Raw genomic sequence first — 115343 nt, 5'->3', positions numbered from 1 at the left:
CGACAGCTTGCGCACGCGCTCCGGGAAGTGCTTCGCGATCAGGTACAGCACGCTCGCGTCGCGCGTCAGCGGATCGAGGTAGTAGCCGGTCACGTAACCGCCGTCGGACGCGCGCTTGCGCTCGAGCAGCGCCTGCGGGCCGGCGATCAGTGCCGCCGCTTCCTTGTCCTGCTTCAGCAACTGATACGACGCGGCGAGCCACGCGGCCGCGAGATCGTTCTTCCAGTCGTTCGGATACGCATCCTGCAGCCGCTTCTGCACGGCCGCGAGGCTGTTGGTCGTCACGTTGCCCTGGCGCGTCAGCAGATACACCGCGTACGCGCGCTGCCGCAGCAGGTCGAGCGAGCCGAGCGAATCGTTCGCTGCAAGTTTCTGCAGATACTGGTTGCCCGCGTCGGGCATGTCCTTCGGCACCGCGATGCCGCGCTCGCGCGCATCGAGCAGCACGTGCATCGCGTACGCGGACACGAACGGATCGGCATCGGGCGTCGCGCTCCACAGGCCGAACCCGCCCTGCGCGTTCTGCCGGCTGCGCAGCACGACGAGGAACTGCGTAATCGCCGCTGCGTTCGTCGCGTCGGCACCCGGGTCGGTCGCATGCATCGCGCTCGTCAGCGCGCGCACCGACAGCCACTTCGCCGCGAACACGCGCGGCACGGCCGCGCTCACCATCTGCTCGCTGCAGTAGTGCTCGAAGTTGACGAGATACGACGACAGCCCTTCGGACAGCACGAGCGGCGCGGTCGAGATGCTCGCGTCGCGCGACGCATACGCGTCGTACATCGACCTCAGGTTCGGCACGTTCGCCTTCTTGCCCGGATCGAGCCGCGCGATGTCGAGCTGCGTGCGGAACGCGGCGGCCGGACGCACCGACACGTCGACGCGCTGCTGCGCGCCCTTCGCGCCGTAGCGCGCGCCGAACGACAGCGCGCCCGAGCCGAGCGTGTCGGTGGCCTTCACGCGGAACATCGCGACGCCCTCGTGCTGCGGCGCGAGCGCGACGTTCTGCGTGGCCGGCCCGATCACCTGCAGCTGCGGGCCGGTCTTCAGCGTGACCGCGACCGGCACCGGCTGGTTGCCGACCCCCGTCAGGTTGTTCGCGACACCGACGCTGACGTCGGCCTCGTCGCCCGGCGCGAGCGTCGTCGGCACGTTCGGCGACAGCACGAAATCGCCGCGTACCGTCGTCGCGCCTTCGAATGTGCCGACCAGGTCCGGCGACACCGACACGGCCATCACGCGCAGCTTGCCGTTGAAATAGTCGGGCACCGTGTAGCTCAGGCGCGTGTCGCCGTTCACGTCGACAATCCCCGACCAGTAGACGACCGGCTTGTCGCGCTTGCGCTTGAACGGGTTCAGCTGACGGCCGATCGCATCGTCGGCGTCCCCCCCCGGCGCGGCCATCGCCATCAGCTTCTCGAAGTCCGGCAGGATCAGGTCGAGGATCTGCGACGTGCCGACTTCGAGCATCCGCTTGCGGAAGAAGAACTTCAGCGGATCGCCGAGCTTGTAGCGCGCGACCTGCAGGATGCCCTCGTCGACCGCGAACACGACGACCTTCGCGGGCTTCGCCGAATGCACGGTGAAATTCACCGTCTCGCCCGGTTTCACGAGCGCCGGCGCATCGACCGACACCGCGTTGCGGCGCGCATCGAGGTTCACCGAGAACGGCACGACGCCGTAGCTCAGCGGACTCATGAAGATTTCATCGGATGACGGATCGCGGATGTACTGCACGTTGATGTAGCCGTTGCCCTCGAAGCCGGCCGGCACCGTGATGTGCTGGATCGAGCTCGTCGTATCCGCATGGAACCACGCGTGCGCATACACCTTGTCGCGCTCGATCGTGATCAGGCCGCTGCCCGCGTAAGGCGCGCGGATCGCGATCTCGACCTGCTCGCCCGGCTTGAAGTCGTGCTTCGCGAGGCTCACCTGCAGCTCCGCGTTGCGGTCGAGCGAACGCGTGACGTTTGCATCGCCCGTGACCGAATACTCGATCCGGTTCACCGCGGCGCCGTCCGCGTTGCGGATCACGAGCGCATAGCTGCCCGGCTTGTCGGTGCGCAGCGTGAAGTCGAGCCCGGCTGCCGGAATCGTCAGCGGCTTCTCGTCGACCGGCACTTCCTTCAGCCGCGAATCGTATTTATATGCGCCGGAATCCTGCTTGGTCAGCACCGATACGTAGCGTTCCTCGACGAGCTGCGCGCGCAGGCCCTTCACGTCGGTCGCCTTCGCGTTCGGATCGATCGCGACGAGCCGCACCGTGCGCGGGCTGCCGCGCTTCACGTAGCCGAGATCGTCGACCGACTTGTAGCCGACGAGCCAGTCGTTGTTCGACACGAGCGTCTGTGCATTCGCGGCGACGTTGCGCCCGCCTTCCGCTTCGTAGGCCTTCGCCTGGAAATAGAGCTGGTAGGTCGCGTCCGCGTACTTGTCGAGATCGAGATCGAACTCGGCATGCCCCTTGTCGTCGGTCGTGCCGTCCTGCAGCGTCGTCGTATAACCCTCCTTCGCGCGGCGTGCATCGAAGAAGTGATAGCCCTGCCAGCTGCGGAACGACGGCCACACCGGGCGCAGCGTCAGCGTCGCCGCGACGCGGCGCTTCTCCGCCGGCGTGCCGAACAGGTTCTGCGCATCGACGATGCCCTTCAGCCCCTTCGGCTTCACCCACCCTTCGACGACCTGCTGCGACAGCTTCGCATCGACCTTCATCCGGTCGGGCAGGAACTCCTTCACCTGCACCGTCGTGCTGCCGATCGGCTCGGCGCCCGGCTGGCCGTCCTTGACGATGTACAGGTTGACCGTCCACGTGCCGGTCGGCGCCGTTTCGGCCGTCGTATAGCCGAGCTCGGTGAAACCGGTTGCATCGACCGTCACCGGCTTGCGCTCGACGGTGATCCCGCGCGGGTCGACGATCTCCGCCTGCAGCGGCACGCCGGCCGGGCTGCGCGCCCAGCTCGCCGCGCGCACGATCAGGCCGATGTGGAACGGGTCGCCAGGGCGATACAGCCCGCGATCCGAGAACAGGTACGCGGACAATTGCCCCTGGCCGGTCGCATTGCGCTCGCCGTCGACGTCGAAACGCGAGAAATCGAGCTGGCGATCGCGGCCGGCCACCGGCAGGAACGACAGGTCGGTGTCCTTCTTCACGACATACAGCTGCGGCCGCTTCTCGCGGTCGAGCCCCTTGAACGCGGGGAAATGCACGATGCCGTCGGCGCCGGTCGTCTGCGTGAACAGCGCCTGGCCGTTCACCGCGAGCACCGACACGGTTGCGCCCGCAACCGGGCGGCCGTTGCGGATCGACTGCACGAACACGTCCTGGCTGCCGTCCAGCGCCTTCTTGACCAGCATCCCGAGATCGGTCACGACGATCAGGCGCGTGTCGCCGAGCGCGCTGTCGTCGCCGTTGCCGTTGCTGTCGCTCGAATCGGCGTTGTCGGACTGATCCTGGCTGCCGTCGCCGGACGATGCGTCGCCGTCCTTCGCGTCGTCGGCCTTTTTCTTCTCGGCGGCCGGGTCGTACTTCGTCAGATGCAGCAGGAACACGCCGCGCTTGCCGCCCTTCAGGTACTGGCCGAGATCGATGCCTTCGTAATGCGCCTTGCCGGGTTCACCGGCCGGGAACGCGCGCGTCTGCACGAAGCGCTCGACGATGTGATCCTCGCTGAACGAATACGAGAGCTCGGGCCGTGCGTACGTGCCGTTGTTGAAGCTCACCAGATGCTGAAGCTGGTCGGGCAGCACGCGGCCGATCTCGACCTTCATCCCCGGTAGGTTGCGCGACACGACCGACAGCCGCTTGCTGCCGCTCATCGACAGCAGCGAACCGTCGGCCATGAAGCGCAGCAGCTTCGGATAGTCGGGCACCGTGAACGCGGCCGTCACCGGTTTGGCGAGCAGGTAGCCGCCCACCGATTTCAGGTCGCCCTCGAAACGCACGACGATGCGATCACCCGGCGTCGCGTGATACTTGAAGCTTTGCAGCGTCGCGTAGTCGTTCTCGGTCGGCACCGCGTCGAGCGGCAGCGGCTTCGACTGCTTCAGCACCGCATCGCTGATGTCGGCCACGTTCCATTCGTACGGAGGATCGTCGTCCGACTGATCGACGCCCGGCTTGCGCTTCGGCAGCACCCACGCCTTGGCGCGCGCGGCCAGGTCGGCGCTGCGCACGCCGTCCGACGCTTCCGCGACGAGCACCTGCTCGGGTTCGTAGCGCTCGTTGTCGACGAGCGTCGGCGCGATGTTGTCGATCGACAGGCTGTAGAGCCCCGGCACGTTGACCGACGCATGCAGCACGTCCGGCGTGCCGTTGCCGCCTCGCGAACTCTTCACGCCCTTGTCGACGTCGAGCCGTGCCACCAGCGGATCGCGCGGAATCTCGAGCGGCTGCGAGTAGACCCACGCGCTCGTCTTCATCTTGTCGTAGTTGACCGTGTAGCGCAGCGGCGTCGAACTCTTGCCGTCGCGGCCGACCAGCACGAGGCCGATGCGCTTCTCGAACTCGGCCGGATCGACCGGGTAGTTGAAGCGCAGCTGCAGCAGCGCCTGCTTCTCCGCCGGATTGTCGGGGTTCTGGTAGAACTCATTGTTGCCGAATGTCGCGGCGAACGCCGGCAGGTCGAAGGCGAAACGGTCGTCGTGCATCGTCACCTGCGGCGCGAACACCCGGTGCACCGCGAAACGCACCTCGACGTGCGCGCCGACCGGCCAGTCGGCCGCCGGCGTGAAGCGCAGCGTCTTGTCGTCGACCCACTCCCACGCGCCCTTCAGCGCGGGTGTCATCTCGATGCCGTCGCCGGCCGGCTTGCCGACCTGTTCGATCGGCGCGGCCGATTGCGCGAACACGACTTCGAGCGGATGCACGGTGATCTTCGGCTTGTCGCTGTCGTCCACCTCATAGGTGGTGATCGCCGGCGCCTTCACGGTGAAGCTGACGGTCTCGGGCTCGGGCGGTTTCGGGCGATGCTTGAACCAGTAGCCGCCGTAGCCCAGCGCGGCCGCGAGCAGCACGAGGCCGCCGGCATGCCACGGGCGGCGGCGCACGGCCGCGACGGTGACGCCCATCCACGCGGGCGCCGTCCACGACACGTCGCCGACCAGCGGCCGCAGCACGCAGCCGAGCAGCCACCAGACGAAGCCCGCCACGCGAACGGGCAGGAGCAGCAGGAAGCGCAGCAAATCCATTGTTATTTCCTTGTCAAGGACATGCTGCCGGGTGCGGCAACCTTCCCCGAATCGTTATGGGTCTTGTGACGGCGCGGCCCGGTTGCGCCGTAAATACTTGGTATGTTCGACCGGATGCTGGGCGCCATTATCGATCAGACCCGAAACGATGGAAATATCGGCGTGCCGGCGCGCAACGCTGCCGGATAACCGGCCGGTCGGGCGGATTTCGGCTCGCCGGCCAACCGCTGCGCGCGGTCGCGCGGCGTTCGCTAGAATGCGCGGCTCGGCATGATTCGAATCGAAATGAAAGGAAAACGCTTGAAACTCCCGTTCGAATGGCAGATCGGGCTGCGCTATGCGCGCGGCGGCCGGCGCTCGGCCGGCGACGGCTTCGTGTCGTTCATTGCCGGCGCCGCGATGGCCGGCATCGCGCTCGGGGTCGCCGCGCTGATCGTCGTGCTGTCGGTGATGAACGGATTCCGGACCGAAGTGCGCGACCGGATGCTGTCGGTGCTCGCGCACGTGGAAATCTTCTCGCCGACCGGCGCGATGCCCGACTGGCGGCTCACCGCGCACGAATCGCTGCAGAATCCGGCGGTGCGCGCCGTCGCGCCCTATGTCGATGCGCAGGCGCTGCTGACGAACGCGGGCAGCGTGACGGGCGTCGCGCTGCGCGGCATCGATCCGGTGCTGGAGCCGCGCGTGTCCGAGATCGCGCGCAAGCTGAAGACCGGGCGGCTCGACGCGCTCGTACCGGGCGAGATGGGGATCGTGCTCGGCTCGGCGCTGGCCGACGCGCTGCACGTGATGATCGGCGACCGCATCACGTTCTTCGCGCCCGGCAATACCGCGCGCATCGGCGACGCGCTGCCGCAGTTCCGGCAGTTCAACGTGGTCGGCACATTCGAGTCGGGCCACTACCAGTACGACAGCGCGCTCGCATACATCCATCTCCGCGACGCGCAGACGCTGTTCAACGTGCGCGCGCCCACCGGCATCCGGCTGCGCCTCGACGATCTTCAGCGCGCGCCGGACATCGCACTGGAACTGTCGCGCACGCTGTCGGGCGAGCTTTATATCCGCGACTGGACGCGGCAGAACCGCACGTGGTTCGAAGCCGAGCGGCTGCAAAAGCGCATGCTGTCGCTGATCCTGATGCTGATCGTCGCGGTCGCCGCGTTCAACCTCGTGTCGTCGCTCGTGATGACCGTCACGCAGAAGCAGGGCGACATCGCGATCCTGCGCACGCTCGGCGCGCCGCCCGGGTCGATCATGAAGATCTTCGCGATCCAGGGGATGACGATCGGCCTCGCCGGCACGCTGGCGGGCGTCGCGCTCGGCTGCGCGATCGCGGTGAGCATCCCGTGGGTGCTGCCGGCGATCGAGCAGTTGCTCGGCATCCGCTTCCTGACACCGTCCGTGTACTTCCTCAGCTCGCTACCGTCGAAGCTCGCGATGACCGACGTGATCGAGATCGCCGCGGCCGCGTTCCTGATGTCGTGCGTCGCGACGCTCTACCCGAGCTGGCGTGCCGCACGGGTACGGCCGGCCGAAGCGCTGCGCGACGAATAGGCGCACGGTGTCCGGCGCACGGCTCGACGAAGCGCGCCGTTATGCGATCTCGTGGAAACCGATGCTGTTGCGGCCGTTCAGGATGTCCTCGAACGCAGCCTCCAAGCCGACGTCGATCAGGCCCGCGCGCCTGCCGTAGGTCTTCTGCCCCGCATCGTCGACGAAGATCGCCGCGCCCGACGACAACTGGCGATCGGTATCCAGCAGCGCGAGCGTGCCGCGCGCGCTGCCGGCCGACTGCTCGAACTTCAACGGCGTGCCGTCCTGCGTGGTGAAATGCCCGCCGGCCTCTTCGATCTTCTGGTTGCGCGCGACGGACGTATTGATCTCCTTCATGAAGAGGAAGTCCGCGTCGGCGCGCTGGCTGGCCAACTTGCGATCATCGTCCGTGAACGTCTCGCCCACCGAGGCCGCGCCCTGCTCGGCAAAGTCGACGGCCTGCTGGTGAAATTCGCGCGTCGCGAGCACGAGGCCCGCGTTCGCGTTCAGCGTCGACTCCACCCACGCGCGATCGCTTTCCTTCATCGTCTTCGACACGACCTCGATCCGGCCGTTGCCGGTCTTGAAGTCGAACTGCGCGTCGGCCAGATCGGGGCGCTTCGCGATGATCTCGTGCAGGCTCGTCGCGAGCTGGCTGGTGACGCCGCGCAGCTTCGTCGACAGGTCGCCCAGCATCGACATCTGCTTCATGCGCGCCGCGTGCATCGCGTCCTGATCCAGCGCCCGGATGGTGATCGGCGCGTCCTGCTGCCCGGACGCCGCGTCCGTCTGCGGGCGCCCGTCGAGCGCCGCTTGCTGCGCCATCTGCACGAGCGAAAGGCCGCTCACTGCCGTGACTGAAGTCGTCATGCCCTCTCTCTCCTTTCAATCCGTTTTTTACCGTTTACGGAAAGATTTCCCGGAAATTTAGACCGGTCTCACGTCGATCGCTGGGCGCGCGCTAAAACTTTGTTTGACTCAAACTAAAAAAGTTTGACACCAAGATTTCACTGAGATAAGTTTGGCGCAAGCTTCCGGAAAGCATTCCGGCCAGCCCCGCCGACTCGCGTCGCGCTTTCCTGCCGTTGCAGCACCGCCGTTCGCAACATCCCCGCCTCATCGCATCGTGCCGTTCCGTTTCGTCTGAAACCTGAAGGAAGATCGGGCATACCCGCATTTGATTCGCACTCCTGCATTCATTTCGCGCCGCCAGCCCCGCATCGACCGGGCGGCACGAATCAGCCGCCGCGCTGACGCTTTCCGGTCGGGGCGATGCAGTCGCCTCGACACCGGCCGTGACACCCGGGCATCACGCCCGGCGCTTTTGAAGGTGCCGTTCCGTTTCATCCGATGCAGCACCCGGCCGGGCCGCAGGGGGCATATCGCGGGCCGTCCGGTTCCAGACAATCACAACAAGAGGTCGACAATGGACATTCATCGAACCGGATTGCGTCGCGCGTGGCTTCCCGCGCTCGTTGCAGCCACGACGCTCGCCGCGTGCGGCGGCGACGACGGCGGCAGCGTGGCGGGCGTTTCCGCACTCGCACAGGGCCAACAGGAGGGGGCCGCCGCATCGGCGGCCGACAAGCAGTCGCTCGCATCGCGCATCTCGCCGTCCGGCGTCCCGTACGCCAATCCGGCCAGCGGCGGCCGCTACCGGCCCGTGATCGCGAACGGCCAGGTGCAGCCGTCGCTGTCGGGTGGCACGATCGAGGAGAACGCGTGGGTCGACACGCCGGTCGATTCCGACGGCGACGGCACGCGCGACCGCATCCACGTGCGCATCGTGCGCCCCACCGAAACCGCGAACGGCGCGCGCACGCCCGTCATCGTGCTCGCGAGCCCGTACTACGCGGGCCTCGCCGACAGCCCCGACCACAACGTCGACGTCGAACTCGACGGCACGCCGCATCCGGCCGCCACTGCGGCCACGGCAGCGACCGGCGCCTCCGCACGCATCATGGCCGCCGCGCCGCAGGTTCGGATGCTGCAGCAGGTCGAAGCCGCCGCCGCCGGACGCTCGTGGATCGAGGGCTACTTCATCCCGCGCGGCTTCACGATCGTCTACGCGGATTCGCTCGGCACCGCCGGCTCGGACGGCTGCCCGACGATCCTCACGCGCGACGAATCGGTCGCAATGGCCTCGGTGATCCGCTGGCTCGGCCGCGACGCGACCGCGAAGGACGCGAACGGCAAGACGGTCGTTGCAAACTGGTCGACGGGCCACGTCGGCATGTACGGCGTGTCGTACGACGGCACGCTGCCGAAGATGGTCGCGAGCCTGCGCACGCGCGGGCTCGACGCGATCGTGCCGGTCGCCGGGCTGACGAACATGTACGGCTACTACCGCTCGGGCGGGCTCGTGCGCGCGCCGGAAGGCTATCAGGGCGAAGACGTCGACGTGTACATCAAGGCGCTGCTGACGAACGCGCATCCGGAGCGCTGCACGCACCTGATCGACGAAGCATTGCAGCAGGAAGACCGCAAGACCGGCGACTATTCGCCGTTCTGGGCCGCGCGCGACATCCCGACCGCGTACGCGGTCGCGCCGGCGCTCGTCGCGCAGGGGCTGACCGACGACAACGTGCGCGTCGACCAGTCGACGGCGTGGCATCTCGCGATGCGGCGCCAGGGCGTGCCGACGCAGCTGTGGCTGCATCGCCTGAAGCACACCGACCCGACCCGCGTGCCGGCGATGGCCGATGCGTGGACCGCGGAAGTGAACCGCTGGTTCACGCGCTACCTGATCGGTTTCGACAACGGTGTCGAACGCGATCCGCGCGCGGTGATCGAGCAGGCGGACGGCACGCTGCTGAAGGAAGCGGACTGGGCCGCACGCCGCGCCACGCCGGTCACGTATTTCGCGGGCGGCGACGGCGCGGGCACCGGCACGCTGTTGCGGCTGCCGAGCGGCGGCCCGCTCGCGCGCTTCACCGACGATGCGCGCATTACCGCGCTCACGCTGGCGAACGCGCCGACAGGCGAGAACCGCAGCCGGTTCGAAACCGCGCCGCTCACGGCCGCGACACGCCTGTCGGGTTCCGCGACCGCACGCGTCAGGCTGACCTTCACGGCGGTGGCCAACGTGACGGCCCTGCTGGTCGATCGCGCGCCGGACGGTACGGCCACGATCGTCACGCGTGCGTGGACCGATCCGCGCAACCGGTTCTCCGAGTGGCGCTCGGAGCCCGTGCTGCCCGGGATGCCGTACGACCTGAAGCTGACCTTCATGCCGCGTGACTACAAGCTGGAAGCCGGCCACCGGCTGGGGCTCGTCGTCCTGTCGAGCGACAACGAGGCCACGCTGCGGCCGACGCCGGGCACGGGCCTGACGCTCGATCCGGCCGGCACGTCGGTGACGGTGCCGCTGGTGTCGTCCTGACCTGAAGCGGGCGATGCGCGTGCGGTCGGGAACGACCGCACGCGCGCGATACCGCGTTGCACACCACCAGTCGTCAGCCGGCCTGCTTCACGGGCAACGGCATCTCGTCGTCCTGTGAACCCGCCGGCTGCGATGTCGCGTATTCGCTGAGATACGTCGTACGCCGCCCGCTGGCGACACCCCAGCGATAGAACGCAAGCGCAACGATCACCACCGCGACCAGGTCCCATCCGTCCGGAATGATCCCGTACCCGCCAAACTCCCGCCCGCCGAACCGCGACAGCAGCGCCATGACCGGCAGGTAAGCCACCATCCACCAGGCCGAACGCAATTCCGCGCGGAAATCGGCCCAGCCGCTCTTCGACTGGTAATACAGGTAGACCGGCAGCGCCACGACGATCAGCAGGATGATTTGTCCCGTCAACGGCCAGCACGCCCAGTACAGCACCAGCGACGCGCAGACGAACGCAAACGGCGCGACGATCGGCATGCATGCGATTCGCAGCGGCCGCGGCAGATCGGCCGCATGCCGTCGCAGGGCCATCACGCTGACCGGGCCGGTCAGAAACGAAATGACCGTCGCGACCGAAATCACCGCGGCCAGCGTGCCCCAACCGCGAAAGAAGAACATGAACACGAACGACACGCCGAGGTTGAACCACATCGCCGCGCGCGGCACGCCATAAACGGGATGCAGCGTGCCGAACAGCTTCGGCATCGTCCGGTTGCGCTCCATCGCGTAGATCATGCGCGCGGTGGTTGCCGTGTAGATGGCGCCGGTGCCCGACGGGCTGACGAACGCATCGACATACAGGAGCACGGCAAGCCAGTTGAGGTTCACGGCAATCGCAAGCTCGGCGAACGGCGACGAAAAGTTCAGTCCGTGCCAGCCGCTCGCGATGGCGGTGGGCGGCACCGCACCGATGAACGCGATCTGCAGCAGCACGTAGATCACGAGCGCAAGCAGAATCGATCCGACGAGCGCGAACGGAATGCTGCGCGACGGATTGCGTGCTTCGCCGGCCAGGCTGACCGGGCTCTGGAAGCCATTGAAGCTGAACACGATCCCGCTGGTGGCGACCGCCGTCAGGATCGACGACCAGCCGTACGGCGCGAACTGCCCGCTGCCGCCAAGCGCGAAATTCTGCTGGTGGAACCCGCTCCAGACAAGGCCGGCCACGGTTGCGCCCGGCACGAGAAACTTGAACACCGTGATCGCCGTGTTGGTCTTGACGAACAGCTTCACGCCCCAGTAGTTCAGCATGAAATAGACCACCACGAGCGCGGCGCTGGCGAACAGCCCGTGGGTGGTCAGATCCTCGCCGACCATCAGCGCGCGTGCCCACGGATAGGGCCACGACGCCATGTACTGCACCGATGCGATGGCCTCGATCGGGATGACCGACACGATCGAAATCCAGTTTGCCCATGCGGCGATGAACCCGACCAGCGCGCCATGCGAGTACCGCGCATAGCGCACCATGCCGCCGGATTCGGGAAACGTCGTGCCCAGTTCCGCATACGTGAGCGCGATGGCCAGCACGACGACGGCGCCGATGACCCAGGCAACGATCGCTGCAGGCCCCGCGATCCTCGATGCATGCCACGCGCCGAAGAGCCATCCCGAACCGATGATCGAGCCGAGCCCGGTAAACAGCAACGCCACTGGACCGATACTCCGGTCGACGGATTCTTTCATGTCTGTCTCCAAAACCGCAACGCGCGGCACACGGCACCTGCAACGTGCGCACCGCCGCGGTTGCTTTTTTTCTTGATGGGAAAAGGGAATGCCGTTGCCGGGCTCGCCGGCCCGGCAACGATCAGCGTGTTGCGCAGGCGCGCCACGCGGACTGGCGCGCCCGGACCGACTCGGCCGTTTCGCCGACGAGTTCGCGGTAAGTCGCCGGCGCGGTCGCGCCTTCGGTGTTGATCACCAGCACGCGGGACGTGCCGTCGATCCCGGCCTGCCGAGCGCGATCCCGGTCCTGCAGCAGCACGGTGAGACCCGCCAGCCCTGCCACCCCCGATTCGCCGGCGACGATCGGCAGGTCGCCTTCGCTTCCCGATGCGAGCACACGCATCGCCTGCACTGCATCGGCATCCGAGATCGTCATGAAATCGTCGATCACGGGTTCGAGGAACTTCCACGCGAGCGGAGACGTTTCGCCGCACGCGAGCCCGGCCATCACCGAATCGACCGAGCCCGTCGCCCGCGCGGCCCGGCCGGCCAGCGCGCTCTGGTACAGGCAGTCGGCCTGTTGCGGCTCCACGACGACGAAGCGCGGGCGCTGCGCACCGTGGAATTCCCACAGATAGCTGGCCAGGCCGGCCGCCATCCCGCCCACGCCGCCCTGCAGGAAAACGTGCGTAAAGGCACAACGATCGGGCCGGCTATCGCTTTGCTCGACGAGCTCCGACGCGATCGTGCCGTAGCCCTGCATCACGTCGCGCGGAATGTCCTCGTAACCGTCGTACGACGTATCCGACACGACGTGCCAACCGTTGGATGCGGCGAGTCGCGCGGCCTCTTCGACCGATTCGTCATAGTTGCCTGCGATCCGGACGATCTCCGCACCGTAAGCGGCGATCGCCTGCTCGCGCTCGATACTGACCCTGGCGTGCAGGACGATCACGCACCGGCAGCCCAGCGTCTGCGCGGCGGCGGCCAGCCCCTTCCCGTGATTGCCGTCGGTCGCGCTGATCACGGTGAAACCGGCGAGCAGGTCGCGATAGCGGCCCTGGAACAGCGCAGCCGGATCCAGATCGTGGCCGGCCCACATCCGGAGGATCAGCCGCACGAGTGCAATCGGTGCCCCCAGGGCCTTGAAGCTTCCGAGCACGGAGCGTGCCGACTCGTCCTTCACGTGAAGATTAGCAATGCCAATTTTATGGGCGACGCCAGGAAGATCGATCAGCGGCGTGGCCCGAGGCTCGATCTTGTCCCAGCAAGACAGCCAGGCGCGACTTTCATGAGCTGCGTCGATGCTCAGGATCCGCTTCAGTTCGTCAGGATAGGAAATACGCGCCGCGCGCGGATTGGCAGTCAGCATGACCAGGGTGCTCCAGGGCAGAGTAAGCAGAAAAATTCGGTTGAGCGGATCGACGCTCAGTGCGCCGCCAGGCGCCTGAGGACGACATCCAGCAACACCTTCGCGCCGTCGACGAGCTGGTCGTCGTCGGTATGCTCGCGCGGGTTGTGGCTGATCCCGCCGCGGCTCGGCACGAAGATCATCGCCGCGGGCGCGATGCGCGCGATCATTTGCGCGTCGTGGCCGGCACCCGATGTCATGCGCCGGTTCGAGAATCCCATCCGCGTGGCCGACGCCTCGATTTCCGCGGCCAGCCCCGCGTCGAACACGACCGGTTCGAACCGGACCAGACGTTCGGTCGTGATCCTGACACCCTCTTCCGCCGCCACCTTGTCGAGATAGTCGGCCAGGCGCTGCTCCGCGTCCTGCAGGCGCAGCTCGTCCGGATCGCGAAGGTCCACGGTGAACACGGCCTTGCGCGGAATCACGTTGATGACGTTCGGCTCGATGCGCAACATGCCGATCGTCGCGAGCGTCGTGCCGCTCGCCACCGCCAGCTCGCGCAGGAAGGTCGCGATCGCCGCCGCGGCCCAGCCTGCGTCATGCCGCAGATGCGTTGGCGTCGTGCCGGCGTGGTTCGCATTCCCCTGCACGGTGATCTGCTGCCATGAAATGCCCTGCAGGCTTTCGACCACGCCGATGCGGATCTGCTCGGCCTCGAGGATCGGCCCCTGTTCGATGTGCAGTTCGAGATATTCGTGCGGCACGATCGCGCCGGGCTCGAGATCGCCCGCATAGCCGATCCGCGCGAGTTCGTCGCCCAGGCGCGTGCCGTCGATGCCGATCGTATCCAGCGCCGCGTCGACCGGCATGCCGCCGGCATGGACGAGCGAACCCATCATGTCCGGCTGGTACCGGATGCCCTCTTCGTTGGTAAAGGCGCCGATCGTGATCGAGCGGCGCGGCTTGAGCCCGGCATCGCGAAACGCGCGCACGACGGCGAGGCCGGCCAGCACGCCATAGCACCCGTCGAGTGCGCCGGCGTTTTTCACGGAGTCGATATGGGAGCCCATCATCAGCGGGCGCTCGTTGCCGTCGTCGGTTGCCGAGCGCAACGTGCCGAAGATGTTGCCGATGCGGTCGATCCGGACGTCGAGATCCAGCTCACGCATCCATGCGACGACGAGATCGCGCCCGGCCCGCTCGTCGTCCGTCAGCGCGATACGGGTCCGGCCGCCTATCTCGGGATCGGCGCCGACTTCGCCGAGCCGTCTCAATTGGTCGAGGAGAAGCGCTCCATCCAGCTCGAGCGCGGGCAGCGGTACGACAGGGGTATTCATCGATCGTCTCCATGTGCAGCACGCATCCGGCCAGTCGCCGGACTTGATGGAGTGAAATGTTATTTCAGGTGAATCGATATTTCGGCTCTCAATTGGCCGCCTGGACGCAACTTTTTTTCATCTTCGCGCGCCGGTTCCGTACAAATACGTGCCGACTCAGGCTCGATGCAGGGAAGCGGTCGGATCTGCCGCACGCGCCGCCGTCACAGCGGCATGAGCGCCGGCTGCCCCGCGACATGCCGTGGCGCGTCGTCGAGACACTGCCGCACCATCGGACGCCTGATCCGGCCGGCATGTCGGCGACGGTGCCGCTGGCCTCATCATCCACCGATGCGCAGGCGCACGCCGGCTACCCGCGTCACGGCACGGCCTCCCCCGCCTGCGCGCCAGCCGGCGCCGGCTCGCTGCACGAAGGGAACACCTGCGATAGGCTGCGAACGTCGAACGCCAACGGTGAACCCACATGATCCCCATCAGCGCCAAAGCCATCGTCCGCGACGGCCGCTCGGTCCTGTTCCTGCGCAATCCGCGCGACGAATGGGAGTTGCCGGGCGGCTGGCCCGAAGCAGGCGAATCGCTCGAAGAAACCGTCACGCGCGAAGTGCAGGAGGAATGCGGAATCGTCGCTTCGACGATCCGCTACGTGGCGAGCCGTTCGTGCGAGGTCGTGCCAGGCAAGCGCGTGCTCATCGTGTGCTTCCAGTGCCAGGTCGATCGTCATGAAATCGTCCTGAGCGACGAGCACAACCAGTTCGGCTGGATCGACCTCGATGCCGACAAGCCGGCGAACCTGCCGGCGTTCTATTGGGAATTCTGCAAGCAGGCGACCTGATTCGCGCCTGCTGCCTTGCCCTCACACCGGCGTGAGTACCGGCTGCCCCGCGAAGTGCCGCGCCGCGTTGTCGATGAACTGCCGCACCGAACGATCGAGCGCCTCGGGCGACCAGCCGCCCATGTGCGGCGTCAGCACGACGCTGTCGAGATCCGTCAGCGCGCGCGGCGGCTCGGGTTCGCCTTCGTACACGTCGAGCCCCGCGCCCGCGATGCGCCCGTCGCGCAACGCCTCCGCCAAAGCAGCGGTATCGACAACGCTGCCGCGTGACACGTTGACGACGAACCCGCCGGGGCCGAGCGCCTCGAGCACCGCGCGATCGATCAGGTGCCGCGTGCCCGCGCCGCCCGGCGTTGCGACGATCAGGAAATCGGCCCACTGCGCGAGCGCGTCGACGCGGTCGAAATAGCGGTAGGGGACGTCTTTCACCGACCGGTTGTGGTAACCGATCTCGATGTCGAAGCCGGCCGCGCGACGCGCGCACTTCTCGCCGATCTTGCCGAGCCCGACGATGCCGAGCTTCTTGCCCGACACGTTCGGCGGCATCGCCAGTCCGTCGCGCCACACGCCCGCGCGGGTTTTCGCATCGAGCTGCACGACGTTGCGCACGGCCGCGAGCAGCAGCGCGAACGCATGATCGGCGACGCAATCGTCGTTGGTGCCGGCGCCCGTGACCACGGCAATGCCGCGCGCCTTGGCATGCGTAACGTCGATGTGCTCGTAGCCGGCGCCGAGCGCGCTGACGAACGTGAGTTGCGGAAGTCGATCGATCTCGGCGGCAGTGAGGCCCGTGCTGCCGTTGGTCAGCACCGCGCGTATCGTGTCGCCGTGTTCGGCGATCGCGCGTTCGCGTGCTTCGGATGTCGGGGCGTAGCGCACGTCGAACGACGCGGCGATCTCGCGATGCGCGTCGCCGCGCAAGGCGATCAGAACCAGCAACTCGGGCTTCATGTCAGGAAGTGTCTGCAAGGCGGGAACGGATTTCAGTGTAACAAGCCTGCAACACGGATGCGGGTTATCCCCACACGGGCTGTGGGCACGCCGCCGCACGCGGTTTGCCAAAGCCGGCTCAGTCAAGTAACTTTCGGCGTACGCCCTCGCCCTGGAGATTGGCCCGATGAAGCTCGCCCTGCCCGCCCGGATCCTGGGCCTCGCGCTCGCCGCTACCCTCGTCGCGCCCGGCGCGCATGCCGACACGCCCGTCGTGGTGTCGTCGAAGATCGACACCGAAGGCAACCTGCTCGGCAACCTCATCGCGCAGGTGCTGAAGGCGCACGGCATCCCCGTCACCGAAAAGATCGCGCTCGGCACCACGCCGATCGTGCGCAAGGCGCTCACGAGCGGCGAGATCGACATCTACCCCGAATACACCGGCAACGCCGCGTTCTTCTTCAACAAGGCCGACGATCCGCTGTGGAAGAACGCAAGCCAGGGCTATGACACCGCGAAGCAACTCGACTACGCGGCGAACCATCTCGTCTGGCTCACCCCGGCACCCGCGAACAACACGTGGGGCGTCGCCGTACTCGCGCCCGTCGCGCAGTCGCAGCACCTGAAGACCTTCTCCGATTTCGGCAAGTGGGTCGCCGGCGGCGGCAAGGTGAAGCTCGCGGCGTCGGCCGAATTCGTGAACAGCGCGTCGGCGCTGCCGTCGTTCGAGAAGGCATACGGCTTCAAGCTGAAGCCCGACCAGCTCGTCGTGCTGTCCGGCGGCGACACGGCCGCGACCATCAAGGCCGCCGCGAACCAGACCGACGGCGTCAATGCCGCGATGGTCTACGGCACCGACGGCGGGATCTCGTCGAGCGGCCTCGCGGTGCTCGACGACGACAAGCACGTGCAGCCCGTCTACGCGCCCGCGCCGGTGATCCGCGAAGCCGTGCTGAAAGCGCATCCGCAGATCGCCGACTACCTGAAGCCCGTATTCGCGAGCCTCGACCTGAAGACGCTGCAGACGCTGAACGCGCGCATCCAGATCAACGGCGAACCGGCCGCCGGCGTCGCGAAAAGCTACCTGAAATCGAAGGGCTTCGTTAAATGACCGGTCGCGCGGCAGCGTCCGCGCGGCGCATCACGGCGGACAAGGTCGGCATCCTGATCGGCATCCTGACGATCGTCGCCGTGCTCGGCCTGCCGTTCGCGGTGCTGCGGCCGAACCGCATCGCGGCCGGCACCGACCTGTCGGTGTTCGCCGCGCTGCCGGCCCCGCAGGCAGCCGCGCTCGCGACGCTGTGGATCGTAGGCGCGCTGTGGGCGATGACGGCGAGCCGCCCCACGTGGCGGCTCGCGGCCGGCTGCGCGTGGCTCGCGACGCTCGCGTACGCGGTCGGCGCGGCCGCGACGCACGTCGTCGCACCTGACGACATGCTCGCCCGCGTGTCGCCCTCCTCCGGCGTCTGGCTGCTGCTGTTCGCGTGGGCCGTGTTCGTCGCGGACGCGCTCGCACGGCTCGCATTCGGCCCGTGGCGGCGCCTCGCCGCGCTCGTCGTTGCAATAGCAGCGATTTCGGTGCCGCTCGCGAGCGGCTGGTGGGATGGCCTCTCCGTGATGCGCGAATACGCGGTGCGCAGCGACGATTTCTGGCGGGAGGCGATCCGGCACGTGTCGCTCGCGGGCGGCTCGGTGGCCGCCGCGCTCATCGCGGGCGTACCGCTCGGCATCGCGTGCGCGCGCATCGCAGCCGTGCGTACCGTCGCGATGCCCGTGCTCAACATCGTGCAGACGATTCCCAGCATCGCGATGTACGGGCTGATGATGGCGCCGCTCGGGCTGCTCGCCGCACGCGTGCCGCTCGCGGCCGCGCTCGGCATCCGCGGCATCGGCGTCGCGCCGGCCGTGCTCGCGCTGTTCCTGTATTCGCTGCTGCCGATCGCATCGAGCGTCGTGGTCGGGCTCGGGCAAGTGCCGCCGCACGTGACCGAAGCGGCGCGCGCGATGGGCATGACGCGCACGCAGCGGCTGCTGCGCGTCGATCTCGTGCTCGCGCTGCCGGTGATCCTGAGCGGCGTGCGCATCGTGCTCGTGCAGAACATCGGGCTGACCGCGGTCGCCGCGCTGATCGGCGGCGGCGGCTTCGGCACCTTCATCTTCCAGGGGATCGGGCAATCGGCCGCCGATCTCGTGCTGCTCGGCGCGATCCCGACGATCGCGCTCGCGCTGGTGGCGGCCGTCATGTTCGAAGCCGCGACCGCGCTCGCGAAAGGGCGTGCAGGATGATCGAGATCGAACGGGCCGGCAAACGCTTCGGCGACATCGTCGCCGTCGACGACGTCTCGCTGACGATGAAGCGCGGCACGATCACCGCGCTCGTCGGCGCATCGGGCAGCGGCAAGTCGACGCTGCTGCGCATGATCAACCGGCTGATCGCGCCCACCAGCGGCACGATCCGCATCGACGGCGTCGATACGGCCACCGTTGCGCCCGAGCAGTTGCGGCGCGGCATCGGCTATGCGATCCAGGGGCACGGACTGTTTCCGCACTGGAGCGTCGCGCGCAACATCGCGACCGTGCCGCGCCTGCTCGGCTGGCCCGCCGAGCGCATCGACGCGCGCGTGAACGAATTGCTCGACCTGTTCCATCTCGCACCGGCCGAGTTCGCGGACAAGCTGCCGCACGAACTGTCGGGCGGCCAGCAGCAGCGCGTCGGCGTCGCGCGCGCGCTCGCGGCCGAGCCCGCGATGCTGCTGATGGACGAGCCGTTCGGCGCGCTCGATCCGATCATCCGCAGCAAGGCGCAGGACGACCTGTTCGCGCTGCAGCGCCGCCTCGGCATCACGGTCGTGATCGTCACGCACGATATCGAGGAAGCGCTGAAGCTCGGCGACACGATCGCGGTGATGGACGGCGGCCGGCTCTTGCAGGTCGCTTCGCCGGCCGAGATTCTCGGCAAGCCGGCGGCCGGCGTCGTCGAGCAGCTCGTCGCGGGCGTCGACCGGCCGCTGCGCCTGCTCGCGCTGACACCGATCGACTTGGTGGCCGAAGCCGGTCATGCCGACGGCGAACCGATCGCCGCGACGCGCACGCTGCGCGATGCGGTGTCGGAGCTGCTGTGGCGCGGTGTCGATGTGCTGCCAGTGGAAGATGGCAACGGCCACAACACGCGCCGCATCACGCTCGATGCGATCCGCGCGCACGCCAGGAAGCCCGCATGACGACGTACAGCAGCGTGCAGCCCAAGCGGTCGGCGCTTCTTGCGACCGTCGCACGCGCCGCCGCGCTCGCGCTGCTGCTCGTGCTGCTGTTGCGCCCCGCATGGCTGCAAGGTTTGTTCGCGCCGTTCGCGGACAACGGTGCACCGGTCATCTACGATCGCGCGAGCCTGCTCGACCTCACGCTCGCACATCTCGGCACGGTCGCGTTGTCGAGCGTGATCGGCACGATCGTCGCGGTCGCGGCCGGCATCGCGGTCACGCGGCCGTGGGGCGCGGATTTCCTGCCGGTCGCGCGCAGCGTCGTCGACATCGGCCAGACCTTCCCGCCCGTCGCGGTGCTCGCGCTCGCGGTGCCGGCCGTCGGCTTCGGATTGAAGCCCGTGCTGATCGCGCTCGTGCTGTATGGCCTGCTGCCCGTGTTCGAAAGCACGATCGCCGGGCTCGAGGACGTGCCGCGCGACGTCGTCGACGCCGCGCGCGGGATGGGCATGAGCGGCTGGCAGCAACTCGTGTCGGTCGAACTGCCGCTCGCGTTTCCGGTGATCGTCAACGGGATCCGGCTCGCGGTCGTGATCAATCTCGGCACCGCGACGATCGGCTCGACGGTCGCCGCGCGCGGGCTCGGCGACGTCATCATCGCGGGGCTGCAGACGTCGAACACCGCGTTCGTGCTGCAGGGCGGCGTGATCGTCGGGCTGCTCGCGGTGCTCGTCAGCGATGCGATCGGCGCGCTTGCACGGGTAGCGGCCGCCCGGCGCACGTAATGCGCGTGGGGACACATCCTGTCACGCACAGGTACCTGTAAAAACGACCGACACGCCACGCCTGGCGACGTTCATCCGGACTCCGATGCGTGTCCGCGCAACGATCGGCTCGCGGCCCGACGCGAGTCGACACAAGCCTACATGCCGCTTTCATTCGAGCCAGCCTTCGACCACCTGCGGCAATTGGCCGATATACTAGGCGCCTTCCCATTCCCCGCACTCCACCATGCGACGGTTTCTCTGGCTGATCGTGCTTTCGCTCGGCATTGCGCAACAGGCATCGGCGCAGCAGGCGCCCGCACTGCCTGCGTTCGCGCCCGAAGCGGCCGCATCGGCACCGACCGTCGCATCCGCACCGCTCGCCGACGCCAACGATCAGCCGAACGAAGCAAACCGCCGCATCACGTCCTACCTGACGAAGAAATTCGGCGTCGCACGGGAACGCGCCGCGAAGCTCGCCGATATCGTGAGCGTCACTGCGACGAAATATTCGCTGCCGCCCGCACTCGTTTACGCCATCATTTCGATCGAATCCCGCTTCCAGGAAAAGGCGCGCGGCCAGCATGGCGCGACCGGGCTGATGCAGGTCGTGCCGACCGCGCACCGCGGCCTGGTGCGCAACGTGAAGGACCTGACCGAACCGAACGCGAACGTCGAAGTCGGCTCCGCAATTCTGTCGGGCTACGTGAGGGCCGCCGGTGGCGACGTGCGGGCCGGACTGAGGAGCTACAGCGGCGGTTCGAACGCGTATGCAGCGAAGGTGATGCAGCGGGTCGATGCATTCCGCTTCGTGCTCGAACCGGACGACGACGCGAAAGCCGCGAACCCCGCGAGCGATGCGAAGGCCCGCATGGTGCCGGTCAGCGAGAAATCGAGCCCGACGTCGGTCCGCAGCAACTAGTCCCCCTTCGTTCGACACGCATGCGCCACGCCTCCCGCTTCCTTGCCGTCGCCGCGCTGGCGATCGGCCACACCGCCGCGTTCGCCGCCGTCGATTGCGAGAAGCATGGCCCGACGATGAACAACGTGTGGATCTGCATACTCGACCAGAACAATCAGGCCGTCGAGCACGCGTACCGGTCGCTCGAGCGCAAGCTCAAGCAGCGCAACCCCGATGCCGCCAGCGCGCTCGCGAAATCGCAGGCAAGCTGGACCCGCTTCGCCGACGACACCTGCGACTACGTGAAAGCCGCCAATCCGCAGCAGACGATCCCGGAAGACGCGCGGATGAGCTGCTGGGTCGATTTCAGCCAGGCACGCGTGCGCATCCTGAAGAAATGGGAAGCGCAGCTGGACGCACCGCAACCGGCGCAGCAGTGATCGACGGAAGGATGCCCGCGCAACCTCCCGTCACGCCTGCGCGAAACGCTCCCGCAGAAACTCGATGAAATGCTGCGTCTTCGCGGGCAGCAGCCGCGTTTCGGTCATCGCGTAGACCGGCAGCGGCTCGCCTTCCCAGGCGGGCATCACGCGGCGCAGCCGGCCGGCGGCCAGATCGTCCGCGACGATCGCCTCCGCCAGCACGATGATGCCCGCATCGAGCGTAGCCAGGCGCCGCAGCATGCCGACGCTGTTCGCCCCGAAACGGCTGCTCACCGGTACCGCAACGGAACGCGTGCCGTCGTGCAGCGTCCATGATCCGCTCCGCTGCAGGCCGAGGCACGCGTGCCGGGTGAGGTCTTCCGGCGCTTGCGGCTCGCCGGCACGCGCGAGATAGCCGGGCGACGCATACAGATAATTCCGGAGCGTCGCGAGCCGCCGCGCGATCAGTTGCGAATCCTCGGATGGCCCCATGCGGATCGCCACGTCGAACGGCTCGCTCACCAGATCGACGCGCCGCGACGTCAGTTCGAAATCGAAGGTCAGTTTCGGGTAGCGGTTCGCGAATTCGACGACCAGCGGCGCCAGAATGACCACCGCGAAATCGACCGGAAACGATGCGCGCAGCACCCCGGTCGGCTCCGCCAGCAGCCCGCCGAGCTGCTCGTGCGCAAGCCGCGCCTCGTCGACGATGCGCTTGCAGCGCTCGAAGTAAAGCTGGCCGGCCTCCGTCAGCTCGATCCGGCGCGTCGTGCGATGCAGCAGCCGCAGCCCGATCGCCTTCTCCAGCGCGCCGATCCGCCGCGACAGCGTCGAGTTCGGCATCCCCAGCGTCTCGGCCGCGCTGCGAAAGCCCTTCGCCTTCACGACTTCGACGAACAGCGCCATGTCGTTCAGCAGTTCCATGCTCACTGCTCCATCAATGGATCAATGTTATCCAGATTACCCGGTTTATCCCGAAAAAGAAGCAATGGATGATGACTGCGTGGAGGCGAGGTCGGCACACCCGTGCGCGGCCGGCGCCCGAGGCGGCACCGACCCGGTGCCGTCATCCCGAATCTCGAGGAGCTGACGCATCATGAGCCAACTGTTCACCCCGGTCCGCGTGGGCCGATATACGCTGGAAAACCGCCTGGTCATGGCGCCGATGACCCGCAGCCGCGCCGCCTTCGACGGCACGCCCGGCGAGCTGGCCGCCGAATACTATGCGCAGCGCGCGGACATCGGCCTGATCGTCACCGAAGGCACGCAGCCGTCGGACGACGGGCAGGGCTACCTGACGACGCCCGGCATCTATACCGACGCGCACGTCGCCGGCTGGAAGGCGGTCAGCGACAGCGTGCACGCACGCGGCGGCCGGCTGTTCATCCAGCTGATGCACGCGGGGCGCATGTCGCATCCCGACAATACGCCGCATCACCGCCAGGCCGTCGCGCCGTCGGCGATCGCGCCGGGCGCGGGCATGTTCACGATGAAGGGTATGCAGGACATCCCGGCGCCGCGCGCGCTGACGACCGCCGAAGTGCGCGACACCGTGAACGACTTCCGCTTCGCCGCGCGCCGCGCGATCGAGGCCGGCGCGGACGGCGTCGAGATCCACGGCGCGAACGCGTATCTGGTCCAGCAGTTCTTCGCGCCGAGCGCGAACCTCCGCACGGACGCCTACGGCGGTTCGATCGAAAACCGCGCGCGCTTCGCGATCGAGGTCGCCACGGCGATCGCCGACGAAATCGGCGCGGACCGCACCGCCATCCGCCTGTCGCCGGGCAACACGATGTGGGGGATCGACGAAGGCGAGCAAGGGCCGGACCTGTATCGCTACCTGGCCGCGCAGCTCGACCCGCTCGGTCTCGCATACCTGCACGTGATGCATCACGGCGACGAAGCGCTGCTGGCCGACCTGCGTGCACGCTGGAACGGCACGCTGATCCTGAACCGCCCGGGCCGCACGCGCGACGCGATCGGCACGGACGTGACGTCGGAGCTGGCCGACCTCGAAGCGTACGGGCAGATGGTGCTGGCGAATCCGGATTTCGTGACGCGGCTGAAGACGGGTGCGCCGATGAACGACGCGCAGCGCGAAACGTTCTTCGGCGGCGATGCGCACGGGTATGTCGACTATCCGGCGCTGGGTGGAGTGGCTGCGGCTTGACGCTTAGGCTGAGGGTGATCGTTGCGGCGCGCCGCATTGCGTGTTGCGACGATCGCCTATGCGATGACGTCATACCGATCAGCCAGGCAGGCCGAAGTCGCTTCAGCCTGCACGACATCAGAATGACAAAATGAGTAGGGGAAATTGTTCCGATATTCCAGGAACAAAGCCAACCCCATTCACCGTACGTCCATTGTTCTCATATTCCAGGAACAATGAAAAAACACGGCAAACCAGCGCACTGGCTTGCCGTGGCACGTCACATCAAAACTGCCCCGCCGCCCCCGTCCACCGCAAATAATCCCCGCGCGTCCAGTCGAGCGACACGCCGACACGCTTCGTACCGGGCCGGATCTTCGGCTTGTACACCGACAGCGTCAGCGACTCCAGCGCCGGCCATTCCCGGAACGACAGCACCGCGATATCGGCGACGAGTGTTTCGAGCAGCCGCGTATGCGGCTTGTGCGACAGGAACGCGGCAAGGCGCGCGCAATAGCCGTCGTAATCGATCCACTCGCCCTGCTCGCTCGGCTCGCACCGATAGCCGAGCCGAGCATCGATCACGATCGGTTGCGGCGCTTCATGCTCGTGCGCATGAATGCCGATCCGCGCGGGCACCTTCAGTTCGTCGACGAACACGCTCCAGCCGCGCCCGCGCAGGCGCGGCGCGTCGATCGCCACGAACGGTTCGTCGAACGGCTTCATGATGCGAGCGGCGCGGCCGCGTCGAGCATGATGCGCACGAAGTAGTCGGCGAAGCTGCGACGCAGGACGATCTCGAATGCATCGTCACCGGTCGGGATCAGCACGATCGACGACTTGAAGTAGTGCGACTGCGCGCACTGGCCCGACTTGAATGCGCGCGGATGGAGATCGAGCGGGCAGCCGCGTGCGAGCACGTCGCGCACGCGTTCGCCGCTGATCTCGACAACCGTGTAGCCGCTGCCGACATCGGCGGCCGCCGCATACGAACCCTGCACGGCCTCCGCAAGCTGCGCCTCCAGCACGCCGGCCTGCACCGGCCCGTTCGAGCGCACGAGCCATTCGTCCGGGCCGAGCCACAGCACGTCGTACTCGGCGCCGCGCGCGACCGTGTTCGGCGCTGCGGGCGGCCGGCAGCCGACCACGCGCTCGAACGCGCTGACGAACGCCGGATCGCTCAACTCGCCGCGCACGTTGACGAGATCGAGGAACGGCCGCTCGCGCAGCGTGAACTTCTTCGAGGCGCGCGCCTGGTGCGGCTTCAGCACGTCGGCCGCGCCGACGAACGGCGATTCAAGCGTCACGCCGCCCGCGCCTGCCACCTGCGTCTGGTTTCTGGTTTCATTCCACATGCTGACGCACCCCTTCGGTATCGTAGAAAACCGGGCTCGAGATCTTCGCGGTGATGCGCTTGCCGTTGGCCAGCGGAATCACGACGCTCTCGCCCATCTTGTTCAGGCCGCCCTTCACCACCGCGAGCGCGATCGAGCGCTTCAGGATCGGGCTGTAGTAGCTCGACGTCACGTGGCCGATCATCGGCGTCGGATCGACCGCCGACACCTGCGTGTCCTTCGCGACGATCTGCGCGCCTTCCGGCAGCACGAGCTGCTCGTCCTCGGTCAAGAGGCCGACGAACTGCTTGCGGCCTTCCTTCGCGGTATCCGAGCGCGTGAGCGAACGCTTGCCGAGGAAGTCCTTCGACTTCGCGACCAGCCCGCCCATCCCGAGGTCGTACGGCGTGATCGAGCCGTCGGTATCCTGGCCGACGATGATGTAGCCCTTCTCCGCGCGCAGCACGTGCATCGTCTCGGTGCCGTACGGCGTGATGTCGAACTCGGCACCCGCCGCCATCAGCGCTTCCCACACCGCGCGGCCCGCATTCGCCGGCACGTTCACTTCATAGGCGAGCTCGCCCGAGAAGCTGATCCGCATCACGCGCGCCTTCGCGCCCGCGACGGTGCCGTTCCGGTAGCTCATGAACGGGAACGCTTCGTTGCCGAAGTCAATGTCCTGGCACACCTTCTGCACGACCTTGCGGCTCTTCGGGCCGACCACCGCGAACGTCGCCCAGTGGTCGGTGACCGACGACAGCCGCACCTTCATGTCGGGCCATTCGGTCTGCAGCCAGCGTTCGAGCCACGTGAGCACGCGCGCCGCGCCGCCCGTCGTGGTCGTCATCATGAAATGCTGGTCGGCGAGGCGCACCGTCACGCCATCGTCGAACACCATCCCGTTCTCGTCGAGCATCAGCCCGTAGCGGCACTTGCCCACTTCGAGCTTGTTCCACGGGTTCGTGTACATCCAGTTCAGCAGCTTCACGGCGTCCGGGCCCTGGATGTCGATCTTGCCGAGCGTCGATGCGTCGAGAATGCCGACGCTGTTGCGCACCGCCAGGCATTCGCGCTTCACGGCCGCGTGGAGATCCTCGCCGTTCTTCGGGAAGTACCAGGGCCGCTTCCAGTTGCCGACGTCCTCGAACAGCGCGCCGTGCTCGACGTGCCACTCGTGCACGCAGGTCTTGCGGATCGGGTCGAGGAAATCGCCGAGTTCGCGGCCCGCGAACGTGCCGAACGACACGGGCGTGTAGTTCGGGCGGAACGTCGTCGTGCCCGTTTCCGGAATCGTCTTGCCGAGCGCACCCGCGAGGATCGCCATCCCGTTGATGTTGCCGAGCTTGCCCTGGTCGGTGCCGAAGCCCATCGCCGTATAGCGTTTCACGTGCTCGACCGACTCGAAGCCTTCGCGTGCGGCCAGCAGGATGTCCGCGGCCGACACGTCGTTCTGGAAGTCGACGAACTGCTTCGGCCCGCGCGCCGCGGCTTCGCGGCTGCCGACCAGCCACAGCGGCTGCAGTGCGCCTTCGACGGCTTCCGCGACCTGCGGTGCGACCGCGCGCTGCGCAGCCGTGAAGCCCGCCGCCTTCGCGGCTTCCACGCCCGCATCGACCGCGAGCCGCAGCGCGCGCGCCAGGCCGAATTCGCCGGCTGCGGCACCAATGCTCGCTTCCGCCTGCACGGGCTTGCCCGGCAGGAAGCAGGCCTTCTCGTCGTTCCAGCAGGCCTTGCCGCCCGACTGCGCGAACAGGTGCAGCACCGGGCTGAAGCCACCCGACATCGCGACGAGGTCGCACGGCAGCGTCTGCAGCTTGCCGCCCACCTGGCCGTTCGAGAGCGACGCGACGTCGACCGACGATACGCGCCACTTGCCCGATGCGCCCGTCACGACCGCGCCGCTCATCACCGTCACGCCCTGCCGCTTCGCAGCGGCCGGCAGCGCACCGTTCGACGACGCGCGCGAATCGACGACCGTCACCTTCGCGCCGCACGCCTTCAGGTCGAGCGCGGTCTGGTAGGCGCGATCGTTGTTCGTGAACACGACCGCGTTGCGGCCCGGCAGCACGCCGAAGCGATGCACGTAGGTGGACACCGCGCCGGCGAGCATCACGCCCGGCAGGTCGTTGTTGCCGAACACGATCGGCCGCTCGTGCGCGCCGGTCGCGAGGATCACGCGCTTCGCGCGGACCTTCCACAGCAGTTCGCGCGTACCCTTGCGCATCGACACCGGCAGGTGATCGGTCAGGCGCTGCGTGACCGTCACGAGGTTGTGGTCCTGATAGCCGAACGCGGTGCTGCGCGACAGGATCGTCACGTCAGACAGCTTGCGCAGCTCGGCCTCGATCTTCTCGACCCACTGCAGCGCGGGCTTCGCGTCGATCTCGGCGCGGCACGACAGCAGGCTGCCGCCGAGTTCGCGCTGGTCGTCGACGAGGATCACGCGCGCGCCGGCCGTGGCGGCCGCATGCGCGGCGGCGAGGCCCGACGGGCCACCGCCGACGACGAGCACGTCGCAGTGCGCGTAGCACTTGTCGTAGCGATCGGCGTCGAGCGCTTCCGGCGCCTTGCCGAGACCGGCTGCCTCACGGATCTTCTCTTCGTACTTCGGCCACATGTTGCGCGGCCACATGAAGGTCTTGTAGTAGAAGCCGGCCGGCAGGAAGCGCGACAGCTTCTGGTTGATCGCGTACTTGTCATTCTCGAGCGTCGGCTCCGCGTTCACGCTGGACGCGACGAGCCCCTGGTACAGCTCGATCTCGGTCGCGCGCGCGTTCGGCACCGTGTACGGGCCCGATTCGAGCTGCACGACGGCGTTCGGTTCCGCGACGTCGGCCGTCACGATCCCGCGCGGACGGTGGTACTTGAAGCTGCGCGCGACGAAGTGCACGCCGTTCGCGAGCAGCGCGGACGCGAGCGTGTCGCCCTGGAAGCCTTGATACGTGCGGCCGTTGAACGTGAACGTCAACGGAATCGCGCGATTGATGCGGCCACCGGTGCCGAGGCGGTCTTTCTGGCTCATTTGCTCGTGCCCTCTTCGTGTGCGTTGCCGGCAGCTTCGCCGAACTTTTCGTAGCCCTTGATATCGTAGGTCACCGTGTCGCGCGTGGCCTTGAACCAGCGGCGGCAGCCCTGCGCGTGCAGCCACTGCTCCTTGTGCAGCCCGCGCTTGTTCTCGCGCATGAACACGTACTCGCCCCATTCACGGTCGGTCATGTTCTCGTTCGCAACCGGGCGCACGATGTCGGCTTCACCGCCGCACGAGAACTCGGATTCGGCGCGCGGCCCGCACCACGGACATTCGATCAGCAACATGTTTCCTTCTCCTTCAGTGCGGGGGTTAGTGCGCGACGGCGGCAGCGCCGTGCTCGTCGATCAGGTGGCCCGTGTAGAAACGGTCGAGCGCGAACGGCGCGTTCAGCGGATGCGGTTCGTCGCGGGCGATCGTGTGCGCGAACACCCAGCCCGAGCCGGGCGTCGCCTTGAAGCCGCCGGTACCCCAACCGCAGTTGAAATAGAGGCCCTTCACGTCGGTCTTGGTGATGATCGGGCACGCGTCCGGCGACACGTCGACGATGCCGCCCCACTGGCGGTTCATCCGCACGCGCGAGAACACCGGGAACATCTCGACGATCGCCTGCAGCGTGCTTTCGATGATGTGGAAGCTGCCGCGCTGGCCGAAGCCCGTGTACTGGTCGATGCCCGCACCGATCACGAGGTCGCCCTTGTCGGACTGGCTGATGTACGCGTGCACCGCGTTCGACATGATCACCGAGTTGACGACCGGCTTGATCGGCTCGGACACCAGCGCCTGCAGCGGGTGGCTTTCGATCGGCAGACGCACGCCGGCCATGTCGGCGAGCGTCGTCGTGTTGCCGGCTGCGACCACCGCAACCTTCTTCGCCTTGATGAAGCCCTTCACCGTATCGACGCCGACCACCGCACCGCCTTCGCGGCGAATGCCCGTCACCTGGCAGTTCTGGATGATGTCGACGCCCGCGCGGTCGGCGCCGCGCGCGAAGCCCCAGGCCACCGCGTCGTGACGCGCCACACCTGCGCGGCGCTGGATCGACGCGCCGAGCACCGGGTAGCGGCTGTTCAGGTTGATGGTCGGCTCGATCTCCTTGATCTGCGCGGGCGTCAGGAATTCGGCGTCGACGCCGTTCAGCCGGTTCGCGTTCACGCGGCGCTCGGTGTCACGCACGTCCTGCAGCGTGTGGGCCAGGTTCATCACGCCGCGCTGGCTGAACATCACGTTGTAGTTCAGGTCCTGCGACAGCCCTTCCCACAGCTTCATCGCCTTCTCGTACAGCGCGGCCGATTCGTCCCACAGATAGTTCGAGCGCACGATCGTCGTGTTGCGCGCGGTGTTGCCGCCGCCGATCCAGCCCTTCTCAAGGATCGCGACGTTCGTGATCCCGTGCTCTTTCGCGAGGTAGTACGCGGTCGCGAGGCCGTGGCCGCCGCCGCCGACGATCACGACGTCGTATTCCTTCTTCGGTTCCGGGCTCTTCCACTGCTTTTCCCAGTTCTCGTGATACGAGAGGCCGTTGCGGAACAGGCTGAATATCGAGTAGCGGCTCATGTTAGTGATCCTTCGTTTAGCATTCGATGACGTTCACGGCCAGACCGCCGCGCGACGTTTCCTTGTATTTCGTCTTCATGTCGGCGCCCGTCTCGCGCATCGTCTTGATGACCGAATCGAGCGACACGTAGTGCTGGCCATTGCCCTTGAGCGCCATCCGCGATGCGTTCAGCGCCTTGATCGCGCCCATCGCGTTGCGCTCGATGCACGGGATCTGCACGAGCCCGCCGACCGGGTCGCAGGTCATCCCGAGGTTGTGCTCCATGCCGATCTCGGCGGCGTTCTCGACCTGGTCGGGCGTACCGCCCATCACCGCGGCGAGCGCGGCGGCGGCCATCGAGCACGCGACGCCCACTTCGCCCTGGCAACCGACTTCCGCGCCGGAGATCGACGCGGTTTCCTTGTAGATGATCCCGATCGCCGCGGCCGTCATCAGGAATTCGACGATGCCGGCTTCGTTCGAGCCCGGCACGAACTTCACGTAGTAGTGCAGCACCGCGGGAATCACGCCGGCCGCGCCGTTGGTCGGCGCGGTGACGACACGGCCGCCCGCCGCGTTCTCCTCGTTGACGGCCATCGCATACAGGTTGACCCAGTCGAGCATCGACAGCGGGTCGCGCAGCGATTCCTCCGAGCGCTCGCGCAGGCGGGCATTCAGCTCGGCCGCGCGGCGCTTCACGCGCATCGGGCCGGGCAGGTCGCCCTCGACCTTGCAGCCGCGCTCGACGCAGGCGGCCATCGTGCGCCAGATCGCGAGCAGCCCGGCGCGCACTTCGTCGGCGGGACGCAGCGCGCATTCGTTGCGCATCATCAGCTCGGCGATCGACAGCCCGTGCTCGCGGCACTGGCGCATCAGGTCGTCGCCGGTGCGGAACGGATACGGCACCTCGACCGCCGCGCGCACGCCGTTCACGCGATCGCCGTCGCGGTTCACGACGAAGCCGCCGCCGACCGAGTAATACTCTTTCTCGACGAGCAGCTGGCCGTGCTCGTCGAAGGCCTGGAAGCGCATCCCGTTCGGGTGCACGATGCTCGTGCCGCTCATCAGCTTGCGATAGAAGCCGATGTGCTCCTTTTCCTCGAAGCGGACGGTCTGCTTGCCGAGCAGCGACAGCGATTTCTCCGCGCGGATCGCGGCAAGCCGCGGCTCGATCAGGTCCGGGTCGATCGTGTCGGGCAGGTGGCCCTCGAGGCCGAGCAGCACGGCCTTGTCGGTACCATGGCCCTTGCCGGTCGCGCCGAGCGAGCCGTATAGTTCGACCCGCACGCGGCGCACGAACCCGAGCAGGTTCGCGTCCTCCACGTGCGACGCGAAGCGGCACGCGGCGATCATCGGGCCGACCGTATGCGAACTGGACGGGCCGATGCCGATCTTGAACAGGTCGAAGACGCTGACGTTCATCTGGCTTCCTCTGGGTGGGACACACGTGAAATGACGTTGGCGCCAGTACATCAAAGCGTAAAATCGGCCGATAGAACAAAAACGGCATCGGCGTGGGATACCGCCGCCAAGCACCACTTCGGCAGCCCCGAAAGTGCGTTTTGGCGATGGTTGGCGACGGAAAACCACAAGTCGGGCCGGAACCGATCGGCGACGCTGGCTACATCCGCGCCGCCCGGCCCCGCCCGCTTGCCGTACCCGCATTACCCGTATCAACAGACTGAGTGAGACCGCCCGCCCGGCGAGAAGAGATTGGCCGCAATGACAACCGACGTCCCCGCTTTCCCCCTCGCAGAACCCGCGCCGCGGCGTATCCGCTTCGGCATCGTGCTGCTGCCGAACTTCACGCTGACGGCCTTCTCGGGCTTCGTCGACATGCTGCGGCTGTCGGCGGACGACGGCGACTACAGCAAGCCCGTGCGCTGCGCGTGGAGCGTGATCGGCGAGACCCTCGCGCCGGTGCGCGCGAGCTGCGGGATCCAGATCACGCCGTGGGAAACCTTCGACGCGGCCGAGCCGTTCGACTATGTGGTGGTGGTCGGCGGGCTGCTGCATTCGGGCCCCCAGGCGGGCCCCGAGACGCTCGACTTCATCCGCCGCTCGGCGGCAGGCGGCGCGACGGTGGTCGGCATCTGCACCGGCGTGTTCACGCTGATGCGCGCGGGCGTGCTCGACGGGCACCGCACCTGCGTGAGCTGGTTCCACTACTGGGATTTCATCGAGCGCTTTCCGGCCGCCGACCCGGATCTGCTGATCGCCGACCGGCTGTTCGTGATCGACCGGCGCCGCATCACCTGTTCGGGCGGCCGTGCGTCGATCGACGTCGCCGCCGCGATCCTGCTGCGCCACTTCGATCACGCGACCGTGCAGAAGGCGCTGCGCATCCTGCTGGTCGGCGAGATGCAGAAAGGCAATGCGCCGCAGCCGCATCCGCCGGGTCTCGAACCGGCCACGCACCCGAAGGTCAAGCGCGCGATTCTCCTGATGGAACAGCATGTCGGGCGCGCGCTGTCGCTCGACGAGCTCGCGAGCAAGCTGGATTTGTCCACGCGGCAGCTCGAGCGGCTGTTCAAGGCGGAAACGGGCAAGAGCCCGCAGGCGTTCGCGAAGCAGGTGCGGCTGCGCACGGCCGCGTGGCTGCTGACGAGCTCGGATCGCACGGTGGCCGATATCGCATCGAGCTGCGGGTTCGCCGATGCGTCGCACCTCGGGCGCGAGTTCCGCAAGCAGTACGGCGTGCCGCCGGCGACGTATCGGGAACGGGGGGGTGACGTGGCGGAAGCCGGTGCGGCGGCGGAGGATAACGAGTCGCTATCTCAAACCAATCTCATTTCCTCTGACTGACCGCCGCCAACGATTCAGGCTGAATCGGCTGCCGCGACCGATCGGTTTCGGCATTGTGCGAAAGGCAGCCGGTCGAGGAATTCAGTATTCAAATGCCGGTTGAATTCGCAGATGGCCCCGTTTTCTGAACGCGATAAAGGAAGCACTATCGTGTGGCAGACCCTAGCTCATAAGCCTGCTGCACGTCGTCCAGAGACAGAATCAATTTCGATGCTTTCCCGCGCTTGATGACGAACACGTTGTTGTCAAAGTATCCCGCGCCAACCACCGTACCAGGCATCTGAACTTTGGTCGACGTGATACGCAACGTAAGTGAATCGCTTCCATTCGGTGCATCGGGCACCGTCTGGGCCGTATCCACGTACCCATAGCCGGGATCCGACTGGTGCGAAATCACCAACAGCACGTCATCCGGGCCCGGATTGACGTCGGAAGGCATCCGCGCGCTGTCGAGGCTCGCCAATTTGAAGCCATTCATGTCGTCCGGCGAGCGCAAGACCGTCAGGAAGGTATTCTGTTCAAACGCCGTGCTCCTGAGATCACGCTTCGTCGGCTGGCCTTGCGCCGCCTCCTTGATTGCATGAAGCTCGTCGTTCATCAGCGCCCGCACTTGGGCGTCGGCGTCAGGTGGCAATGATGCCTGGGGAACGGATAACGACATGAACTGCGCCGCCGGTGAATAATTGACTGGCGTGTCGTGCCTGCCACACGCCGCCAGCATGAGCCCGAGCGCTATCGGGGCCGCACGAGTAAATACCTGGCCGAATTTGAACGACACGAGCGTCTCCCGAACAATTTCCTTGTTTTTGCGCCATCGAATGCCACGTGCCATCTATTCGATGCAGCGGCTTGACGAACTCCGATGGCAAGTGAATCGAATAAAAGCCGAGTAAAAACCTGATCATATATTCACCGGAATCCAGCGCTTTATACCATGCCGCGATTCAGGGTCGAGCGTCGCGAAACACTCGGCACGGCTCCAATGGAATTGGCGGACTTTCCGAACCGATCGAGCCCATTGAACGCAGACCGTCGGTCCGCTACCAGAAGATCCAGATGGCCGCGTGTCGACCGAAGTGAGGCCGTCGGTCATGCACTCCGGAATTCGCCATTGCCAAGCGTGCACCACTGCCCCATCGCGACTGACACGATTCCTCTGGACCGCCACGCCACGAATGATCGCCGCATGTTTCGCTGAATTGGAACCGGTTTCAATCAACTTGACCGACGTTATCCACCTTTAACCGAGGGTTATCCCGGATGCTGTCGCATCTCCAAATTTGTATGATGACCACATAACCTGACAAACCAGAGCACCATGTTCGAGAAAATTCCCGCCCGTGCGATGAGCGACCATGTCGCGCAGCAACTGCTCAAGCAGATCGAAGTCGGCAGTTTCTCCGCCACCGGCAAGCTGCCGACGGAGGCCGTGCTCGCGCAGGAATTCGGCGTGAGCCGCACCGTGATTCGCGAAGCGATCTCGCGGCTGAAGAACGAAGGCGTGGTCGAGCCGCGCCAGGGCAGCGGCGTGTACGTGAACCAGCACGGCGCGATCCGGCCGCTGCGGATCGACTACGCGGAAGCAGTCGAGGCCACGTCGCTGCCGCACCTGCTCGCGGTGCGGCGCGCGATCGAGGCCGAGGTCGCGGCCGAAGCCGCGTTGAATCACACCGATGAAGACATGGCCGACATCGACGACGCGCTGCGCAAGATCGACGATGCAGTAGCCGAAGGGCGCGACGGCGTCGCGGAAGACGTTGCGTTCCACCGCACGATCGCGGCCGTCACCGGCAACCCGTATTTCCTGAAAACGCTGCAGTTCCTGAACCAGTACCTCGAAGCCGGCGTGAAGGTCACGCGGCGCAACGAAGCGACACGCGAGGACTTCTCGCGCCAGGTGCGCGAGGAACACGCGGCAATCGCCGACGCGATCCGCGCACGCGACCCGATGGCCGCACGCAACGCGGCACGCACGCACATGTACAACGCCGCCCGCCGTCTCGCGGAAGCCGGCATCTGCTGAACCCGGCGGCGGCCGCGCCGCCCCTCTCCCGAATCGATCAAGGTTGACCATGTCACGAAATGTTGGAGTCATCGGCCTCGGCGCGATGGGCCTCGGCGTCGCCCGCTCGCTGCTGCGCGCCGGCCTGCGCGTGCACGCATGCGACGTGCGCGACACCGTGCTGCAGGCGTTCGCCGCCGAAGGCGGCATCGCCTGCAGCACGCCGGCCGAACTCGGCGCGCAGTGCGACGTCGTCGTCACGCTCGTCGTCAATGCCGCGCAGACCGAAACGGTGCTGTTCGGCGAGCACGGCGCGGTCGCGGCGATGCAGCCGGGTGGCGTCGTGATCGCCAGCGCGACCGTCGCGCCCGAATTCGCGGTCGCGCTCGGCGCGCGCATCGAGGCCGCCGGCCTGCAGATGCTCGACGCGCCGGTGTCGGGCGGCGCCGCGCGCGCGGCCTCCGGCGAGATGACGATGATGACGTCGGGTCCGGCCGCCGCGTACGCGGGCTGCGAGGACGTGCTCGCGGCGATCGCCGGCAAGGTCTATCGCCTCGGCGACGCACACGGCATCGGCTCGAAGGTGAAGATCATCAACCAGCTGCTGGCCGGCGTGCACATCGCGGCGGCGGCCGAGGCGATGGCGCTCGGCCTGCGCGAAGGCGTCGATGCCGATGCGCTGTACGACGTGATCACGCACAGCGCCGGCAATTCGTGGATGTTCGAGAACCGCGTGCCGCACATCCTGAACGGCGACTACACGCCGCTGTCGGCCGTCGACATCTTCGTGAAGGATCTCGGCCTCGTGCTCGATACCGCGCGCCGCAGCAAGTTCCCGCTGCCGCTGTCGGCCACCGCGCACCAGATGTTCATGAGCGCGTCGAGCGCCGGCCACGGCGGCGAGGACGATTCCGCCGTGATCAAGACTTTCCCCGGCATCACGCTGCCGCCTGCCCGCTGATTCGACCGACGCCCCTGCCATGACCGCTTCCGCTTCCCGTCCCCTGCTCGGCTGCATCGCCGACGATTTCACCGGCGCAACCGATCTCGCGAACATGCTCGTGAAGAGCGGCATGCGCACCGTGCAGACGATCGGCGTGCCCGCCGACGGCACGCTCGACGCCGACGCGATCGTCGTCGCGCTGAAGTCGCGCACGATCCCCGCGGCCGACGCCGTCGCGCAATCGCTCGCCGCCTACGAATGGCTGCGCGCGCAAGGCTGCCGGCAGTTCTTCTTCAAATACTGCTCGACGTTCGATTCGACCGACACGGGCAATATCGGCCCCGTCGCCGATGCGCTGCTCGATGCGGCCGGCGGCGGCTTCACGATCGCGTGCCCGGCGTTCCCCGAGAACGGCCGCACGATCTATCGCGGCCACCTGTTCGTCGGCGACGTGCTGCTGAACGAATCGGGGATGGAGAACCATCCGCTCACGCCGATGAAGGACGCGAACCTCGTGCGCGTGCTGCAGCGGCAAACGCAGTCGCCGGTCGGCCTGATCCGCTACGACACGATCGCGCTGGGCGCGGCCGCCGTGCGGGCGCGGATCGACCAGCTGCGCGCGGAAGGCGCGCGCTTCGCGATCGCCGACGCGCTGTCGGATCGCGATCTCTACGTGCTCGGCGAAGCGTGCGCGGGCCTGCCGCTCGTCACCGGCGGCTCGGGCATCGCGCTCGGCCTGCCGGCGAATTTCCGCCGCGCGGAGCAACTGCCCGAACGCGACAACGCGGCGTCGCTGCCGCGCATCGAAGGGCTCTCGACCGTGCTCGCCGGCAGCGCGTCGAAGGCTACCAACGCGCAGGTCGCCGCATGGCGCGCCACGCGGCCGAGCTTCCGCATCGATCCGCTCGCGGCATCGCGCGGCGAACCCGTCGTCGACCAGGCGCTCGCGTTCGCGCGCGCGCACCTGCCGCAGCCCGTGCTGATCTACGCGACCGCGACGCCCGACGAAGTGAAGGCCGTGCAGCAGGCGCTCGGCGGCGACGCGGCCGGCCATCTCGTCGAAGCCACGCTCGCGGCGATCGCGCGCGGCCTGCGCGACCTCGGCGTGCGCAAGTTCGTCGTCGCGGGCGGCGAAACCTCCGGCGCGGTCGTGCAGGCGCTCGACGTGAAGTCGCTGCAGATCGGCGCGCAGATCGATCCGGGCGTGCCGGCGACGGCCACCATCGATGCGCAGCCGCTCGGCCTCGCGCTGAAGTCCGGCAACTTCGGCGCGACGGACTTTTTCGACAAGGCGCTGCGCGCGCTGGATGGAGCCGCACGATGAGCGACGAAGCGACACTGCGCGAAGAGATCTGCGTGGTCGGCGCGAGCCTGTATGCGCGTGGCCACGCGGTCGGCAGCGCCGGCAACATCAGCGCGCGCCTCGCCGACGGCTGGCTGATCACGCCGACCGATGCGTGCCTCGGCCGGCTCGATCCGAACGACATCGCGAAAGTCGGCCTCGACGGCCAGCACTTGTCTGGCGGCAAGCCATCGAAGACGCTCGCACTGCATCGCGGCATCTACGCGCGCAACGCCGAAGCGAACGGCATCGTCCACACGCATTCGACGCACCTCGTCGCGCTGACGCTCGCGGGCGTGTGGCGCGACACCGACGTGCTGCCGCCGATCACGCCGTACTACGTGATGAAGGTCGGCCACGTTCCGCTGATCCGTTACCGCCGCCCCGGCGACCCGGCGGTCGCCGCCGAAGTCGCGGCGCTCGCCGACCAGGTACGCGGCGTGCTGCTCGAGCGCCTCGGCCCCGTGATGTGGGGGCCGTCGGTGTCGCACGCATCGTTTGCGCTCGAAGAGCTCGAGGAAACGGCGCGGCTGTGGCTGATGACGCACCCGAAACCCGAGCCGCTCGACGACGCCGCGCTCGACGAATTGCGCAACAGCTTCGGCGCGCGCTGGTAGCGACGCGCCCCACAACGATTCCCATGCCCGCCGTGTGCGCGGGCCCTTCCGTCAGCACACACATGATCCGGCGGCGGTCACGCCGCCGGCAGACAACACCCTGGAGACGACGATGACTGCTCTCGACGCGGCCGCTGGCCGCTCGCCCGCCGCGCCCGCCCATGCCGCGGAACTCGACCGCACCTACAAGAAAGTGTTCTGGCGCATCGTGCCGTTCCTGATGCTCTGCTACGTGGTTGCGTATCTCGACCGCGTGAACGTCGGCTTCGCGAAGCTGCAGATGTCGCAGGATCTCGCATTCAGCGAAACGGTGTTCGGGCTCGGCGCCGGCATTTTCTTTCTTGGCTATTTTCTGTTCGAACTGCCAAGCAATATGCTGATGCACCGGATCGGCGCACGCATCTGGATCGCGCGGATCATGATCACGTGGGGCCTGCTGTCCGCGCTGTTCGCGTTCGTGAAGACGCCGACGCAGTTTTACGTGCTGCGCTTCCTGCTCGGCCTCGCGGAAGCCGGCTTCTATCCGGGCGTGATCCTGTATCTCACGTACTGGTTCCCGTCGCATCGCCGCGCGAAGATCATCGCGGTGTTCATGTCCGCGATTCCCGTGTCGGGCATCTTCGGCAACCCGCTGTCGGGCTGGATCATGGAGCGCTTCCACGGCGGCTCGGGCTTCCACGGCTGGCAATGGATGTTCATGATCGAAGCCGTGCCGGCCGTGCTGGTCGGCATCGCGACGATCCTGTATCTCGACAACAGCATCCGCAGCGCGAAGTGGCTCGACGAGCGCGAGAAGCAACTGCTGGAGGACGAGATCGCCGCGCAGCCGCAGGAACAGCAGAAGCACGGCCATTCGCTGAAGGCCGTGTTCTCGGACCCGCGCATGTGGTGGATGTCGCTGATCTACTTCGCGTTCGTCACGGGCCAGTACGGCCTCACGTTCTGGATGCCGACGCTCGTCAAATCGACCGGCATCACCGATACGCTGCAGATCGGCCTGCTGTCGGCCATTCCGTTCCTCGTCGCGATCGTCGTGATGAACCTGTTCGGCCACAGCGCGGACAAGCGCCGCGAACGCCGCTGGCACCTGATCGTGCCCGCGCTGATGGGCGCGGTCGGGTTTGCGGTCGCCGCGTCGTACTCGCACAATACAGCGGTGTCGATCGTGTTCCTGTCGCTCGCGGCCGGCGGCGTGCTGACCTGCGCCCCGCTGTTCTGGTCGCTGCCGACCGCGTTCCTCGCAGGCTCCGCCGCCGCGGCCGGGATCGCGATCATCAACTCGGTCGGCAACCTCGCCGGTTTCGCGAGCCCGTACGTGATCGGCTACCTGAAGGACGTCACGCACAGCACGGCGTCCGGCATGTACGTGCTCGCCGTGATGCTCGTGATCGGCGCGATCGCCGTGTGGCTCACGCCCGCGAAACTCGTGAACCGCTGATCAGCCGAACCGGCCGCCATTCGACGCGGGGTGCCGTGCGCCCCGCCCCATTCATTCACAGGACCCGCTGCCATGCCACGCTTCGCCGCCAACCTCTCGATGATGTACACCGAGCACGCGTTCCTCGAACGCTTCGCCGCTGCCGCCTACGACGGCTTCAAGGCCGTCGAGTACCTGTTCCCGTACGACTTCGCCGCCGAGGACATCCGCGCGCGCCTCGACACGCACAACCTCGAACAGGCGCTGTTCAACGCGCCGCCCGGCGACTGGGCCGCGGGCGAACGCGGCACCGCGTCGCTGCCGGGCCGCGAGGACGAGTTCCGGCGCGGCATCGACCAGGCGCTCGACTATGCGCGCGTGCTCGGCAACAAGAAGCTGCACGTGATGGCCGGCATGGTGCCGCCGGGCGCCGACCGCGCCCGCCATCGCGACATCTACCTGTCGAACCTGCGGCACGCGACGCAGGCCGCCGCCGCGCAGGGCATCACGATCCTGATCGAGCCGATCAACCAGCGCGACATGCCCGGCTATTTCCTGAGCCGCCAGGACGACGCGCAGGCGATCTGCGCGGAAGTCGGCGCACCGAACCTGAAGGTGCAGTTCGACTGCTACCACTGCCAGATCGTCGAAGGCGATCTCGCGATGAAGCTCAAGCGCGATTTCGCGGGCATCGGCCATATCCAGATCGCGGGCGTGCCCGAGCGTCACGAGCCGGATCTCGGCGAACTCAACTACCCGTATCTGTTCGCGCTGATCGACGCGCTCGGCTACGACGGCTGGATCGGCTGCGAATACCGCCCGAAGGCCGGCACGTCGGAAGGGCTCGGCTGGCTCAAGCCTTACCTGTCATTCAAAGCATTCGAAGAGGGCAACTGAAATGAAAGTACTGATCACCGGCGGCGCCGGCTTTCTCGGCCAGCGTCTTGCGCGCAAGCTGCTCGAGCGCGGCGAACTGACCGGCCCCGATGGCCGGAGCGAGAAGATCGACGAGCTGGTACTGCTCGACGTCGTCGCAGGCAGCGATTTCGGCGACGCACGCGTGACGTCGATCGTCGGCGACATCGCCGACCGCGCGGTGCTCGACAGCGCGATCGACACGCAAACCGGCGCGATCTTCCACCTCGCGGCAATCGTCAGCGGGCAGGCCGAGACCGATTTCGATCTCGGCATGCGGATCAACCTCGACGCGTCGCGCACGCTGCTCGAAGTGTGCCGCGCGCGGGGCCATCGGCCGCGCGTCGTGTTCACGAGCTCCGTCGCGGTCTATGGCGGCGCACTGCCCGACGTCGTGCAGGACGACACCGCGCTGAACCCGCAATCGTCGTACGGCGCCGAGAAGGCGATCGCCGAACTGCTGCTGTGCGACTACGCGCGGCGTGGCTTCGTCGACGGCCGCGTGCTGCGGTTGCCGACGATCAGCGTGCGGCCGGGCCGCCCGAACGCAGCCGCGTCGTCGTTCGCGAGCGGCATCATCCGCGAACCGCTGAATGGCGAGGAAAGCGTGTGCCCCGTGCCGGGTTCGACGCGGCTGTGGCTGCTGTCGCCGCGCGGCGCGATCGAAGCACTCGTCGCCGGCTGCGAGATCGACAGCGCGCAGCTCGGCAACAAACGTGTGATCAATCTGCCCGGCATTTCGGTGTCGGTCGACGAAATGATCGCGGCGCTGCGCGAAGTCGCCGGCGACGAAGTCGTGAAGCTGATCCGCCATGTGCCGGACGAGCGCGTCGAGAAGATCGTCGGCAGCTGGCCCGGCCGCTGGGATACGTCGCGCGCGGAAGCGCTCGGGCTGAAGGGCGACACGTCGTTCGCGGACGTGATCCGCAGCCATCTCGCCGACGAACGACGCTGATCGCGCCGCCCGCCGCGCGGGCCCCGGCTGCCCGGTCGCATCAGTGCGGCCGGGCGGATTCCCCGATCGGCAACGGCGCGCGTTTCGTTCCGCCCGGCCGGTTCGCCGAACCGGCCGCCCACTGCCACGCCAGCAGGCCCGGGAGATAGAACAGCAGATCGCGCACGCGCCGTGCGCCGGCCAGCGCGAGACAGGTCGGCGGGTCGAACCCGAGCAGCCCGCCGATCAGCACGAACCCGCCCTCCTGCACGCCGAGGCCGCCCGGCATCAGGAACGCGATGCTGCTCACGAGCTGGATCAGCGCCTCGATCGCGAGCGCCTGCGCGAAGGTCGGCTCCGCGCCGAGAAAATACAGCGCGAGCCAGATTTCCAGCGCATAGCCGACGAACTGCAGCGTCTGCCAGATCGCGAGATAGCGCACGACGATGCCGGTCTTTCTCCAGATCATCCGGATCGACTGATCGGTGCGCGCCGATTCGCCGACCAGCGCCACCACCTTGCCGCTCGTGACGCGGTTGAGCACGCGCATCGCGCGTTCGAACGGCCGCGCATGCTGCACCAGCGCGAACAGCAGCAGCACCGGCACCAGCGCGGCCATGCCGATCGCGAGGTTGCCGGCCACCCGCGCGGCATCCGACGACACGTGCTCGAGCACGTAGCCGATCGCGACCAGCGCGAACACCAGCTGGCTGATCAGCGTCAGCTGCATGTCGGCGACGAGGCTGGCCACGACCGTTGCCGGCCGTACGCCCGCCTGCCGCAACAGGCCGAACGACACGATCTCGCCGCCGATCCGCGCGACCGGCAACAACCCGTTGATCGATTCGCGGATCCACACGAGCTTCAGCATCGTCGCGAACGACGGCCGGCGCGGGCCGCGGATCAGCATCCGCCAGTCCCATGCGTTCGCGAGCATCGGCAGGATGTGCGCCAGCGCCGCGAGCAACAGCCCCGCGCCGGCGATCTGCAGGCGATGCAGGATTTCCAGCGGATGCTCGCGCCAGATCAGCCACACGGCGAGCGCGAGCCCGCCCAATGCCGCCATCTGCCCCGCATGACGGAGCCGTGCGTCGCCCCGCACGGCGTTCCGCTCCGCGGCATCGGCGCCGGGGTTCGTCTGCGTCGTCATGATTCGCTCACCGGCGACAGCAGGCCTTCGCGGTCGACGCGAAAGCGCGTGCCGCGCCACACGACATGCGACGAGAAGAAGCTCGACACGAACACGAAGAACTGCAGGAGATCGACGAACGGCAGCCAGAGCGCGCCGCGCAGGCCCGCGCCGGTCGCCCGGCTCGTCTTCAGCATCAGCAGCGCCCGTGCGGCGAGCGCGGCGACCGTCAGCCCGCACGCGGCGGTCGTGCCGCCGGAGAACAGCAGCGCCAGCAACGCGAGCGGCACCGGGTGCATCAGCACCGAGCCGGCATGGCCGAGCCGGTCCGCCGCGCGGATCGTGCAACTCCAGCGCAATTCGTGTGCGTACAGCTTCGCGAACGTCTCTTCGACGCACGCATGCCCGACGACGAACGGCGGAATGACGACCTGCGCGCCCACCTGCCGCACCGCTTCGCCCAGCGCGTGATCCTCGGCCAGATGATGCGCGAAACGCGCGAGCCCGCCGATGCGTTCGAGCGTCGCGCGCGTGATCGCAATCGTCTGACCAAAGCACGGCCGCGCGCGCCCGATGAAGAGCCCGGTGATCACGCCCGGCAGGAAATGGTAGTTCGTCATCGCGACGGCGATGCCGGGCCAGAAGCCGGGCGATGCGATGCCGCGATACACGCTCGTCACGATGCCGACATCCGGCTGCTGCAGCGCGCCGACGACGGCGCGCAAATAATCGCGCTCGACCAGTACGTCGCTGTCGGCGAGACAGAGCACCGAATACTCCGCGTGTTCGAGCATGTTCACGAGATTGGCGATCTTGCGGTTCGGCCCGTACAGCCGCGCATCGGCGACGACCTTGATGTTCGCATTAGGGTAGCGCGCACGCAGCGTCTCGACGGCCGCGAGGGCTTTGTCGTTCGCATCGTGCACGCCGAACAGGTGCTGGACCGGTCCCGGATAATTCTGTACGAAGAAGCTTTCAAGATGCTGTACGAGCTGCCACTCGTCGCCGTGCAGCGGCTTCGCGACGGTGACGCCCGGATAATCGCGCGGCTCGGCCGCCGCCCGGGAAAAGAACCGGCCGACCAGCACGCTGGCCGTGACCGTATATGCAATGCCCAGTAACACGCCCAGCCCGCAGACGATCGACATTGCCCCGGCCAGCGCGCGCAGCACATGCAGCAAAACCATGCTTCTCCCCAGTGGTGACCCGTGCGACCACGACACCCGGGAACCGCCACGCGCACGCGGGTTCACCCGTGTGCGCCGCCGTATCGATTCCCGTGGAGCCGGATGTGAAGGACGACCAAGCGACGATACGCGCATTCAGATGACACAACTACCGTTCGGCGATCGATTCCTGTCACGCGCACGTAGCCGCATGCGACCGCGGCCCGGAACGCGACGTCGGCAAGCTTGCGGGCCGAAAGGATCGCGGTGGCGACCGCGATGACGACCCAGACGCGAAACGTCATCGTGGTGAAAAATGCTTCGGGTACGCGCCATGCAAGCAGCGACACCAGCACGAAACACTGAATGAACATGCCGGCCAGTGCGGCGATCAGCAGGTGGGCGCGCCATCGCTCGATCGTCGAAGATGCCATGGTGAAGAGTCTCCCGTGCGGACGACCGGTATCGGTCTGAAAGATTCGAAAGGTCGCGTGGGTCAGGATCAGGACAAGCGAAAGTCCAGCGGAGAACGATTGTGGCGACGCCTGCTTAACGTTTCGTTAAGGAAGCGACCGTAGAATTCGCCCGATCGACATCGTCCCCGTCGCACGCCAGGAGTCTTCATGTCCACGCCCGCCCGATATGACACCGTTGCGCGCTTGCTTCACTGGCTGATCGTCGCGCTGATTGTTGCGCAATTTGCGATCGGCTGGACGATGCCCGACGTGCATCGCGACACGCAGCCCAGCGGCCTGATCGCCGCCCACCTGCTCGTGGGCACCGCGCTGCTCGCCGCGATGGCTTGCCGCGTGCTGTGGCGCGCGACGCATCGCCCGCCCGCGAGCGACCTGCCGCCCGCGATGCGTGCGCTGTCGGGCGTCACGCATTTCGCGCTCTATGCGCTGCTGATCGCGGTGCCGCTGCTCGGCTGGATCAACGCGTCGTCGCGCGCATGGGGCGTGACGCTACTCGGGATCGTGCCGTTGCCCGCGCTGTCGGCGGCCGGCTCCGGATTCGGCCACGCGATGGGCGACGTGCACGGCATCCTCGCCTGGGCACTGTTCGGCGGTATTTGCCTGCACGTGGCCGCCGCGCTGGCGCACCGCTTCGTGCTGCGCGATCAGGTCGTGCAGCGCATGATGCCCTGGTGATCGCCACGCTGGCGGCACGGCATGCCATTGCGTGCATGAACCGGCTGCCGCCGAGGCCGATACCGGCTTCCGCTCCGGCTCATCGCGCGAACGACCTGCCCGCCCATCTGGCGCGGCAGGCCAGATGATCGCGACGCCGCGCGAAGCGGCGCGCGATGACCGGCATCGCAACCGGCGCCCTGCTGCCGCGTCGAGCGGCACGAAGGGCTGCCGTACTGCCGTGCCGCGAACACGACGGCCTGAAGTCACACAAGACCATGGCGGCACCTAGTTGCGGGTCTGCGCCGGCGTATAGGCGGCCGGGGCATGCGCGGCGACCGCCGCCATCCTCGCCCGGTCCTGCTCGGCAAGCTTCGCTTCCGCCGCCTGGATGTCCGCCGGATACTCCCCTTCGTCTCCCTTCGCCGGGTCGTACCCGGCTGCTTCCAGGCGCATCAATTCGTCGCGAACCTGGGCACGAGTCAGCGGCGCGGCCGATTGCGCGAAGGCCGACTGACCGACGATCGCTCCGATCATCATCAGGACTGCGATATATGTTTTCATCATGAACTCCTTCAATATTCCGTATCGATCCACCTTGTCGAGTGCCTTGAATGCCTGACCTGCGCACGCAGGCGGCCGCGTCAGCTTCCGAAATAGATCGAGCAGAAGCTTGCGGGGCCGACGCACGCGACAGAACCTGGGCGCGGCGACATCGTCACCGGCTTGCCCGCTTCGGAGGCGGCGGCCGGATCGCTGCCGACCGCCGTGCTGGCCTGATGCTGCGGCATCTGTTCGGCCTGCCGCTGGAACAGCGGGCTCACGTCCGGATACGACGTGTCGGTCACGAAGCGCAGCCCGTTGTTTTCGGCGTCGATCAGTTGCTGCCTGACCTGCGCGCGCGTCAGTGCCTGTGCCGACGCTTGCGGCGCGATACCCGCGAGAGAAATCGCCGCCATGGCGGCGGCCACCAGCCAATGCGTATTCATGTTCCACTCCTTGAGAAGTCAACGAGACGACGTGCTACACCCGTATGACGACGGAGCGTGTGCGTTTATTCCCGCGCGCCGCGACCCGGACCACGCGGTTTCTCCGGCGCCGGGCGCGCTCGGGACGGACGTTCATGAAACTGTCATTCTTTCGTCAGCCGGCGTAACCTGACGTAACGCAGCGCCCGCCGCGCTTCGGGCAGACTGACGTCATCCCCTACGGATCGCCCTTCGATCGACCATGTCCGTCGCTTACGACTATGCAGCCGGCCTGCTGCGCACGCTGTACGACCGCCATATCGACGGCGGTGCAGTGCTCGATACAGCCGCGTTTCCCGACGCCGAGCGTTTCGTCCGGGCGTGGACCGACATCCAGACAGAGGCATTCGCCGTGGCGCGCGACATGCCGCGTATCCCGCGCTTTCACGAGATCATGCGCGAGCAGTACGACATCTCGGCCAACGACGCACGCGACTGGCGGATGTTCATCATGCAGGCGTACGGCCAGCCGTTCCCGCGCAACCTGTCGCGCTGCCCGACCGTCGCGTCGATCGTCGCAGCGTCGCCGGACGTGCTGTCCGCATCGCTGTCGTTCCTCGCGCCCGGCAAGCACATTCCCCCGCATCGCGGGCCGTTTCGCGGCATCCTGCGCGGCTATCTCGTGCTGTCGATGCCGACGCGCGCGGACGGCACGCCGGCCGCCGTGCTCAAGGTCGACGGCCACGAATACCGGCTCGAGGAAGGATGCTTCCTGCTGTGGGACGACACGTTCATGCACGAGGTGTGGAACGACAGCGACGCCGTACGGATCGTGCTGCTGCTCGATATCCGCCGGCGCGGGATGCCGCGCCCGCTCACGTGGCTGTCGAATGCGGTGATCGGCGTCGTGCGGCTTGGGATCCGGATTCGCGGGCGGTCGATTCCGGTTTAGTACACGTCACCGGCATGCGCCGGGTGACCAGTCGATTCGCGACCGCCCTATCTTGTGACGAGACGGAACTCAGCGCAGCCCGGATGCAGGCGCAATCATCAGGACACCTTGCCGGAGCCATCCGCCAACGCATAGATGCCGCGCCTGGCGACACACGGAAACGGCGGATCGATCACCCGCACGTTCGTCAGTTCCCAGCATACGTATCCGGCGCACCATGACTTGCCTTGCGCACGGGCTTCATCAGGCGTCCAGTCGTGTATCCCCACGACGTCGACCAGCGCGAGCGCGATACCGTCGGGATCCTCCTGTCCGTCCTGTCGCAGGAAGATCGTGTTCTGCACCAGCACGAGATCGCGCAGCGGCAGGGCCGGCGGCGGCCACGACCGGATTTCCACCTGCTTGCGGCCCGCGACGATATCGTCGACGGCGGGCTTGACGATCGACAGCGCGGATCGCGGCATGGCAAGCGTTTCCTTCATCGGTAAATGGAGCGTGTGCGACCGTCGAGCGGTATTGCAGCCGAGCCCGGTATGCAATGACGATCCGGGCAGGATTGTTGCCGAATCGCCTGAACGTGTCGACCGGGACGGACCGGACACGCCGGCACACCGCGACTACGCGACGTCACCTTTCCGCCCCCAAAGGATCGCCTAAACTACAGACCGTCCCCTCCGCGCGGCTCCTGCCAGTCACCGCCATGGCGCACCTCTTCTTCGCCGCTTCGATCCAGCGGCATATCGAAACGCCCGAGCGCGAAATCGACGCCCACTCGGTCGGCGAAGCATTCGACACCGTTTTCGGCGAGCAGCCACGGCTGCGCGGTTACATCCTCGACGACCAGGGTGCGCTGCGCAAACACCTGTCGGTATTCATCGACGGCCAGCCGATACGCGACCGGCAGCATCTGTCCGATGTGCTCGGCGACGCCAGCCGGGTCTATGTCGTGCAGGCGTTGACGGGCGGATAAGGGGACGTATGCATCAGCCCCGATCCAGCACCCCATCGCGCGGTCGGGCCATCAGGAGACATCGCACATGAACGATCGACTGCTCGTCGCCACCCGCAAGGGCCTGTTCGTCTTGCAGCCCGACCACCACGGCGGCTGGACGCTCGGTGAGCCGCACTTCGCCGGCGAGCCGGTCAGCATGGTGCTGGCCGACCCGCGCGACGGCACGCTGTATGCCGCGCTGAACCTCGGCCATTTCGGCGTCAAGCTGCACCGCAGGCAGGCAAGCGCCGCCGACTGGGAAGAATGCGCAGTCCCCGTCTATCCGCCGCAACCCGCCGACGCCCCACCCGCCAGCGCCCGCGTGAACGCCGGCCCCGGCGACGCGGACGACGCGCCGCCCGGCCCGCCGCAGCCGCCGTGGACGCTTCAGCAGATCTGGTCGCTCGAAGCCGGTGGCGCCGACGAGCCGGGCGTGCTGTGGGCCGGCACGATTCCCGGCGGGCTGTTCCGCTCCGACGACGGCGGCCGTTCCTGGGTGCTCAACCGGGCCTTGTGGGATCGCCCGGAGCGCGCCGAATGGGGTGGCGGCGGATACGATGCGCCTGGCATCCATTCGGTGATGGTCGATCCGCGCGACAGCCGGCACGTGACGATCGGCATCTCGTGCGGTGGCGTCTGGCAGACCACCGACGGCGGCGCGACGTGGCGTGTGACCGCCGACGGCATGGAAGCCGACTACATGCCGCCCGAGCGACGCGGCGAACCCAACATGCAGGATCCGCACCGCGTCGTGCAGTGCGCGGCCAACCCGGACGTGCTGTGGACGCAGCATCACTGCGCGATCTTCCGCTCGACCGATGGCGCCGAACACTGGCGGCGCATCGAGGCGCAGCCTTCGAGCTTCGGCTTCGCGGTGGCCGTACACCCGCGCGAGCCGGATACCGCGTGGTTCGTGCCAGCCGTGAAGGACGCGTGCCGGATTCCGGTGAACGGGCGGTTCGTCGTCACGCGCACGCGCGACGGCGGGCGCAGTTTCGAGCAGTTCACGAACGGGTTGCCGCCCGCACCGGCGTACGACCTCGTGTATCGGCACGGGCTCGCGGTGGACGATTCGGGCACGCGCCTCGCGATGGCGTCGACGACGGGCGGGTTATGGACGTCCGACGACGGTGGGGAAAACTGGCGGCTGGTGTCTGCGCATTTGCCGCCGGTTTATTGTGTGCGGTTCGGGTGATGCTGCACTTGCAGATGCATAGGTCGGGCTAGGGGCAGTCCGTCTCACCCCACATTGCAAATAAACCCAAACCTGTCCCTATGCCCATAGTCGGCGCAGCGAAGCTCATGGACGACGGAGCCAACCCACTACGTCTCCGCCCAATATTCGTCCCGCCCCCACGAACACATGACCATTCGTCTCATATCTCAAGGCTAACCACTCTCTTGATCGAGAGAGTGGGCCGGGATTCTGCTGAACAATCTCTATGGATTCAGTCTCAACACGAGAGACGATTGCGACATGTCCATAAGGATTGAATATCCAAGGTGCAAACACGACGATATCGCCTACCTTCGGAACGCCTGATCCTCCGTTTGCATACTGGAGCAGACCGCGGGCTGTGTTTAGTTCACCGTCCTGGCGCCGTACATCGAAGAAGTCCTTCGCATTTCCACGCGTATCGGGCATTCGGTGGCCATAACGCTCAAAGTAATACCTTTTCACGAATTCGACGCACTGCCAGCGCAAGCCAAGATTGTAGCCGTCAGCCGTTATTGTTCTTCCATCGACATGCCCCGTGGCACCGTTGTAGTACACCGGCACGCCATTGAACTGATCGACAACCTCTCCGGGAGACCGGGACCAATTCAGATTGACCTTGGTACAGAACCAACCAGTGGCAATGACGACAAGGCATACAGCAATCAACCGCCGGTGTACTTGGTGGCGAGCTGAAACCAGCGCCGCCTTTCTGATCAAGGCAATATGTCGCGACATGCGTGATCTCAGGTTACCTGCGAAGCAGGCCACCACGTTAAATCCTGCCCGCTAACTTGCGGGAACGGCAAGTTATGAGCAAACGTCTGCTTGCTGACGGGCAACTTCAGGCATTCCCATGTAACTGGCCAGGGGGCAAAGCTCGCCGCAACGCTTTTTTCGACCGGGTGCGTCCAGTCCGGGTTGCAGGCTGTGGCGCAGTTCCGTCCAATGCCATCGTCACGTGTGGCGCTGATCGGCCAACCCATCCTCAAAACCACAAAGCTGGTCGTTTTCTGAAGAAAACTTGGGTTCCGGGAAGGCCAGGATGGTTAACTGCGGCAACGCCAGGATGGGTATAACGAACAGCACAATGGCCAAGTCGATCCATAATGTGAGCGGGAACCACCAACGACGTCGCGGATTGGTGAGGGATCCAATCACCCACTCCCCCCCCGATTGCAGTACCACATCACGCCATGTCTGTGGCAATGACTCAAACTTGGGATCAGGAAGATCAGTGGCACCATCCATGAACAGCTGTAGCCACGCCCAAGTATTGAAAAAAAAGACATTTTTGCTATCTATGACAGGCACTTTGACTAAGCGATGCTCATGCCCGTCGCGTACATAACCTATGAGATAGAGATAGGTTTGAGATCGACCTGGTGCATATCCAACTCCTTGGACAGTCTCCCAATCTAGTTCCCAAAGATGTTCGTTCGCCGAATTTGAATAGGGCGCGTAATACGCGCGTCTGCGAAGTCGATCAAATCGCACCCGCGTGCCACGGTACTGATAGCGTTGACCGAGTCTCCGCACAATAAGAACCCCGAGCCCATAAGCCAAAGGGATTCCCGCTAATGGACCCCAAGGCAGGAATGCATCGATATTCGATCTAAAAATGACAACGACAAAAATAAGCAGCAGAACATAGCTAATGAGCGCCGCAAACCAGAGAGTGGCAGTACCGTCTCCTCTTTGCAAAGAATCGGAGGTCAATTCCACGCAACGATTATTCCAACGGCGAACGACTATCGCAGGCTCAGCATCTTTCGACGGACGAAGTGGTAGCACGGTACTCCCACCGGCAAACTGTCTCCATCTAGCTTGAATCTCTTCAGTCGTTGGCGGCCTACCCACTGAAGAACCGAAATTCGATCGCCGCACTATTGAGGCTCCTTGACCGGCGCAAGCAGGTCTTCATCAATGGGATCTGTAAGCCATGTGCCGCGAGTGAAGATCAACGGTTCACGTGCTGGGAGCAACGCTAAGGTCGGTTGCCTGTTGACGTCCGGACGATAGCAATAGTCGAGCAACACTTCAGCATCCGCTCGCATGGTGATTGACCAACTCAATTGACGAGTATTGCTCCTGCAGAAATCCCTGGATCTGGCGCACGGTCATGCCCCGGGCATACATGGCGACGATCTTGTCGTCGAAGCCCGTGCAGCGTCTCTCGTGTTTGGGAATCAGCAGCGGCTCGAAGCTGCCGTCGCGGTCGCGAGGCACCTCGATACGGATCGGGCCGTCCTCGGTCAGAACCGTCTTGGCGCCCGAGCCATTGCGATGGTTGGTCACGGCGCGCGGCTTGGCCACGCCTGGCGGGTAGCCGAGGTGGTGACTCATCTCGCAGCCCAGCGCCCGCTCGATCAGCGCCTTCTTGAGAGCCAGCGTCGTGGCATTGATCGCGTCGGCTGTCATCGGACCGTTGCCGAATTGCTCAAGCAACTCGGCGGGTATGGCCGGAGGGTCTACCGGCCTAGCTTTCGGTTTGCGAAGCAACCATCCTCCTTCGGAGCATCATATGCCTTGAACACGAAATTACTGACAGCCCCCGGACGACTGAGCCAACCTAAAACATCTCCTCCCAACATACGCCCGGAACCTACGGAAACGTGACCGTTCGCGTCAAATCGCAAAACCAACTGCTCTCTCGAAGAAGCGAACGGGCCGGGATTTTGCTGAACGATTTCGATTGATGCCGTTTCGACACGAGAGACGATTGCGACATGCCCATAGAGATTTAACATCCAGGGCGCAAACACGACGATATCACCGACTTTTGGAACACCCGATCCCCCGTTACCGTATTGGATCAGGCCGCGCGCTGCGTTGAGTTCGCCATCCTCAAGACGAGAGTCAAAGAAGTCCTTCGCATTTCCACGGGAGTCGGGCATGCGGTGGCCATAGCGCTCAAAGTAATACCTCTTCACAAACTCGACGCACTGCCAACGTAGCCCAAGGTTGTAGCCGTCAGCCGTTACGGTTCTTCCATCGACATGCCCCGTGGGGCCGTTGAAGTACACCGACACGCCATTGAACTGATCGACGACCTCTCCGGGAGACCGGGACCAGTTCAGATTGAACCTGGTGCAGATCCAAGCTACGGCAACAACAACCACGCATCCGGCGAGCAATCGCCGGAACAATATTCGACGAGTTGAAACCGGCGCTGATTTACTGATCGGGGAAACAGGTTGCGACATGCGCGTGTTCTCAGCTCACGTGCGGAACATGCCGCCACGTTACGTCCTGCCCGTTGATTTGCGGGAACGGCATGTTATGGGCAAACGTCTGCTTGCCGACGGGTAATTCCAGGCACTCCCATGTGCCGGGCCAGGGGCAGGGCTCGCCCGAGCGCTTTTTCCAGCCAGGTGCGTCCAATCGAGATTCCAGGTCGGCTTTGGATTGCAGTTCCTGGAATCGGCGTTCCTCCTCGTCCGCGGGAAAGAGGCTCGAGTGCGCGCGGTACGCGAAGGCAATGTCTCCGGTCTCGCCGTTACGGTCGATGTAGACATAGAACCGCTTTCCTTCCAGCAACGTGTAGAAGGTGTAGTGATCGATGGGGATCATCTTGGGCTCACCGTCTCCGTAGTCTCTGAACCCACTGACGCTATAGACGATCTGCGGCCGGGGATCGAAGCTGGAACCTAAACCCATATCATCGACCGACGATGGTACTGTCGGTCGAAAGCCTTCTGCCACGGACTCCTCTTTGAGAGCACGGACGATCCTCATCTGAAGGATCTCCACTTGCTCATCGGTGAATGAAGGTGGGAATATCCGCCGCATTGAGGTATCGACATACTGCGTTCCTTCCGGGTAGTAGGCCCTGTTTTCGTCCCTCACTGGTATGCGTTCGTACATGCCGTTGGCAAACCATTTGGTCGCGTCGAACAGCGGTTCATCTTCCGACACTCGCATCATGATCTTCTCATTCATCGCACGCCTCCCCCCAACCGCGAAAATCGAGGCAGACGCCACTAGTGCGAATACCAGGACCAATACTGTCGTTCTGTTGTTCATGCTCGCGCTTTCGGCTTGAAAGTGCGAAACCCCATGGGCAATCCTTCCGGCGTACTACCCGACCTGACCGGATTCACAGCGCCCAAGGGATCCAGAGGTAGGTCGATATCCGGATCATTTTCATATCGACTACGCGCCTCCATTCGCTTCGCCAATCGAAATTCCCGATCGGTGTAGGGCCTAACGGGCACTGTCGGCGGTGGTTCCCCCGGGATTTCGTTCATGGGCCCCTTACCCAAGGCCAACGTTCGTTTCCGGTAAGAAGCCATTTGACGATTGTAGGTATCCATCTCCCGTTCATATTCATCGATCTTCGGCAACGTTCTACTTGCCGCAAGCCGTTCCTCCCCGGTCCCATAAGTCCCGTCATAGTTGGATCTTCGCGGAAATGCCCACACTTCGACGTCCCCCGAATCGGCCATGACCTGCGCCAGGCTCTCTCCATATTTGGGGTCTTCGCCGGGGTCCAGTTTTTTACCGATATCGTGTCCAAGCCCCGTGCGGCACGCATACGAAAATATGGTTGCATCGTCATCGAATGCCATTGGCACCAGCATCCGCGCCTGATTCAACCCGTAGCGGATTTGCCAGGACTCGCCAACGTCATATCCGAATTCAATGCTGTGTACGAGGCCATGCGAGAAGATGTCCAATTGTTTGATAAGCCGCTTCTTGCTCCGACGTGCCGCAATGAATGTGACAAGATCGGCAACATCAGTCAGTTCTCGATAACTGGCGCGATGGTCCACTTCTACGATCTTTTGCAGCGCGTCAAGAAGCTTGCGCGGATACCCCCTTGTGAAAACGAGGAAGACACGCTGTATCGCATAATCGGCGGTCCCCTCCGGGTACTGCCTCAACTGTCGTATCCCTTGATTGATAAACATCATCTTGTTGCCTTTCCTGGCGCGGACATAGAACGCCGGATCGGAACAGCCCGCGACCGTGACATAGTCGAGGTCAGCAATAGCATCCACCTCGGTCAACGGGTTATCCGGGCCAGTCGTACTTTGCTTCCGTTGCTCCATGGTAGACCTCAGTAGTTGACGCTCTGCTCGCGCAGGTGTGCGGCCGCCTCTCTTCCCCATCGCAACGCCACCGCGCCAGGCTGGCCGGTATAGATGCGCGCAGTCAGGCCCTGCGCGTCAGTACGTCCGATCACCCGCTGGCCTTCAGCGGTTTCCGCGCAATACAAGACATCGGCAAGCGGCTCGCCGGTGCGCGAGTGCTTGACGAGAAACTGCTCGCTGAAGCCGGTCACGGTGGAATGGACGCCCCTGGAGAGCAGATCAAGCACGTGGCCGTTGCCATCGACTTGTTGCCGAAGCGGCCCTTTTATATGAATGGCAACCCCGTCGAGCGTGATACCCGAACTGTCGATGGTGATGCTGCCTCCCGGCCCTTCAAAGACGGCGCGCGCTCCCGCCTGAAGCTGATAGTGCATCGTCCGTCGTTCGATGCGCTGCCCCGCTTCCAACCGATGGCTGCCATGAACGAGGTGCTCCGCGTGCCCGCCCACATCGACCCGATGATTGGCCGCAACAGTGTCGTGACGGTTGTTGCCGATCGCTTCCGAGTGATTCACACCCGTGCGAATCGTCCGGTGACGTTCGATGGTGAGTTCCTCGTCCTGCCCCACCCGTTCGCGGCGGTCCCGGCCGATTGAAAGTCGTTGATCGTTTCCAATGCTGATCGCTTCGTCATGTCCAACCTGCTCGCTACGGTTGTGGCCAATGAACGTGGCTTCGTCGTGGTTGACGTGAATGTTCTGATTGCGCTGCGCGTGGACGTAGATCTCTTCCTGTCCTGCCTCGTCCTCGAAGCGCAGCTCGTTGAAACCTTCGCCCTTGTGCGTCTGGCTCTTGATCGTCATCCGCGTCTTGTGTCGCGGCAGTTCGTAGGGCGGTAACTGCAGGCGGTTATAGGTGCGGCCGGTAACGACCGGTTGGTCCGGATCGCCGTCGAAGAAGTCGACGATCACCTCCTGACCGATGCGCGGAATCGCCATGTGGCCCCACAGTGCCCCCGCCCAGTTCTGCGCGACGCGGATCCAGCACGAGCTGTGCTCGTCATGCCGGCCCTGACGATCCCACGGGAATTGCACCTTCACTCGGCCGTACTCGTCGGTGTAGATCTCTTCACCCTCCGGGCCCACGACCACCGCCGGCTGCGGGCCGTCGATGCGCGGGTGGGGCAGCGGCTCAGCGCGCCATTCGGCATCGTCTGGCACCAGTACCGCTTCGTAGCTGTAGTACGTGCCGTGTTGTGCGTCCGCGCTTTCTTCCGCCTGGCTGGTGAACTGCTTGCCGTGATGCTCCAGGCTCACCGGACGCCAGCTCCGGTTCATGTCCTCGCGCGGGTGGCCCGTGAGCGCGAAGGCGATACCCGGTTGCAAGCGCGCATCGTCACCGCTGACGAACGCCACGCGCGCATCGCGCCGGTGTCCGCGCAAACGATCGTGAGTGAACGCCTTGCCGCTGGCTTCGTGTTTATATCGACCCGGATAGTCGTAGCTTGCGTAGCCGCGGCCCTGATGATCGAGATCGGTGCCGTCACGCGGGTACTCGTGGTTGAAGCGCGGGTTCTTGAACGTGTAGTCGCGTTGCACCTGGCGCGCAGTACGCACGTTCTCGGTGTAAGCGAAGGTCCGTAGGCTGGGTTGTGGCTGATCGCCCCCCGGCGTTGGGTTGTAGATCACCGGCTCGCCGTCCAGGCGGCCAAAGATGAGCAGCCGATCGCAGTGAATCAGCCGGTGCCCCTCTTTGCCGTGCTGGAAAGCGTAGAAAAAGCCTTCCTCGCGCAGGATGCGTTCGACGAAATCGTAGTCGGTATCGCCAGCCTGCACACAGTACTCGCGGGCGAGGTGTTCGTTGGTAGCGCGTTGCTCGTAGTTCATCGTCAGGCCATGCGCCTTGAACACGGCCGTCGCGATCTCGGTCACGCCCAGGGTCTGGAAGATCCGCCAGTCGGACGAGAGCTTGAGGCGCGCCAAACGCGGCTCGACCACGGCCGAGTAGCGGGTGCGCCGGAAGCCGGTATCGCCCTGAACGAACGACGAGACCGCGCCGTGCACGTAGCGCACGGGCTGCCCACCCTGCCAGATCGTGAGCATGCCGTTGCGATCGAGTATCTGTCCAAAGTCGATGGCCGGATTGGCATTGGCCAGTTCAACCTCCAGGCGAAAGGTCTCGGACAACCCCTCGCGCAGCGTAAATTCGACGACCTCGAACGACTCTTCACCGGCAGTAAAGGTTAAGTGCAAATGAGACGGCTGTAACATCGTGATGGATCTCCGGACCAGAAACACACGCCGGTGCGTGTTTCCACACGTCGACATACCACGCGTGTGCAGTACTCAACGGACTGACTGCATGCAATGACGAGCGACGTGATCTTGCGATCGGGCAACCCATGACGCATACGAATACGCGCTGGATGTCCCAACGCAAGAGGTTCGCCAACGAGACATCTCATGTCCATGAGACATATTCGAAATTTCGAGGTTAAATTTCTCCTTGACGGTGTAAATCAACACTGATTTGCCTATCGCCCTCACTCCACCAACATTGCTGGCGGTAATGGACACAACCTTCCACCACGGCAATGGATGTCCCTGCGCCCGAAATGGCCGCTCGTCAACAAGCCTCCCGATCAACCGCCCGAATCGCTTAAACTGCACGCCAGGTCTTCCATCACCCTCTCCCCATGCGCCCTCACCGGTTGTTTCCCGCGTGCGTTGACGCTGCGCCGCACAGCCTGCGCGCACTGCTTGCGTTCACCGCCCTCGCCGCCGCCACCGCCCATGGCGCGAGGCTGACCAACACGACCGACGCTCCATGCGGCAAAGTCGACACCGGCTACACACTCGACGACAGCATCCGCGGCGCGTTCGGCTCGACCCAGCCGGTCACCGCCTGCATCGACGTGCTGCGCGGGCAGCCCGACGGCCCGCGACGCCTGCGCATCTTCGTCGATGGCAAGCGCGTGCTCACGAACGACGCGATCGCGATGGGACCAGACGACGGCGGCGTGATGGGCGATCCGTACCAGCCGCTCGACATCAGCCATGGTTCGCTGCTGGTGCGGAATGACGGCGGCAGTTCGATGCGCTGGGGCGAAACCTGGCGCGTGACGACGCGCAACGGCCAATGGATCGTCGCGGGATGGGATGAGGACAGTTGGGACTTCCGCTGGGACGGCAGCGGCAGCAGCGAATCCCATACGAGCGTCAATGCATTGACGGGAGACGTGCACGACAGCGACGCGCCGATCCCCGGCGACGAAACGCCCGCGAAACACGCCGTCCGCCGCACCTGCAAGCTGCCCGACACATGGCGCAGCCCGGCCGTCGCGCAGATCGCAGCGATACGCGACCGAAGCTGGCGTTGCGACGCGAAGCTCGCAACGCCGATACGCCCCGGGAAATGACCGGAGCGGCACACCCGCCCGCGCATGCCGAGCGGTGCGGCCATGCGTTCCCGCTCAGCCCCCTTCCGCCATCCGCACCACCGCCTCCCGCGTCTGCGCAATCTCCGCTTCGAGCCAGTCGAGAAACGACCTGACCTGCGGCTCCCGTTCCCGCCCCGGCCGGCACAGCGCGACGAAGCGCGCACCGTCGAGCCGCACCGACGGCTCGATCGGCATCAATGCCCCGAGCGCGACATGCTCGGCCGCCAGCACGGAGCTGAGCAGCGCGATACCCTGCCCGTGCAGCACCGCCTGCAACGCGTAATGCTCGTCGTCGTAGTGGCGAAACACCGCGCGTTCAAGCCACGATTCGCGACCGGCTGCGCCGCACCACGACGCCCAGTCGACCGACACCGGCAGCGGCGTATCCCACACGGTCTCGATCAGGTCGAGCGGCTCGTCCGTGCGATGCGCGTCGAATCCGGCCGCCGCATACGCGCCGAAATACTCGTCGATCAGCGCAATCTCGTTCAGCGCCGGAAACGTGCGCGACGTCGCGCGAATCGCCAGATCGATCCGCGCATCGCGTTCAAGATCGGCGAGCGTGTTGCCGGTTTCGACCTTGATGTGCAGGTGCGGATCGACGTGACGAAACCGGCCGAGGCGCGGAATCAGCCACATCGCGGCAAAGGCGGGCGTGGTGGTCAGCACGAGCGTACGCTCGCCGGTCGCTTCGGGCCGCACCGCATCGAGCCCGCGGCTCAATGCGAGCAGCGCATCGTGACTCGTGCGAAACAGGCGCTCGCCTTCGTCCGTGAGCCGCACGCCGCTCGCGCCGCGCTCGAACAGCAGCACGCCGAGGCGGCTTTCGAGCGACTTGATCTGGTGCGACACGGCGGCCGGCGTCACGGACAGTTCGTCCGCGGCGGCCTTGAACGCGCCGAGCCGCGCCGACGACTCGAATACACGCAATGCGGTCAGGGGGATTTTCGAGAACACGGGGCCTCGCGGGCCGGATGCGGCCGGGTTGAATTCGATTCAATCGGGGTGAGATTAGGTGAATTGAAGCGGGCGTGCAACGCGGGTAGCCTTGCGGGACGTCGCGGCACGGTGCCGCGGCGGGTGTCGTCGAACCGGAGAAACAACGTGCAAGGCCTACCGCGCAGGATCACGCAGGCGGTGCTCTACGAAGCGATCGCCATTTCCTGCATCTCGCCCGTGATCGCGGCGCTCTTCAAGCAGGATCTCGTCTATTCAGGGGCACTGTCAGCGACGATGTCGGCGATCGCGATGCTGTGGAACATGATCTTCAACGCGCTGTTCGAGCGCTGGGAAGCGTCGCGGCGGCAGCCGGCGCGCACGCTCGGGCGGCGGATCCTGCATGCGACCGGATTCGAAGGCGGGCTGATCTTCATCCTCGTGCCCGTCGTGTCGTGGTGGCTCCGTATCTCGTGGTTCGACGCGTTCGTCGTCGATATCGGACTGTTCGCGTTCTTCTTCTGCTACGCGTTCGTGTTCCAGTGGGCGTTCGATCGCGTGTTCGACGTGCCGGCCGCGACGAAGGGGGTGTAAGCCGAACGCTCACGCGCCCGTGGCAATTTTCGGCAATTGCCAGCCGAAGCGCACCGCCGCCATCCGCAACGCAAAGCACGCGACGCCGCCGAGCACGGCCGCGATGACCGGCGGACAACCAAGCCGCCTGCACGACACGACGAACACCGCGCCGAGCAGCGCCGCACTCGCATAAATGTCCGTGACCAGTACGACCGGGATCCGTGCGAGCAGCACATCGCGCACGACGCCGCCACCGCAACCGGTCACGGCGCCCATCAGCGTCGCAATGAATGGGTGAACCCGGAATTCGAGCGCCTTCACCGCGCCCGCGACCGCGAACAACGCGAGGCCGGCCGCATCGAGCGTCGTAAGCAGCGATGGCGAGAACGTGGCGACCCGCGCGTGAAAGACGAACGCGAACAGCCCGGACGCGAACGCAAGCGCCGGATAGCGCCAGTCGCTCACGGCGCTCGGCGGCCGTGCGCCGATCAGGAGATCGCGGATCACGCCGCCGCCGAGCGCGACGACGAGCGACAACACCATGACGCCGAACAGGTCGAGTCCGGCACCGATCGCCGCATTGGCACCCTCGATCGCGAACACCACCGTACCCGCGAGATCGGCGGCGAGCACGACTTGCTCGATGCGCTTCATGCGAAAGAATTGCCGAAGTGCGGCCGCGTACGGTTGCAGCCTGCGTCCGCACCGGCAGCCGCGCCGTTCAGCCGCCCGCTGTCTGTCTGCCACCTTGCAGAATCCCCACGCGTGTTGCGGATCATCGCTGCCTCCTCGATCGAGATCGGGCAGTCTAGCGCATCGTGCGCTCACCGTCGGCCGCGCACGAAGCCGAATGCAAAAAGCCGGCGGAAGCAGGATGTGGGTCCTGCTTCCGCCGGCTCAACAACAGTCAGGCTTCCGGCCAGCGCCGTGAAACCCGACGCACCTCGCTCAATGCACGCCGAGATAAGCCTTCACCGCCGGCAGGCCCGGCTTGCCGTCGAGCGTCGTCACGCCCGCGAGCCACTTGTCGAGCGCCTGCGGGTTCGCCTTCAGCCACTCGGCCGCCGCCTTGTTCGGGTCTTCCTTGTTCATGATCGGCACCATCACGTGGTTCTCGATCGTCGTCGTGAACTGCAGGTTCGACACGAACTTCGCGACGTTCGGGCAGCGCTGCGAGTAGTCCGGCGGCGTCGCCGTCAGCACCTTCGCTTCGCCGTAGTTCGGGCCGAACACGTCGTCGCCACCGGTCAGGTAGTCGATCTTCATCTGCACGTTCATCGGATGCGGTTCCCAGCCGAGGAACACGATCCACTGCTTGTCGCGGATCGCGCGATTCACCTCGACCAGCATCCCGGCCTCGCTCGACTCGACCATCTTGAACTTGCCGAGGCCGAACTGGTTGCCGTCGATCATCTTCTTGATCAGCAGGTTGCCGTCGTTGCCCGGTTCGATCCCGTAGATCTTGCCGTTGAGCTTGTCCGCGTACTTTTGAATATCCGCGAACGACTTCAGGCCGCCCTGGTACACGTAATCGGGCACCGCGAGCGTGTATTTCGCGCCGGTCAGGTTCGGCGTCGAAAGCACTTTGATCTGGCCGGCCTTCGTGAACGGCTGGATGATCGGGTCCATCGTCGGCGACCAGTAGCCGAGGAACACGTCGATCTGCTTGCTCTTGATGCCGGCGAACGTGATCGGCACCGATGCGATCGTCTTCGTCGGGTTGTAGCCGAGCCCCTGCAGCATCGTCGATGCGAGGCCCGTGGTCGCCGCGATGTCGGACCAGCCGACATCCGCGAAGCGCACGTTCTTGCACACGGGCGGGTCGGCTGCATACACGGCCGACATCGGCGCGGTTATCCCGATCCCGCACACCGCTGCGATCAATAGGCGCTTCATCTTGCTTCTCCTCAAAGTGATGTCGTTTGCTTGAATGCGGGATCGTTTATTGAAGCCGCGCGCCGCGATCCCGGCGACGTCGCGGACCATAGGGTCGGTCAGCGGCCCGGCAACCGGCGCTCGTAGCTCGGCGCGTGGCCGAACTGTGCGCGGTAGGCCTTGCTGAAATGGCACGGCGAATGAAAACCGCAGACCGTCGTCACGCGCGCGATCGACGCATCGGTCGTGCGCAGCAGGTCGCGCGCGCGCTTCAGGCGCAGCGTCAGGTAATAGTGGGTCGGCGACACGTTCAGGTACACCTTGAACATCCGCTGCAGGTGCCGCTGCGACAGCCGCACGAGCCGCGCGAGCTCCTCGAGCGACAGCGGCTCCTCGATGTTCGCCTCCATCAGCCGCACGACCTCGATCAGCTCCGCACGCGAGAAGCCGACGCGCGCATCGACCGGGATCGGCTGCGTGTCGGTCGAACTGCGGATGCGTTCCAGGATGAACTGCTCGGAGACCTGCGCGGCCAGCTGCTGGCCGAACCGCATGCCGACGAGGTTCAGCATCAGGTCGAGCGGCGCGGTGCCGCCGGTGCAGGTCAGCCGGTCGCGATCGACGACGAACAGTTCATCGGCGAAGCCAACTTGCGGAAACTCGGCATGCAGCGCGGACAGGTTCTCCCAGTGCACGGTACAGCGATAGCCGTCGAGCAGCCCGCTCGACATCAGCGCATACGCGCCGGTGCAGATGCCGCCCAGCGGCAACCCGCGTTCGGCGAGTGCCGCGAGCGTATCGCGCGCGCCCTCGTCGACCACGTCGCGGATGCGGATGCCGCCGCATACGATCATCACGTCCGGCAGGTTCGTGTAGTCGAGCGCCTGCGTGGGCCGCACCGCGATGCCGTTGCTGGCGTGTACCGGACTGCCGTCGAGCGAGTAGATCGACCACTGGTAGTGATCGGCGCGTCCGACATAGTTCGCCATCCGAAGCACTTCGACGGCGCTCGAGAACGCGATCATCGAGAAGTTCGGCAGCGTCAGGAAGCCGAAATGGGCGAGGGACGAAACCGGTGAAACGCAGGCGGCGGGCGCGACAGCGACGGCGGACGTCACATCGGTCTCCTGGCGAGGAGGTTGCAGGGGGTCAGCCCCGCGGCCGAAGCCGCGGAAGCCGTTATCTCTATTCAGGGTGAGCGGCCGGGGATTCCGGCCGCCGGAGGTCAGGCCTGTGCGGGTGCGGCCTTCACGCGAAACAGCTGCTTGAGGCCGGAGAACAGCGGCGCCTTCACGGTGCCCGGCGCGCGGCCGAAGCTTTCGGTGATGCGGTCGAGAATGATCGCGAGCAGCACGACCGACAGGCCGCTTTCGAAACCGAGCCCGATGTCGAGGCGCTGGATACTGGCGAGCACGTCGTTGCCGAGGCCGCCCGCGCCGACCATCGACGCGATGATCACCATCGACAGCGCCATCATGATCGTCTGGTTCACGCCCTGCATGATCGACGGCAGCGCATTCGGAAACTGCACCTTGTACAGCAGCTGCCACGGCGTGCAGCCGAAGGCCTGGCCGGCTTCGACGATCTCGCGGTTCACGTGGCGGATACCGAGGCTCGTCAGGCGCACCGCAGGCGGCATCGCGAAGATCACCGTCGACAGGATCCCCGGCACGCGGCCGAGACCGAACAGCATCGCGGCCGGAATCAGGTAGACGAACGCGGGCATCGTCTGCATCAGGTCGAGGATCGGGCGCACGATCGCGGCCACCCACTTGCTCTTCGCCGCCCAGACGCCGAGCGGGATGCCGAGCACGAGGCTGATGATCGTCGACGACAGCGTGAGGCCGAGCGTGATGACGGTCTGATCCCAGAAGCCCGTCGCGAAGATCAGCAGCAGCGACGCGGTGGTGAACAGCGCGAAGCGCCAGCCCACCCGCCACAGCCCGACGCCGATGAAGATCGCCATCATCATCCACATCGGGATCGCCTGCAGGCTGTGCTCGACGAATGCCGCGAGCCCCTCGATCGCCTGACCGATCGTGTCGAACGTCTTGGCGTCGTGGTCGAGCAGGTAGTGAACGGACTGGTCGACCCAGGTACCGAGCGGAATCATTTCAGACATGGGAACCTCGCGAACGCGTGATGGCCTTCAGGATGAGCGCACGATCGACCGAGCCGCAGTAGCAGCCGTCATCGTCGACGACAGGCAGTGCATTCGGGCTCGCGACCACGCGCGCGACGACATGTTCGAGCGACGCATCGCGGCGGATGGATTCGATCGGGCTCACGGACGGCGTCGCCTGACCGATCGCATCGCGCGTGACGAAGCCGCGAAGCTTGCGTTGCGCATCAAGCACGAACGCATAGTCGGCACTGCCGTTCAGCGTCGCCGCGACGTTCGCGGCATCGCACTTCGATACGATCGGCACGGCGCCCGTCTGCATCAGGTCGCCGGCCGTCAGGTAGCGGCTGGTGTCGATACCGTCGAAGAACGCACGCACGTAATCGTCGGCCGGGTTCGCGATGATGTCCTGCGGCGTGCCGACCTGCACGAGGCGACCGCCTTCCATGATCGCGATGCGGTTGCCGATGCGCAGCGCCTCCTCCAGATCGTGCGACACGAACATGATCGTGCGGCGCTGTTCCTTCTGCAGTTGCAGCAGCACATCCTGCATTTCCCGGCGCTTGAGCGGATCGAGTGCGGAGAACGCCTCGTCCATGATCATCAGCGACGGGTTCACAGCCAGCGCGCGGGCGAGGCCGACGCGCTGCTGCATGCCGCCCGACAGCTCGGACGGCAGCTTGTGCGAGAACGGCGCGAGGCCGACCTGCTCGAGCACTTCCATCGCGCGGCGCTCGCGTTCCTTCTTGCTGACACCCGCGACTTCCAGGCCGAACGCGGCGTTCGACACCACGGAGCGATGCGGCATCAGCGCGAACGACTGGAACACCATGCTCATGTCCTTGCGGCGCAGCGCGGTCAGCGCCGAGCGGCGTGCCGACGCGACGTCGAGCCCGTCGATCATCACCTTGCCGGCGCTTGGATCGACCAGCCGGTTCACGAGGCGGATCAGCGTCGACTTGCCGGAGCCGGACAGGCCCATCAGCACGAAAATTTCGCCTTCCTGCACATCGAAGGAGACGTTGTGCACGCCGACGACCTGACCGGTGCGCTTGAGCACCTCGTCCTTCGTCGCGCCGGCGGCGAGCATGTCGAGCGCCTGCTGCGGGTTGCTTCCAAACACCTTGCACAGACCTTCGACCACGACCTTGGGGGCATCCATCGAAACCTTCTCCTCGTGTAGCGGGGACTCGCGCTTGTCATAGCGTGCCTACATAGTTGCCAGAAAAAACCCCGACCTGCCGACGAATTACGACAAACGCTTGCGCAAATACGACACGGCCTCCAGCCCCGCCGGGCGGGCCGCGGCACGCGGCGGCACCCGATTGCGGCGGCGCAATACGCGCACGACCAACAACGGCGGGCATCGCGCGTCGGACTTGTGCGCAGCAGCGCGACGCAGATCGCGTCGCGTATTGCGCGGATTCGCATCGGGCACGCGTCGCTTTACGACAATTTCACGTCCGATCGCACGTCGATCTGCTCAGACGAATGAGCGAAGCATTCACCAATAAAAAGCATGACCGTGCAAAAAGCCGCGCGACGACACCGGACGGCGCGCGCCGCGATACCGCGCCACCCCGGAAAATCCGCGACGGCCGCTGTGATACATTCCCCGCCAACAGGCTGATCGCGACGCAGGCCGCCACGCGGCTACCGTTGTCAGCCGCGCATGCCGGTTCGCCTGCCGGCCATGCCGACACCGCCTCGATCGGCACAAGTCCGATCGCGGGCCGATAACGATACGAGAGAGGGAGCAAGGCGAGATGAACTGGGCTTTTACCGCAATCGGCTTCATCGTGGGCGGGATTGCCGCATTGATCGGGGATTTCTCCGCCATCACCGGCGCAGTGCTCGGCGCCGCGATCGGGTTCTGCCTCGACAACACGCTGCAACAGCGCAAGCGCAAGACCAAGGGCGCTGCACCCGACACGTTCGCGATGCAGGCGCCACCCGTACAGCCGCCGGTTCCGCTTGCCGAGCGCGTCGCGCGCCTCGAAGCAACCGTCGAAACGCTGACGCGCGAAGTCGCGTCTTTGCGCGGCCAGCTGGCCGGTGCGAAGACCGGTTCGGCCACGACTGACGCGAGGGTGCACACGCCGATCAGCGCCGCCTCTGCCACCCCATCCGCACCCGTCCCGCCTTCGGCCACCCTGCCGCCGCGGCCGCCTGCGCAGCCGGCCGCCGCACGCGCGGACGCACCGGCATCCGCTTCGGCACCGGCCCCCGCACCCGTTCGCGCCGCTGCGCCGGCATCGATACCGGCACCGGCCGCGGCGACCCGCGCAAGCGAAACGCGCGTGCCCCCTGCACCGTCGATTCCTCCCGCGCCGCCCAAGCCGCGCGAACCCGACCTCGTCGAGCGCGCCTTCCGCGCCGCGCGCGACTGGCTGCTCGGCGGCAACACGGTCGTGCGCGTCGGGATCATCGTGCTGTTCTTCGGTGTCGCGTTCCTGCTCAAGTACGCGGCCGACAACAACATGCTGCCGATCGAATTCCGCCTCGCCGGCACCGCGCTCGCCGCGGCCGCGCTGCTCGCGATCGGCTGGCGCGTGCGTGCGCGCCGCGCGGCGTACGGGCTCGTGCTGCAAGGGGGGGGCGTCGGCATCCTGTACCTGACGATCTTCGCCGCGACGAAGCTTTATGCGCTGCTGCCCGTCGGCGCCGCGTTCCCGCTGATGGTCGCCGTGTGCGCGCTGAGCGCGTTCCTCGCGGTGCGGCAGAACGCGCTGCCGCTCGCGTTCATGGGCAGCGCCGGCGGCTTTCTCGCGCCGGTGCTGCTGTCGACCGGCCAGGGCAACCACGTCGCACTGTTCAGCTACTACGCGCTGCTGAACGCGGGCATCTTCGCGATCGCGTGGTTCAAGGCCTGGCGTCCGCTGAACCTGCTCGGCTTCGTGTTCACGTTCACGATCGGCTCGGCGTGGGGCGTGACGGCCTACCGCCCCGCGCTGTTCGCGAGCACCGAGCCGTTCCTCATCCTGTTCTTCCTGATGTATGTCGGCATCGCACTGCTGTATGCGGTGAAGCGCGAACTCGCGCTGCGGCACTACGTGGACGGCACGCTCGTGTTCGGCACGCCGATCGTCGCGACCGCGCTGCAGGCATCGCTCGTGAAGGACATGCCGTTCGGGCTCGCGTGGAGCGCCGTCGCGCTGTCGGCGTTCTACGTCGTGGTCACCGCGTGGCTTGCGCGGCGCCGCGACCGCCTCGCGCTGCTGTTCGAATCCACGCTCGCGCTCGCAGTGATCTTCGCGACGCTGGCCGTGCCGCTCGCGTTCTCGGGCCCGACGACCAGCGCCGCATGGGCGATCGAAGGCGCAGCTGTCGTCTGGCTCGGCGTGCGCGAGAAGCGCATGCTGCGGTTCGCCTTCGGGCTGCTGATGCAGGTTGCCGCGGCCGGCGCGTTCTTCACGAGCCTGCTCGGGCCGGCCGACGCCACCGCGCTGCCGGTGCTGAACAGCCCGTACATCGCGATGCTGCTGATCGCGCTCGCAGGCCTGTTCACCGGCTGGTGGCTGCACGGGCGCAGCGAAGCGCGCGCATGGCATGCATGGATGCCCGAGATCGGTGCCGCCGCTGCCGCGTGGGGGCTGCTGTGGTGGGTGAGCGGCGGCCTGCACGAGATCCTCGTCTACGCGAGCCGTCACGTCGACCTGCATGCCGACCGCTTCGTCGTCGATACGACCGCGCTGTTCGCGGCCGGCACCGCGTGGCTCGCGCACGTCGCGCGCCGCCGGCTTGCGTGGCCGCTCGCCGAATGGCCCGCGCTCGCGCTGACGCCGGTGCTGGCGCTGCTCGCGCTGCGTGCGTTCGATGCACATGAAGCGCCGCTGTCGGGAATGGGCGCGTTCGCGTGGCCCGTCGCCGTCGGCGCAGGCCTTGCGCTGCTGTGGCGCCAGTCGCGCGGCACGGCAAGCACCGATTCCGCGAACGGCACGGCGCATTCCATCGCCGCAGGCATCCTCGCGCCGCTGCACACGCTGACGTTCTGGACCCTGTGCGGGCTGCTGTCGCTTGAAGGCTTCTGGCGCCTGCGCGCGTACGTGCCCGAAGGCGCGTGGAGCTGGAGCGCGTGGGCCTACGGCTTCGGCGCGCTGCTCCTGCTGGTGTCCGGCCCCGGCTCGCGCCTGCGCTGGCCCGTCGCGGCGTTCCCGCGCGCGTACCAGGTGTGGGGCGCGGCACCGCTCGCCGCGCTGCTGTGGCTGTGGAGCATCGCCAGCGTGACCAGCGACGGCAACGCGGCGCCGCTCTTCTGGCTCCCGCTGCTCAACCCGCTCGACATCGCACAGTTCCTCGTGTTCGTCGCGTTCGCCGTATGGCTGCGCCGCCTGCGAACGCTCGGCATCGCGTGGCATCCGCGCGTCGTCGACTACGCGGCCATCGCCACCGTGTTCCTGTGGTTCAACGCACTGATGCTGCGCACGCTGCATCACCGCTTCCACATGGTCTACGACATCGACACCGTGCTGTCGTCGTTCGGCATCCAGCAGGTGTTCATGGTCGGCTGGAGCCTGTTCGCGTTCGCCGGCATGTGGCTGACGCGCCGCGACGGCATCGCCCGCGTGTGCGCGCTCGCGTCGCTGCCGCTGATCGTCGTGATGTGGGTGTGGACCTTCTACGCGAACTTCACGCAGGACGGCGGAAGCTGGGCGCGCGTGCCGCTCTTCAACCCGCTCGACCTCGTGCTCGCGGTCGTCTATGCGCTCGCCGCGACGTGGTTCGTGCGTGCGCGCAAGCTCGGCTGGTCGTTCGACGACTATCGTGTCGCGCTGCTGAGTGCGGCCGGCGCCACCGCGTTCCTGTGGCTGAACGCGATCCTGCTGCGCACACTGCATCACTGGGCCGGCGTGCCGTACGAACTCGGTGCGATGGCGGAATCGACGCTCGTGCAGGCGTCGGTCTCCGTGTACTGGACGCTCTGCGCGCTCGCGATCACGATCTGGGCCACGCGCCGCGGGCTGCGTCCGCTGTGGTTCGTCGGCGCAGCGCTGCTCGCGCTCACGGTCGTCAAGCTGTTCCTGTTCGACCTGTCGCACGTGACCGGCATCGAGCGCATCGTGTCGTTCATCGGCATCGGCGTGCTGCTGCTGTTGATCGGCTATTTCTCGCCGCTCCCGCCGAAAACCGCCGCGCAACAGGACGACACACCATGAAACGACGCGCCGCCCTGCTCGGACTGAGCCTGCTCGCGTCGGTCGCAGCGGCCGACGGCACGCCGGGTGCCGGGCGCGGCACGCAGCGCTTCTCGCTCGACCTGGACGGCGCCGCCGCGTACTACCAGCTCACCGTGCCGCAGCCCGTCTATGCGGCGAGCCGGCGCGACGATCTCGGCGACGTGCGCATCTTCAACGGCGCGGGCGAGCCGGTGCCGTATTCGCTCGACGCGCCCGCCGTGGCCACGCCCGCCGTGCCGCCTGCGCGCACGCCGGTGCACTGGTTCCCGCTGCCGCCCGCGCGCGCCGACAACGGCAACGCGCCGCTCGGCGTGACGGTCGGCCCGGACGGCGCGCTGCGCGCGGGCGTCGCCGCACCGGCACGCGCGAAGCACGGCGCGGATCTCGTCGACCTGTCGCATGCGGACGGCGACATCGACGCGCTGCTCGTACACGTGGGTGACAACAGCTACCAGGGGCGTGTCGCCGTCGAAGCCAGCGACGACCTGCGCAGCTGGCGGTCGCTCGGCAGCACGCAGCTGCTGAAGGTGGGCCACGGCGACGACATGCTGGTGCAGGAGCGTATCGCGCTCGAAGGCGCGGCGCCGCGCTACCTGCGGCTCGACTGGCTCGACGGCGCGCCCGCGATCGCGTCGATCGACGTCGAGACGCACCCGCGCAACGCGCACGGGACCGACACCGCCTCCGTGCCGCGCCAATGGCGCGATGCCGTTCGCGTGCGTGCGGGCGGCACGCCCGGCGAGTACCTGTTCGACACCGATGGCGCGTATCCGGTCGACCGCGTACGCATCGACCTGCCGCAGCCGAATACCGTCGCGCGCGCGACGCTGCAGAGCCGCGCCGACGCGCAGGCGCCGTGGCGCGACGTCGCGGGCGCCGTGCTGTTCCGGCTGCAGGGCAAGGCCGGCGAGCAGCGCAATCCGCCGCTCGAGTTCGCGGCGAATACGGATCGCGCGTGGCGGATCGTCGTCGACATGCGCAACGGCGGCTTCGGCGGCGGCCAGCCGGCCGTCGCGATCGGCTGGCATCCGGCCGCGCTGACGTTCGTCGCGCGCGGCACGCCGCCGTTTACGCTTGGCGTCGGCGACGCGTCGCGCGTGTCGTCGGCCGTGAGCCGCGACGCGCTGCTGGTCGGCATGGCGCCCGAAGTGCGGCCCGCGCGCGTCGGTGCGGCGTTGCCGGTATCGGCGGTCGCGCCGGCACCGGCCGCCGATACGGACGCGCCGCGCCGCCTCGTGCTGTGGGGCGCGCTGATCGTCGCGGTCGGCGTGCTCGGCACGATTGCATGGCGCCTCGCGAAAGGCGGGGGCGATACGCACGGCCGCGACGAGTGACGCCGCGCGGTCATGCACACCGCCCGCTGCCCGTCTTTACGCGCCGTTTATCTCGCGTGCCGGTTTCTTTCGACGGTCGCAATGCATAACTGCGTACAGTCGTCGCATCGGAACCACGATGCGACGACATGCAGGAAACCTATCCATCGTATGACCGGCCGGCGCCACGCCTGCGCGTGCCCCCGGCCCTGCGGCTGAAGCGGCTGCTGCTACCATTCACGATCGCGCTGCCGCTGTCGATCGCATTGCCCGCGCATGCCGACGACACGCCCGCCGCGCCGGTCACCGCCGCCAGCACGCCCGAAGCCTCGCCGCCCCCCACCCTCGACACGATCGTCACCGCGCTGCGCAACCGCTTTCACATCGCATATGCCGATGCGCGCACGATCGCGCGCGCGGTGCAGACCGAATCGGATCGCTACGGGCTCGCGCCAGCGCTGCTGCTCGCGATCATCGCGGTCGAGTCGGGCTTCGATCGCCATGCGGTCAGTGTCGCCGGTGCGCGCGGATTGATGCAGGTGCTGCCCACCGCCCATCGCGATCTCGTCGCGCATGTGAAGGACCTCTCTGATCCGGCCACCAACGTGCGGATCGGCGCGGCCATCTTCCGCGGCTATCTCGACGACGCGGACGGCGACGTCGAAACCGCGCTCGTGCGCTACAACGGCGGCACGAAGCGCTATGCGCAGCGGGTTGCGCTGCGCGTGCAGCAATTCGATGCGCAGCTGCGCCGTTCGAACGACGCGGCGAGCGACGCACTGCGCACGGCCGCGAACCCCTGAGCGCGTCGCTACTGCGCGCCGGCCAGCCGGTAGCCGACGCCCATCTCCGTCACGATGTATGCGGGCCGCCGCGGATCGCACTCCAGCTTGCGCCGCAGGTGGCCGACGTACACGCGCAGGTAGTGCGCATCCTTGCCGTGCGCCGTGCCCCACACTTCGCTCAGGAGACGATCGTGCGTAAGCAGCCGCCCCGCGTGATGCGCGAGCACGGCCAGCAGCCGGAATTCGATCGGGCTCAGATGCACGCGTGTGCCCCCGCGCAACACCTGGCGATCGCCGAGATCGACGGTCACGTCGCCGAAGCGGACACACACCGCATCGATGCGCCCGCCGCCGGCTTGCCGCCGCAGATGTGCGCGAATCCGCGCGATCAGCTCGGCGGCGCCGAACGGCTTGGTCAGGTAGTCGTCCGCGCCCGCGTCGAGTGCGGCCACCTTGTCGCTTTCCGCGCTCAGCGCCGACAGCACGATCAGCGGCGCGGCCGAGCACGCGCGCAGCGCGCGGATCAGTTCGGTGCCGCCGAGGTCTCGCAGGTTCGTGTCCGCGACGATCAGGTCGGGCCGTCGTGCACCGACGGCCGCCACGCCCGCCGCACCGGTCGCGGCCTCGACGACGTGCATGTGTTCGGCCTTCAGCGCGACACGGACGAAATGCCGGATGAACCTGTCTTCGTCGACGATCACGATGACGACGGTCGGCTCGCTCATCCGGCTGCGCCTTCGTCCGGTGCGCGATGCGCGCGCATGTTCAAACCCATCCGCATGCCACCAGCACCATGTCGATCAGCTTGATGAACGGGAACGGCAGCAGCACGCCGCCGAGTCCGTACAGCAGCAGGTTGCGGCGCAGCAGCGGCGCCGCGCCGAGCGGACGATAGCGCACGCCCTTCAGCGCGAGCGGGATCAACGCGACGATGATCAGCGCGTTGAAGATCACCGCCGACAGGATCGCCGACGCCGGCGACGCGAGGTGCATCACGTCGAGCACGCGCAGTTGCGGATACGTCGTCGCGAATGCGGCCGGGATGATCGCGAAATACTTCGCGACGTCGTTCGCGATCGAGAACGTCGTCAGCGAGCCGCGCGTCATCAGCATCTGCTTGCCGATCTCGACGATCTCGATCAGCTTCGTCGGGTTCGAGTCGAGGTCGACCATGTTGCCGGCCTCCTTCGCCGCCTGCGTGCCGGTGTTCATCGCAACCGCCACGTCGGCCTGCGCGAGCGCGGGCGCGTCGTTGGTACCGTCGCCCGTCATCGCGACGAGGCGGCCGACCGCCTGGTGCTCACGGATCGTCGCGAGCTTGGTTTCCGGCGTCGCTTCCGCGAGGAAATCGTCGACCCCCGCTTCCGCCGCGATCGCCGCGGCCGTCAGCCGGTTATCGCCCGTCACCATCACGGTCTTGATGCCCATCTTGCGCAGTTCCGCGAAGCGCTCCTTGATGCCGCCCTTCACGATGTCCTTCAGCTCGATCACGCCGAGCACGCGCGCGACACCGTCGACACGCTCCGCCACCGCGAGCGGCGTGCTGCCGCGGCGCGCGATGTCGGTCACGACCGCTTCGACTTCGCGCGTGACGCGGCCACCGTGGGACTCGACGTAATGCTTGATCGCGTCCGCCGCGCCTTTGCGGATCTCGCGACCGGGTAGATCGACGCCGCTCATCCGCGTCTGCGCACTGAACGACAGGAACACCGGATGCAGCGCATGCATGTCGCGCTCGCGCAAGTTGAAACGCTGCTTCGCGAGCACGACGATGCTGCGGCCTTCCGGCGTTTCGTCGGCCAGCGACGACAGCTGCGCGGCATCGGCCAGCGCTTCCTCGGTCACGAACGGCGCGGGCACGAACGCCGACGCCTGGCGGTTGCCGAGCGTGATCGTGCCGGTCTTGTCGAGCAGCAGCACGTCGACGTCGCCGGCGGCTTCCACCGCGCGGCCCGACGTCGCGATCACGTTCGCCTGCATCATCCGGCTCATCCCGGCCACGCCGATCGCGGACAAGAGGCCGCCGATCGTCGTCGGGATCAGGCACACGAGCAGTGCAACCAGTGCGGTGATCGTCACGACGTGGCCGGCCTTCATCGCTTCGACCGCGAACGTCGAGAACGGCAGCAGGGTGGCGGTCGCGAGCAGCATCACGATCGTCAACGCGACGAGCAGGATCGTCAGCGCGATCTCGTTCGGCGTCTTCTTGCGCTTCGCCCCTTCGACCATTGCGATCATCCGGTCGAGGAACGCCTCGCCCGGATTGACGGCGACCCGCACGACGATCCAGTCGGACAGCACGCGCGTGCCGCCCGTCACCGACGAGAAGTCGCCACCCGCCTCGCGGATCACCGGCGCGGATTCGCCGGTGATCGCCGATTCGTCGACCGACGCGACACCTTCGATCACGTCGCCGTCGGCCGGGATCGTGTCACCGGTTTCGACGAGCACGACGTCGCCTTTGCGCAGGTCGGTCGACGCCATCACCTCGACGGGAGCCTTCGCACGCGGCGCCGCGAGCTTTTTCGCGACCACGTTGTGTTTCGCACTGCGCAGCGATGCGGCCTGCGCCTTTGAACGCCCTTCGGCGAGCGCCTCGGCGAAGTTCGCGAACAGCACGGTGAACCACAGCCACAGCGCGATCGCGACGATGAAGCCGGCGGGTGCTTCGGCCTGGCCGAACAGCGCGGCGCTCCACAGGATCGTGGTCAGGATGCTGCCGACGTACACGCAGAACATCACCGGATTGCGGAACTGCGTACGCGGCGTGAGTTTCCTGAACGAATCGGCGATCGCGGGGCGCACGAGCGCGGGATCGAACATCGAGCGCACGGCCGTGCGCGGATGAGCTGGCTGCGCGGGGCGCGGGCCAGGCATGGGTGAGAGAGACATGGCGGTTTCCTTTTGCCGGCACGCCCGCGCAGCGGCATCCGGCATCGCTCAGGCGAGCCGGCTGCCTTCGCGCGTTTTCGCGTGCGGCTTCCGTTTCCACGAAACCATCTTATGAAGGTTCGCGTGAAGATCGCGGCAAAGGATCGCGTCAAGGTATAAAAAGCGCGTAAACGTCCGTTTCGCCGCGGCGCGGCGGGGGTGTCTCAAGGGCCGTACACGAGCGGGAGCGCCACACTCCGCTCATACGACGTTTACGCGGCAAAGCAGGAAAACGAACCGGCGCGCGGCGTTCAGCCGAACGTGTAGCGCCCGTGCTGACGCGGCCGCCACGGCGACGAGCGGCAGCTCGCGGCACCGGCCGCGCGTCGCGCTGCCCAGCCTGCGCCACGTCGCACATGCAGATCGCGCCGGGCCACCGCGACCACGCGCGACGGCAACGCATAGGCAAGACGCCGCACGGCCGCCACGCGTACGGCCATGCGCGACGCCGGCGACACGCGACGTGCAACCTGCGCGACGGGCCGCTTGCAGAGGATCGCGCTGTCGTAACGCTTGCCGTCGAAGCGCATCACGTCGACGACGTCGAAACCCTGCGCGCCGTAGAACGCCAGCAAGTGCGAAGCGGGATGCGGCGTATCGAGTGCGAGCAGCGTATAGCCGCGCAACGCGGCCCACTGCTCGGCGAACGACAGCAGCAACGCGCCGATCCCGCGGCTCTGGCAATCGGGGTCCACCGCCACCTGCCGCACGCTCGCGACGCCTTCGCGCCGGTACAGCGAGCACGCCGACGACGGATCGGTCGCATACAGCGTGGCCGTGCCGATCACCCGCCCGCCGCACACGGCGACGTAGCACTCGCCCGCTTCCGCGCGACGGCGCGTGACGTCCTCGCTCTGGTCGACGCACGTGCAGTTGAGCCCCATCGCGCCGAGCCGCGCGAACGCGCGATGCAGCATCGGCGTGAGTTGTGCATAACTGTCGAAGGCCGGATCGAAACGCCGCACGATCACCCGATCGGCGCACACCGAAGGCGGCGCGGCAGGCGTGTGTTCGGCGATCGCGTTCCAGGGTATCGACATTGCCTTGCTCCTTGGTTGGGATGCCCGAAGTCTATGAGCGCGCTGGTTGCCCTCGCAAGAAAAAATGTCGTAAAAGTTTGGGGAAATGCGTGCGTGAGAGGCGGTAGAGACGGTGCGTGTCGCGGCGCTGCGTGGGTCGTTGCGAACGCATGAAAACGCGTCGATCGTTGTTTGCGCAAGCAACGCATCCCGCGGCCAGATCACACGGCGGCGCGCGCCGTTGACACATGCGGCGGCGCCATCCAGACTCGCTGGTTCCTCCCCGCACCGAGCGCGCTCATGGTCACCTGCTACCTTCGCTACGTCATCGATCCGTACAAGCTCGACCAGTTCGAGACCTACGGCAAGATGTGGATTCCGCTCGTCGAAAAATTCGGCGGCACGCATCACGGCTACTTCCTGCCGTCCGAAGGGGCGAACAACATTGCGCTCGCGATGTTCTCGTTCCCGAGCCTCGCCGAATACGAGCGCTACCGCGAACGCTCGATCGACGATCCGGCCTGCCAGGCCGCGTTCCGCTACGCGGAGGACACGCGCTGCATCGTCAGCTACGAGCGCAGCTTCTTCCGGCCGGTATTCGAGTAACGGGCAACGGCCCCGCATATCGCGCCCCTTTTCCCGACCGGGGCAAAAAAAAGCCCCGCCTGCATCCGCGCGGCGGGGCCAACCCATGTCAGTAGAGACATCAAGGAGGAGACGGGCCCATCTTATCGACCACGGCCCGCCCTCCCAACCAAGCATTTCTGCTATCGATCTGGACGGCCGCGCACACGATTGCCCCTGCCGCGCGGCATATCGATAGAACGAAAAGTCGTTTTCAGAGTGGCGGCGGGGTCGTTACCATCTGGGTTTTAAGCCTGTGCTTAGCCGGGCAAGCCATCCCCAAGGAGCGCCCCTTGACTGCATTCGATCAACACCGCCGCCCGTTCGTCGTCGGCATTGGCGGTACCACCCGGGCAGCGTCGTCGACCGAACGTGCGCTGTCGTTCGCGTTGCGCGGTGCGCAGGCGGCCGGCGCACGCACGCGCCTGTTCGACGGCCCGTTCCTGCATACGCTGCCGCACTACGCGCCCGAACACAAAACGCTGACCGACGCGCAGCGCGAACTGATCGACGCCGTGCGCCAGGCCGACGCGATCATCATCGCGACGCCCGGCTATCACGGCGGCGTCTCCGGCCTCGTGAAGAACGCGCTCGACACGCTCGAGGAACTGCGCGCGGACGATCGCCCCTATCTCGACGGGCGCGCGGTCGGCCTGATCGTCACCGCCTACGGCTGGCAGGCGGCCGGCACCGTGCTGACGTCGCTGCGTTCGATCGTGCACGCGCTGCGCGGCTGGCCGACGCCGTTCGGCGCGACCGTGAACACGCTCGAAACGCGCTTCGACAGCGCCGACAGTTGCTCCGATCCGAAGGTCGTCGCCCAGCTCGAGACGGTCGGCACGCAGGCGGCCGAGTTCGCGCTCGCGTTCGCATCGCATCGCGCGGCGTCGCATGCGGCATCGGTCGATGCGCTCGCGCCCGTGCTGAAGATCGCCAACCAGTAACTTCCCCGCCTTCCACCGCCCGCGCCCGGCCGACCCGATTCGCCGGCGCGGGCGGCGTGCATCGGACGAGCGGCCACGCGCCGCGCACATCGACGCCTCTCCCTGCTGCCCTTGCCCCGCGCCGATAACGATTCGGCCCACCGCGTGATTTGCATTGGCCGAAAGATTGGTTCACGCCACGGGTGGGTTTTCGTACGCTGAACCTCCGAACTTTCTCCGCGCACGCCATGAACCGTACGATCCGCTACAAGGGCTACGAAGTCGCCCCCGCTGCCGCCCGGTTGCCGAACGGGCTGTTCGCCGCCAACCTGACGATCGAGAAGGCAAGCGGCGGCCCGTCGCCGCGCGCCGTGTCGTTCGACGCGATCGATTTCTTCTTCGAGGAAGAGCACGCGCTGGCCTACGCGTCCCGCTGGGGCCGCCTCTGGGTCGACACGCACGCGTGACCGGCGCGCGCATGGCCGCTCGAAAATACGCGTTTACGGAAGCTATGCAAGAATCTTTCGACCCGTAATCGCATAGCAACAGCCATGAGTGACACGCTGCAGGAAGAGCATGCAGCAGCAGATCACGCAATGCGCAACTGGACCTTCGAGAGGCCGGGTCCGGTCCGGATCGGTTCCGATGCGCACATGCAGATGTTCTGCCGCATGCTGCTCGACACACACAACCCGTACAAGCCGGCGGTGATCGACTGGCCCGCGCTCAAGCCCGCCGAGCTCAAACGGCTCACGTCGCTGCCGATCTGGGACATCGCGGTGCAAACCGAAGGCCGCGCATCGATCCGCGTCGCGACCTATGCGGCGACGATCGACAATCCGCTGCTGCGCCGCGCGCTCGAGATGGACGGCGGCGAGGAAGCCCGCCACAAGGTCGTGCTGTCGAAGCTGGTCGAGGCCTACGGCATCCGGCTCGCTCCCGAGCCGCCCTATCCCGCGCCGAAAGATCCCGAGTGGTGGTGGATCGTCACGGGCTTCAGCGAATGCATCGACAGCTTCTTCGCGTTCGGGCTGTTCCGTTCCGCGCAGCGCTCCGGCTACTTCCCGCCCGAACTCGTCGACACCTTCGAACCGGTGATCCAGGAAGAAGGCCGCCACATCCTGTTCTTCGTGAACTGGTACGCGTGGTACTGGCGCAGCCTGCCGTGGTGGCGCCGGCCGTGGTTCTTCGCGCGGGTCGCGGCCGTGTGGGTGCATTTGATTCGTGAACGCATCGGCATCGCGCGCGGCATCGATTCCGACGGCGTCGCGCGCGACGCGAACTTCCCGGCGACCGGCACCGCCGACATCGGCGACGCGCTCAACCCGCGCGAGCTGATCGAACTGTGTCTTGCGGAGAACGACCGGCGGATGGCCGGCTATGACACGCGCCTGCTGCGCCCGATGTTCGTGCCGCGCATGGCGCGGTTCGCGTTGCGGCTTCTCAAGAAGTAAGGCAACCGCTCGGGACAGGGCCCGGTTGCCCGGTCGAGCAACCGGGCAACGCCCGTCGACGATCGTCACGCCGGGACGGCCCGAGTTGCGCCGGAATCCGGCGGCTCGCAGTCGCTTCTTTCGCATCCGGGCACGCAGCAGACGATCCGCTGCGATCGATGCATCCGTTCTGTTCCGTGCCCTGCGTCCCGTTCGAACCTCGATGCGTGCTCGTCGCACTTGCACGCCGAACCGTATTCCTTGGGCTGCCCGGCCCGCCGACGGCTCGAAATTGCCCCATCGCACGCGTTGCATCCGGCTGCCGGATGTGCCGCGCCCGCCCCATTTGATCCATCCCTTTTTTCTGGAGCTTCGGCGCGCGTGCGCCGCGCCCGGACAAATTGTCACACCCAGGATCCGATGATTCGGCGGCGCCGCCACCCATGCCGGCCAGCGTCATTCACACCCTGTCGCCAGCCGGCCCAAAGCGGAAGCGGGTCACGCCTCCCGGACGGGTTTACCCCCTCTCCGAATCCCGCCCGAATATCAACATAACCGAAACAGTCAATAGGACAAATTCGAAAGACGAATGATGACGGCCCGGCCCACCGCTCTGTAGCACTTTTTTACAAATTCGACGCCCCAACCGGCCCGAAACGCCCGTCGCGCGGGCCACCGTCGCACCCAGGATGCGCATATCAGCACAGCCCGATAGTCGAAATTCCAGATTAAATTGATTTATAGATAACACACAAAATCAATAGAAAATCGACACTCAAATCCTGAATTAACAAATTAACAAGATAGTAACCATATTATCCATTCGCACACCCAACAACATTACATTCATGAAAGGATTGCCTGATGCGCAAACGTTTGCTATTTCATTTGTCTTACGTTTGAGCTCCTCGGATGTGTAACCTGCCGCACAAAACCTACGTAACCAATTGATTTTCATGCGAAAAATAGAATTCCAAGCGCACCAACAGAACACTACAACGAGCATTCTTACACCCTTCAAACGCATTCAGCGGCAATGCATCAAAACACGATGTATTGACCATCCTTTAACTTTCAAAACCCTCCATTTATCACTCTTTGTCAATTTAAAAAATCCCGATCCAATAAACTCCGCCCATCAATTTTGAGATTCGCGCGAGCGCACGGAGTAATCCTCTAACGAAAGAGACCGGTGTGTGGCGTGCACATTTGGAGGTAGCAGGACATGAACCGCACATACCGCTCGATCTGGAACGAAGCTCTTGGCGCCTGGGTCGCGGCATCGGAAATCGATTCGGCACGGGGCAAGCCGAACAAGTCGGCTGTTGTGGTCGCCATCGCCGCCACACTGGCGGTCGCGTTGCCTTCGCTCGCGAGCGCGGCAACCTACATACCCGGAACCGTCAACAGCTTCGGGCAATTCTCGGTGTCGAGCTGCTCGTCCTCGAGCGGCAGTACCGCTGCCGGTCGAACGACGATGGGCGATACGAACGCCTATCCCACCGACGGTTCAGGCACGTGGTCGACCGTGACGGGCTGTAACGCGTCCGGCGGCAACAACCTCGCCGCGACGGTTTACGGCACCTACGCCCAGGTAACCGGCAAGGGCGGCACCGCTCAGGGCTTCCTCAGCTCGGCCGCCATGTGGGGCACCGCCGCCGGTCTCGAAACGACCGCGAGCGGTGTCGGCTCGACTGCGCTGGGTTTCGGCTCAACCGCAAATGCACTGAACTCCGTCGCGATCGGCGGCGCAGCCGGCAACGGCACGACCCCGCTTTCGTACGCAAACTCGACCATCGCTTCAGGTAACGGTGCGGTTGCTATCGGCAGCAATGCAACCAAGGGCGCTCAGTCGGCCGCTTCGGACGGCATCGCGATCGGCGGGCAGTCGTCCGTCACGTCGAGCGCCACTTCGGGTATCGCGATCGGTCGCGGTGCAACCGTCAATGGCGCGTACGGCATCGCGCAAGGCGACGGCGTCGTCTCCGGCGCGATGGGCCAGAACGTCGCCATCGGCTCGTCGGGCACGACCGCCAACAGCGGTTCCGCGACTGGCGGCGCCGTGGCGATCGGTCGCGCGCAGACGGCCAGCGGCGACGGCGCAGTCGCGCTCGGCACCAGCAACTCGGCCAGCGGCACGGGTGCGGTCACGCTCGGCAACGGCAACTCGGCGAACGGCACCGGCGCGGTTGCGTTGGGCAGTGCCAACAGCGTGACGGGTGCGGGTTCGGTCGGTATCGGCAGCAGTGCCAAGGCGACTTACGCGGGTTCGACCGCGGTCGGCGCTTCGTCGTATGCGGGCGGCGCTTCGGCGCCTGCCGCCGCTTACGGCAACGGCAGTTCCGCGACGGCGAACTATGCGACCGCGATCGGTGTCAATGCCAACGCTGCCGGCGGGGGCAGCGTGGCGCTTGGCGTCGCCACAGCAAGTGCGGTCCAGAGCGTTGCGATCGGCCAGACAACCACGGCGTCCCAAGCCGGCAATATTGCGATCGGGTCTTTCGCGACCGCAAGCGGCAACGGTAATGCAGTCGCGATGGGCTACCAGTCGACCGCTTCGGCCGGCAACGCGCTGGCGCTGGGTTACCTGTCGGTGGCCAACGTGGCCAACTCCGTTGCCCTCGGCAACAACTCGGCGACGACGGGTGGTGCAGCGACCCCGGTGACCGGCGGTACGGATACGGTCAGCTCCGCGACGATCGGTGGCCAGACGTTCAGCAACTTTGCCGGCTCAAACGGCGCCAACGGCGTCGTCAGCGTCGGTACGGCAGGCAACGAGCGCCGCATCCAGAACGTTGCCGCTGGTGTCGTCACCTCGGCCAGCACCGACGCGATCAACGGCAGCCAGCTCTACTCGGTCGCGAGCACGACGACGTCGAGCATCGTGAGCCTGTCGACGTCGGCTTCGACCGGTTTGTCGTCGGCCAACAGCTCGATCGGTTCGCTGTCCACCGGCATCACGTCGCTGTCGACTTCTGCGTCGACCGGTCTGTCGTCGGCGAATAGCTCGATTGGTTCGTTGTCGACCTCCACGTCGACGGGTCTGTCGTCGGCTAACAGCTCGATTGGCTCGCTGTCCACCGGTGTCACGTCGCTGTCGACTTCCGCGTCGACGGGTCTCTCGTCGGCTAACAGCTCGATCGGTTCGCTGTCCACCGGCGTCACGTCGCTGTCGACTTCCGCGTCGACCGGCCTCTCGTCGGCCAACAGCTCGATCGGTTCGCTGTCCACCGGCGTCACGTCGCTGTCGACTTCCGCGTCGACCGGCCTCTCGTCGGCTAACAGCTCGATCGGTTCGCTGTCCACTGGCGTCACGTCGCTGTCGACTTCCGCGTCGACCGGTCTCTCGTCGGCCAATAGCTCGATCGGTTCGCTGTCGACCTCTACGTCAACGGGTCTGTCGTCGGCCAACAGCTCGATCGGTTCGCTGTCCACCGGCGTTACGTCGCTGTCGACCTCCGCGTCGACCGGTCTCTCGTCGGCGAACAGCTCGATCGGCTCGCTCTCGACCTCTACGTCGACTGGCCTGTCGTCCGCCAACAGCTCGATCGGTTCGCTGTCCACCGGCGTTACGTCGCTGTCGACCTCCGCGTCGACTGGCCTCTCGTCCGCTAACAGCTCGATTGGTTCGCTGTCGACCTCTACGTCGACTGGCCTGTCGTCCGCCAACAGCTCGATCGGTTCGCTGTCCACCGGCGTTACGTCGCTGTCGACCTCCGCGTCGACCGGCCTCTCGTCGGCTAACAGCTCGATCGGTTCGCTGTCCACTGGCGTCACGTCGCTGTCGACTTCCGCGTCGACCGGTCTCTCGTCGGCTAACAGCTCGATCGGCTCGCTCTCGACCTCGACGTCGACGGGTCTCTCGTCGGCCAACAGCTCGATCTCTTCGCTGTCCACCGGCGTCACGTCGCTGTCGACTTCCGCGTCGACCGGCCTGTCGTCGGCTAACAGCTCGATTGGTTCGCTGTCCACCGGCGTCACGTCGCTCTCGACCTCCGCGTCGACCGGTCTCTCGTCGGCCAACAGCTCGATCTCTTCGCTGTCCACCGGCGTCACGTCGCTGTCGACTTCCGCGTCGACCGGTCTCTCGTCGGCCACCAGCTCGATCGGTTCGCTGTCGACCGGCTTGAGCTCGACCAACAGCACGGTCCTGTCGCTGTCGACGTCGACGTCGACCGGCCTGTCGTCGGCCACGAGCTCGATCGGTTCGCTGTCGACCGGCCTGAGCTCGGTCACGGTCAAGACGGACAACCTCGGCAACAGCACGGCATCGGCACTCGGCGGCGGGTCCAAGTACGATCCGACGACCGGGACGGTCTCCGCTCCGGCGTACACGACCTACAACGCGAACGGCACGACGACGACCGCCAACAGCGTCGGCTCGGCGATCAACAACATCAACAGCCAGGGCATCAAGTACTTCCACGCGAATTCGACCGGCGCCGACAGCACCGCGACCGGCACCGACGCCGTCGCCATCGGCACCGGCGCCGTCGCCGGCACCAACAATTCCGTTGCGCTCGGCGCCAACTCGCAGACCAACACGGCGTCTGCCACGAGCAGCGCGACCGTTGGTGGCGTCACGTTCGACGGCTTTGCAGGCACTTCGCCGGTCGGCACAGTCAGCGTCGGCAGCGCCAACAACGAGCGGCAAATCACCAACGTCGCCGCCGGCCAGGTAACGTCGAGCAGCACCGACGCGGTCAACGGCAGCCAGCTCTATTCGGTCGCCGCACAGGTTGGTAGCGCGACCAGCGCCATTTCGTCGCTGTCCACTTCGACGTCGACGGGTCTGTCGTCGGCCAACAGCTCGATTGGTTCGCTGTCGACTTCGACGTCGACCGGCCTCTCGTCGGCGAACAGCTCGATTGGTTCGCTGTCGACTTCCACGTCGACCGGCCTGTCGTCGGCGAATAGCTCGATCGGTTCGCTGTCGACTTCCACGTCGACCGGCCTGTCGTCGGCGAACAGCTCGATTGGTTCGCTGTCGACTTCCACGTCGACCGGCCTGTCGTCGGCGAACAGCTCGATTGGTTCGCTGTCGACTTCCACCTCGACGGGTCTGTCGTCGGCCAACAGCTCGATCGGTTCGTTGTCGACTTCCACGTCGACCGGCCTGTCGTCGGCCAATAGCTCGATCGGCTCGTTGTCCACGTCGACCTCGACCGGCCTGTCGTCGGCCAATAGCTCGATCGGCTCGCTCTCGACCTCCACGTCGACCGGCCTGTCGTCGGCGAACAGCTCGATTGGCTCGCTGTCGACCTCGACGTCGACGGGCCTCTCGTCGGCTAACAGCTCAATTGGTTCGCTCTCGACCTCCACCTCGACGGGTCTGTCGTCGGCCAATAGCTCGATCGGCTCGCTGTCGACCTCCACCTCGACCGGCCTGTCGTCGGCGAATAGCTCGATCGGCTCGCTCTCGACCTCCACGTCGACCGGCCTGTCGTCGGCCAACAGCTCGATCGGCTCGCTCTCGACCTCCACGTCGACGGGCCTCTCGTCGGCCAACAGCTCGATCGATTCGCTGTCGACCTCGACCTCGACGGGCCTCTCGTCGGCCAATAGCTCGATCGGCTCGTTGTCCACGTCGACCTCGACCGGCCTGTCGTCGGCCAATAGCTCGATCGGCTCGCTCTCGACCTCCACGTCGACCGGCCTGTCGTCGGCGAACAGCTCGATTGGCTCGCTGTCGACCTCGACGTCGACGGGCCTCTCGTCGGCTAACAGCTCAATTGGTTCGCTCTCGACCTCCACCTCGACGGGTCTGTCGTCGGCCAATAGCTCGATCGGCTCGCTGTCGACCTCCACCTCGACCGGCCTGTCGTCGGCGAATAGCTCGATCGGCTCGCTCTCGACCTCCACGTCGACCGGCCTGTCGTCGGCCAACAGCTCGATCGGCTCGCTCTCGACCTCCACGTCGACGGGCCTCTCGTCGGCCAACAGCTCGATCGATTCGCTGTCGACCTCGACCTCGACGGGCCTCTCGTCGGCCAATAGCTCGATTGGTTCGCTCTCGACCTCCACGTCGACGGGCCTGTCGTCGGCCAACAGCTCGATCGGTTCGTTGTCCACGTCGACCTCGACGGGCCTGTCGTCGGCCAATAGCTCGATCGGTTCGCTCTCGACCTCCACGTCGACCGGCCTGTCGTCGGCCAACAGCTCGATCGGTTCGCTGTCGACCTCGACCTCGACCGGCCTGTCGTCGGCGAACAGCTCGATCGGTTCGCTGTCGACTTCCACGTCGACGGGTCTGTCGTCGGCCAACAGCTCGATTGGTTCGCTCTCGACCTCCACGTCGACCGGCCTGTCGTCGGCCAACAGCTCGATTGGTTCGCTCTCGACGTCGACCTCGACCGGTCTCTCCTCGGCGAACAGCTCGATTGGTTCGCTGTCGACGTCCACCTCGACGGGTCTGTCGTCGGCCAACAGCTCGATTGGTTCGCTGTCGACGTCCACCTCGACGGGTCTGTCGTCGGCGAATAGCTCGATCGGCTCGCTCTCGACCTCCACGTCGACCGGCCTGTCGTCGGCGAATAGCTCGATTGGTTCGCTGTCGACTTCTACCTCGACGGGTCTGTCGTCGGCCAACAGCTCGATCGGATCGTTGTCCACGTCGACCTCGACCGGCCTGTCGTCGGCCAATAGCTCGATCGATTCGCTGTCGACTTCGACGTCGACCGGTCTCTCGACGGCTAACAGCTCGATCGGTTCGTTGTCGACTTCCACGTCGACCGGTCTCTCGACCGCTAACAGCTCGATCGGCTCGCTGTCGACCTCGACGTCGACCGGCCTCTCGTCGGCTAACAGCTCGATCGGCTCGCTGTCGACCTCGACGTCGACCGGCCTCTCGTCGGCCAATAGCTCGATCGGTTCGCTGTCGACTTCCACGTCGACCGGCCTGTCGTCGGCCAATAGCTCGATCGGCTCGCTCTCGACCTCCACCTCGACGGGTCTGTCGTCGGCCAACAGCTCGATCGGTTCGCTCTCGACCTCCACGTCGACCGGTCTCTCGTCGGCCAACAGCTCGATCGGATCATTGTCCACGTCGACCTCGACCGGCCTGTCGTCGGCCAATAGCTCGATCGATTCGCTGTCGACTTCGACGTCGACCGGTCTCTCGACGGCTAACAGCTCGATCGGTTCGTTGTCGACTTCCACGTCGACCGGTCTCTCGACCGCTAACAGCTCGATCGGCTCGCTGTCGACCTCGACGTCGACCGGCCTCTCGTCGGCCAACAGCTCGATTGGCTCGCTCTCGACCTCGACGTCGACCGGCCTGTCGTCGGCAAACAGCTCGATCGGTTCGCTCTCGACTTCCACGTCGACCGGCCTCTCGTCCGCCAATAGCTCGATCGGTTCGCTGTCGACTTCCACGTCGACGGGTCTGTCGTCGGCTAACAGCTCGATTGACTCGCTCTCGACCTCGACCTCGACGGGTCTGTCGTCGGCTAACAGCTCGATTGGCTCGCTGTCGACTTCGACGTCGACCGGCCTGTCGTCGGCCAACAGCTCGATTGGTTCGCTGTCGACGTCCACGTCGACCGGCCTGTCGTCGGCTAACAGCTCGATCGGCTCGCTCTCGACCTCCACGTCGACCGGCCTGTCGTCGGCTAACAGCTCGATTGGTTCGCTGTCGACATCCACGTCGACGGGTCTGTCGTCGGCCAATAGCTCGATCGGTTCGCTGTCGACCTCGACCTCCACGGGTCTGTCGTCGGCCAATAGCTCGATCGGTTCGCTGTCGACGTCGACCTCCACGGGTCTCTCGTCGGCGAATAGCTCGATCGGTTCGCTGTCGACGTCGACCTCCACGGGTCTCTCGTCGGCTAACAGCTCGATCGACTCGCTGTCGACTTCCACGTCGACGGGCCTGTCGTCGGCCAACAGCTCGATTGGTTCGCTGTCGACCTCGACCTCGACGGGTCTCTCGTCGGCCAATAGCTCGATCGGCTCGTTGTCGACCTCGACCTCGACGGGTCTCTCGTCGGCCAATAGCTCGATCGGTTCGCTCTCGACTTCCACGTCGACGGGCCTGTCGTCGGCCAACAGCTCGATCGGTTCGCTGTCGACTTCCACGTCGACGGGTCTGTCGTCGGCCAACAGCTCGATCGGTTCGCTGTCGACGTCCACGTCGACGGGTCTGTCGTCGGCCAATAGCTCGATCGGCTCGCTGTCGACCTCGACCTCGACGGGGCTCTCGTCGGCCAATAGCTCGATCGGCTCGCTGTCGACCTCGACCTCCACGGGTCTCTCGTCGGCCAATAGCTCGATCGGTTCGCTGTCGACCTCGACCTCCACGGGTCTCTCGTCGGCTAACAGCTCGATTGGTTCGCTGTCGACCTCGACCTCGACCGGCCTCTCGTCGGCCAACAGCTCGATTGGTTCGCTGTCGACCTCGACCTCGACCGGCCTCTCGTCGGCTAACAGCTCGATCGGTTCGTTGTCGACCTCCACGTCGACCGGCCTGTCGTCGGCTAACAGCTCGATTGGCTCGCTGTCGACCTCGACGTCGACCGGCCTCTCCTCGGCTAACAGCTCGATCGGTTCGCTCTCGACCTCGACCTCGACCGGCCTCTCGTCGGCTAACAGCTCGATCGGTTCGCTCTCGACCTCGACGTCGACCGGCCTGTCGTCGGCCAATAGCTCGATCGGTTCGCTGTCGACGTCCACGTCGACGGGTCTGTCGTCGGCCAATAGCTCGATCGGCTCGCTGTCGACCTCGACCTCGACGGGTCTGTCGTCGGCGAACAGCTCGATCGGCTCGCTGTCGACCTCGACCTCCACGGGTCTGTCGTCGGCCAACAGCTCGATTGGTTCGCTGTCGACCTCGACCTCCACGGGTCTCTCGTCGGCGAATAGCTCGATCGGGTCGCTGTCGACCTCGACGTCGACCGGTCTGTCGTCGGCCAACAGCTCGATTGGTTCGCTGTCGACGTCGACCTCCACGGGTCTCTCGTCGGCTAACAGCTCCATCGGCTCGCTGTCGACGTCGACGTCGACCGGTCTGTCGTCGGCAAACAGCTCGATCGGTTCGCTGTCGACGTCCACGTCGACCGGCCTCTCGTCGGCGAACAGCTCCATCGGTTCGCTCTCGACTTCGACCTCGACCGGTCTCTCGTCGGCCAACAGCTCGATCGGCTCGCTGTCGACCTCGACCTCGACCGGCCTCTCGTCGGCGAACAGCTCAATCGGTTCGCTCTCGACCTCGACCTCGACCGGCATCAACTCGCTGTCCACTGGCTTGAGCAGCACGAACAGCTCGGTGTCGTCGCTCTCCACGTCGACCTCGACGGGCCTGTCCTCGGCGAACAGCTCGATCGGCTCGCTCTCGACCTCGACCTCGACCGGCATCAACTCGCTGTCCACTGGCCTGAGCAGCACGAACAGCTCGGTGTCGTCGCTGTCCACGTCGACCTCGACGGGCCTGTCCTCGGCCAACAGCTCGATCGGTTCGCTGTCGACCTCGACCTCGACGGGCCTCTCGTCGGCGAACAGCTCGATCGGCTCGCTGTCGACCTCGACCTCGACCGGCATCAACTCGTTGTCCACCGGCCTGAGCAGCACGAACAGCACGATCCTGTCGCTGTCGACGTCGACTTCGACCGGCATCGGCTCGCTGTCCACCGGCCTGAGCAGCACCAACAGCTCGGTGTCGTCGTTGTCGACCTCGACCTCGACCGCGATCAATGACGCGAAGACGCACTACTACAGCGTCAACGACAACGGCGTGCAGCAAGGCAACTACGACAACAAGGGCGCGACGGGCATCAACGCCATCGCAGCCGGCGTGAACGCCAGCGCAGCAGGCAACAGCAGCGTCGCGGTCGGCGACGGCTCGAACGCGCAGTCGGCAGGCGCGGTCGCGATCGGCCAGAACGCATCGGCAACGGGCGGCAAGGCCGTGTCGATCGGCTCCGGCAACACGGCAAGCGGCGACGGCGCGGTCGCGATCGGCGACCCGAGCATCGCAACGGGTACCGGCGCGGTGGCGATGGGCGCGAACGACACGGCGACCGGCGACGGCGCAGTGGCACTCGGCAACGCGAACACGGCCAACGGCGCCAGCGCGCTCGCACTCGGCAGCTCGAACCAGGCCACCGCGGACAACACGATCGCGCTGGGCAACAATGCCACGGCAAGCGCCGCCGGCGCACAAGCCTACGGCTCGGCTGCCAAGGCCACGGCCGCTGATGCGCTCGCCTTCGGCACGAACGCACAGGCCAACGTCGCCAACTCGATCGCACTCGGCGCGAACTCGGTCACGAGTGCCCCGAACCCGACGTCGAGCGCCACGATCGGCGGTGTCACGTACTTCTTCGCGGGCACCTCGCCGGTTGGCGTGTTGAACATCGGTGGACAGGACCAGGAACGCCAGATCACCGGCGTCGCCGCCGGCCGGATCTCGGCCAGCAGCACGGACGCGATCAACGGCAGCCAGCTCAACGCGACGAACAACGCGGTGAATGCCCTGTCGACCTCGACCGCGTCGAACGTCGCGTCGCTGTCGACCGGCATCAACTCGCTGTCCACCGGTCTGAGCGCGACGAACAGCAACGTGGCGTCGCTGTCCACGTCGACCTCGACCGCGATCAACTCGCTGTCGACGGGCCTGAGCGCGACGAACAGCAACGTCAACTCGCTGTCGACGTCGACGTCGACCGGCATCGGCTCGCTGTCCACCGGCCTGAGCACGACGAACAGCAACGTGGCGTCGCTGTCGACCGGCGTGAGTGACATCAACAACACGCTGAACCAGCTGTCGACGACGGTCAACAACAACACGATCCGTTCCAACAACAACAACGGTGTCGCCGCCGACATGAACGGCAAGGGCAACGACCTTCCGGTCGTCACCGCAGGTTCGAACTCGGTGGCGATCGGTGCGGGCTCCAACGACGGCGGCCGCTCGAACGTGGTGTCGGTCGGCAGCGACCAGCAGCAGCGCCAGATCACGAACGTCGCGCCGGGTACGCAAGGCACCGACGCGGTGAACGTGAACCAGCTGACGCAGGTGCAGACGACACTGTCGACGGCACTGTCGGGCCAGCAGGCGCAGATCAACTCGCTGGGTTCGCAACTGCAGCAGACCGACCAGATGGCGAAGCAGGGTATCGCGGCCGTCGGCGCGATGGCGTCGATCCCGCAGCTCGATCGCGACGCCAACTTCGGGATGGGCGTGGGTACGTCGACCTTCCTCGGCCAGAAGGCGATGGCGGTCAACATGCAGGCCCGTATCACGGAGAACCTGAAGGCGTCGATCAACGGCGGCTTCAGCGGCGGTCAGAAGGTGATCGGCGCCGGCATGCTGTACCAGTGGAAGTAACGCGTCGCGCCGCCAGGCCGCCCGGCTCGCCAGCCGGACGGCCCGCGGCGGCCCCGACGGCCAGACGAGCCCGCCGCGCAAGCCGTGGCGGGCTTCAGTCAACCCAAGCATTGAGGATGTAACCGTGAACAAACTCGCTCTTGCGCTCGCGCTTTCCGCAACGGCCCTCGCCGCGTGCTCGACCGCATCCGGCCCGACCTTCAGCGCCTCCGAACTGCAGCCGCGCGACGGCGTGCGCACCTTCCAGGTGGACTGCCACGGCCTGCTGTCGGGCCCGCAGACCTGCATGAAGGCCGCCCGCAAGATTTGCGGCGAAGAACCCGTGCGCGCCCTCGACTCGGCCCGCGCGCTGCGCGACAAATCCGATCCCGCGACGCTCGTGTTCCAGTGCGGCGCCGCGCCGGCCGAAACGGCGTCGGCCGCCACGCCGGCGGCTGCCGTCGTCGAACAGGTGAACCTGTCGGGCGACGCGCTGTTCGCGACCGACCACGCGACGCTCGCCCCGACCGCGCGCGAATCGCTCGACCGTTTGCTGAGCGAGCGCGCAGACCACACGTACTCGCAGGTGAGCGTCACCGGCTTTACGGATTCGGTGGGCAGCGACGACTACAACCTCGCGCTGTCGAAGCGCCGCGCCGAATCCGTCGCGGCATACCTGAAGGCGCACGGCCTGAAGACCGACTCGCTGACGGTCTCGGGCCGCGGCAAGGCCGATCCGGTGGCGTCCAACGCGACGCCGGAAGGCCGCGCCAGCAACCGCCGCGTCGAAATCCGCCTGCAGCACTGAGCGTAGCGCCGCCGCGCGCGGCGCCCCGCTCCGGCAAGCCGCCAGCACCGCGCCGGACCGGCACCCGACCGCCACCGGACCACCCGGGCGCCGCTTCGCCGGCGCCCCGTTCCCGTGGGCCGGCGGCTATGTCAAAGTTCGTCATGTCCCTCCACAAACCGGCGGTTTCCATGCCACAATCGCCGCAGACAGTCGCCGGGGCAGCCTGCCCGAATCGCGCGCCGTGCCAGGCGTGCCCGACGACACGCCGGAATCCGGCTGCCGCCCCCGCGATCCACGTCACACGATTCGCCTGCTGCGGCGCACCGGCGCGAATCCAATCATGACAATCCACGGCGCGCCGCTTCCCGGCCCGGCGCTCGACGCCACGCCCGGACGCACGACGCCGCAGAGGAAACCAACCGGTGACGGACATCAATGAAGCCGCCTCGGGCGGCACTCGCAAGCAACGGCCGGCCGTCGGCATCTCGCTGTTTGCGCGCGACGGCCAGGCGATCTGGGAAAACGGCATACACCAGAACATCGCGTTCCTCGCGATGATGCTCAAGCGCTCGGATCGCGTCGGCCCCGTCTACTTCCTGAACGGCGGCGACGCCAACGCACTGCCGGCCGGCCTCGAACTCGACGGCCTCGACATCCCGCTCGTCAAGCCCACCGACGTCACGCACGAACTCGACGTCGTGATCGAAATGGGCGCGCAGCTGCCGGTCGAATGGCTCAGGCACATGAAGGCGCTCGGCAAGAAAATCGCCGCGTTCTTCTGCGGGCACGTGTACGCCGGCCTGTGCGAAACCCCGATCTTCGGCAAACCGTCGGGACACGTCTTCAACGGCGCGCCATTCGACGAAGTATGGCTGCTGCCGCAATACGACAAGACCGCCGCGCCGATGCTGCAGACCATCCTGCGCGCGCCGGTCCACCTGATGCCGCACATCTGGTCGCCGTACTTCCTCGAGCGCCGCGTCGCCGCGCTCGCCGCGGAAGGCGCGACGTTCGGCTATCGGCCGGGCCGCCGCCCGTGGCAACTGGCCATGCTCGAACCGAACATCTCGGTCGCGAAGTCCTGTCACTACCCGATGCTTGCGTGCGATGAGTTCTACCGCGCGCGTCCGGACGCGGTTCAGCACATGTTCGTCGTGAACGCGTTGCACATGAAGGAGCATCCGACCTTCGTGCACTTCGCGAACAGCCTCGATCTCGTGCGCCAGCACAAGGCCACCTTCGAGCCGCGCCTCGACCTGCCGGGCTTCATGGCGCGCCACGCGGATGCGGTCGTGTCGCACCACTGGGAAAACGGGCAGAACTATCTGTATTACGACGTGCTGTACGGCGGCTATCCGCTGATCCACAACTCGACGCTGATCGGCGACGCCGGCTATTACTACCCGGACTTCGATGCCGCCGCGGGCGGCCGTGCGCTGCTCGATGCGTGGCTGCATCACGACGAACGCCTCGACGACTACCGTGCGAAGGCCGGCCGGCTGCTGCAGTCGGTCTCGATCGACAACCCCGCGAACCTCGACGCGTTCGTCTCGCGTCTGGTCGCCTGAACCGGAGAATACGCATGTCGGACTCCAATGCCCGTCAAGCGCCCGGCGAGGGCAAGCGTCTCGTCGTCGGCGTGTCGCTGTTCGTGCGCGGCGCCGGCCAGTCGCTGTGGGAAAACGGCATCTTCCAGAACTGCCTGCTGCTGATCCTGCTGCTGCGCCAGTCGCCGCTCGTCGCGGAAGCGGTGATGGTGAACGGCGGCGAACAGATCGCCGATCCGCAGATGATGCTCGGCGAATGGGACGTGCCGCTGCTGTCGATGGACGAAGCGCTGCAGCGCTGCGACGTGCTGATCGAAATGAGCGCGCAGTTCGGCGCGGACTACCTGCGCGCGTTCCGCGAGCGCGGCGGCAAGGTCGTCACGATGCGGGTCGGCAACGACTACGTGATCGACATCGAACGCGCGATGTTCGACAAGCCGTCGGGCTTCCTGTTCTCGGGCGCGCCATACGATGCGGTGTGGACGATTCCCGAGTTCGAGCGCTCGTGCCTGCACTATTACCAGACGGGCCTGCGCGCGCCCGTCACGATCGTCCCGCACATCTGGCATCCGATGCTGTTCGACAAGGCGCGCGCGACGCTCGGCGCCGGGCTGTCGTTCGGCTATGAGCCCGGCAAGCCGCGCTGGCGCGTGACGATGTTCGAGCCGAACATCTGCATGGTGAAGACCAGCATCATCCCGATGCTCGTGACCGAGGAAGCGTATCGCGCCAAGCCTGATTTCCTCGAGTTCGTGCGCGTGTGCAACACGCTGCACCTGAAGGAACATGCGACGTTCGTTCACTTCGCGAAGAGTCTCGACATCGTGAACCACGGGATCACGACGTTCGAGAGCCGCTACGCGGTGTACGAATTCATGGCCGCGTACGGCGATGCGGTGGTGTCGCACACGTGGGAAAACGCGCAGAACTACCTGTACTACGAGCTGCTGTACGGCGACTACCCGCTGGTCCACAACTCGCCGTTCCTCGGCAAGGCCGGGTATTTCTATCCGGACTTCGACTGCCAGGCCGGCGGCCGCGCGCTGCTGCAGGCGTTCGCCGAACACGACGCGAACCTCGAAGCGTACCGCGAGCAATCGAAGCACGTGCTCAGCTCGGTCAGCATCTACAACCCCGAGAACGTCGCCGCTTATACGGATGCGATCGCCACCCTCTATCGCGACGCCTGACGCAGCCGCCCTTTGCGGACGCCGACACAACCGCACGCCTGCCCCTCGCTCGCGCGACATGGCTGATCGGCTGCGCCGTCGCGCCGATCGCGATCGGCGCGCATGCGCAATCCATCGGCACGCCGGCCGACACGTCGTCATCCGCGCATCGTCCGCACCACGGAGCAACTGATGAAACTCAATGTCGCGATAACGATGAACGTGCAGCGCGATGCGACGCAGTCGATCTGGTACAACGGTGCGAACCAGCACTGCGTGTACCTGTACATGCTGCTGAAGCAGTCGCCGCTGATCGGCGAGGTCTGGCTCACGCACGACAACGGCATCACCGAGTATCCGCAGGCGCTGATGATGGACGCGTTCGGCGACGCGCTGCGGCCGCTGTCGGCCGTCGTCCATCAGACCGACCTGCTGATCGAGATGAATGCGTTCATCGATCCGACCCACACCGATGTCGTGCGCCAGCGCGGCGGCAAGTGCGTGTCGTACCGCTTCGGCAACGACTACGTGATCGCGGTCGAGACGATCAACTTCGAGAAGAACGACTGGCGGCCGAACCCGCACCGCGTGCAGTTCGACGAGATCTGGACCAACCCGCAGCACATGCATACGTGCGCGGCCTACTTCCAGGCCGTCTATCGCGCGCCGGTGATCGAGCTGCCGCATATCTGGTCGCCGTATTTCATCGAGCGCAGCCTCGACGCCGATCCTGAACTGAAAGCGCGCTTCGGCTATCGCAACCACGGCACCGCGAAACGCATCGCGTTCTTCGAGCCGAACCTGAACGTCGTGAAGAGTTCGATCGTGCCGATGCTCGCCGCGAACGCGTGCTACGTCGAGCACCCGGAGCTCGTCGAACACGTGTACATGACCAACACGTTCGACAAGAAGGAAAACGTCGCCTTCAAGCATCTCGCGCTCGGGCTCGAAATGGTGCGCGACGGCAAGGCAACCGCCGACGTGCGTGCGCCGTTCGTCGCGTGGGCCGCGCATCACACGGACATCGTCGTGTCCCATCATTGGGAAAACGGCCTCAACTACCTGCTGTACGACGCGCTGTACGGCAACTACCCGCTCGTGCACAACTCGCCGTTCCTGCGCGACGTCGGCTACTACTATCCGGATTTCGAGATCTTCGATGCGGCGCGTGCGATCGCGACCGCCGCGCAGACCCATGACGCGCGGCTCGACGACTACGCGGCGGCGGCCCGCCGTTGCCTGCACCAGGTCGACACGCTCGCCGAGCACAACGTCCGCGCGTATTCCGAGCAGATCCAGCGGCTGTTCGCCGGCCGCGCGCTCGGCTGACCGCTGTTGTCCGCGCAGCCGACCACGCATCAGGCCGTCCGCGATTTCGTCGCGATCGAGTCGATCCACAGTCGTTCGTCATCAACCGGCACCGTGGATGTCCGGCCGAGGCGCTGATCACGACCGGCCGCCTCCTCACCCAGCGCGAACTCGACGCGATCCTGCAGGTGATCGACAGCGCGACGACGCAGCCGACCACGCAATGGCGTGCGTGCTCGGCAGATTCAGGAAGGATCGATCGATTGGCCGGAAGTCCGGGCCGCCATGCGAGGAAGATGCCGACGCGGGCCGCGCCCATCGCGCCGTGCCAGCGCCCGTGACCGGCGTGAACAGGCGCTAGACCAGCACCCGATCGCCGCTCTGCGCGGCGAACACACGGCCGTGCCGCCGCCCCGTCCGCGCGAGCACGGCGAAGCAATGTGCCGCCGGCCGGCTGGCGCCGCCGGATTGCTTGACGACGCTGTCGGCTACGCCACGCGCGATCGCCGACTCTTCACCGCACGCGCCTGCGATGACACCCGCGTAATAGTGCCGCGCCGCCAGCTCACGACCACCGGCGTCGAGCGGCTTCATGCGCTGAATGCGACGCGCAATGACCTTCAGGCCGTCGAGATACGGCGCGACGTCGATCGGCACATCGGTCGCTTCGGCGCCCAGTTGCCACAGCATGTCGGCCAGCTCGGCGATCGCGACGAGGTCGCGCGCACCGGCCGCCTGCGTGCCCGTTCCGCCTCCGGCCTTCGTCCCCGCCATGCCCACGCCCCTTTGCGATTCGTCCCGGCGACACGCCGGCCATCTCGACACCGGCATGCATCATGCACGCCACCCCGCCCGTTCCCGCGCCGTCACGCCGCGGCAGGCGACCGCCACGAAAACCGGATGCCCTGCGCCCAGGCGACGCCGGCATCCACGATGATCTGCCGGTCGATCTCGCTCTCCACGCCTTCGACGACGACGTGCCGCGCGCCTTCATGCGCGAACGCGATCAGCCTACGGAACTGGTAACGCCCGATCGCGTTGCGCTTGATCATCGACAGGATCGACCGGTCGAGCTTCACGATGTCGGGATTGCCGACCACCAGGTTGTTCAATGCACTGAAACCGACGCCGAAATCGTCGATCGCAATACGGCACCCGGCCTGCCGGAAGCGGTTCACGAACGAACGACCCGCGACGGGATTCAGCGGCCCCGTCTCCGTGATCTCGACCACCAGCCGCGCCGCGACCGACGGCTCGCGCTCGAGCCGCCTGAAGATGGCCAGCCACGCGTCGTCGACGACCGCGCTCGCCGCCGCCACATTGCAACCGTAGACGGCAGCCGGATCGGCGCGCAGCGCATCGATCGTCCGGCCGACCACCAGCCGGTCGAACCACCGCATCAGCCCGAGCGCCTCGAGGCGCGGCAGGAACGCGATCGGCGGCAGCGCCTCGCGCTCGCCCCACCGCAATCGCGCCAGGCATTCCTGATACAGCACACCACCCGACAGGTCGGCCCGGCATACGGGCTCTCGCGCGAACCCGAGCCGGCTTTCCACGAAACTGCGTACCGACGCGAGGTCGGGATGATCGTCGGGAGCGCCGAAGACGAGATCGATTTCGTCACGATTCGCTTCCCGATTCGCCACCAGGCGAGCTTCGACCGCATTCATCCGGCGCTCCGGCAAATGGCGAGCCGCCGCGAGCGGCTCGACCTCAAGAAACATGCGAAGCAAGCCGATCATGACGCGCTCCGCCGCCTACCCGGCCCATCCTGTTATGTCGATCTTTTCCGGGAGCGTACTTTTCGCTTCGGCGCGCCGTCAAATTCGATATTTTCAACGATATTCAGTTACTGGAAATACACCATGCCCGCGGGATCCCGACTGTGCGACAGATCACACTAACGCGAATTACCGAACCCCGATCCCGATGCCGTTTATTTGCCCGATCTAAACAACCTTGCCCGAATCGATTCTCCCGCGATTTGCATGCCTTGCAAATCAGGAAATTTCCAATTAATCCGATAAATACCGACCCGGGATGCACCGCTCTCGCGCGCTGCCAAGCCCAACGTGACGGCCAGCCGCACGGCCTGCCCAGCGCCGAAAATCGGCCGCCGCACGTCATTCGATCATCACAGCATTCAATTTTCTCGTTTCAAACGGATTATTAAATTTCTAAACTGAATCGATCCGCCATGAATCAATAATATCAATTTAAATCATATGATGATTATCGATCGAAACATTTTTAACAATCTTAAAGACTTGTTAACCTCTAAAATGATTTCTGACGGACTTCCCTCGGAGCCGTCAAATTCGTGCCTTCAAAAACCGTCGAACCGATCGGGTTCGGCGGTTTCTTTTTTAACGGCATTATTTCGTCAGACATTAGGGCGGGACAATCCCGATAGCGGGCCGCGGCGCAACAGTGTGCGCCGCGCGAAAAATCGGGCCTTATGCGGCCGATGCGCCGATCAGGTTCGCGAGTAGCGCGTCGTATTCGGCGACGAGTGCCGGATTCGCCGACGTATAGCGGCCGAGGATCTCGCGTTGGCGCCGCGTGTACGCTTCCCAGTCGTCATCGTGCGTATGCAGCGCGCGCAGCAGCGCATCGGCGCCCTGCTGCACGTCGTTGTCCGGATAGTAGTAGCCGAGATCGGGCGCGAGGCTCGCGTTGTGTACGAGCGGATAACCCTGCCAGCACACGTCGAAATAGAAATAGTTGAGCGGGTTCGACCACTGATGCGACACGACGATATCGGTCAGGTCGGCCAGGAACAGCGGCGTATCGAAGCGCCCGACGAAGCTCGCCTTGCCCGCGCGCACGATGTCCAGGTAGTTCATCAGCATCACGAACTCGGGGCTGTCGTGCGCGAGGCGGTCGGCGTTCGTCACGTGCGTGAAGCAGATCGCGTCGGGATCGCGGCGATACGCTTCGTCGATGATCAGCATCGGATACACGCAGAACTTCACGACGTTGTGGTTCGGCTCCATCACCGTCAGCCGCTTGCCCGGCTCGCTGCGCCGCGGCCGGTATTCGCCGCGCTCGGGCAGCGACTGCGCGCGCGCGCTCAGGAACATCGGATCCCACACGAACGGCACGACGCGCCCCGGGCAGCGGCGCAGCGACTGCAGGAACGGCAGCGACGACGGCGCGATCTGCGGAATCGCCCACACCTCGTCATAACCGCGGTTGATGAACAGCGAATCCCACAGCCGGCGGCCGAACAGCATCGATTCCATCGCGTTGATGTACTCGACGCCGCAGCAGTAGCTGACGAGCTTCGCACCGCGCGACTTCAGGTAGGCCGTCTGCTCGCCGTCGATCTGCCCGCCGAGCTCGATCACCACGTCGAGCGCATCCTTCATGTCGGCGAACGCGCGCGTGTCGTACACGCTGCGATCCCACGGCAGCGCATCGGTGAGCGGCACGTCGGTGGTGTTGACCAGCGTCACGCGGTAACCGTGCGGCGATGCCATCAGCAGCTTCGCGAGAAACAGCGCGTTCTGCTTGATGCCGTTGATCCACAGGCTTTCGTCAGGGGCACGCAGTCCGATCGTGATACCGATGCGCAGGCCGTTCAGGACAGGGGACGTCATCGTCGGCGGGATGGAAAGGTTGGATGGGGATGGAATGGACGCAGTGTAGCGCGCGAAACGCCGCCCGCGTCAAGCAGCGCACGCCGGCGGCAACCCGGCATTCTAGCGGAGCGCCGGCCGCATACTGTCAGGGATGGTCAGCGCGCGGCCGGCGCACGCAAATCCGCGAGACGGTTGTGCGATACTCCGGCGACCGGCCGCGCTACCGGGTTGCCCGGCGGTATCGGCATCCCGGGCGGCAGAAAACGACCTTGCAGCAACGCTGCTGAAACAATGGCTGACAGAATGGAACGCGACGCCGCGCAAGTCTTCCGGGCAATCCATCATGAACAGGGGCGGCACGCGCAGGCATGCGTGCCGGGCCGCGATGCCGCGCGGAACCTCACCGCGCCCGGCGCCTGCCGTCATCCGCTGCGCGGCCTTCGGAGCGCGCGATGATCGTCCTCAGCCATTTCAGTCACGACGCACCCGCCAGCCTCGAGAATCACCGGCAGTACGCGCACGCGCACGGCTATCGCCACGCGTTCGTCGATGCGTCCGCGATGCCGCAGGCGCTGCCGTTGCGCCCGCTCTATCGTTACGAATCGCTGCTCCATGTGCTGCGCGGCGCGCAGCCCGACGAACTCGTGCTGCTGCTCAGCGAAGACGCGGCGATCATCGAACCCGTCGCGCTCGATCGCCTGATGAGCGGCCGCGACATGCTGTTCGTCGACGCGTTCGCGTCCCCGCTGCCGCAGGTCGACGTGCAGATCTGGCGCAATACGGCGGCCGTTCGGGCGATCGTGATGCGGCTCGTGCAGCGCTGCAGGCTCGGCGGCGAGCCGCGGCTGACCTCGGAAGCCGCGTTGTTCGCGGAGCTCGACACGCATCGCTACATGACGCCGATCGACGGGCTGTATCCGGTCATGCCGACCAGCCCCGACCTCGATCCGATGTGGAGCCGCGAACCGACGTTCGCGATCAGCATCGACGACACGCCGCACGATCCCGAACGGAAAGGCACGACGGCCCGGTTCCGCGACACGCTCGTGGCGTACGTCAATCGATGCCGCGCCGCCGGCCGGCCGCTGTTCTCGTTCGATCACGACACCGCCGACACGCCCGACGAAGCCGCCGAGCGCAGCACCTTCAATCCGGGCCGCCCGATCGCGTTGATGATGCTCTACACGCCGAACATCGGCAGCTATGCACGCATCGCCGAACGGAATGTCCGGCGCTACTGCGACGCACACGGCTACACGCTCTACGTGCATCGCGACATTCCCGCCGAAATCGGCCTGAACGCGACCGGCAACTGGTTCAAGCCGTGGCTGCTGCATGCGTACCTGCAGCACCACGAATGGGTCGTGTGGCTCGACGCCGACGTGCTGATCGCGGATCAGCAGCAAGCGCTGGAGCCGCTGCTCGAAGGGCGCGACTGGCTGCTCGCGCACGACATCGGCCAGTGGGCGTTCAACTCGGGGGTGATGGCGTTCCGGCGCACCGCGCGCAACGATGCGATGCTGCGCGACATGATGACGACGATCGCCGCGCTGCACGACCGGTCGAGCGTCTATGCGAGCGACGGCGACCAGGTGCAATTCATTCGCGCGATGGAGCGCGACGGGCAATTGGAAGGCGAAGGTGTGGCCGATCTCGTCCGCGTCAACACGCCCTGGCTGTTTCGCCGCCCGGACAGCTATATCGTGCATTACTACGGGATGTGGTCCGCGATGCGGGCGCTGATGATGGCGCATGACGACGGGCTGCTGCGCTAGCGCCCTCGACCGGCGCGGCGAACGCCGACTGGACGTGGGTTCCGTCCGGCTGTGCGATCCGTTACACGACTGCGATTCATTTCTCAAACCAGCCTTAACGGGAGATCAGCTTGGAACAGATCGGATATTCATGGCCGACCTTCGATCAGCTCACTCAGCATCTGGTCAAGTCAATCAACCCGAGCAAGATTCTGGACATCGGGGCCGGTGGCGGGAAATACGGGCGCTTGCTCAAAAAGGTCGTGCCGGATTGTCACTTCACGGCGCTGGAATGCGATGAGGAGACGCATCCGTTCCTGATCGAGAACGGCTACGACGACATCATCTCCGGCGTCAGCGACACGCTTTATGAACGATCCGGCGACTCGTACGATACGGTCATCCTGGGCGATGTCATCGAACACATGCGTCACTCGCACGGTCGCGATTTACTGGAGTTTCTGAACTATCGATCGCGATACATCCTCATCTCGACCCCCGAGTGCATGCCGATGAGCGGGGCCTCGTATTTCGAGAGCCACAACTCCGTGTGGCGGCCCGATTCGTTCATGTGGCACGATTTCTGGGCGCATCAGCAATGCGGGATCATGCACTTCTACTTGCTCAGAGGGCACCTCGACTGGAACGCGAAGGGTCTCGATTCCCTGGTGAACGCCGCAAACGCGTCGAACCTGTTCAATACGCGCGCCAACAACGAACAGGAGGCCGCCAATGAAAAATTCCTCCAGCCAGTCAACCTGACGCTCCATGACTACCGGTACATGGAAAAACTCGATGGCGACCAATATGCAATATTTCGCCCGATTTGATCGCGCGACGGTGATTCAGTCCGGGATCAGTGCGTCTTGCTTGCCCGATGAATGAAAAAGGCGCCTCACGGCGCCTTTTTCACGATTGACGAAACGCTCGGGGCGTCAGACGCTGGGCGCCTTCATGCCCGCCTCGCGTGCCGGCAAGCGGCCGGCACGCGCGAAGGGGCAGTCAGATCGCCGCAATCGTCGGCGCGACCGCGGCCGGGTCGGTGACGCTGGCCTTGCCGGTTTCGACGTGCCCCGCGATGCGGCGCGTCCAGCCCGCGTTCCCCGCCACCACGAACTGCAGGTCGTACCAGTGGCTGCTGCACGACAGGTCCCAGTGCGCTTCGACGCGCTGCCCGGCCGGCACCGTCAGCGTGCGCGCTGCGCCGCCGTACGCGACATCGGTCGCCGTGACCGTGAGCGTGCCGGTGCCCGCGTTGGCGATCGTCACGTACACGTCGCCGTTGGCGGTGTCGTAGCACGGCGTGATTTCAGGCTTTGCGCCGGCATCCGCGGCGGCCGATCCCGCGAAGCGCCGGAAATAGCCGTTCGGCCCCCACACGCTCACCAGGTAGTTGCCGTTCGCGTCGAGCGCCCACGTATCGGTCAGCTGCTTGCCCGCTTCGACCGTATAGCGGCGCGGCATCGCGGTCGGGTCGCCCGTGTAGACCCAGAAGTGCGCGCCCTGCGTGCCGGTGTTCGCGAACGTCAGCGCGTAGCCCTGCGACTGGAGCTGGCCGGTCACATGCAGTTCGTACGGCAGCGCGCGCGCCGGCCGCGTACCGGGCTCCTGCGCCGTCACGACCTGCTGCGCGGTGCTGGCCGGCGCGGTCTGCGACGACGCGCGCGAGCACTGCAGGTCCGCCTGCGCGACATACGCCTGCGTGTTCGGCAGGGTCGGCAGCGTGGCATCCGATTTCGAGAAGTCGAGCGCCGACGTCAGGTCGCCGCAGATCGCGCGACGCCACGGCGAGATGTTCGTTTCCATCACGCCGAAGCGCTTCTCGATGAATTGCAGCACCGACGTGTGATCGAAAACCTGCGAGCAGACGAAGCCGCCCTTCGACCACGGCGACACCACGAACATCGGTACGCGCGGGCCGAGGCCGTACGGCAGGTTGTCGGCCGTGTACGTGCCCGTCTGCGTCGAGGTCACGACGTTGTGCCGCTCGAGCGACACATCCACGGTGCTCATGCCGGAGCCCGGCAGCGTCGGTGCCGACGGCGGCACGACGTGATCGAAGAAGCCGTCGTTCTCGTCGTACATGACGAGCAGGACGGTCTTGCTCCATACGTCCGGATTTGACGTCAGCGCATCGAGAATCGTCGACAGGTAGTACGCGCCGTAGAGCGGCGTGAACTTCGGATGCTCCGAATACGCGGCGGGCGGCAGCAGCCACGATACCTGCGGCAGCGCGTTCGCCTGCACGTCGGCCTTCAACTGCGTGATCGGGCGCGTGCTCATGCCGCGCGTCTGCAGCGACGAGCCGGCCGGCGCATTCACGAAATTGTTGAAGCACGCGAGCATGTTCGTGCCGTAGTTGCCGGTGAAGTTGTCGAACCCGGTGCCCTGCTGGTAGACCTGCCACGAGATGCCCGCTTTCTCGAGGCGCTCCGGATACGTCGTCCAGCTGAAGGGCGGCAACTGGATCTTGTCGAACTGGTTGTCGATGTAGTCGGTGTTGTCGAGCAGCGGGCCGCCGCCCGTGCCGAGCGGGTCGACCATGCCCGTCATCAGGTACATGCGGTTCGGGTGCGTGTTGCCCGGGATCGAGCAGAAGTAGTTGTCGCACACCGTGAACGCATCCGCGAGCGCGTAGTGGAACGGGATGTCGTCGCGGACGTGGTAGCCCATCGTCATGTTCGACTTCTGCACCGCCCATTGATCCGCGCGACCGTTGTCGATCGCACCGTGCGTCGTCGCCCACGTATGCGGCAGGCCGCCGATGCACTGCGCGTTGACGCCCGGGTTGGTCGTGTCGTAGCGGAACGGTGCGATCACGCTCGTCTTGTCTTCCTGACGCGGCTGGAACCACACTGGCTTGCCGTTCGGCAGCGTGACCGGGAAGCGGTCGTTGTAGCCGCGCACGCCGCTCAGGTGACCGAGGTAGTGGTCGAACGAGCGGTTTTCCTGCATGAACACGACGATGTGCTGGACATCCTGGATCGTGCCCGTCACCGTGTTCGGCTCGATCGCCAGCGCCTTGCGGATCGATTCGGGCAGCAGTGCGGTGGCGGCGGTCGCACCGGCGAGGCCGGCGGAGAACTTCAGAAAATCGCGTCGCGAATGGGTGGCCATGCTGGTTGCTCTTGATTGGATTTCTGGTGGAAACGGCCGGGATCAGGAAGCGGGCGAGGAAGCAGGTGCGGTGAATCCGGGCGGGCAGTGCATCTGCGCGGTGGCGACCACGCCGCCGCCGCAGGCGGCCTTCTGCTGCGCGACGGGGGCGGCGGGTGCCGTCACGTCGTCGTTGCAGGCACCGAGGAGTGCTGTCAGCGCGATCAGACCAACGACCGCGAAAGGCCGCAGGGCCGAGTTTCGCATAACGTCTCTCCGTAGATGTGATGACGTGACACAGGCGCGGCTGCGCACCGGTCATATCGACGGCGAGATGCTAATTACCACGTGTTACACAATGGTGTCGTGCGGCGGCGAAGAGCGGTGTGCACGCGGGAGACACGCGTGGTGCGATGGAATGCGTGGCGCCCCGGACCATCAGCGCCAGCAAATGCGTAATTCAATCGAAAGCTTCGCACTGCTGCGGCTTGTCGACGGGTTGATGCGGTGCTGTCGCAACCGCATCGTGCCTGCGATGAATAGCGAGGCGGTTTGAACGGGCCGGCAGCCGCAGCAGCCGGCCCGCACACAGCGAAATGAGCGGCGCTCAGCCTTCCGCCATCATCAGCAACTGCGCGCCATCCGACACCTGGTCGCCGACGCCGTACAGCACTTCCGCGACGACGCCCGCGCTCGGTGCGCCGATCGTATGCTCCATCTTCATCGCTTCCATCACGATCAGCGGCGTGCCCGCTTCGACCTTCTGGCCCGGCTCGACCAGCACCGCGATCACCTTGCCGGGCATCGGCGCAGTCAGGCGGCCACCGCCCTGCTCCGCGTCACCCGCATGCGCGATCAGGTTGCGCCATTCGAACGTCTCGGCCGCGCCCTGCGTGAACACGTGGAAGCTGTCGCCGTCCGCATACACGCGGCCGCTGCTGCGCACGCCGCCGAGCGTCACGTCGAAATCGAGCGGCGTGGCGCCGTGCGCCCACGCGAACGGTTGCGCGGCTGCGTCGCCGGTCGCGAGGCGCGCAACCGCGCCGTCGTCCTCGTACGTGACCGTCACGTCCGCTTCGCGCTCGGCCGCATGCCATTCGAGCGTGCGGCGATAGCCGCCGTTCAGTCGCCAGTCCGGCAGCGCGCCCCACGGCGACGCACCCTGGACGGCCGCGCCGCGTTCGCGTGCGAAGAGCGCCGCGCATGCGAGCGCCAGCATCGCACGCGGCGGCTGTTGCGGCGCGAACAGCGCGTCGTGGTTGCGCTCGATCAGGCCCGTGTCGAGATCGGCCGTCGCGAACGGTTCGCACGCAACGATCCGCTGCAGGAACGCGGCGTTCGTGTGCAGGCCGACCACTTCACATGCACGCAGTGCGCGCAGCATCAGGCTCAGCGCCTCCGCACGATCCGCACCGTGGACGATCAGCTTCGCGATCATCGGATCGTAGAACGGCGTGATCGAATCGCCTTCGCGCACGCCGCTGTCGACGCGCACCGACGCGCCGATCGCGAACTCGACGCCTGCCGGCAGCCGCAGGTGCTTCAGCGTGCCCGTCGACGGCAGGAAGCCGCGCGCCGGGTTCTCTGCATACAGGCGCGCCTCGAGCGCATGGCCCTGCACGCGCAGTTCGTCCTGCTTCAGCGGCAGCGGCTCGCCGGAGGCGACGCGCAGTTGCCATTCGACCAGATCGAGCCCCGTGACCATCTCGGTGACCGGATGCTCGACCTGCAGGCGCGTGTTCATTTCCATGAAGTAGAACGCGTCGCCCGTCATGATGAATTCGACGGTGCCCGCGCCGACATAGCCGACCGCGCGCGCGGCCGCGACGGCCGCTTCGCCCATCGCGCGTCGCACGTCGTCCGGCAGCCCCGGCGCCGGCGCTTCTTCCAGCACCTTCTGGTGACGGCGCTGCACCGAGCAGTCGCGGTCGAACAGGTACACGGTATTGCCGTGCGTGTCGCCGAACACCTGCACCTCGACGTGACGCGGGCGCGTCAGGTATTTCTCGATCAGCACGCGGTCGTTGCCGAAGCTGCTCGCGGCTTCGCGCTGGCACGACGCGAGCGCCGCCGGGAAATCGCCGGAGCGCTCGACCACGCGCATCCCCTTGCCGCCGCCGCCCGCGCTGGCCTTCAGCAGCACCGGATAGTCGATCGCATCGGCTTCGCGATGCAGGTTGGCCGCGTCCTGGTCGTCGCCGTGATAGCCCGGCACGAGCGGCACGGCGGCCGCATGCATCAGCGCCTTCGCGGCGGCCTTCGAACCCATCGCCGCGATCGCGTCGACCGGCGGCCCGATGAAGACGATGCCGGCCGCTTCGCACGCATGCGCGAAATCTTCGTTCTCCGACAGAAAGCCGTAGCCGGGGTGGATCGCCTGCGCGCCGGTGGCGCGCGCGGCTTCGATGATGCGCTCGATGCGCAGGTAGCTGTCTGCGGCGGCCGATCCGCCGATGTGCACGGCCTCGTCGCACGCGGCCACGTGCTTCGCGTTCGCGTCCGCGTCGGAATAGACGGCGACGCTCGCGATCCCGAGACGTTTGCACGTCGCGGCGACGCGGCACGCGATTTCGCCACGGTTGGCGATCAGAATCTTGTCGAACATGGCTTCGATGTCGTCCGGAAAGAGTGGGTCACGCGCGCTGCGCGATCATTCACGCCACGACGGCGTGCGCTTTTCGAGGAAGGACGCAATCCCTTCGCGCGCTTCCGCGCCGGCGCGGGTGCGCGCGATCCAGTCGGCGGTCTGCTCGATCAGCGTCGCATCGAGCGGCCGGCCGGCCACGTCGGCGACGAGCCGCTTGCACGCCTTCACCGCGTCGGGGCCGTTCGCGACGAGCGTCGCGGCCAGCTTCGCGACGGTTTCGTCGAGCGCATCGGCCGGCACCGCGTCGTGAATGAAACCGAGCGACGCCGCGCGCGCACTGTCGAACACCTCGGCCGTCGTGAAATAGCGACGCGCCGCGCGCTCGCCCATCGCACGCACCACGTACGGTGCGATCGTCGCGGGGATCAGCCCGAGCCGCGCTTCCGACAGGCAGAACTTCACGCCGTCGGCGGCGATCGCGATGTCGGCCGCCGCCACCAGGCCCACGCCGCCCGCATACGCATCGCCATGCACGCGGGCGATCACCGGCTTGCCGCAGCGATGGATCGCCTCGAGCATCCGCGCGAGCTTGCGCGCATCGGCGCGGTTCTCGTCGTCCGAGTAACCGGCCATCTTCTTCATCCAGTTCAGGTCCGCGCCCGCGCAGAACGCCGCGCCTTCCGCGGCGAGCACGATCGCGCGCACGCCTTCATGCGCGTCGAGCCATTCGAACGCGGTGGTCAGCTCCGCGATCGTCGTCTCGTTGAACGCGTTGCGCACGTCGGGACGCGCGAGCGTGACGGTCGCCACGCGGCCGGCTTCGCTTACCTTGATCGTTTCGTATCGCATCGTTCAGCCCTCCCGGCCGTTACATGCGGAACACGCCGAAGCGTGTGTCTTCGATCGGCGCGTTCATCGACGCGGCGAGCCCGAGCCCGAGCACGTCGCGCGTCTGCGCGGGGTCGATCACGCCGTCGTCCCACAGCCGCGCGCTCGCGTAATACGGATGGCCCTGGCGCTCGTACTGGTCGCGGATCGGCTGCTTGAACGCATCCTCTTCCTCGGCGGACCACGAGCCGCCCTTCGCCTCGATGCCGTCGCGACGCACCGTCGCGAGCACCGATGCGGCCTGCTCGCCGCCCATCACCGAGATGCGCGCGTTAGGCCACATCCACAGGAAGCGCGGGCCGAACGCGCGGCCGCACATCCCGTAGTTGCCGGCGCCGAACGAGCCGCCGATGATCACCGTGAACTTCGGCACCTTCGCGTTCGACACGGCCGTCACCATCTTCGCGCCGTGCCGCGCGATGCCTTCGTTCTCGTACTTGCGCCCGACCATGAAGCCCGTGATGTTCTGCAGGAACACGAGCGGAATCTTGCGCTGGCAGCACAGCTCGATGAAATGCGCGCCCTTCACCGCCGATTCGGAGAACAGGATGCCGTTGTTCGCGACGATCCCGACCGGATGGCCCCAGATATGCGCGAAGCCCGTGACGAGCGTCGTGCCGTAGCGCGCCTTGAATTCGTCGAACTCGGAATCGTCGACGATGCGTGCGATCACTTCGCGCACGTCGAACGGCTTGCGCGTATCGACCGGAATCACGCCGTACAGGCTCTTCGCGTCATAGCGCGGCGGCTTCGGCTCACGCAGCGCCACCGGCGACGCGATCTTCGGCGCGAGGTGATCGACGATGTTACGCGCGATCGACAGCGCATGCGCGTCGTTCTGCGCGAGATGATCGGCCACGCCCGACAGGCGCGTATGCACGTCGCCACCGCCGAGATCCTCGGCGCTCACTTCCTCGCCGGTGGCCGCCTTCACGAGCGGCGGGCCGCCCAGGAAAATCGTGCCCTGCTCCTTCACGATGATCGACTCGTCGCTCATCGCCGGCACGTACGCGCCGCCCGCCGTGCACGAGCCCATCACGACGGCGATCTGCGCGATCCCCGCGGCCGACATCGTCGCCTGGTTGAAGAAGATGCGGCCGAAGTGGTCGCGATCGGGAAACACGTCGTCCTGGTTCGGCAGGTTCGCGCCGCCCGAATCGACGAGGTACACGCACGGCAGGCGGTTTTCCGCGGCGATTTCCTGCGCGCGCACGTGCTTCTTCACGGTGACCGGGTAGTAGGTGCCGCCCTTGACGGTCGCGTCGTTGCACACGATCACGCACTCGCGGCCGGCGATCCGGCCGATCCCGGTGATGACGCCCGCGCCCGGCGCGTCGTCGTTGTACATGCCGTTCGCCGCGAGCTGCGAGAACTCGAGGAACGGCGCGCCCGGATCGAGCAGTTGCGCGATCCGGTCGCGCGGCAGCAGCTTGCCGCGCGACAGGTGCTTGTCGCGCGCGGCCTGGCCGCCGCCTTGCGCGAGCTGTTCGATCTTCGCGCGCAGGTCGGCGACGACCGCCTCGAGCGCGGCGGCATTTGCGCGGAAGTCTTCCGAGCGCGGGTTCAGTTTCGATTCGATGATCGGCATCGACGGGGCTCCGTTCGCGTGACGTGGGGCGTTACAGCGTTTCCGCGAACAGCTCGCGGCCGATCAGCATCCGGCGGATCTCGCTCGTGCCGGCGCCGATCTCGTACAGCTTCGCATCGCGCCACAGGCGCCCGACCGGGTATTCGTTGATGTAGCCGTTGCCGCCGAGGATCTGGATCGCCTCGCCGGCCATCCATGTCGCCTTCTCGGCCGTGTAGAGGATCACGCCCGCGCAGTCCTTGCGCACCTGGCGGATGTGGTCGCTGCCCGCCGAATCGAGGTGGCGGCCGACCGCGTACAGGTACGCGCGGCACGCCTGGAACGTGGTGTACATGTCGGCAATCTTGCCCTGGATCAGCTGGAATTCGCCGATCGCCTGGCCGAACTGCTTGCGGTCGTGGATATACGGCACCACCGCGTCGAGGCACGCGGCCATGATGCCCGTCGGGCCGCCCGACAGCACCGCGCGTTCGTAGTCGAGGCCGCTCATCAGCACCTTCACGCCGCCGTTGAGCTGGCCGAGGATGTTCTCCTCCGGCACCTCGACGTCCTGGAACACCAGCTCGCCCGTGTGCGAGCCGCGCATGCCGAGCTTGTCGAGCTTCTGCGCGACCGAGAAGCCCTTCATGCCCTTCTCGACGATGAACGCGGTCATGCCGCGCGGGCCGGCTTCGAGGTCGGTCTTCGCGTAGACCACCAGCGTGTCGCAATCGGGGCCGTTGGTGATCCACATCTTCGTGCCGTTCAGCACGTAGCGATCGCCGCGCTTGTCGGCGCGCAGCTTCATGCTGACGACGTCGGAGCCGGCATTCGGCTCGCTCATCGCGAGCGCGCCGATGTGTTCGCCCGACACGAGCTTCGGCAGGTATTTCTGTTTCTGCGCAGCGGTGCCGTTGCGGTGGATCTGGTTCACGCACAGGTTCGAGTGCGCGCCGTACGACAGGCCGATCGACGCCGATGCGCGCGAGATCTCTTCCATCGCGACCATGTGCGCGGTGTAGCCCATGTTCGCGCCGCCGTATTCCTCGGCGACCGTCATGCCGAGCACGCCGAGATCGCCGAACTTCTTCCACAGATCCATCGGAAACTGGTCGGTGCGGTCGACTTCGGCCGCGCGCGGCGCGATTTCCTTCGCCGCGAACGTCGCGACGGCGTCGCGCAGCATCTCGATGTCTTCACCGAGCATGAATTGCACACCGGGCAGGTTGATCATGTCTCCTCCGTCTCCAGAAAGTGTGTGGCACTCACCGATTTCTGAGTTTCGCTCAAATCGAATGAATGCACCGATTCATTGACCAATACAGCGTAAATTTTGCACAGTTTCGCGCCTCGTCGGGTTCGGCGTCAATAGTTTTTTGAGTGACACTCAGATATCATGCCGAGATGACAGCCGCTACCGCCGACACCATGACCGCCACCGCCAAAGCCGACCGCGCCGACACGCCGCGCGCGCCCGCCGGGCGCAAATCCCAGCAACGTGTGCAGGACATTCTGCGCGCCGGCCGGGAAGTGTTCGCCGAAAAAGGTTACGAGCATGCGACGGCCGCCGAGATCGCGCAGCGCGTGGGCGTCTCGGAGGCGACGGTGTTCAGCTACTTTCGCGGCAAGCGCGAGCTGTGCGCACGCGTCATCGCGGATTGGTACGACGAAAACATCGCCGCGTTCGAGGAGGGGATGCCGCAGGACGCGTCGGTCCAGCAGCAGTTCGCGTTCATCGTGCGCACCCACCTGCGGCTGATGCTGGTGAACGGCACGGGCCTGTGCGCGCTGGTGCTGTCGGAAGGCCGCGCGAAGCAGCATGCGCTGAGCGACGAGCTCACCGCGCTGCAGCGCCGCTACACCGCGCCGCTGATGGACGTGCTCGCGCGCGGCCAGGCGGCCGGCCAGGTGCGCACCGATCTGCCGCTGAGCCTGCTGCGCTCGATGGTGTTCGGGCCGATCGAGCACGTGCTGTGGGATGCGATCCTCGGGCATCGCAAGCTCGATACGGAAACGACGGCCACGCAGCTCGTCGACATGCTGTGGACGGCCGTGCAGCCGCCGGCGCCGGAACAGGCGGCGCTCGTGCGCTTCAGGAACGAAGTGGCGGAAGCCGTGAGGCGGCTGGAAAGCGACAGCTCGCGCGGGTGACGCGGGGCGGGCAGCGTGCCCGCCGCCTCATCGCCGCTGCCCCACCGTCGTGGGGTTCGGGGCGCTATGACTCGTCGCCGACGCGCAGCGGCGCGCGGCTCTGCTCGTTGTTCAAATGGACGAACTTGCGCAACAGGCGCACCAGTTCCTGCGAATCGTCCTCGCCCATTCCGTCGAACAGGCCGGCCCGCAGCTCCTTCACCGACGGAATCAGATGCGTGAGCAATTCGACGCCCGCCGGCGTCAGCAGCAAGCGGCGCTGACGCCGCGGCAGCACTTCGCGCACGATCAATCCTTTCGCTTCGAGCCGGACCGCGAGATCCGCGGTCGTCGACGTGTCGAGCGCGACCCGCTGCGCGAGCGTCACCTGATCGAGCCCCGGGCACTCGTAGAGCATCCGCAGGACCGCGTACTGCACCGGCGTCACGTCCCGGCCCAGCTTCTCGTAGAACATCGCCACCGCGATCTGGTGTGCGCGCCGGATCAGGTGCCCGGGTTCGTCGTACAGATCGAGCGGGAAAACCGGCGCGTTGTCGGGATTCGTTTTTTCCATGAATAGTCGATGACATAAGCGGCGCGTGCCGGTTGCGCGCGCCGACGGCATGGCGCTGCCTCGCGCCACTTCCCGGGAAAACCAGTATACCGCCCGCCTTGCCCCAGCCAATCTCGATGAGTACACTGAATCTCATTCAGTACACGGAATGAAGAGATGCCGCGTACCGGTGGCATCGACCTGAAGGAGACGACGAACGTGTTTCTCAAGAATGCTTGGTACGTGGCGTGCACGCCCGATGAAATCGACGGCAAGCCGCTGGGCCGCAAGATCTGCAACGAGTCGATGGTGTTTTACCGCGCGGCGGACGGCCAGGTCGCGGCGCTCGAGGACTTCTGCCCGCACCGTGGCGCGCCGCTGTCGCTGGGATTCGTGCGCGACGGCGTACTCGTGTGCGGCTATCACGGGCTGGAAATGGGCTGCAACGGCAAGGCGGCCGGCATGCCGGGCCAGCGTGTCGGCGGCTTTCCGCCGATTCGCAGCTTCCCGGCGATCGAGCGGTACGGATTCATCTGGGTCTGGCCGGGCGACGCGTCAGAAGCCGATCCGGCCAAACTGCCCGCGCTGGCGTGGGCCGAGGATCCGGCCTGGGCCCACGGCGGCGGCCTGTATCACATCCGTTGCGACTACCGGCTGATGATCGACAACCTGATGGACCTCACGCACGAAACCTACGTGCATGCGACGAGCATCGGCCAGAAGGAAATCGACGAAGCGCCGCCGAAGACGACCAGCCACGGCGACGAAGTCGTCACGAGCCGCTTCATGGAAAACGTGATGCCGCCGCCGTTCTGGCAGATGGGGTTGCGCGGCAACGGGTTGGCCGACGACGTGCCGGTCGATCGCTGGCAGATCTGCCGCTTCACGCCGCCGAGCCACGTGATGATCGAAGTCGGTGTCGCGCATGCGGGCCACGGCGGCTACGACGCGCCGGCCGACCTGAAGGCGTCGTCGATCGTGGTCGATTTCATCACGCCCGAGACGGACACCTCGATCTGGTACTTCTGGGGGATGGCGCGCAACTTCCGGCCCGACGATCACGCACTGACCGCCGAGATCCGCGAAGGCCAGGGCAAGATCTTCGCCGAGGATCTCGAGATGCTCGAGCGCCAGCAGCTCAACCTGGAGAAGTGGCCCGATCGCAAACTGCTCAAGCTCAACATCGACGCCGGCGGCGTACTCTCGCGCAAGGTGATCGAGCGGCTGCTCGCCGACGAGAACGCGTCGAGCCCGTCGCGGCCCGTGATTCCGGTCGCGCAGATCAAGGAGGCGTCATGAGCGCCGCGACGCTGACGGTCCGGGTAGCCCGCAAGTGGCAGGAAGCACGCGACATCTGCGGCTTCGAATTCGTCAGCGATGACGGTTCGCCGCTGCCGCGCTTCGACGCCGGCGCCCATATCGACGTACATCTGCCGGGTGGCCTCGTGCGCCAGTATTCGCTGTGCAACCACCCGGAGCACGCTGACCGCTATCAGATCGCCGTGCTGCGCGATGCCGACGGCCGCGGCGGGTCGCGCGCGATTCACGACGAAGTCCGGCAAGGCGATACCGTGCGGATCGGCGTGCCGCGCAATCAGTTTCCGCTCGCCCCCGACGCACCGCATCACCTGCTGCTCGCAGGCGGGATCGGTGTCACGCCGATCCTCAGCATGGCGGAACGGCTGTTCTCGTCGGGCATGCCGTTCGACCTGCACTACTGCGCGCGCTCGACCGACCGCATGGCGTTCGTCGAGCGGATCAACGCAGCCGGGTTCCATGACCGCGCCCGCTTCCACGTCGACGACGGCGACCCGGCGCAACGCTTCGACCTGGCCGCCGTGCTCGCCGCCGCGCCCGCAGGCACGCACCTGTACGTATGCGGCCCGCGCGGCTTCATGGATGCGGTGCTGAACGCCGCGCGCGCGCGCAACTGGGCGGAAGCGCAACTGCACTACGAGTTCTTCGGCGGCGCGGTTGCGTCGACCGGCTCGGACCGCGCGTTCCAGATCCGGATCGCAAGCAGCGGCCAGGTGATCGACGTGCCGGCCGAATGCACGGTCATCGCGGCGCTGGCCGCGAATGGCGTCGACGTGCTGACGTCGTGCGAGCAAGGCGTATGCGGAACCTGCATGACGCGCGTACTGCAAGGCGAGCCCGATCATCGCGATTCGTATCTGACCGAAGCGGAACAGGCGGCCGGCGACCAGTTCATGCCGTGCTGTTCGCGATCGCGAAGCGACCTGCTGGTACTCGATCTGTAAACGGACCGCCCGACCCGAGGCGGCCACCCCCAATACTGGAGACGATCAATGGAGCAACATGCCCGACCACCGATCAGTACAACTCAATTCCCGGTCGACCGATGGTGGGTCGCCGCGCTGTCATCCGAACTGACGGACAAACCCGTCGCCCGCACGCTGCTCGGCCATCCGGTCGTGCTGTTCCGGTTGCCGTCCGGGGAAGTCGGTGCGCTGGAGGATCGCTGCTGCCACAAGTCGCTGCCGCTTTCGTGCGGCTCGCTCGAAGCGCGCGGCTTGCGCTGTGGCTATCACGGCCTGCTGTTCGACCGCGGTGGTACGTGCGTGGAGATTCCTGGCCAGGAGCGAATTCCGGCAAAGGCGTGTGTGCCGTCGTATCCGGTGCAGGAGCAGGACGCGATCGTGTGGATCTGGATCGGCGCCGACGCGCACGCTCAACCGACCTGCGCGCCGCCGCGCTACGCGTTCCACGGGGATCCGCAATACCGGTTCGGCGGCGGCAACTACCATTACGACGCGCCGTATCAACTGATTCACGACAACCTGATGGACCTGAGCCACCTCGGCTATGTCCATCTGAAAACGATCGGCGGCAACGCGCCGCTGCACATGGGCGCGGAAACCCGCGTCAGCAGCGACGGCGACACGGTGACGCTGGTTCGCCGGATGCCGGATTCCGTCCCGCCGCCGACCTACACTGCCGCATGGCCGTTCGCGGGCCGCGTCGATCGCTGGCAGGAAATCGAGTTCCACGTGTCGCACATCCGGATCTGGACCGGCGCGATGGACGCCGGCACCGGCGACCTGCACGATCCGGCGCGCGGCGGCCTTCACATGCGCGGCTTCCACGGCATCACGCCCGAGACGGAAACGACGACGCACTACTTCTGGACCATGGCGACCAATCCGCAACACGACGTCGAGCGCGTCGCGCAAACGGTCATCGAGCAATCCGCGGCGACGTTCGATGAGGACAAGACCGTCATCGAAGCGCAATACCGGAATCAGCTGCGGTTTCCGGACAGTCGCCAGATCGACATTCACGTCGATGCAGGCCCCAATCGCGCGCGGCGCGTGATCGAACGACTGCTGCTGCAACCCGAACCCGCGTAAGCAGCGCGCCGGCGCGCTAGCGACACCCGCCGGCCGCGACGGGCATTCCACGGGATGCCCGTCAGCCCGCGCATTTGCTTTCGTCCCATTCGCTACCGTCGGCTTCGATGCCATCCCATTTGATTAGTCATACTACTTGATGAAGGATCTTTGACGTGAGCGCAAATATCCGCAATACGATCGACGAATCCCCGATGAGCGCGTTCCAGACGATGGCGGTCACGGCCTGCGTCGTGCTGAACATGCTCGATGGCTTCGACGTGCTGGCCGTCGCGTTTGCCGCGCCGCACCTGGCGGCCGAATGGAAACTGAGCGGCAAGGAAATCGGCCTGCTGTTGAGTGCCGGACTGGCCGGCATGGGCATCGGCTCGGTGCTGATCGCGCCGCTGGCCGACCGCGTCGGCCGCCGCCGCATCATCCTGCTCTGCCTGGCCGTGATCTCGACCGGGATGCTCGCCTGCGCGGCCACGCACAGCACGCTGCAACTCGCGATCGCGCGTGCGTACACGGGGCTCGGCATCGGCGGCATGCTGGCGAGCCTGACCGTGATCAGCGGCGAGTATGCATCGAACAAATGGCGCAGCGCCGCGATCGGCATGCAGTCGACCGGCTACGCGATCGGCGCCACCGCCGGCGGCGTCATCGCCGGCTACCTGCTGTCGACCTGGGGATGGCGCAGCGTGTTCGCGTTCGGCGGCATCCTGACCTTGCTGTCGATCCCGATGGTACTCGCGCTGCTACCGGAATCGCTCGATTTCCTGCTGGCGAGGCGTCCGGACAACGCGCTGCAGAAAATCAACCGCATCCTCGCGAGAATGAAGCGCGCACCGATCGACACGCTGCCGACCGCGGCTTCGTCCGTCGGCACGGCGAGCCCGGCATCGAGCTGGACAGCCGTGCTGCGTGCACCGCTCGCGCGCCGCACGATCGCGTTGTGGATAGCGTTCTTCCTCGTGATGGGCAGCTTCTACTTCGTCGTGAGCTGGACGCCGAAGCTGCTGGTCCAGGCCGGGCTGTCGGCATCGCAGGGCGTCACCGGCGGCGTACTGCTCAACCTCGGCGGCATTGCGGGCGCGTCACTCTTCAGCCTGCTGTCGACGCGCTTCGGCCTGCGCAAGCTCTTGGGCGCGACACTGCTGCTCGGCGGCGCGCTGATGGTCTTGTTCGGCGCGAACACGGGCTCGCTCGGCATCGGGATGACCGTCGCGGTGTTCCTCGGCGCCGTGATCAATGCGTGCGTCGCCGGCATGTATGCGCTGTCGCCGACGCCGTACCCGGCCGAAATCCGTACGACCGGCATCGGCCTCGCGGTCGGCATCGGCCGCCTCGGCGCGATCCTGTCACCCATGACGGTCGGGGCGCTGCTGGATGACGGCTGGTCCGTGTCCCATCTCTATCTCGCGTTCCTCGTGCCGATGGCCGGCGCGGCAATCGCCGTCGTCATGGTGGGCGCGCGTGCCGCGGCACCGCGCCGGCAACGCGACCCGGCAATGTCGTAACACGCGACGCCCGCAGTCTTGCCGATACCCGTCGGCACCCCGGATACGTCCGGCTCACTATAAGAATCGATAAGCATATCTACATACTGTTTGGAGACAGCCATGAAAACGAAATTGGGCGCCGCACTCGCGACGGCGTTGGCGATGGCGCTGGCCGGACCGGCCTGCGCGCAAAGCAGCGTCACGCTGTACGGGATCATCGATACCGGCGTGTCCTACTACAACAATGCCGCGCACGGCGGATCGTTCACGGGGATGCCGACGCTGACCGGCGAGGTGCCGTCACGGTGGGGGCTGAGAGGCACGGAGGATCTCGGCGGCGGCTACCAGGCCTTCTTCGTGCTCGAAAACGGCTTCCAGCCCGGCACCGGCGCACTGAACTACGGCGGACGCCTGTTCGGGCGACAGGCGAACGTCGGCGTGAACAGTCCGTTCGGCACGCTGACCCTCGGCCGCCAGATGAACATGTCGATGATCGTGCTGACCAATGCCGACGTGATCGGCCCGTCGATTCACTCGATGGCGGATTTCGATTCCTATCTGCCGAATGCGCGCAGCGACAATGCGATCGGCTACAAGGGCACGTTCCACGGCGTGACGCTCGGCGCCACCTACAGCTTCGGCCGCGACGCGGCCGGGCCGGCAGGGCCGTCGGCGACGGGCTGCGCCGGACAGGTGCCCGGCGACATCGTCGCCTGCCGCCAGTACACGGCGATGCTCGCGTACGACGCGAGCAATTTCGGGCTCGCCGCGTCGCACGACGTGATGCGCGGCGGCGGCGGCGCGCTCGCGCCGTTGAACAATCCGGCGTACACCGACACGCGCGACATCGTCGCCGGCTACGTGAAGATCGGCCCCGCGAAACTGGGCGCCGGGTGGATCCGGCGCAACCTCGCGGCGGCCGAACACCTGCAGGCCGATATCGTGTTCGCCGGCGGCACGTACTATGCGACGCCCTACCTCGCGCTCGACCTGCAGGGCGTACGCTACCTGCAGCGCCGCGAAAACAGCGAAGGCGGCACGAATGCCACGCTGCTCGTCGGCCGCGCGAACTATTTCCTGTCGAAGCGGACGACCGTCTATACGTCGGTGGGCTACATGTTCAACAGCACGCTGGCTGCGAACGCGGTCGCTGCCGGCGGGACGGTCGGGACCGGGATGAACCAGCTCGGCGTGATGGCCGGCATTCAGCAGAAGTTCTGAACGCCGGACACCGCGCCAGCGCAAGGTCAGTTGACGAGCCGGCAGTGCGAGAGCTTCAACCCCGGCAGCACCGGCGCATCGATATAGCCTTCGTTCACGCAGCTGAAGCGGAATGCCGACGACGTGACGAACGGCTTGATCTCGCCGCCGGGGAATTTCGGCTTCAGCGCATCCTGGTCGGCTACGTCGAAATGCGTGTCGAACTGCTCGCCGTCGGCCGTCAGCGCACCGAAATAGGTGCCGCCCGGGTCGCCGCCCATCCGGATCACGGCGCCGACGAACACGAGGCGCTTGCCGTCGTACTTCGTCTTCGCGGCGGCCATGTCCTGCGTATAGGCCTCGATCACGGCGCCGTAATGCGCGTCGATCGCGGGTTCGGTGTCCGACGCGGCGCGGGCGGTCTGGTGAACGCCCGCCAGCATCGTGCAGGCCGCAAGCGCGGCCGCCGCGAACGGCGCGGAAATTTTTCTCATGGGTGGTCTCCCGTCTAGCGTGGTGGTTGAAGTGATTGAATACGGCGCTTCGCCGGCTGCCCGGCACAACGCCCGATGAATTCGCTTCCGTTGCTTTAATCGTTCGAATGGCGGTACACGGCTGCGATCACTTCACCACCCGCATGGTCGTGTGCGGTGCGCAGCGTCGCGCTGAACGCGACGTGACAGGAAGATGACATGGTGCGGCCCCCGGCTCTCTCGTTGAATTTCACTGCGT

The 115343-nt window shown here is 66.2% G+C and carries 91 protein-coding genes and 2 pseudogenes (1 of these 93 running past the window's edge); 46 read left to right on the top strand and 47 right to left on the bottom strand.

The genetic code is table 11. The annotated features are described in order from the left end of the window. Nucleotides 1-5187 carry the 5' portion of an MG2 domain-containing protein gene (locus ACN8ZM_RS18020; protein WP_420211928.1) on the bottom strand. Its footprint begins 810 nt before the window's first position, so 5187 of the gene's 5997 nt are visible here — the first part of the coding sequence; the start codon lies at nt 5185-5187; its stop codon lies beyond the left edge, outside the window. A gap of 285 nt (nt 5188-5472) precedes the next feature. Here ACN8ZM_RS18020 and ACN8ZM_RS18015 point away from each other — a divergent pair, with 285 nt between their 5' ends. Further along, nucleotides 5473-6741 (top strand): lipoprotein-releasing ABC transporter permease subunit, encoded by a 1269-nt coding sequence (locus tag ACN8ZM_RS18015; RefSeq protein ID WP_420211927.1) that lies wholly within the window; start codon nt 5473-5475, stop codon nt 6739-6741. A gap of 39 nt (nt 6742-6780) precedes the next feature. Here ACN8ZM_RS18015 and ACN8ZM_RS18010 read toward each other — a convergent pair whose 3' ends face one another. Then, the gene (locus tag ACN8ZM_RS18010) at nt 6781-7590 is read right to left on the bottom strand and encodes a hypothetical protein (protein ID WP_420211926.1); all 810 of its coding nucleotides are present in this window, start codon (nt 7588-7590) and stop codon (nt 6781-6783) included. Between the two features lie 556 nt (nt 7591-8146). On the opposite strand from ACN8ZM_RS18010, the gene ACN8ZM_RS18005 reads away from it, so the two are divergent. Beyond that, nucleotides 8147-10102 carry a Xaa-Pro dipeptidyl-peptidase gene (locus ACN8ZM_RS18005; protein ID WP_089451957.1) on the top strand — a complete coding sequence of 652 codons (1956 nt, stop codon included), beginning with the start codon at nt 8147-8149 and terminating at the stop codon, nt 10100-10102. A 73-nt stretch (nt 10103-10175) separates the two neighbouring features. On the opposite strand, the gene ACN8ZM_RS18000 is transcribed toward ACN8ZM_RS18005, so the two are convergent. The 3 genes from ACN8ZM_RS18000 to ACN8ZM_RS17990 all read right to left on the bottom strand — a co-directional run bounded on the left by ACN8ZM_RS18000 (nt 10176) and on the right by ACN8ZM_RS17990 (nt 14471). Then, nucleotides 10176-11801: an APC family permease gene (locus tag ACN8ZM_RS18000; RefSeq protein ID WP_301769289.1), complete on the bottom strand. Its 1626-nt coding sequence runs from the start codon at nt 11799-11801 to the stop codon at nt 10176-10178. A gap of 121 nt (nt 11802-11922) precedes the next feature. Beyond that, nucleotides 11923-13152, bottom strand: coding sequence for a diaminopropionate ammonia-lyase (locus tag ACN8ZM_RS17995; RefSeq protein ID WP_420211925.1), 1230 nt, complete (start codon nt 13150-13152; stop codon nt 11923-11925). 56 nt (nt 13153-13208) lie between these two features. Then, nucleotides 13209-14471, bottom strand: coding sequence for a Zn-dependent hydrolase (locus ACN8ZM_RS17990; protein WP_420211924.1), 1263 nt, complete (start codon nt 14469-14471; stop codon nt 13209-13211). Nucleotides 14472-14527: 56 nt separating this feature from the next. Here ACN8ZM_RS17990 and ACN8ZM_RS17985 point away from each other — a divergent pair, with 56 nt between their 5' ends. Then, complete coding sequence (locus ACN8ZM_RS17985) at nt 14528-14938, top strand: hypothetical protein (protein WP_420211923.1); 411 nt, start codon at nt 14528-14530, stop codon at nt 14936-14938. Next, nucleotides 14935-15303: an NUDIX domain-containing protein gene (locus ACN8ZM_RS17980; RefSeq protein ID WP_089451953.1), complete on the top strand. Its 369-nt coding sequence runs from the start codon at nt 14935-14937 to the stop codon at nt 15301-15303. Before ACN8ZM_RS17985 ends, ACN8ZM_RS17980 begins: the two co-directional genes overlap by 4 nt. A 21-nt stretch (nt 15304-15324) precedes the next feature. Here the strand turns inward: ACN8ZM_RS17980 and ACN8ZM_RS17975 are convergent, their stop codons facing one another. Next, a complete protein-coding gene (locus ACN8ZM_RS17975) occupies nt 15325-16254 on the bottom strand; it encodes a 2-hydroxyacid dehydrogenase (RefSeq protein WP_420212636.1) in 930 nt (309 codons plus the stop codon). A gap of 166 nt (nt 16255-16420) precedes the next feature. On the opposite strand from ACN8ZM_RS17975, the gene osmF reads away from it, so the two are divergent. From osmF to ACN8ZM_RS17945, 6 genes are all read left to right on the top strand, one after another. After that, on the top strand, nt 16421-17344 hold the full coding sequence (gene osmF, locus ACN8ZM_RS17970; RefSeq protein WP_043180592.1) for a glycine betaine ABC transporter substrate-binding protein OsmF: 924 nt from the start codon (nt 16421-16423) through the stop codon (nt 17342-17344). Beyond that, complete coding sequence (locus ACN8ZM_RS17965) at nt 17341-18519, top strand: ABC transporter permease (protein WP_420211922.1); 1179 nt, start codon at nt 17341-17343, stop codon at nt 18517-18519. Before osmF ends, ACN8ZM_RS17965 begins: the two co-directional genes overlap by 4 nt. Then, on the top strand, nt 18516-19454 hold the full coding sequence (locus ACN8ZM_RS17960; protein WP_175024590.1) for an ABC transporter ATP-binding protein: 939 nt from the start codon (nt 18516-18518) through the stop codon (nt 19452-19454). Before ACN8ZM_RS17965 ends, ACN8ZM_RS17960 begins: the two co-directional genes overlap by 4 nt. Continuing rightward, nucleotides 19451-20218 (top strand): ABC transporter permease, encoded by a 768-nt coding sequence (locus ACN8ZM_RS17955; protein WP_420211921.1) that lies wholly within the window; start codon nt 19451-19453, stop codon nt 20216-20218. Before ACN8ZM_RS17960 ends, ACN8ZM_RS17955 begins: the two co-directional genes overlap by 4 nt. Before the next feature lie 226 nt (nt 20219-20444). Continuing rightward, on the top strand, nt 20445-21119 hold the full coding sequence (locus tag ACN8ZM_RS17950) for a lytic transglycosylase domain-containing protein (protein ID WP_205822505.1): 675 nt from the start codon (nt 20445-20447) through the stop codon (nt 21117-21119). A gap of 20 nt (nt 21120-21139) precedes the next feature. Continuing rightward, nucleotides 21140-21538 carry a lysozyme inhibitor LprI family protein gene (locus tag ACN8ZM_RS17945; RefSeq protein ID WP_089451949.1) on the top strand — a complete coding sequence of 133 codons (399 nt, stop codon included), beginning with the start codon at nt 21140-21142 and terminating at the stop codon, nt 21536-21538. Nucleotides 21539-21568: 30 nt separating this feature from the next. Here the strand turns inward: ACN8ZM_RS17945 and ACN8ZM_RS17940 are convergent, their stop codons facing one another. Further along, nucleotides 21569-22444, bottom strand: coding sequence for a LysR family transcriptional regulator (locus ACN8ZM_RS17940; RefSeq protein ID WP_089451948.1), 876 nt, complete (start codon nt 22442-22444; stop codon nt 21569-21571). 172 nt (nt 22445-22616) lie between these two features. Between ACN8ZM_RS17940 and ACN8ZM_RS17935 the strand changes: the two genes are divergently transcribed. Then, entirely contained in the window at nt 22617-23690 is a 1074-nt protein-coding gene (locus tag ACN8ZM_RS17935) for an alkene reductase (protein ID WP_420211920.1), read from the top strand. Between the two features lie 264 nt (nt 23691-23954). On the opposite strand, the gene ACN8ZM_RS17930 is transcribed toward ACN8ZM_RS17935, so the two are convergent. Genes ACN8ZM_RS17930 through ACN8ZM_RS17905 form a run of 6 tightly spaced genes read right to left on the bottom strand, consistent with a single transcriptional unit; the run spans nt 23955 to nt 30990 of the window. Continuing rightward, nucleotides 23955-24395, bottom strand: coding sequence for a dihydroneopterin aldolase (locus ACN8ZM_RS17930; RefSeq protein WP_011354099.1), 441 nt, complete (start codon nt 24393-24395; stop codon nt 23955-23957). Then, nucleotides 24392-25024 carry a sarcosine oxidase subunit gamma gene (locus ACN8ZM_RS17925; protein ID WP_420211919.1) on the bottom strand — a complete coding sequence of 211 codons (633 nt, stop codon included), beginning with the start codon at nt 25022-25024 and terminating at the stop codon, nt 24392-24394. The genes ACN8ZM_RS17930 and ACN8ZM_RS17925 overlap by 4 nt, the downstream gene beginning before the upstream one ends. Continuing rightward, nucleotides 25014-28025, bottom strand: coding sequence for a sarcosine oxidase subunit alpha family protein (locus ACN8ZM_RS17920; RefSeq protein WP_420211918.1), 3012 nt, complete (start codon nt 28023-28025; stop codon nt 25014-25016). The genes ACN8ZM_RS17925 and ACN8ZM_RS17920 overlap by 11 nt, the downstream gene beginning before the upstream one ends. After that, a complete protein-coding gene (locus ACN8ZM_RS17915; protein WP_043180617.1) occupies nt 28022-28318 on the bottom strand; it encodes a sarcosine oxidase subunit delta in 297 nt (98 codons plus the stop codon). Before ACN8ZM_RS17915 ends, ACN8ZM_RS17920 begins: the two co-directional genes overlap by 4 nt. Before the next feature lie 25 nt (nt 28319-28343). Beyond that, complete coding sequence (locus tag ACN8ZM_RS17910; protein WP_006480591.1) at nt 28344-29588, bottom strand: sarcosine oxidase subunit beta family protein; 1245 nt, start codon at nt 29586-29588, stop codon at nt 28344-28346. 16 nt (nt 29589-29604) lie between these two features. After that, the gene (locus tag ACN8ZM_RS17905; RefSeq protein WP_043180619.1) at nt 29605-30990 is read right to left on the bottom strand and encodes an L-serine ammonia-lyase; all 1386 of its coding nucleotides are present in this window, start codon (nt 30988-30990) and stop codon (nt 29605-29607) included. 300 nt (nt 30991-31290) lie between these two features. On the opposite strand from ACN8ZM_RS17905, the gene ACN8ZM_RS17900 reads away from it, so the two are divergent. Beyond that, the gene (locus ACN8ZM_RS17900) at nt 31291-32373 is read left to right on the top strand and encodes a GlxA family transcriptional regulator (protein WP_420211917.1); all 1083 of its coding nucleotides are present in this window, start codon (nt 31291-31293) and stop codon (nt 32371-32373) included. A gap of 145 nt (nt 32374-32518) precedes the next feature. Here ACN8ZM_RS17900 and ACN8ZM_RS17895 read toward each other — a convergent pair whose 3' ends face one another. Next, nucleotides 32519-33151, bottom strand: a complete 633-nt coding sequence (locus ACN8ZM_RS17895) for a hypothetical protein (protein ID WP_420211916.1) — start codon at nt 33149-33151, stop codon at nt 32519-32521. Between the two features lie 540 nt (nt 33152-33691). On the opposite strand from ACN8ZM_RS17895, the gene ACN8ZM_RS17890 reads away from it, so the two are divergent. The 7 genes from ACN8ZM_RS17890 (at nt 33692) to denD (ending at nt 40564) form a co-directional block, all read left to right on the top strand. Further along, nucleotides 33692-34396, top strand: coding sequence for a FadR/GntR family transcriptional regulator (locus tag ACN8ZM_RS17890; RefSeq protein ID WP_011354089.1), 705 nt, complete (start codon nt 33692-33694; stop codon nt 34394-34396). Nucleotides 34397-34445: 49 nt separating this feature from the next. Continuing rightward, nucleotides 34446-35336, top strand: a complete 891-nt coding sequence (ltnD, locus tag ACN8ZM_RS17885) for an L-threonate dehydrogenase (protein WP_420211915.1) — start codon at nt 34446-34448, stop codon at nt 35334-35336. A 19-nt stretch (nt 35337-35355) separates the two neighbouring features. Further along, nucleotides 35356-36642: a 3-oxo-tetronate kinase gene (gene otnK, locus ACN8ZM_RS17880; RefSeq protein ID WP_420211914.1), complete on the top strand. Its 1287-nt coding sequence runs from the start codon at nt 35356-35358 to the stop codon at nt 36640-36642. Then, nucleotides 36639-37277, top strand: coding sequence for an aldolase (locus ACN8ZM_RS17875; RefSeq protein ID WP_301769302.1), 639 nt, complete (start codon nt 36639-36641; stop codon nt 37275-37277). The genes otnK and ACN8ZM_RS17875 overlap by 4 nt, the downstream gene beginning before the upstream one ends. Before the next feature lie 112 nt (nt 37278-37389). Next, on the top strand, nt 37390-38715 hold the full coding sequence (locus tag ACN8ZM_RS17870; RefSeq protein WP_043180633.1) for an MFS transporter: 1326 nt from the start codon (nt 37390-37392) through the stop codon (nt 38713-38715). 72 nt (nt 38716-38787) lie between these two features. After that, on the top strand, nt 38788-39591 hold the full coding sequence (gene otnI, locus ACN8ZM_RS17865; RefSeq protein WP_420211913.1) for a 2-oxo-tetronate isomerase: 804 nt from the start codon (nt 38788-38790) through the stop codon (nt 39589-39591). A 1-nt stretch (nt 39592) separates the two neighbouring features. Further along, on the top strand, nt 39593-40564 hold the full coding sequence (gene denD, locus ACN8ZM_RS17860; protein WP_420211912.1) for a D-erythronate dehydrogenase: 972 nt from the start codon (nt 39593-39595) through the stop codon (nt 40562-40564). Between the two features lie 40 nt (nt 40565-40604). Here the strand turns inward: denD and ACN8ZM_RS17855 are convergent, their stop codons facing one another. The 3 genes from ACN8ZM_RS17855 to ACN8ZM_RS17845 form a co-directional block, all read right to left on the bottom strand. Continuing rightward, nucleotides 40605-41693 carry a lysylphosphatidylglycerol synthase domain-containing protein gene (locus tag ACN8ZM_RS17855; RefSeq protein ID WP_420211911.1) on the bottom strand — a complete coding sequence of 363 codons (1089 nt, stop codon included), beginning with the start codon at nt 41691-41693 and terminating at the stop codon, nt 40605-40607. Then, on the bottom strand, nt 41690-42859 hold the full coding sequence (gene hpnI, locus ACN8ZM_RS17850) for a bacteriohopanetetrol glucosamine biosynthesis glycosyltransferase HpnI (RefSeq protein ID WP_420211910.1): 1170 nt from the start codon (nt 42857-42859) through the stop codon (nt 41690-41692). Before hpnI ends, ACN8ZM_RS17855 begins: the two co-directional genes overlap by 4 nt. Nucleotides 42860-42921: 62 nt before the next feature. Further along, complete coding sequence (locus ACN8ZM_RS17845) at nt 42922-43272, bottom strand: hypothetical protein (protein ID WP_301769305.1); 351 nt, start codon at nt 43270-43272, stop codon at nt 42922-42924. A 189-nt stretch (nt 43273-43461) separates the two neighbouring features. On the opposite strand from ACN8ZM_RS17845, the gene ACN8ZM_RS17840 reads away from it, so the two are divergent. Further along, nucleotides 43462-43989, top strand: a complete 528-nt coding sequence (locus ACN8ZM_RS17840; protein ID WP_420211909.1) for a cytochrome b — start codon at nt 43462-43464, stop codon at nt 43987-43989. 267 nt (nt 43990-44256) lie between these two features. Here the strand turns inward: ACN8ZM_RS17840 and ACN8ZM_RS17835 are convergent, their stop codons facing one another. Both ACN8ZM_RS17835 and ACN8ZM_RS17830 read right to left on the bottom strand, forming a co-directional pair. Continuing rightward, nucleotides 44257-44532 (bottom strand): DUF4148 domain-containing protein, encoded by a 276-nt coding sequence (locus ACN8ZM_RS17835; RefSeq protein ID WP_420211908.1) that lies wholly within the window; start codon nt 44530-44532, stop codon nt 44257-44259. Between the two features lie 80 nt (nt 44533-44612). After that, the gene (locus ACN8ZM_RS17830; protein WP_420211907.1) at nt 44613-44957 is read right to left on the bottom strand and encodes a DUF4148 domain-containing protein; all 345 of its coding nucleotides are present in this window, start codon (nt 44955-44957) and stop codon (nt 44613-44615) included. Between the two features lie 241 nt (nt 44958-45198). On the opposite strand from ACN8ZM_RS17830, the gene ACN8ZM_RS17825 reads away from it, so the two are divergent. After that, the gene (locus ACN8ZM_RS17825) at nt 45199-45888 is read left to right on the top strand and encodes an aspartyl/asparaginyl beta-hydroxylase domain-containing protein (RefSeq protein ID WP_420211906.1); all 690 of its coding nucleotides are present in this window, start codon (nt 45199-45201) and stop codon (nt 45886-45888) included. A gap of 98 nt (nt 45889-45986) precedes the next feature. Here the strand turns inward: ACN8ZM_RS17825 and ACN8ZM_RS17820 are convergent, their stop codons facing one another. Then, nucleotides 45987-46352 carry an ASCH domain-containing protein gene (locus ACN8ZM_RS17820; RefSeq protein ID WP_420211905.1) on the bottom strand — a complete coding sequence of 122 codons (366 nt, stop codon included), beginning with the start codon at nt 46350-46352 and terminating at the stop codon, nt 45987-45989. A 236-nt stretch (nt 46353-46588) separates the two neighbouring features. Here ACN8ZM_RS17820 and ACN8ZM_RS17815 point away from each other — a divergent pair, with 236 nt between their 5' ends. After that, on the top strand, nt 46589-46858 hold the full coding sequence (locus tag ACN8ZM_RS17815; RefSeq protein WP_043180651.1) for a MoaD/ThiS family protein: 270 nt from the start codon (nt 46589-46591) through the stop codon (nt 46856-46858). A gap of 67 nt (nt 46859-46925) precedes the next feature. Then, nucleotides 46926-48074 (top strand): WD40/YVTN/BNR-like repeat-containing protein, encoded by a 1149-nt coding sequence (locus ACN8ZM_RS17810; protein ID WP_420211904.1) that lies wholly within the window; start codon nt 46926-46928, stop codon nt 48072-48074. A 105-nt stretch (nt 48075-48179) separates the two neighbouring features. Here the strand turns inward: ACN8ZM_RS17810 and ACN8ZM_RS17805 are convergent, their stop codons facing one another. The 7 genes and pseudogenes from ACN8ZM_RS17805 to ACN8ZM_RS17775 all read right to left on the bottom strand — a co-directional run bounded on the left by ACN8ZM_RS17805 (nt 48180) and on the right by ACN8ZM_RS17775 (nt 55401). Then, on the bottom strand, nt 48180-48833 hold the full coding sequence (locus tag ACN8ZM_RS17805) for a CHAP domain-containing protein (protein ID WP_420211903.1): 654 nt from the start codon (nt 48831-48833) through the stop codon (nt 48180-48182). A 219-nt stretch (nt 48834-49052) separates the two neighbouring features. After that, complete coding sequence (locus ACN8ZM_RS17800; RefSeq protein ID WP_420211902.1) at nt 49053-49820, bottom strand: hypothetical protein; 768 nt, start codon at nt 49818-49820, stop codon at nt 49053-49055. A gap of 351 nt (nt 49821-50171) precedes the next feature. After that, nucleotides 50172-50597 (bottom strand): annotated as a pseudogene (locus ACN8ZM_RS17795) (transposase); the annotation flags it as partial. Then, a complete protein-coding gene (locus ACN8ZM_RS17790; protein WP_420211901.1) occupies nt 50567-51301 on the bottom strand; it encodes a CHAP domain-containing protein in 735 nt (244 codons plus the stop codon). The gene ACN8ZM_RS17790 and the pseudogene ACN8ZM_RS17795, both read right to left, overlap by 31 nt. A gap of 10 nt (nt 51302-51311) precedes the next feature. Beyond that, on the bottom strand, nt 51312-52037 hold the full coding sequence (locus tag ACN8ZM_RS17785; protein WP_143331060.1) for a hypothetical protein: 726 nt from the start codon (nt 52035-52037) through the stop codon (nt 51312-51314). Nucleotides 52038-52117: 80 nt separating this feature from the next. After that, complete coding sequence (locus tag ACN8ZM_RS17780) at nt 52118-53149, bottom strand: hypothetical protein (RefSeq protein WP_420211900.1); 1032 nt, start codon at nt 53147-53149, stop codon at nt 52118-52120. Nucleotides 53150-53157: 8 nt separating this feature from the next. Then, nucleotides 53158-55401, bottom strand: coding sequence for a type VI secretion system Vgr family protein (locus tag ACN8ZM_RS17775; RefSeq protein WP_420211899.1), 2244 nt, complete (start codon nt 55399-55401; stop codon nt 53158-53160). Nucleotides 55402-55826: 425 nt separating this feature from the next. On the opposite strand from ACN8ZM_RS17775, the gene ACN8ZM_RS17770 reads away from it, so the two are divergent. Continuing rightward, nucleotides 55827-56549 carry a hypothetical protein gene (locus tag ACN8ZM_RS17770; protein ID WP_420211898.1) on the top strand — a complete coding sequence of 241 codons (723 nt, stop codon included), beginning with the start codon at nt 55827-55829 and terminating at the stop codon, nt 56547-56549. 54 nt (nt 56550-56603) lie between these two features. Here ACN8ZM_RS17770 and ACN8ZM_RS17765 read toward each other — a convergent pair whose 3' ends face one another. Next, a complete protein-coding gene (locus ACN8ZM_RS17765; RefSeq protein ID WP_420211897.1) occupies nt 56604-57527 on the bottom strand; it encodes a LysR substrate-binding domain-containing protein in 924 nt (307 codons plus the stop codon). Between the two features lie 147 nt (nt 57528-57674). Between ACN8ZM_RS17765 and ACN8ZM_RS17760 the strand changes: the two genes are divergently transcribed. Then, nucleotides 57675-58100, top strand: a complete 426-nt coding sequence (locus ACN8ZM_RS17760; RefSeq protein WP_420211896.1) for a PACE efflux transporter — start codon at nt 57675-57677, stop codon at nt 58098-58100. Between the two features lie 9 nt (nt 58101-58109). Here ACN8ZM_RS17760 and ACN8ZM_RS17755 read toward each other — a convergent pair whose 3' ends face one another. The 5 genes and pseudogenes from ACN8ZM_RS17755 to ACN8ZM_RS17735 all read right to left on the bottom strand — a co-directional run. Then, nucleotides 58110-58736: a trimeric intracellular cation channel family protein gene (locus tag ACN8ZM_RS17755; RefSeq protein WP_420211895.1), complete on the bottom strand. Its 627-nt coding sequence runs from the start codon at nt 58734-58736 to the stop codon at nt 58110-58112. A gap of 294 nt (nt 58737-59030) precedes the next feature. After that, entirely contained in the window at nt 59031-59978 is a 948-nt protein-coding gene (locus tag ACN8ZM_RS17750; RefSeq protein WP_043180661.1) for a choline ABC transporter substrate-binding protein, read from the bottom strand. A gap of 98 nt (nt 59979-60076) precedes the next feature. Next, on the bottom strand, nt 60077-61075 hold the full coding sequence (locus tag ACN8ZM_RS17745) for a GlxA family transcriptional regulator (RefSeq protein WP_011354068.1): 999 nt from the start codon (nt 61073-61075) through the stop codon (nt 60077-60079). A gap of 107 nt (nt 61076-61182) precedes the next feature. Further along, nucleotides 61183-62079 (bottom strand): choline ABC transporter permease subunit, encoded by an 897-nt coding sequence (gene choW / locus ACN8ZM_RS17740; protein WP_043180664.1) that lies wholly within the window; start codon nt 62077-62079, stop codon nt 61183-61185. Next, nucleotides 62072-63363: pseudogene (locus ACN8ZM_RS17735) on the bottom strand (quaternary amine ABC transporter ATP-binding protein); the annotation flags it as partial. The pseudogene ACN8ZM_RS17735 and the gene choW, both read right to left, overlap by 8 nt. A gap of 207 nt (nt 63364-63570) precedes the next feature. On the opposite strand from ACN8ZM_RS17735, the gene ACN8ZM_RS17730 reads away from it, so the two are divergent. The 4 genes from ACN8ZM_RS17730 (at nt 63571) to ACN8ZM_RS17715 (ending at nt 69372) form a co-directional block, all read left to right on the top strand. Further along, nucleotides 63571-63819 (top strand): hypothetical protein, encoded by a 249-nt coding sequence (locus ACN8ZM_RS17730; RefSeq protein WP_301810344.1) that lies wholly within the window; start codon nt 63571-63573, stop codon nt 63817-63819. Between the two features lie 26 nt (nt 63820-63845). Then, entirely contained in the window at nt 63846-67235 is a 3390-nt protein-coding gene (locus tag ACN8ZM_RS17725; RefSeq protein ID WP_420211894.1) for a DUF2339 domain-containing protein, read from the top strand. After that, a complete protein-coding gene (locus ACN8ZM_RS17720; protein WP_420211893.1) occupies nt 67232-68590 on the top strand; it encodes a DUF3999 domain-containing protein in 1359 nt (452 codons plus the stop codon). The genes ACN8ZM_RS17725 and ACN8ZM_RS17720 overlap by 4 nt, the downstream gene beginning before the upstream one ends. Nucleotides 68591-68718: 128 nt before the next feature. Beyond that, nucleotides 68719-69372 carry a lytic transglycosylase domain-containing protein gene (locus ACN8ZM_RS17715; RefSeq protein ID WP_420211892.1) on the top strand — a complete coding sequence of 218 codons (654 nt, stop codon included), beginning with the start codon at nt 68719-68721 and terminating at the stop codon, nt 69370-69372. Between the two features lie 8 nt (nt 69373-69380). Here ACN8ZM_RS17715 and ACN8ZM_RS17710 read toward each other — a convergent pair whose 3' ends face one another. The 3 genes from ACN8ZM_RS17710 to ACN8ZM_RS17700 form a co-directional block, all read right to left on the bottom strand. Beyond that, on the bottom strand, nt 69381-70079 hold the full coding sequence (locus ACN8ZM_RS17710; protein WP_089451915.1) for a response regulator: 699 nt from the start codon (nt 70077-70079) through the stop codon (nt 69381-69383). Nucleotides 70080-70119: 40 nt separating this feature from the next. After that, nucleotides 70120-72177, bottom strand: a complete 2058-nt coding sequence (gene kdpB, locus ACN8ZM_RS17705; RefSeq protein WP_420212635.1) for a potassium-transporting ATPase subunit KdpB — start codon at nt 72175-72177, stop codon at nt 70120-70122. Nucleotides 72178-72536: 359 nt separating this feature from the next. Next, nucleotides 72537-73325: a GNAT family N-acetyltransferase gene (locus tag ACN8ZM_RS17700; protein WP_205823377.1), complete on the bottom strand. Its 789-nt coding sequence runs from the start codon at nt 73323-73325 to the stop codon at nt 72537-72539. Nucleotides 73326-73604: 279 nt separating this feature from the next. Between ACN8ZM_RS17700 and ACN8ZM_RS17695 the strand changes: the two genes are divergently transcribed. From ACN8ZM_RS17695 to ACN8ZM_RS17655, 9 genes are all read left to right on the top strand, one after another. Then, on the top strand, nt 73605-73910 hold the full coding sequence (locus ACN8ZM_RS17695; RefSeq protein WP_420211891.1) for an NIPSNAP family protein: 306 nt from the start codon (nt 73605-73607) through the stop codon (nt 73908-73910). Between the two features lie 311 nt (nt 73911-74221). Continuing rightward, on the top strand, nt 74222-74872 hold the full coding sequence (locus ACN8ZM_RS17690; RefSeq protein WP_027790596.1) for an NADPH-dependent FMN reductase: 651 nt from the start codon (nt 74222-74224) through the stop codon (nt 74870-74872). 227 nt (nt 74873-75099) lie between these two features. Further along, entirely contained in the window at nt 75100-75318 is a 219-nt protein-coding gene (locus tag ACN8ZM_RS17685) for a hypothetical protein (RefSeq protein ID WP_043180681.1), read from the top strand. Between the two features lie 84 nt (nt 75319-75402). Further along, nucleotides 75403-76305, top strand: a complete 903-nt coding sequence (locus tag ACN8ZM_RS17680) for an aminomethyltransferase (RefSeq protein ID WP_043180683.1) — start codon at nt 75403-75405, stop codon at nt 76303-76305. A gap of 1204 nt (nt 76306-77509) precedes the next feature. Continuing rightward, entirely contained in the window at nt 77510-87607 is a 10098-nt protein-coding gene (locus tag ACN8ZM_RS17675; protein WP_420212634.1) for an ESPR-type extended signal peptide-containing protein, read from the top strand. Between the two features lie 124 nt (nt 87608-87731). Next, nucleotides 87732-88394: an OmpA family protein gene (locus ACN8ZM_RS17670; RefSeq protein ID WP_420211890.1), complete on the top strand. Its 663-nt coding sequence runs from the start codon at nt 87732-87734 to the stop codon at nt 88392-88394. Nucleotides 88395-88798: 404 nt separating this feature from the next. After that, complete coding sequence (locus ACN8ZM_RS17665) at nt 88799-89944, top strand: DUF2827 domain-containing protein (RefSeq protein WP_043180693.1); 1146 nt, start codon at nt 88799-88801, stop codon at nt 89942-89944. A 14-nt stretch (nt 89945-89958) separates the two neighbouring features. Next, nucleotides 89959-91113: a DUF2827 domain-containing protein gene (locus tag ACN8ZM_RS17660; protein ID WP_420211889.1), complete on the top strand. Its 1155-nt coding sequence runs from the start codon at nt 89959-89961 to the stop codon at nt 91111-91113. Nucleotides 91114-91284: 171 nt separating this feature from the next. Continuing rightward, entirely contained in the window at nt 91285-92421 is a 1137-nt protein-coding gene (locus ACN8ZM_RS17655) for a DUF2827 family protein (RefSeq protein ID WP_089451913.1), read from the top strand. A 336-nt stretch (nt 92422-92757) separates the two neighbouring features. Here ACN8ZM_RS17655 and ACN8ZM_RS17650 read toward each other — a convergent pair whose 3' ends face one another. The 3 genes from ACN8ZM_RS17650 to ACN8ZM_RS17640 form a co-directional block, all read right to left on the bottom strand. Further along, on the bottom strand, nt 92758-93174 hold the full coding sequence (locus ACN8ZM_RS17650) for a hypothetical protein (RefSeq protein ID WP_420211888.1): 417 nt from the start codon (nt 93172-93174) through the stop codon (nt 92758-92760). A gap of 92 nt (nt 93175-93266) precedes the next feature. Continuing rightward, nucleotides 93267-94070 (bottom strand): EAL domain-containing protein, encoded by an 804-nt coding sequence (locus ACN8ZM_RS17645; RefSeq protein WP_043181439.1) that lies wholly within the window; start codon nt 94068-94070, stop codon nt 93267-93269. A 786-nt stretch (nt 94071-94856) separates the two neighbouring features. Then, nucleotides 94857-96002: a DUF2827 domain-containing protein gene (locus ACN8ZM_RS17640; protein WP_089451911.1), complete on the bottom strand. Its 1146-nt coding sequence runs from the start codon at nt 96000-96002 to the stop codon at nt 94857-94859. 434 nt (nt 96003-96436) lie between these two features. Between ACN8ZM_RS17640 and ACN8ZM_RS17635 the strand changes: the two genes are divergently transcribed. Beyond that, complete coding sequence (locus ACN8ZM_RS17635; RefSeq protein ID WP_420211887.1) at nt 96437-97759, top strand: galactosyl transferase GMA12/MNN10 domain protein; 1323 nt, start codon at nt 96437-96439, stop codon at nt 97757-97759. Nucleotides 97760-97869: 110 nt separating this feature from the next. Further along, complete coding sequence (locus tag ACN8ZM_RS17630) at nt 97870-98568, top strand: hypothetical protein (protein WP_420211886.1); 699 nt, start codon at nt 97870-97872, stop codon at nt 98566-98568. Between the two features lie 172 nt (nt 98569-98740). Here ACN8ZM_RS17630 and ACN8ZM_RS17625 read toward each other — a convergent pair whose 3' ends face one another. The 6 genes from ACN8ZM_RS17625 to ACN8ZM_RS17600 all read right to left on the bottom strand — a co-directional run bounded on the left by ACN8ZM_RS17625 (nt 98741) and on the right by ACN8ZM_RS17600 (nt 107110). Then, complete coding sequence (locus ACN8ZM_RS17625; protein ID WP_420211885.1) at nt 98741-100855, bottom strand: phosphocholine-specific phospholipase C; 2115 nt, start codon at nt 100853-100855, stop codon at nt 98741-98743. A 42-nt stretch (nt 100856-100897) separates the two neighbouring features. After that, complete coding sequence (locus ACN8ZM_RS17620) at nt 100898-101101, bottom strand: hypothetical protein (RefSeq protein ID WP_043180709.1); 204 nt, start codon at nt 101099-101101, stop codon at nt 100898-100900. A 340-nt stretch (nt 101102-101441) separates the two neighbouring features. Beyond that, nucleotides 101442-103439, bottom strand: coding sequence for an acetyl-CoA carboxylase biotin carboxylase subunit (locus ACN8ZM_RS17615; protein ID WP_420211884.1), 1998 nt, complete (start codon nt 103437-103439; stop codon nt 101442-101444). A gap of 45 nt (nt 103440-103484) precedes the next feature. Then, nucleotides 103485-104270, bottom strand: coding sequence for an enoyl-CoA hydratase/isomerase family protein (locus ACN8ZM_RS17610; RefSeq protein WP_034190576.1), 786 nt, complete (start codon nt 104268-104270; stop codon nt 103485-103487). A 19-nt stretch (nt 104271-104289) separates the two neighbouring features. After that, nucleotides 104290-105897 (bottom strand): carboxyl transferase domain-containing protein, encoded by a 1608-nt coding sequence (locus tag ACN8ZM_RS17605; protein WP_043180715.1) that lies wholly within the window; start codon nt 105895-105897, stop codon nt 104290-104292. Between the two features lie 31 nt (nt 105898-105928). Beyond that, nucleotides 105929-107110, bottom strand: coding sequence for an isovaleryl-CoA dehydrogenase (locus ACN8ZM_RS17600; protein ID WP_043180716.1), 1182 nt, complete (start codon nt 107108-107110; stop codon nt 105929-105931). Nucleotides 107111-107280: 170 nt separating this feature from the next. Between ACN8ZM_RS17600 and ACN8ZM_RS17595 the strand changes: the two genes are divergently transcribed. Further along, complete coding sequence (locus ACN8ZM_RS17595) at nt 107281-108027, top strand: TetR/AcrR family transcriptional regulator (protein WP_420211883.1); 747 nt, start codon at nt 107281-107283, stop codon at nt 108025-108027. A gap of 64 nt (nt 108028-108091) precedes the next feature. Here ACN8ZM_RS17595 and ACN8ZM_RS17590 read toward each other — a convergent pair whose 3' ends face one another. Continuing rightward, nucleotides 108092-108580 carry a MarR family winged helix-turn-helix transcriptional regulator gene (locus tag ACN8ZM_RS17590; protein WP_043180718.1) on the bottom strand — a complete coding sequence of 163 codons (489 nt, stop codon included), beginning with the start codon at nt 108578-108580 and terminating at the stop codon, nt 108092-108094. 198 nt (nt 108581-108778) lie between these two features. On the opposite strand from ACN8ZM_RS17590, the gene ACN8ZM_RS17585 reads away from it, so the two are divergent. The 5 genes from ACN8ZM_RS17585 (at nt 108779) to ACN8ZM_RS17565 (ending at nt 114632) form a co-directional block, all read left to right on the top strand. Beyond that, entirely contained in the window at nt 108779-109858 is a 1080-nt protein-coding gene (locus ACN8ZM_RS17585; RefSeq protein ID WP_420212633.1) for a Rieske 2Fe-2S domain-containing protein, read from the top strand. Continuing rightward, nucleotides 109855-110820: a PDR/VanB family oxidoreductase gene (locus ACN8ZM_RS17580; RefSeq protein ID WP_205823369.1), complete on the top strand. Its 966-nt coding sequence runs from the start codon at nt 109855-109857 to the stop codon at nt 110818-110820. The genes ACN8ZM_RS17585 and ACN8ZM_RS17580 overlap by 4 nt, the downstream gene beginning before the upstream one ends. A gap of 48 nt (nt 110821-110868) precedes the next feature. Next, complete coding sequence (locus ACN8ZM_RS17575; RefSeq protein ID WP_420211882.1) at nt 110869-111930, top strand: Rieske 2Fe-2S domain-containing protein; 1062 nt, start codon at nt 110869-110871, stop codon at nt 111928-111930. 155 nt (nt 111931-112085) lie between these two features. Then, the gene (locus ACN8ZM_RS17570) at nt 112086-113429 is read left to right on the top strand and encodes an MFS transporter (protein ID WP_420211881.1); all 1344 of its coding nucleotides are present in this window, start codon (nt 112086-112088) and stop codon (nt 113427-113429) included. 102 nt (nt 113430-113531) lie between these two features. After that, on the top strand, nt 113532-114632 hold the full coding sequence (locus tag ACN8ZM_RS17565; protein ID WP_420211880.1) for a porin: 1101 nt from the start codon (nt 113532-113534) through the stop codon (nt 114630-114632). Nucleotides 114633-114658: 26 nt separating this feature from the next. Here ACN8ZM_RS17565 and ACN8ZM_RS17560 read toward each other — a convergent pair whose 3' ends face one another. Further along, a complete protein-coding gene (locus ACN8ZM_RS17560; protein WP_043180723.1) occupies nt 114659-115105 on the bottom strand; it encodes a hypothetical protein in 447 nt (148 codons plus the stop codon). Nucleotides 115106-115343: the final 238 nt, after the last annotated feature.

Origin of the sequence: Burkholderia aenigmatica, assembly GCF_048627025.1 — a bacterium.
Lineage (GTDB): Bacteria > Pseudomonadota > Gammaproteobacteria > Burkholderiales > Burkholderiaceae > Burkholderia > Burkholderia aenigmatica.
Note: the sequence above shows the minus strand (reverse complement) of the source record. Positions and strands in the feature narration are given on the sequence as shown.

Excerpts from the sequence above, each read along its gene's own strand:
- ACN8ZM_RS18015 (WP_420211927.1), top strand. The coding sequence starts at position 5,473 with ATGAAAGGAAAACGCTTGAAACTCCCGTTCGAATGGCAGATCGGGCTG.
- ACN8ZM_RS18010 (WP_420211926.1), bottom strand. The coding sequence starts at position 7,590 with ATGACGACTTCAGTCACGGCAGTGAGCGGCCTTTCGCTCGTGCAGATG.
- ACN8ZM_RS18005 (WP_089451957.1), top strand. The coding sequence starts at position 8,147 with ATGGACATTCATCGAACCGGATTGCGTCGCGCGTGGCTTCCCGCGCTC.
- ACN8ZM_RS18000 (WP_301769289.1), bottom strand. The coding sequence starts at position 11,801 with ATGAAAGAATCCGTCGACCGGAGTATCGGTCCAGTGGCGTTGCTGTTT.
- ACN8ZM_RS17995 (WP_420211925.1), bottom strand. The coding sequence starts at position 13,152 with ATGCTGACTGCCAATCCGCGCGCGGCGCGTATTTCCTATCCTGACGAA.
- ACN8ZM_RS17990 (WP_420211924.1), bottom strand. The coding sequence starts at position 14,471 with ATGAATACCCCTGTCGTACCGCTGCCCGCGCTCGAGCTGGATGGAGCG.
- ACN8ZM_RS17985 (WP_420211923.1), top strand. The coding sequence starts at position 14,528 with ATGTTATTTCAGGTGAATCGATATTTCGGCTCTCAATTGGCCGCCTGG.
- ACN8ZM_RS17980 (WP_089451953.1), top strand. The coding sequence starts at position 14,935 with ATGATCCCCATCAGCGCCAAAGCCATCGTCCGCGACGGCCGCTCGGTC.
- ACN8ZM_RS17975 (WP_420212636.1), bottom strand. The coding sequence starts at position 16,254 with ATGAAGCCCGAGTTGCTGGTTCTGATCGCCTTGCGCGGCGACGCGCAT.
- osmF (WP_043180592.1), top strand. The coding sequence starts at position 16,421 with ATGAAGCTCGCCCTGCCCGCCCGGATCCTGGGCCTCGCGCTCGCCGCT.
- ACN8ZM_RS17965 (WP_420211922.1), top strand. The coding sequence starts at position 17,341 with ATGACCGGTCGCGCGGCAGCGTCCGCGCGGCGCATCACGGCGGACAAG.
- ACN8ZM_RS17960 (WP_175024590.1), top strand. The coding sequence starts at position 18,516 with ATGATCGAGATCGAACGGGCCGGCAAACGCTTCGGCGACATCGTCGCC.
- ACN8ZM_RS17955 (WP_420211921.1), top strand. The coding sequence starts at position 19,451 with ATGACGACGTACAGCAGCGTGCAGCCCAAGCGGTCGGCGCTTCTTGCG.
- ACN8ZM_RS17950 (WP_205822505.1), top strand. The coding sequence starts at position 20,445 with ATGCGACGGTTTCTCTGGCTGATCGTGCTTTCGCTCGGCATTGCGCAA.
- ACN8ZM_RS17945 (WP_089451949.1), top strand. The coding sequence starts at position 21,140 with ATGCGCCACGCCTCCCGCTTCCTTGCCGTCGCCGCGCTGGCGATCGGC.
- ACN8ZM_RS17940 (WP_089451948.1), bottom strand. The coding sequence starts at position 22,444 with ATGGAACTGCTGAACGACATGGCGCTGTTCGTCGAAGTCGTGAAGGCG.
- ACN8ZM_RS17935 (WP_420211920.1), top strand. The coding sequence starts at position 22,617 with ATGAGCCAACTGTTCACCCCGGTCCGCGTGGGCCGATATACGCTGGAA.
- ACN8ZM_RS17930 (WP_011354099.1), bottom strand. The coding sequence starts at position 24,395 with ATGAAGCCGTTCGACGAACCGTTCGTGGCGATCGACGCGCCGCGCCTG.
- ACN8ZM_RS17925 (WP_420211919.1), bottom strand. The coding sequence starts at position 25,024 with ATGTGGAATGAAACCAGAAACCAGACGCAGGTGGCAGGCGCGGGCGGC.
- ACN8ZM_RS17920 (WP_420211918.1), bottom strand. The coding sequence starts at position 28,025 with ATGAGCCAGAAAGACCGCCTCGGCACCGGTGGCCGCATCAATCGCGCG.
- ACN8ZM_RS17915 (WP_043180617.1), bottom strand. The coding sequence starts at position 28,318 with ATGTTGCTGATCGAATGTCCGTGGTGCGGGCCGCGCGCCGAATCCGAG.
- ACN8ZM_RS17910 (WP_006480591.1), bottom strand. The coding sequence starts at position 29,588 with ATGAGCCGCTACTCGATATTCAGCCTGTTCCGCAACGGCCTCTCGTAT.
- ACN8ZM_RS17905 (WP_043180619.1), bottom strand. The coding sequence starts at position 30,990 with ATGAACGTCAGCGTCTTCGACCTGTTCAAGATCGGCATCGGCCCGTCC.
- ACN8ZM_RS17900 (WP_420211917.1), top strand. The coding sequence starts at position 31,291 with ATGACAACCGACGTCCCCGCTTTCCCCCTCGCAGAACCCGCGCCGCGG.
- ACN8ZM_RS17890 (WP_011354089.1), top strand. The coding sequence starts at position 33,692 with ATGTTCGAGAAAATTCCCGCCCGTGCGATGAGCGACCATGTCGCGCAG.
- ltnD (WP_420211915.1), top strand. The coding sequence starts at position 34,446 with ATGTCACGAAATGTTGGAGTCATCGGCCTCGGCGCGATGGGCCTCGGC.
- otnK (WP_420211914.1), top strand. The coding sequence starts at position 35,356 with ATGACCGCTTCCGCTTCCCGTCCCCTGCTCGGCTGCATCGCCGACGAT.
- ACN8ZM_RS17875 (WP_301769302.1), top strand. The coding sequence starts at position 36,639 with ATGAGCGACGAAGCGACACTGCGCGAAGAGATCTGCGTGGTCGGCGCG.
- ACN8ZM_RS17870 (WP_043180633.1), top strand. The coding sequence starts at position 37,390 with ATGACTGCTCTCGACGCGGCCGCTGGCCGCTCGCCCGCCGCGCCCGCC.
- otnI (WP_420211913.1), top strand. The coding sequence starts at position 38,788 with ATGCCACGCTTCGCCGCCAACCTCTCGATGATGTACACCGAGCACGCG.
- denD (WP_420211912.1), top strand. The coding sequence starts at position 39,593 with ATGAAAGTACTGATCACCGGCGGCGCCGGCTTTCTCGGCCAGCGTCTT.
- ACN8ZM_RS17855 (WP_420211911.1), bottom strand. The coding sequence starts at position 41,693 with ATGACGACGCAGACGAACCCCGGCGCCGATGCCGCGGAGCGGAACGCC.
- hpnI (WP_420211910.1), bottom strand. The coding sequence starts at position 42,859 with ATGGTTTTGCTGCATGTGCTGCGCGCGCTGGCCGGGGCAATGTCGATC.
- ACN8ZM_RS17845 (WP_301769305.1), bottom strand. The coding sequence starts at position 43,272 with ATGGCATCTTCGACGATCGAGCGATGGCGCGCCCACCTGCTGATCGCC.
- ACN8ZM_RS17840 (WP_420211909.1), top strand. The coding sequence starts at position 43,462 with ATGTCCACGCCCGCCCGATATGACACCGTTGCGCGCTTGCTTCACTGG.
- ACN8ZM_RS17835 (WP_420211908.1), bottom strand. The coding sequence starts at position 44,532 with ATGAAAACATATATCGCAGTCCTGATGATGATCGGAGCGATCGTCGGT.
- ACN8ZM_RS17830 (WP_420211907.1), bottom strand. The coding sequence starts at position 44,957 with ATGAATACGCATTGGCTGGTGGCCGCCGCCATGGCGGCGATTTCTCTC.
- ACN8ZM_RS17825 (WP_420211906.1), top strand. The coding sequence starts at position 45,199 with ATGTCCGTCGCTTACGACTATGCAGCCGGCCTGCTGCGCACGCTGTAC.
- ACN8ZM_RS17820 (WP_420211905.1), bottom strand. The coding sequence starts at position 46,352 with ATGCCGCGATCCGCGCTGTCGATCGTCAAGCCCGCCGTCGACGATATC.
- ACN8ZM_RS17815 (WP_043180651.1), top strand. The coding sequence starts at position 46,589 with ATGGCGCACCTCTTCTTCGCCGCTTCGATCCAGCGGCATATCGAAACG.
- ACN8ZM_RS17810 (WP_420211904.1), top strand. The coding sequence starts at position 46,926 with ATGAACGATCGACTGCTCGTCGCCACCCGCAAGGGCCTGTTCGTCTTG.
- ACN8ZM_RS17805 (WP_420211903.1), bottom strand. The coding sequence starts at position 48,833 with ATGTCGCGACATATTGCCTTGATCAGAAAGGCGGCGCTGGTTTCAGCT.
- ACN8ZM_RS17790 (WP_420211901.1), bottom strand. The coding sequence starts at position 51,301 with ATGTCGCAACCTGTTTCCCCGATCAGTAAATCAGCGCCGGTTTCAACT.
- ACN8ZM_RS17785 (WP_143331060.1), bottom strand. The coding sequence starts at position 52,037 with ATGAATGAGAAGATCATGATGCGAGTGTCGGAAGATGAACCGCTGTTC.
- ACN8ZM_RS17780 (WP_420211900.1), bottom strand. The coding sequence starts at position 53,149 with ATGGAGCAACGGAAGCAAAGTACGACTGGCCCGGATAACCCGTTGACC.
- ACN8ZM_RS17775 (WP_420211899.1), bottom strand. The coding sequence starts at position 55,401 with ATGTTACAGCCGTCTCATTTGCACTTAACCTTTACTGCCGGTGAAGAG.
- ACN8ZM_RS17770 (WP_420211898.1), top strand. The coding sequence starts at position 55,827 with ATGCGCCCTCACCGGTTGTTTCCCGCGTGCGTTGACGCTGCGCCGCAC.
- ACN8ZM_RS17755 (WP_420211895.1), bottom strand. The coding sequence starts at position 58,736 with ATGAAGCGCATCGAGCAAGTCGTGCTCGCCGCCGATCTCGCGGGTACG.
- ACN8ZM_RS17750 (WP_043180661.1), bottom strand. The coding sequence starts at position 59,978 with ATGAAGCGCCTATTGATCGCAGCGGTGTGCGGGATCGGGATAACCGCG.
- choW (WP_043180664.1), bottom strand. The coding sequence starts at position 62,079 with ATGTCTGAAATGATTCCGCTCGGTACCTGGGTCGACCAGTCCGTTCAC.
- ACN8ZM_RS17730 (WP_301810344.1), top strand. The coding sequence starts at position 63,571 with ATGAGCGAAGCATTCACCAATAAAAAGCATGACCGTGCAAAAAGCCGC.
- ACN8ZM_RS17725 (WP_420211894.1), top strand. The coding sequence starts at position 63,846 with ATGAACTGGGCTTTTACCGCAATCGGCTTCATCGTGGGCGGGATTGCC.
- ACN8ZM_RS17720 (WP_420211893.1), top strand. The coding sequence starts at position 67,232 with ATGAAACGACGCGCCGCCCTGCTCGGACTGAGCCTGCTCGCGTCGGTC.
- ACN8ZM_RS17715 (WP_420211892.1), top strand. The coding sequence starts at position 68,719 with ATGCAGGAAACCTATCCATCGTATGACCGGCCGGCGCCACGCCTGCGC.
- ACN8ZM_RS17710 (WP_089451915.1), bottom strand. The coding sequence starts at position 70,079 with ATGAGCGAGCCGACCGTCGTCATCGTGATCGTCGACGAAGACAGGTTC.
- kdpB (WP_420212635.1), bottom strand. The coding sequence starts at position 72,177 with ATGTTCGATCCCGCGCTCGTGCGCCCCGCGATCGCCGATTCGTTCAGG.
- ACN8ZM_RS17700 (WP_205823377.1), bottom strand. The coding sequence starts at position 73,325 with ATGTCGATACCCTGGAACGCGATCGCCGAACACACGCCTGCCGCGCCG.
- ACN8ZM_RS17695 (WP_420211891.1), top strand. The coding sequence starts at position 73,605 with ATGGTCACCTGCTACCTTCGCTACGTCATCGATCCGTACAAGCTCGAC.
- ACN8ZM_RS17685 (WP_043180681.1), top strand. The coding sequence starts at position 75,100 with ATGAACCGTACGATCCGCTACAAGGGCTACGAAGTCGCCCCCGCTGCC.
- ACN8ZM_RS17680 (WP_043180683.1), top strand. The coding sequence starts at position 75,403 with ATGAGTGACACGCTGCAGGAAGAGCATGCAGCAGCAGATCACGCAATG.
- ACN8ZM_RS17675 (WP_420212634.1), top strand. The coding sequence starts at position 77,510 with ATGAACCGCACATACCGCTCGATCTGGAACGAAGCTCTTGGCGCCTGG.
- ACN8ZM_RS17660 (WP_420211889.1), top strand. The coding sequence starts at position 89,959 with ATGTCGGACTCCAATGCCCGTCAAGCGCCCGGCGAGGGCAAGCGTCTC.
- ACN8ZM_RS17655 (WP_089451913.1), top strand. The coding sequence starts at position 91,285 with ATGAAACTCAATGTCGCGATAACGATGAACGTGCAGCGCGATGCGACG.
- ACN8ZM_RS17650 (WP_420211888.1), bottom strand. The coding sequence starts at position 93,174 with ATGGCGGGGACGAAGGCCGGAGGCGGAACGGGCACGCAGGCGGCCGGT.
- ACN8ZM_RS17645 (WP_043181439.1), bottom strand. The coding sequence starts at position 94,070 with ATGAATGCGGTCGAAGCTCGCCTGGTGGCGAATCGGGAAGCGAATCGT.
- ACN8ZM_RS17640 (WP_089451911.1), bottom strand. The coding sequence starts at position 96,002 with ATGACGTCCCCTGTCCTGAACGGCCTGCGCATCGGTATCACGATCGGA.
- ACN8ZM_RS17635 (WP_420211887.1), top strand. The coding sequence starts at position 96,437 with ATGATCGTCCTCAGCCATTTCAGTCACGACGCACCCGCCAGCCTCGAG.
- ACN8ZM_RS17625 (WP_420211885.1), bottom strand. The coding sequence starts at position 100,855 with ATGGCCACCCATTCGCGACGCGATTTTCTGAAGTTCTCCGCCGGCCTC.
- ACN8ZM_RS17620 (WP_043180709.1), bottom strand. The coding sequence starts at position 101,101 with ATGCGAAACTCGGCCCTGCGGCCTTTCGCGGTCGTTGGTCTGATCGCG.
- ACN8ZM_RS17615 (WP_420211884.1), bottom strand. The coding sequence starts at position 103,439 with ATGTTCGACAAGATTCTGATCGCCAACCGTGGCGAAATCGCGTGCCGC.
- ACN8ZM_RS17610 (WP_034190576.1), bottom strand. The coding sequence starts at position 104,270 with ATGCGATACGAAACGATCAAGGTAAGCGAAGCCGGCCGCGTGGCGACC.
- ACN8ZM_RS17605 (WP_043180715.1), bottom strand. The coding sequence starts at position 105,897 with ATGCCGATCATCGAATCGAAACTGAACCCGCGCTCGGAAGACTTCCGC.
- ACN8ZM_RS17600 (WP_043180716.1), bottom strand. The coding sequence starts at position 107,110 with ATGATCAACCTGCCCGGTGTGCAATTCATGCTCGGTGAAGACATCGAG.
- ACN8ZM_RS17595 (WP_420211883.1), top strand. The coding sequence starts at position 107,281 with ATGACAGCCGCTACCGCCGACACCATGACCGCCACCGCCAAAGCCGAC.
- ACN8ZM_RS17590 (WP_043180718.1), bottom strand. The coding sequence starts at position 108,580 with ATGGAAAAAACGAATCCCGACAACGCGCCGGTTTTCCCGCTCGATCTG.
- ACN8ZM_RS17580 (WP_205823369.1), top strand. The coding sequence starts at position 109,855 with ATGAGCGCCGCGACGCTGACGGTCCGGGTAGCCCGCAAGTGGCAGGAA.
- ACN8ZM_RS17575 (WP_420211882.1), top strand. The coding sequence starts at position 110,869 with ATGGAGCAACATGCCCGACCACCGATCAGTACAACTCAATTCCCGGTC.
- ACN8ZM_RS17565 (WP_420211880.1), top strand. The coding sequence starts at position 113,532 with ATGAAAACGAAATTGGGCGCCGCACTCGCGACGGCGTTGGCGATGGCG.
- ACN8ZM_RS17560 (WP_043180723.1), bottom strand. The coding sequence starts at position 115,105 with ATGAGAAAAATTTCCGCGCCGTTCGCGGCGGCCGCGCTTGCGGCCTGC.